Origin of the sequence: Lactonifactor sp. BIOML-A5 (assembly GCF_009677585.1) — a bacterium.
Taxonomy (GTDB): Bacteria; Bacillota; Clostridia; order Lachnospirales; family Lachnospiraceae; genus Lactonifactor.
In genome coordinates this window covers 120,343-235,685 of the sequence record NZ_WKYV01000001.1, presented here as the reverse complement: position 1 = coordinate 235,685, position 115,343 = coordinate 120,343, and the positions used below count along the sequence as shown (strand labels likewise).

The following is a 115,343-nucleotide window of genomic DNA, read 5'->3' as shown; positions in this document are numbered from 1 at the left end:
CGATATTGTTTTTTGTTCCTGCAAAATATTATCCCATCTGTGGAGTGATTGGCGGGTTCGGCTGGCTCATCTGTCTTACACTGAACCGGTATCTGGGCCTTGGGATTGAGGTTTCCAGCTTTGCCGCCACTGCGTTTGTAATTATGTGCTCCAGGATAGCCGCCACAAAGCAGAAGTGTCCGGCAACCTTGTTTCTGATTTCGGGTATTTTTCCTTTAGTTCCGGGAACGGGAATATATTGGACAGTATATTACATGATAATGGGAGAAATGGATAAATGCTCTCAGTATGGGCGTCAAACGCTTACGGTAGCAATTGCAATTGTTCTTGGGATAATCTTTGTGTTTGAGATTCCCAATAGTTTGATTCGTAAAATTTGCAGAAAATAACTAGGAAGAGACGAAAAAGAGGTTCTTCACTAATTCTATAATGAAATTAAAACGCATATTTTTACATATATGAAAATGTGCGTTTTAATTTTTCTAAAATGAATATCACAAATGTACAGAATCACCAATAAACGGCGTATTTACAAGGAAAAACGGAAAAAATCGTCAATAAAAAATGAAAAAATAATAAAAAATCGAAAAAAAGTATAAAATTTATTTGAAAAAATTCCGGAAAAATGTTATTATTTATAAAAAGAATCATGTGTGTGAAATTTGTAGGTAGAAAGTGAAAAAGGCAAAAGGAAAGGGGTGCGATTTATGGACGCATTAAAAGCCAGACAACAGAAGGCGTGTGAACTTCTCAGAGAGCAGGGATTTGACAAGGCAATCATCGGGGATCCTATGTCCATTAATTATCTTACAGGAATCAGCATTATTCCCTATGAGAGATACTATGGGCTGGTTATGGATGCCAATGCGGAGACGGTAACTATGGTAAATCCCAGTGTTGACACCGGCTGTATGAAGGGTACGGTGGAAGAGGTTACATATCTGGACAGTGATGGCCCGGCCGCTGCAATCAAGAAGGTAGTAGGAGACTGCAAAAAACTGGCAGTTGAGACTAAGTATTTTTCAATGGCAATTGGTGAGATTTTTCACAGCCTGGGCTGTGAAGTTGCGGATATCGGCACTTGCATTGCAAAACTTAGAATGTGCAAAGACGAGACAGAGATCGAAACAATGCAGTTTGCTGCTAAGATTGTAGATGAGGCAATTGCCTACGTATCTGACAAGATTAAACCTGGCATGACAGAAAAAGAATTAAATATGATGCTTTACTCTTATATGTCAACCTATCCAGGTTTTATTACAGATGAGTTTATCATTTTGGTACTGGGTGCTGATAATTCTGCGAACCCTCACGGGGTCAGCGGCGATTATGCGTTCAAGGATGGTGATATTATTCTCCTTGACTTCTGTGCTTATTATAAACACTATTGGTCAGATATTACCCGCTGCCTGTTCCTGGGGCATGTTGGAAATCCGAAACTGGCTGAAATCTATGATATTGTACTGAAAGCTAATCTGGCGGCAATCGCCAAAGTAAAACCGGGAGTAAAGGCCTGTGAGATCGACAAGGCGGCCAGAGATGTGATCACAGAAGCAGGTTACGGAGAACTTTTCCTTCACAGAACCGGACATGGACTGGGATTAAGTGTTCACGAAGAACCTAATATTTCCTCCGATAATCAGCTGGTGCTGGAAGAAGGAATGACATTCACTATTGAACCAGGCATCTATATTGAAGGTGTGGGCGGTGTGAGAATAGAAGATGATATTCTTGTTACAAAAGACGGATGCCACATATTTACATCCACTTCCAAAAAAATGGAAGATCACATTCTTAAATATTAAAAGTAAAAACAACTATTAGGAGGTAGTTATTTATGGCAGGTAAAAAAGAAGGAAAATTGATGAAGAATTTGCCAACCCTGATTATCTTAATCATATCCGGTGCGTTGGTATATGCGCTTCCCTACTTCAGAAGCTATTATTATGACACATTTATTAAATATTTTGACTTGACAAACACACAGATGGGAGCTTTGGGCAGTGCATACGGCGGATTTGCCATCATTGCTTATTTCCTTGGAGGCTTCTGTGCTGACCGCTGGCCGGCGAGAAAGCTGCTTACCTTATCTCTTATTGTAACCGGAGGTTTGGGATTTATTTTACTGTTATATCCACCTTATCCGGTTGTATTCCTGATTCACGCTGTATGGGGAATTACATCCATTCTTACATTCTGGAACGCACTGGTAAAGGCTCTTCGTTCTCTTGGAACATCAGATGAGCAGGGCCGTGTATTTGGTCTGTTTGAGGGTGGACGTGGTATCACGAATATGGTTCAGTCAGCACTGATCCTGGCACTGTTTGGTTATTTATCAGTTAAAATATCTGATAAAGCAGCGTTATCTTCTGTTATTGCTACATATTCTGTAATTAACGTATTGCTTGGTATCATGGTATTTACCATGTACAAAGAGCCTGAATTTAAGAGAGAGACAAAGGCTATTATCGACGTAAAGGCATTAAAGAAAGTATTATCACTGCCTACCACATGGCTTCAGTGTCTGATTATTTTCTGTTCCTATGCAATGTGCTGCAGCTATTTCTATATCACACCATATGCAACAGAAGTATTCGGTGCAACAGCGGTTATCGGTGCAGCAGTAGGTTACTTTTCACAGTACTGCCGTCCTATCGGATGCTTTGTATCCGGATTTGCAGCTGACAGAATCGGGTCCTCAAAGGTATGCGCCATTGCTTACATCATTATGATTGTGGGTATTGCAGGAGTTATCTTTACTCCAGGCCAGCCGTCACTGATTTGGATGCTTCTGATATTCATCGCTGCAATCTATGCTTCCATGTATGCCTGCCAGTCTATGCACTTTGCTATCATGGAAGAGGGAGAATATCCTCATGAAATCACAGGTACTGCAACCGCCATTATTACACCAATCGGATACAGCGTTGAGCTGTTTGCTCCAATGGTAGCTGGTCTCTGTCTGGATCACTGGGCTGGTGCACAGGGATATAAGGTATTCTTCGGAATTCTGCTTGCAGTTTCTGTAGTTGGTTTAATAGCTACATTTGCATGGATGAAGCTTACGAAAGTAAAACGTATGGAGATTCTTGCCTCGAAGAAGGCTGCATAGTGAGAGATTGATAGTTGGGAGCCGCTGCTTGTGCAGCGGCTCCTTTTTGGGAGTGCGCCCGGCGGCGCACGTTTCTAACCGGTGCAAGTCCGGAATCCGCCCGGTAGTGGGAAGGATATAGCCGAAGGCAAGGGTGTCCATCGTGAGGTGGAATCTGAAGGAAGCTGGATATGGAAGGAAAGGGACAGTGCACAGCCGGAAGTTTTGGAGAAGATACTGGAGAAGGGCAACCTCAAAAGAGCTTTTAAGAGAGTAAGGGCAAACAAGGGAGCGCCAGGAATCGACGGGATTACCGTGGAGGAAATAGGCGCATACCTGAGGGAGAACCAGAAAGAGCTTATCGAGAGAATCAGAAGGGGAAAGTACACCCCGGACCCGGTAAGACGAGTGGAGATACCCAAGCCAGACGTTGGAATACGGAAGCTTGGCATTCCAACCGTAAAAGACCGCATTTTTCAGCAGGCTATAACACAGTGCCTGACACCGATATACGAGCCGTTGTTCTCGGAGAACAGTTACGGATATCTCGCCCGGAAAGACGTGCGAAAGACGCCATTGAGAAGGTAAAAGAGTACGCAGGGCAGGGATATACCCATGCGGTAGCATTAGACTTGTGGAAATACTTCGACACTCTGAACCATGAGATACTTGTGAATATCCTGCGCAGAAATGTGAAGGACGAAAGGGTAATCCAGTGGAAGAAACCAAAAACCAAGGTGAAGAACCTGCGGAAAATGGGAGTACCGGAAGATTTGGCAAGGCAGGCAGGAAACAGCCGGAGAGGTCATTGGTTTACGACCCATACGGTAGCGGTGAATCTGGCGATGACAAAAGAAAGATTGATAAGCAGCGGCTTTTATGATTTAGCCGCCGCCTATCAGTCGGTGCACGTCAACTGTTGAAACCGCCGTGTACCGAACGGTACGCACGGTGAGAGAAAGCTCGTGCCGGGGGCTGGCTGGTCTGGACGGGCGGAAGGTCAGGTTCCCGCGGACACCTCCGTCGTGAAGAGAGTCTATGGCCAAACCGGAATCCCCTTCGGAGCACCGTTCGTATGGTCAAAGAATGCTTTATGTGCATTCTCTGCCCATGCTCACTTATTTTCGGCAGTCCGGGCCGAAAATAACGTGAAAAAGACGATACTAAAAGTACCGTCTTTTTCGTGATTTTCAAGGAATTAAACTTTGGCAAGTTAAGCTACTAATTCTTTTGCTTTCTGAGCTGCAGAAGCTGCGTCTGCTGTGTAAGCGTCAGCGCCGATTTCATCTGCGAATTCCTGTGTAATAGGAGCTCCGCCAACCATAATCTTGATATTGCTTCTGAAATCCTGCTCATTTAAAGCTTTTACTGTATCTCTAAGAGCTGGCATGGTTGTTGTTAAGAGTGCGGAAAGTCCTACTAAATTAACATCAGGATTTTCTTTTACTGCTTCGATGAATTTTTCGATTGGTACGTCAACGCCTAAATCGATAACTTCAAAGCCGGCACTTTCAATCATCATACCAACTAAGTTTTTGCCGATATCATGTAAGTCGCCTGCAACTGTTCCGAGGATCATTTTGCCTGCTGTTCCTGTATCGCCTGCGCTTAAGTGTGGTTTTAACACCTCAACACCTTTTTTCATAGCACGTGCTGCAACTAACATTTCAGGAACGAAGATTTCGTTGTTTTTGAATTTCTCACCAACGATACCCATTGCATCGATCATACCGGAGTTTAAGATCTCTAATGGTTCACATCCTGCGTCTAATGCTTCCTGAACTAAACCACCAACTAATTTTGCTTTTCCTGCACATACTGCATCCGCAACTGCTTGAATCTGTGACATATTAATATCCTCCTTATTAATAAATTATATAAATTTAATAGTGTCCTGTATTATTTTTTGGGAGCAGGTCCGATTAATCCTTCACGGAAAGCTCCGATGTATTCCAGACAGTACTCATCATTCTGTAACAGAGCATCTGTAGCATAGATCATACCTAACATATCACGGTTGGTCGGGTCTACGATGGCACTGTCCATACCTGCGTTCATAGCTAATACCATGAATGCCTGATTGATGTTCTTACGGGCCGGAAGTCCGAAAGAAATGTTGGAAAGACCACTTGTAATGTGGATATCCGGATATTCTGCCTTGATCTGACGACAGCACTCTGCAAAGGTTGTGAGGGCTTCTTCGTCAGTGGAAAGGGTTACTACCAATGGGTCAATATGTAAACGAGATGGTGCTATTCCATATTCTTTTGCCTTCTCCATGACATTGTGGAATACTTCCATTCTGCGCTCTACAGAATTAGGAATTCCTTTGTCATCACAGAGGAGAGCGACGCATTCCCATTTTGTGTCCGCAATCACTGGGAAGATTACGTCAATCTTGTCCCCTTCCATGGAAACAGAGTTTATTAAACCTGGTTTCTTACAGAAAGGAATCGCCGCTACACATGAATGAGGGCTTGGACTATCAATACAGATAGGCACATCGGTTACTTCCTGAATTAAATCGATCATCCAGTGGAGAGTTTCAACTTCGATGCTTTCCTCAACGGATGCGCAGCAGTCAATATAAGTCGCATTGGCGTCTGCTTGAATTTGGGCTCTGTGCTTGATGAATTCAGCATCTTTTTCCGCAATTGCTTTTGCTACTGGCGGAATAGAACCATTGATTTTCTCGCCGATTATAATCATTATATGGCACCTCCTAATGCACGTATGTTTTTCTACATGTCCATTCTACCAAAAATTGCTTGATAGGAAAATACCACAATGTATTGGCAAATTTTGAATCTTTTCATACAATGTGTAGGAAGAGAAGAAAGTGCCGATTTTATAAGAAAAATTACGCTTGGGACAAAGAAAATTGTAAAAAAAGAGAATGCCTTCCCCGGCATTCTCTGCATTTTTGTACATATAGAAGTAAGCGTACTTACTGGATAACAGTTCCTGTTTTGCCCAGAAAACCGTCTTTCGCCTTTGTGATGGACGTGATAACAGCCCTTCGGCCCTGTCCCTTTTCCAGGAAGGAGACGGCAGCCTCAAACTTAGGCAGCATGGTACTGGGTTCAAAATGACCCTCTTCCATATATTTTTTTGCCTGCTCCAAAGAAATACTGCCAATCAGTTCTTCGGAATCGGACTGATAATTCAGAGCAACCTTCTCCACACTTGTCAGAATAAGGAGTTGATCCGCCTCCAGGAGCTCAGCAAGCTTTCCGCTGGACAGATCCTTTTCAATAACAGCACTGGCACCGTGTAGCTCCACCCCTTGTTCCAGAACGGGAATTCCGCCCCCGCCGCAGGCGATTACAATCTGTCCCTTATCCAGGAGGGCCTTAATAGAATCAAGCTCAATAATTTCCTGAGGCTTTGGTGCGGCTACGATTCTCCGGTATCCTTCTTTTTCTTTTATAACATAATTGCCTTTTGCCTCTTCAGCCTCAGCCTCCTCCTCTGTGAGATAACGGCCAATGATCTTCGTGGGTTCATGGAAAGCGTCATCGTAGGGATCTACCTTTACCTGTGTTAAAACCGTACATACCGGTTTATAGATTCCCCGTTTAAGCAGCTCGGCACGGATGGAGTTCTGGATATCATATCCGATATAGCCCTGGCTCATGGCAGAGCATACGGACATAGGCGCAAAGGTATAATCGGGATGTACTTTTCCGAATTCATTCATGGCAGTATGGATCATACCTACCTGAGGCGCATTGCTGTGGGAGATAACCACCTGAGCGCCGCACTCGACGAGATCGGCGATTGCTTTCGCAGTCTCCTTTGTTGCCTGCTTCTGCTCAGGAAGAGTAGTGCCCAGTGCCCTGTGTCCCAGAGCAACTACAACTATTGTTTTTTTCATATAATATACCTCTCTTAATGGTGTAATATTCTATGTCCCATTATAGTGTGAAAAATAGGAAAAAGCAAGAAAAAACCCGATACGCGAGTACCGGGCTTTTCCAACTTGAGGGGGGAGATAGTGAGTGGTTTATCAACTATCCAAGATTCATTATATAGACAAAATGTGATAAAAGTATGTACAAATTATAAATAATATGGAAACTATCTTAAGAAAAGCGGAAAAGAATCCTAAGGAAAGGAAAAGCAAAGGTATGCCTGATTGAAAATTATGGGTTCATGTGGTATTCTGTTACTTAGAATTTCTTATATTATATAGAATACCCAGGGACAGTTCTTTGGGCATGTCCTGTGAGCGGGCAGGTGGTATCTCCTGCATAATAAAGAATAAGATAAAAGGTATGGAGGATTGCACATGAAATTATCTTCGTTATTAGAACAAATAGAATATACCTGTTGCCAGGGGACAACAGATATACAGGTAGAGGATGTGGTCTTTGATTCCAGAAAAGTGGTCGAAGGCTCTCTTTTTGTATGCATCAGGGGGGCTGTGTCAGACGGACACAGATTTGTACCTGATGTAGTAGAGAGGGGGGCATCGGTTCTTATCGTGGAAGAAGAGGTGTCTGTGCCGGACCACGTAACGGTTATTCGGGTGGAGGATACCAGATATGCTCTGGCATGCATTTCAGCAGCTTATTTCGATCATCCTGCCCAAAAGCTTAAGACCATTGGGATCACTGGTACAAAGGGCAAAACAACCACCACATATATGGTAAAGTCTATTTTGGAAAACGCCGGATATAAGGTGGGACTTATAGGCACCATAGAAGCTATTATTGGGGACAGAGTTATTCCAGCAGCCAACACTACCCCGGAGTCTTATGTGATACAGAAGTATTTTTCCATGATGGTGGAGGCGGGATGTGACTGCGTTGTGATGGAGGTTTCCTCTCAGGGGCTGATGCTTCACCGGACAGCGGGATTTACCTTTGATTACGGAATCTTTACCAATATTGAGCCGGATCATATAGGACCAAATGAGCATACAAGTTTTGAACATTATCTCCAGTGCAAAGCTATGCTGCTCAGACAGTGCCGGGTAGGCATTGTCAATGCAGATGATGAACATCTGGAACAAATTATTAAGGACGCTACCTGCAGGCTGGAGACCTTTGGCTTTGGCGGCAATGCAGATCTCAGAGCGGTTAATGCCCATATGGTTGCCCGTCCAGGGTATCTTGGGATCAGCTATGATGTGAAAGGACTGCTGGAGTTCCCTGTGGAGATTGATATACCGGGAAAGTTCAGTATCTATAATTCTCTTACGGCAATTGCAATCTGCCGGCATTTTCAGGTATCAGAGGAAAATATTAAAAAGGCGCTGAAGTCAGCGAAGGTAAAAGGCAGGGTGGAAATGGTCAAAGTGTCTGATGATTTTACACTGATGATAGACTATGCCCATAATGCTATGAGCCTGGAGAGTCTTTTAGATACCCTGCGGGAATATCATCCGCACCGTCTTGTCTGTGTGTTCGGATGCGGAGGAAATCGGTCCAGGATGCGCAGGTACGAGATGGGGGAGGTTTCCGGAAGACTGGCAGATCTTACGATTATTACTTCAGATAATCCCAGAAATGAGGACCCTCAGGCAATTATGGACGATATTGTGACCGGAATCCAAAAAACAGACGGAAAGCATATAGAGATCGCGGACAGAAAGGAAGCAATCGCCTTTGCGATTCATCACGGCGAGCCTGGAGATATTATAGTATTGGCCGGAAAAGGGCATGAAGATTACCAGGAGATTAACGGAAAAAAATATCCAATGGATGAGAGGGTTCTGATCGCTGATATTCTGGCAGGAAACTAATAAAATGAACGAATGGTATGCAGATATAATTGTAGATATTTCTCAGGAAAAGTTGGATCGTACTTTTCAGTATAAGATACCGGAGGCTCTCAGAGAAGACATCTGCATCGGCATGCAGGTTAGGGTTCCTTTTGGGAAAGGTAACCGGGAGATTACAGGGTATGTAACAGGCATCTCCGTGGACGCGCGGTATGACACCGAAAAAATGAAAGAAATTCTGGGCCCTGAATCCGGGGGAATTACGGTGGAGTCTAAACTGATAGCGCTGGCGGCATGGATTCGTGAGCAGTATGGTTCAACTATGAATCAGGCATTGAAAACAGTTCTTCCTGTGAAAAAAAAGATGAAGGCAAAGGAGAAAAAAAGGTTAAGGCTTGTTTTGCCCCCCAAAGAGGCAGAGGAGTTGCTTATAGAATTAGAAAGAAAAAAATATGCGGCCAGAGCCAGGCTGCTGTCAGCAATTCTGGAAAATGGAGATATGGATTATGAATTTGCGATAAAAGCACTTCATGTTTCTCCGGCCGCTGTCAGGAAAATGATAGAAAATGGCGCAGTAGCCGAGGAAGTGTCAACCGTGTACCGGAATCCTCTGGGGCCAGTGGAGGGAAATGAGGAACAGATTTCTTTAACCGAGGAGCAGAGGACAGCAGCGGTACGGATTGCTGAGGAATGGGCTTCAGAGGTTCCAAGGCCCTGTCTGCTTCACGGAATTACGGGAAGCGGAAAAACGCTGATCTATATGGAGATGATTCAGAGAATTCTGGAGGAGGGAAGGGAAATCATTGTTCTGATTCCAGAAATTGCCCTCACTTATCAGACGGTACGACGGTTTTACCTTCGGTTTGGAGAACGCGTTTCTGTGATTAACTCCAGAATGTCCCAGGGAGAGCGGTTTGACCAGTTTGAAAGGGCAAGAGAGGGGAAGATACAGATCATGGTGGGTCCCCGTTCCGCCTTGTTTACACCATTCCAGAAGCTGGGGCTGATTATTATAGACGAGGAACACGAATCCTCCTATATCAGCGAAAGCACTCCCAGATACCATGCCAGGGATGTGGCCATAGAGAGGGCCCGAATGGAAGGGGCATATGTCCTTATGGGGTCCGCTACTCCCTCCGTAGATTCCTATTATAAAGGGCAGCAGGGAATCTATCATATGGTTTCCCTGTCTTCCCGTTTTGCGGGAAGCAGCCTTCCGATGGTATATACTGTAGATTTGCGGGAAGAATTAAAAACAGGAAATCGATCTATTATAAGTAAATTGCTCCGGGATAAGATCCAGGAGCGCCTGGATAACCGGGAGCAGATTATGCTGTTTCTCAATCGGCGGGGCTACTCCGGGTTTGTGGCCTGCCGGTCCTGCGGCTTCGTAGTAAAATGTCCCCACTGTGATGTGTCGCTGTCTATTCACAGCCATGGGAGGCTGGTATGCCATTACTGCGGATATGAGACGCCAAGTCTCTCCGGATGTCCTGAATGCGGTTCTCCCTATATTGGAGGATTCCGTGCAGGGACCCAGCAGATAGAAGAGATTGTAAAGAAGATGTTCCCCAGGGCAAGGATTTTGAGAATGGATCTGGATACTACCAAGGGAAAGAATGGACATGAGACAATTCTTGCCGCTTTTGCCAATAAAGAAGCCGATATTCTGGTGGGAACCCAGATGATAGTAAAAGGCCATGATTTTCCGAAAGTGACTCTGGTAGGCGTTCTCGCCGCAGATATGTCTTTATTTGCAGAGAATTACAGAGCCAGTGAGAGGACCTTTCAGCTGCTGACGCAGGCAGTGGGGAGAGCCGGAAGGGGAAAAAATCCAGGGGAAGCTGTGATTCAGACGTATCACCCGGAACACTACAGCATTCAGGCGTCTGTACATCAGGACTATGAAGAATTTTACAGGGAAGAAATCTCATACAGACTGCTCATGGGATACCCTCCCGCAGCCTCAATGCTCGCCATACGGGGCGCCTGCAGGGATGAGTCGCTTTTACAGCAGGGAATGCATTATATAGGAAAGTATATTCAAAAGATTTATCCAAAGAGTGAGCTGCAGCTGATAGGGCCGGCACCGGAGAATATTTCCAAAGTAAATGATATGTATCGTATGGTACTTTATCTGAAGCACGGGGAGAATGAACGGCTGATATGGATAAAAAACCAGCTGGAGCGTTATATCAGAATAAATAAAGGATTTGACAAGATTACGGTTCAATTTGATTTTAATGTATAAACTATAAATATAGTAAGGAGAGGACAGGTATGGCGTTAAGAAAGATAAGAGTGCAGGGAGATCCTATTTTGAACAAAAAGTGCAGACCGGTGGAGGAGATGACACCAAAGATTCAAGAATTGATAGACGATATGTTTGATACCATGTATGAGGAAATGGGTGTGGGGCTTGCGGCACCTCAGGTAGGTGTCCTGAAAAGAATTGTTGTCATTGATACAGACGGCAGCCCCAGGGCTTATATCAATCCGGAGATTCTGGAGACGTCAGGGGAACAGACAGGGGATGAGGGGTGCTTAAGTGTGCCCGGCATGGCCGGACAGGTTACAAGACCAGACTGGGTGAAAGTGAAAGCCTTAGATGAAAATATGGAAGAATTTATTCTGGAAGGCACCGATCTGCTGGCAAGAGCTATCTGTCATGAGCTGGATCATCTGGACGGCAAACTTTATACAGACCTGGTGGAAGGTGATCTCCACAGTACTAATGCGGAATACGAGGAGGAAGTAGAATGAGAATCGTCTTTATGGGAACCCCGGATTTTGCGGTAGGCACACTGGAGGCTCTGATAGAAGCCGGCCATGACATTGCCGGTGTAGTGACCCAGCCGGACAAACCAAAAGGAAGAGGGAAGAACCTTATGGCCCCGCCGGTAAAGCAGGCTGCTATTGCCCGGGGACTGGCTGTGTATCAGCCTAAAAAAGTCAGAGACCCGGAATTTATCCAGATTTTAAGAAAACTGGAACCTCAGATAATTGTGGTAGTTGCCTTTGGCCAGATTATACCTCAGGAGATACTGGAGCTTGCCCCCTTTGGTTGCATCAATGTCCATGGCTCTCTCCTTCCCAAATACAGAGGTGCGGCTCCTATCCAATGGGCTGTCATCGACGGAGAGAAAGAGTCCGGGGTAACAATTATGAAAATGGATGCGGGTTTGGATACCGGCGATATGATTTCCAAGGAAATTGTGCCTCTGGAGGACAAGGAAACCGGCGGAAGTCTCTTTGACAAACTGGCCAAAGCTGGCGCCAGGCTGTGTGTGCAGACTCTGCCGTCTATTGAAAATGAGACAGCAGTCTACGAGAAGCAGCCGGAAGAAAGTCCGACGGCATATGCCAGTATGATAGATAAAAAAATGGGATGTATCCAATGGGAAGAAAAGGCAAAGACCATAGAACAGCTGATCCGGGGGCTGAATCCGTGGCCTAGTGCCTATACGTATCTTCAGGGGAAAACCCTGAAAATATGGGAGGCAGATGTGCTTTCTGAGGAATCCGGGAAAGAGCCGGGTGAAGTGGTACGTACAGATAAAACAGGGCTTTATATCCAGACAGGAGATAAGGTCTTGTGTGTGAAAGAACTGCAGCTGGAAGGAAAGAAAAGAATGGAAGCAGGGGCGTTTCTGAGGGGATATGAGATCCCTGAGGGAACGAGATTGAAAGACAGCAAGGAGTGATGGTATGCCATTTGGGACAGGATATTATTGGGGCTTTGATCCTACGTATTTACTGATTATTATTGGACTTCTTATCTGTGTATGGGCATCGGCGAGTATGAACAGCACATTTGGCCGGTACAGCAGGATAGAGAACCGCAGCAGAATCACAGGAGCGGAAGCAGCACAGAGAATACTGCAGTATGCGGGGATTCATGACGTGCATATTGAGCGGACCGGGGGAAACCTTACCGATCACTATGATCCCAGAACAAAAGTACTGCGGCTGTCGGGAAGCGTATACGGCAGCACATCTGTGGCTGCTGTCTGTGTAGCCGCCCATGAATGCGGACATGCGGTACAGCATAACAGACAGTATCTTCCTCTGACGGTCAGGGGCGCTATTGTTCCTGTGGCAAATCTGGGCTCAGCCCTGTCCTGGCCGTTATTCTTTGCCGGTCTGATCTTTTCCGTACCATCATTGCTGACATTGGGGATTGTATTATTTACAGCAGCAGTGGCATTTCAGCTGGTGACCCTTCCGGTGGAGAGCAATGCCTCCAGAAGGGCCCTTGCAATGCTGCAGGAAACAGGAATTTTAAGAGAAGAGGAGTTAAGAGGCGGCAGAAAAGTTCTGAAGGCTGCAGCGCTGACATATGTAGCAGCACTCGCATCCTCCATATTACAGCTGCTGCGTTTGCTGATACTCGCAGGAGGAACAAGAAGGGATGATTAATAGTATTAATACCAGGGAACTGATCCTGGGAATCTTACTGCAAGTGAACAAAGAGGGGGAATACAGCCATATTGCAATCCGCAATACTCTGGGGAAATACCAGTATCTGTCAAAGCAGGACCGGTCTTTTATTACCAGAGTGTGTGAGGGAACTTTGGAATATCGGCTTAAAATAGATTATATCATTAATCAGTTTTCCAATGTCAAGGTGAATAAAATGAAGCCTGTCATCAGGGAGATACTCAGAAGCGGGGTCTATCAGCTGCTCTATATGGACAGCATTCCCGATTCCGCAGTATGCAACGAAGCTGTAAAGCTTGCCCAGAAAAAAGGATTTTACAGTCTGAAGGGGTTTGTGAACGGGGTACTTCGTACTATAGCCAGGGAGCGGGGGAAGCTTGCTTTTCCTCCAAAGGAGCACCACGTAGAATATCTCTCAGTTACCTACTCCATGCCGGTATGGCTGGTAGTCCGATGGCTGGATCAGCTGGGCTTTGAGACCACAGAAACTATACTGAAGGCATTTTTACAAGAACGTCCCACGGCCGTGCGCTGCCAGGAATATCTTAATTCTACGGAAGACACCATAGCCAGCCTGAGAAGCCAGGGGGTTAAAGTGGAGAAGGCTCCTTATATAAAAACCGCTTACTATATCTCTGAATATGATTATCTGCCGGCCCTTCATGCGTTTACCATGGGCAGAATACAGGTACAGGATGTCAGCTCTATGCTGGTAGGGGAGATAGCAGCCCCCAGCCCAGGGGACAGAATTCTGGATCTGTGTGCAGCCCCCGGCGGAAAGAGTCTCCATGTGGCAGATAAGATGAAGGGACAGGGCCATGTGGAAGCCAGGGATGTGAGCGAGTACAAAGTACAGTTGATGGAAGAAAATTTTCGCCGTGCAGATGCTGTAAATATAGAAGCTGTCTGCAGGGACGCATGCGTTTATGAGGAGGAGACTGCCGGCAGTGCAGACATAGTCTTGGCGGATGTCCCCTGCTCCGGACTGGGAGTCATCGGGAGAAAGACAGATATAAAATATAAGATGACACCTGAGAAGCAGGAACAGATCATCAAGCTTCAGAGGAAGATACTGGAAAATGCTGCTGCCTATGTCCGGCCGGGGGGAATCCTGATTTATAGTACCTGTACGATCGCAAGGGAGGAAAACCAGGACAACATACATTGGTTTGTCAATCATTATCCCTTTCAGCCGGAATCTCTGGATCCCTACTTATGTGAAGAGCTACATAGTGAGACTACCGGACAGGGATATCTTCAGCTGCTGCCCGGGGTTCATGAGAGTGATGGGTTCTTTATAGCCAGATTGAGAAGGGTGTAGGAGATGGAAGGATTAGATATTAAATCATTGACAGCTGAGGAACTGCAGAATGTAATGGCAGAACTTGGGGAAAAGCCTTTTCGGGGAAAGCAGCTGTACCAGTGGCTGCATGTAAAACTGGCGGACAGTTATGAAAGCATGACAAACCTGCCTCAGCATCTGAGACAGAGACTGGAGGAAGAATATCCATATACTTGTCTGAAACCCGTGGAAGTTCAAACATCAAAACAGGACGGAACACAGAAATACTTGTTTGCCCTTGGGGATGGAAATGTGATTGAGAGTGTGCTGATGAAGTATAAGCACGGAAATTCTGTCTGCATATCCTCTCAGGCGGGCTGCCGGATGGGCTGCCGGTTTTGTGCCTCAGGCATAGGAGGGCTGACCAGAAATCTGCTGCCGTCAGAGATGCTGGATCAGATTTACCAGATTCAGAAGTTATCCAAAGAACGTGTGTCTAATGTGGTTGTGATGGGAACAGGAGAGCCCCTGGATAATTATGACAACCTGGTGCGGTTTATCCGCATGCTCAGCGATGAAAAAGGGCTGAATATCAGCCAGAGAAATATTACAGTATCTACCTGCGGAATCGTACCCAGGATCCGGCAGCTGGCTGAAGAAAAACTTCAGATTACATTGGCTATTTCCCTTCATGCCTCCAATCAGGAAAAGCGGAGGGAGCTGATGCCTGTAGCCAATAAGTATGAACTTGGAGAATTGATGGATGCATGCAGAAGTTACTTTGAGAAATCAGGCCGCCGCCTGACCTTTGAGTACAGTTTGGTAGGAGGAAAAAACGACACGCCGGAAGACGCGGCAGAGCTTGCTGCACTCCTGAAAGGGCTGAATTGCCATGTGAATCTGATACCGGTAAATCCTGTCAAGGAGCGGGATTTCGTGCAGTCCGATAAAAAAGTTATAGTTAATTTTCAAAATAAACTTGAAAAATGCGGAATTAATGTTACTATTAGAAGAGAAATGGGCCGGGATATTGATGGAGCCTGTGGACAATTACGAAAGAAATATATCTTGATAGATAAGAAAGAAAGAGAGACGCAAGGATGAAAGTTTATTCTGTGACAGATGTAGGACAGAAGAGAAAAGTGAATCAGGACTATGTCTTTGCATCAGAGCAAGCTGTCGGTAACCTGCCCAATCTTTTTGTTGTTGCGGACGGGATGGGCGGACATAATGCGGGTGATTTTGCATCAAGTTTTGCCGTTCAGGTTTTGCTTGATACCGTCAAGGCAGATGCGGAGTATAATCCCATAAAGATTATTCGTAAGGCAATCGAAAATGCGAATCTTAAATTGCTGGAGCAGGCAGCTAAAAACGAGGGAATGTCCGGCATGGGTACAACTATGGTTGCGGTAACAGTAGTCGACCATTATGCTTATGTGGCAAATGTGGGTGACAGCCGTCTGTATGTCATGGATGACGGAATCCGTCAGATTACAAAGGACCACTCCCTGGTAGAGGAAATGGTGCGCATGGGTGAGATCAGCAGAGAGGATGCCAGAAATCATCCGGATAAGAATATAATAACAAGGGCGTTAGGGGCAAAAGAGGAAGTGGATATTGATTTTTTTGATATCAAGCTGCATCCGGACAGCATTATTTTGCTGTGTTCCGACGGCCTTACTAATATGGTAACAGATGATGTAATTGCGCAGATTGTAAAAGAAGCTCCCTCGCTGGAGATAGCAGGACAAAGTCTGATTCGTTTGGCGAATGAAAATGGTGGAAAGGACAATATTGCGGTGGTACTAGTAAAACCAGGTACAAAAGAGGTGGAAGTATGTTAAATGTGGGAATGATTATTGGAGAAAGATATGAGATTGCCGGCAGAATCGGATCCGGCGGTATGGCAGATGTATACAAGGCGAAAGATCATAAACTGAACCGCTTTGTAGCTGTAAAAGTATTAAAGGCTGAATTCCGGGAGGATATGACATTTATCCGGAAATTTCAGACAGAAGCCCAGGCGGCGGCAGGGCTGGCACATCCGAATATAGTAAATGTGTTTGATGTAGGGGAGGATAACGGCGTTTACTATATTGTTATGGAGCTTGTTGAAGGTATAACGCTGAAAGAGTACATCTCCAAGAAGGGTAAATTAAGTGTAAAAGAGGCAACCAGTATCGCTATTCAGGTATCTATGGGACTTGAAGCGGCGCACAACCATAACATTGTTCACAGAGATGTGAAGCCTCAGAATATTATTATTTCAACAGACGGAAAAGTAAAGGTAACGGACTTCGGGATCGCAAGGGCTGCATCCTCTAACACGATCAGTTCAAATGTTATGGGGTCTGTGCATTACAGCTCCCCGGAGCAGGTGCGGGGGGGATACAGTGACTCAAAAAGTGATATCTATTCCCTGGGCGTTACTATCTATGAGATGGTAACCGGAAAAGTACCGTTTGACGGAGATACTACAGTGGCGATTGCCATTAAGCATCTGCAGGAAGAAATCGTTCCTCCTTCAGAGTATAACTCTCAGCTGCCCCACAGCCTGGAGCAGATAATTCTCAAGTGTACGCAGAAAAGTGTTGACCGGCGCTACAACAGTATGGCTGAGGTAATTGCAGATCTGAAGCATTCACTGATAGACCCGGACGGGGACTTTGTGAATCTGGTTCCCCTCAGCAATCACGCGCAGACCGTGGTGATTTCCGGGGATGAGCTGAATGAGATTAAGAAGAACCGCTATGGTGACACCCAGCCCTCCTATCCCCCACAGGATGAGGAGTACGATGAGTATGAGGAGGATGAAGACGGTGATGATTACGACGATGACTACGACGACGGCAGAAAGGGCGGCATTAATACCCGCCTGGAGAAAGCTCTTACCATAGGCGGACTGATTGTCGGTGCCATCATTATCTGTATTTTAATCTATCTTATCGGTCAGGCAGCAGGGATTTTTACCTTCGGTTCGAAAAATAAAGAAAATAACAAACCAAAGGTTGAGGATACCTCAGACAAGAATGATGAGGATGCACAGGTTGAGGTTCCAAAACTGGTGGGAAAGACAGTGGAGGAAGCCCAGAAACTGGCTTCAGACAACTCTCTGGGAATTAAGAAGGCCGGCGAAGAGGCTTCTACGGAATATGAAGCAGGTGTGATTATAAAGCAGGAGATTGAGGCCGGTACAAAAGTTGATAAGAACACTATGATAAAATATACGGTAAGTACGGGCAGCGATGAGATTCGTGTGGCTGATGTTGTGGGAGAAACGCAGACAGATGCGGAAGCTACGCTCCAGGACCAGGGCTTTGAGACCAAGGTGGAGAAGGAGAAAAGTGATTCCGTGGATATCGGCAAGGTGATTTCCACAGACCCGGGAGCCGGAGAAAGTGCCAAAAAGGGCGACACCATTACCGTAAAAGTTAGCATCGGAAAGGGCGATAAATCAGTGAAGGTGCCCAATGTAGTGGGGCAGAAAGAGGCAGATGCCAAGGAAGCGCTGAATGAACTGGGGCTTGACGTGGTAGTGGAGAACGGTACCAGCAGCAGTGTGGACATCGGGGATGTCATGAAGCAGGATATCTCTGCGGGCCGTTCTGTGGAAGCCGGGACTACAATTACCATTACAGTAAACACCGGAAACAGTTCCGATAATGACTCTGATACCGATAAAAAGGATGACAACACCAGCACGAACACATCCGCCAGCGGAACATGGAAATGCGTTGGGCAGCAGATAGCTTCACCTCCGGGATACAAAGGCGGTGAGATTAAGATGGACCTGGCTCAGGAAGTGGATGGCGAGATTCAGGCAAAAACGATCCTTACGGATGAAAAGTTAAAGTTCCCGTATTCCTTAAAGAATGTTGAGGGTGAGCCGGGAGTTACAACTGGTACTATATATGTCTATGAGAAAGTAGATGGTGAGTACACGATGCTGGGGGCATATAAAAATCTGAAGTTTGAACAGGTAGATTAATACATGCAGGGAAAGATAGTGAAAGGAATTGCCGGATTCTACTACATTCATGTAGCAGAATCCGGGATTTACGAATGCAAGGCAAAGGGAATATTCCGAAAAGAAAAGAAAAAGCCGCTGGTAGGCGACGATGTAATCATAGAGGTCCTTGATGAGGAGAACAGAGTAGGTAATCTGGTGGAGATACTTCCCAGAAGAAATGAACTGATACGGCCAGCCGTTGCCAATGTTGATCAGGCAATGGTGATATTTGCCGCCCAGGAGCCGAAACCGAACTTCTCATTGCTGGACCGCTTTTTGATTTCCATGGAAAAGCAGGGCATCCCCACAAAAATCTGCATCAACAAGAAGGACCTGGTTACAGGGGAGGAACTGGAGCTGCTTATCAGTGAATATAAGAAGTGCGGATATGAGGTTTTCACCACCAGTGCGGAGCAGGAAGAGGGGGTGGAGCAGATGAGTGCGCTTCTGAAAGGAAAGACTACGGTGGTGGCCGGACCTTCGGGGGTGGGGAAATCTTCTCTGACCAATCTTGTTCAGCATGGGGTTGAGATGGAGACAGGAGCTATCAGCCAGAAGCTGGGACGGGGAAAGCATACCACCCGGCACTCGCAGCTGATACAGATAGACGAGGGCACTTACATCATGGATACCCCCGGATTCAGTTCACTCTATGTTGCGGACATGGAAAAGGAAGAACTGAAGGACTATTTTATAGAGTTTGCTCCCTATGAGGGGGCCTGCCGGTTCCAGGGGTGTTCTCATACCCATGAACCGGGATGTGCAGTAAAAGAAGCCCTGGATAAGGGGGAACTCAGCAGAATCCGCTATGCGAATTATGTAGAATTTTATGAGGAACTAAAAGACAAGAGGAGGTATTGAGGTATGAAATATGAGTTATCACCATCTATATTAGCTGCAGACTTTAACCGTCTGGGAGAGCAGATTAAGAAAGTAGAGGAGGCAGGAACCAGATGGCTTCATTTTGATGTTATGGACGGGATCTTTGTGCCCAGCATTTCCTTCGGCATGCCTGTCTTGGCCTCACTGAAAAAAGAAACCTCTTTATTTATGGACGTGCATCTGATGATTACAGATCCGGGAAGATATGTAGATACGTTTATGAATAATGGGGCTGATATGCTTACCGTCCATGCGGAGGCGTGCACCCACCTGGACCGCACCATAGCGCAGATCAAGGAGGCCGGATGCAGGGCCGGGGTGGCTTTGAACCCGGCAACTCCTGTCTCGGTGCTGGAGCATGTGCTGGATACAGTAGATATGGTGCTGATTATGACTGTGAATCCCGGATTCGGGGGACAGAAGTACATACCATACTGCACCCGTAAGGTTGCTGTGTTGAGAAATGAGTTTGACAGAAGAGGACTGGATACGGATATTCAGGTTGACGGGGGAATTACCACCGATACATTGCCTGAAGTTCTCAAAGCGGGTGCAAATATTTTTGTAGCAGGCTCTGCTGTTTTTAAAGGAGATATTACAAAGAATGCAAAAGAGCTGCTGGAACTTATGGAGCATGAGGCCTGAATATGAAGACGTTGATGATTAGCGGCGGCTCTCTGGATGAGAAGTTTGCCCTGAACTTTATTGCAGAGATGAGGCCGGATTATATACTGGGCATTGACAGGGGGCTGAATTTCTGCTATCAGCATGAGATACTTCCTTCCTATATAATGGGAGATTTTGACAGCATTGATTCCCGAGTGATGGAGTATTACATGAATAACCCCGGGATTCCAGTGGAGCGGTTTCAGCCGGAAAAGGATGCCACAGACACACAGATAGGAATTGAAAAGGCAATTGAATTAAAAAGTACAGGCATATGGATCCTGGGGGCAACAGGCGGGCGTATGGATCATTTCTGGGGAAATGTACAGTGCCTGGCGTTGGCCCACCAGGCCGGTATACCGGCAGTCATTGTGGATCCCCAGAATTATATTACGCTTCTGGGGAAAGAGACCATGCTGGAGAAATCCAGACAATTTGGAACCTATGTTTCCTTTTTTCCTCTGGGGGATGCGGTAGAGGGACTGACATTGGAGGGATTCAAATATCCCCTGACTGACCATTATCTGAAAAACAGCGATGGTCTGGGGGTAAGCAACGAGATTGCAGAGGATACAGCGATCGTAAAATACCGACAGGGAATGCTGCTTATGATGATGTCGAAGGATAGAGAAGCATAAAGGGCCGATGCGAAAATTGTCGATAAAAAAATGAGAAATGTCGAGTGATAGGGTGGGTCAAGGTCTTGATTCGCCTTATTATGTGTGTTAGAATTTACCATAAGCAATAAAAAGCGGCTGCTTATAACATAGAAGAAAAGAGGATTTAACATATGAAATTAGGAATTGTAGGACTTCCCAATGTGGGGAAGAGTACCTTATTTAATTCCCTGACCAAAGCAGGGGCGGAGTCTGCTAATTATCCGTTCTGCACCATTGATCCCAATGTGGGAGTAGTACCGGTGCCGGATGAGCGTCTGCAGCTTTTGGGTGATTTTTATCATTCTAAAAAAGTGACTCCGGCAGTCATAGAGTTTGTTGATATTGCAGGACTTGTAAAGGGAGCTTCCAAAGGGGAGGGATTGGGAAACCAGTTTCTGGCAAATATCCGGGAGGTTGATGCCATTGTTCATGTAGTACGCTGCTTTGAAGACAGCAATGTGGTCCATGTTGACGGGAGTATAGATCCTCTCAGAGATATAGAAACGATCAATCTGGAACTGATCTTTTCAGATATTGAAATATTGGAGAGGCGGATTGCCAAAACATCAAAATCTGCCAGAAACGATAAAGAGGCAGCCAAAGAGCTGGAACTTCTTCAAAAACTGAAAGCCCATCTGGAAGATGGGAAGCCTGCCTCTGTCTTTGCGTGCGGGACGGAAGACGAAGAAGAGTATATAGCTAATTATAACCTTCTGACAGGTAAGCCAGTGATCTATGCGGCTAATGTAGCGGAAGAGGATCTGGCAGACGACGGGTCTTCCAACAGTCTGGTTGAAAAAGTCAGGGAGTACGCAGGGGAACAGGGCAGCGAGGTCTTTGTGATCTGTGCGCAGATCGAACAGGAGATTGCGGAGCTTGACGAAGAAGAGAAAAAAATGTTTTTGGAGGATTTGGGTATTAAGCAATCCGGCCTGGAAAAGTTAATACAGGCAAGCTATCGGCTGTTGGGACTTATCAGTTATCTGACATCGGGAGAAGATGAGACCAGAGCATGGACAATCAAAGTAGGTACAAAGGCGCCACAGGCGGCCGGAAAAATCCACACGGATTTTGAGAGAGGATTTATTAAGGCAGAGGTGGTGAACTTTCAGGATCTTCTGGACTGTGGTTCTTATGCAGGGGCCAGGGAAAAAGGGCTGGTGCGTATGGAAGGAAAGGACTACGTGGTAAAGGACGGAGATGTGATTTTATTCCGATTTAATGTATAAGAACTGAAAAAAAAGAGACTACTACTATGTAGATAATCAAACTTGGGAGATAGGCAAATATGGCATGTGGGGACTCTGGTTATCCTGAACGGGAAAATGATGGATAAATACAAAGGAGATTGATGCATATGACAAGATTGGAACGATTGAGACACGAGATAGAAGCTGCGAGACAGGCCATGGATGAAAAGATAGGGAATAATTTCAAGCTGGAAGAAGTTTACAGAGACAGTGTTAAACTGGATGTACTAATTGAGGAGTATATGGCAGAGGCAGAGGCGTCGGCATAATATAGTAGGCGCTTTCAGTGCTCTCTACCAGATATAGTAAAAAAGAAAAAAGCAGGACATATCATCTGATTTGCAGGTGATTTGTCCTGCTTTTTTTCTGTGAAAGATTTATGAAAAAACATATGTTCCCCTTGTTTTTTAGGGGTGATTAGTATAAAATGGGTACATAAGTGGTAGAAAGTGGTGAAAAGTGGTGGCAAGTGGATGATAAGTGGCAGAGCATTCACAGGTTGCCGCGGGAAGTGCAAAGGGGAGACTTGCAGTTCCACGAAAGAAGGTGACATTCATGTTCATGGGAGAGTATAGTCATACAATCGACGCGAAGGGGCGATTGATCATTCCGTCAAAATTCAGAGAACAATTAGGGGAAGAGTTCATTTTGACGAAAGGTTTAGATGGTTGTCTGTCTATATTTCCACAGGATGAATGGAAAGTTTTCGAGGAAAAATTAAAAGCCTTACCACTTACGAATAAAAATGCAAGAACCTTCTCACGTTTCTTTGTCTCCAGTGCTACTTCATGCGAATTGGACAAGCAGGGGAGAATTCTCGTTCCATCTACACTGCGGGAATTCGCTGGTCTGGAAAAGGATGTTGTGCTGACTGGAAATATTACCAGAATAGAAATATGGAGCAAAGAGAAGTGGATAGAAAACAGCAGTTTTGATGACATGGATGCCATTGCAGAAGGGATGCAGGACATGGGAATTGTCATCTGACGGCTGTAAAACGGACACAGGAGATTAGAATGGAATTTAAACATCAATCTGTATTACTGGAGGAGACCATTACAGGCTTACGGGTAAAGCCGGATGGTATTTATGTGGACGGTACACTGGGAGGAGGCGGTCATGCCTTAGAGGTATGTAAGTTGTTATCTGCCAAGGGGAGACTGATAGGCATAGATCAAGACGATGCTGCAATCATGGCTGCGGGTGAACGTTTAGGGGATTACCAAGATCAGGTGACGCTCATTCGCAGCAATTATTGCAATATGAAAGCAGAGCTTGGCAAGTTGGGAATCTCATCTGTGGATGGGATTATATTAGATTTAGGGGTTTCATCCTATCAATTAGACACTGCAGAAAGGGGATTTACCTACAGGGAAGATGCCCCTTTGGATATGCGTATGGACCAAAGAGGGGACCGTACGGCAAGGGATATTGTTAATACTTACAGAGAAAACGAACTGTATCGGATTATACGCGATTACGGTGAAGATAAATTTGCAAAAAACATTGCAAAACATATTGTCCTGGCAAGGGAGGAGCATCCCATCGAGACGACTGGGGAGTTGATCGAGGTGATTAAAAGAGCGATTCCTATGAAAATAAGGGCAGTAGGCGGACACCCGGCTAAGAAGACGTTTCAGGCAATTCGGATTGAGCTGAACCATGAACTGGATGTATTGAGAGATTCGCTGGATGATATGATTGATATGCTGAACGACGAGGGGCGTATCTGCATCATCACCTTTCATTCACTGGAAGACAGGATTGTTAAAACCATCTTCAGGAAAAATGAGAATCCCTGTACGTGTCCCAGTAATTTCCCGGTATGTGTATGCGGGAAAAAGCCCAAGGGAAGAATTATCACGAAAAAGCCAATAGTACCAGGGGAGGAGGAGCTGGCACGGAACAGCCGTGCAAAAAGCTCCAAGCTAAGGGTTTTTGAACGGCGTCTTACGTAAGCCAAAGTAAGGAGTAAAGTATGGCTAGTGGAGGCAATCGAAGGGTAAATCAAAGATCGGTGAGTACGAGAAATTCAGGGAATACCAGGTATTCTTATATAGAAGGAAATACAGTAAGAAGTGTGCAGACAGCGCCTAAAAGGCAGGAACGTCCGGTAAGGGGAAACCGGGAGGTCAGCCACAGGGCGCGGAGAAACCGTGCGAAAGCACTGCAGGTAAATAAAGGTTATATTGTGTTTTTGGCACTGGTATGTACTGCTACTTTATTTGCGTGCGTGCAATTCCTTCAACTGAAGGCAGTGATTACTGCACAGACAAAGGAAGTGGCATCATTAGAGACACAGCTGAGTCAGCTGAAAGCGGATAATGATGCTTTTTACAGCGAGACACTTGCATCTGTAGATTTGGACCATATTCGGGAGGTGGCGATTAATAAACTGGGGATGGGTTACGCCCAGGAAGACCAGATTATTCGTTACAGCACCAAGGGAAGCAGTTATGTAAGACAGTATAGAGATGTACCGGATGCAAAGTAGGTGAGTAAATTGGAACGCAGGAAGAAACAGAAAAGAAAATTGAGTGGAACCATGAGAAAAAAGCTGGCAGGACTGTTTATTTTGGTTCTGCTGGCTTTAGTAGGTTTAACATTAAGAATAACCTATATTAACGCCAAAAGCGGAGATAAGTATAAAAAGCAAGTTTTAATACAGTCCCAGCAGCAATATGACAGCAGGACCATTCCCTTTAAAAGAGGGGATATTACGGACAGAAACGGGACAGTGCTTGCAACCAGCAGTAAGGTTTATAATGTAATTTTGGACTGTAAAGTAGTCAATTCAAATAAGGATTACGTAGAGCCAACGGTTAAGGCCCTTACGGAACAGCTGGGGCTGGACGAGGATACCATACGCGGGCTTCTTACCAATGAACAGACAAAGAACAGCCAGTATCAGATTCTGAAAAAAGAAATCTCCATGGATGAAAAAAAAGCTTTTGAAGCGTATACGGCTGTGCCTGAAGACAGCAAACTCTCGGAAGAAGAGAGGCTGGAGAAGAAAAATGTACAGGGCGTGTGGTTTGAGGAGGATTATCTGAGAAAGTATCCCATGAATGCCCTGGCATGTGATACACTGGGATTTACATTTGCTGGTAATGTGGCAGATTGGGGAATAGAAGGGTATTATAACTCGACCCTCAATGGAGTGGATGGGAGAAAATATGGATATTTTAATCAGGACTCTGATTTGGAACAGACTATTATTGATCCGGTAAATGGAAACAGTGTGGTTTCCACTTTGGACGTCAATATACAGCAGGTAATTGAGAAGTATATCAGTGCATTTGACACAGCGATGTCAAAAGAAAACTTCAAAAAAGAAGATAAAAAAGAAGATGAGGAGGAAGACTCCTCCAAGGCAAAAAAGATAACAAAAGGGGCTGCCAATATAGGAGTAATTGTTGCAAATCCCAATACAGGGGAGATCCTGGGTATGGCAAGCTCAGATCCTTATGACCTGAATAATCCCAGGGATCTCACGGGAATTTATACAGAGGAAGAGATCAAGAGAATGAATGATGAGACTCAGCTGGACGCTCTGAATGCCATGTGGCAGAATTACTGTGTGACAGAGGCCTATGAACCGGGCTCTACTGTCAAACCAGTCATCGTGGCATCTGCTCTGGAGGCAGGTGCTATCACAGAGAACGACACTTTTGTGTGCGACGGCGGGCAGCAGGTAGCGGATCGGTTTATTAAGTGCTCGATTTATCCGGACGCACATGGTACACAGTCTCTGGGAGAGGTAATACAAAATTCCTGCAATGACGGTCTGATGGCCATCGGAAAAAAGATGGGAGCGGAAACCTTTCTGCGATATCAGAAGACATTTAACTTCGGAAGCAGAACCGGGATAGATCTGCCGGGAGAAGGTACAGGTATCCTCCATACCAAAGATACCTTGAACGCCGTTGAACTGGCTACTAGTTCTTTTGGTCAGGGATTTACCTGTACCATGGTTCAGGAACTGGCAGCATTATCTTCTGTAATCAATGGAGGAACCTATTATCAGCCTCATGTAGTAAACCGGATAGTAGATGATAAGGGAAAAACGGTAAAAACCATAGAGCCTACCGTCTTGAAGCAGACCATTTCACCTGATATTTCTGCAGAAATCCGGGATTATATGGGGATGAGTGTAAAGTCTGGTACCAGTAAAACATCAAAGGTACAGGGCTATTCCATGGGCGGTAAGACAGGAACAGCACAGAAGATTCCCAGGGGCAGCGGAAAGTACCTGGTATCCTTTATCGGATTTGCTCCGCTGGATGATCCCCAGGTAGTTATCTACGTAGTAGTTGACGAGCCAAATGCAGAGCGTCAGGACAACAGCAAGTACCCACAGTACATTGCTCAGGCAGTGCTTTCGGAAATTCTGCCGTATATGGATATCTTCCCCGATGAAGATACCAGCCAGGCTACCGTGCTCTGGGAGGGCTTTACAGGAGTGAAAAAGCAAAATGATGTGGGAGCTGAGGATCAGGAGGAGGATGATGGAGACGCACAGGAGAGCGATATCTCCGGAGACGGAATCGAGGATGAAAATGTACCGGATCCCCCGGAGAACCAGGAGAGTGAGGATGAGGTAGAACCGAATAATCAGGAATCAGATGGGATTACCAATGAAGAGGCCGGATTATCCGAATAATAAAAAGGGGACGTGTTCTTTTTAAAAGGAACACGTCCCAAATTCATTTAGGGGTGTCCCCAACGGAATAACTGGAACTTTTTCTCCATAGATTGTAGGGATAAGGTTTGGACGGTAGGGCGAGTTGAAGAAGAATAGAACCTATCATAAGAAGAAAACAGTGATTGTGTTTGCTGCCTGTATCTGTATGCTTTTGGGTCTGGTGGGCAGGATGGTGTATTTGATGGTATTTCAGTCAGATTATTATGCGAAAAAGGCAGAAGAGCTGCATGAGAGGGAGAGGGATATTAAAGCGGCCAGAGGCAAGATCATAGATGCCAATGGCACAGTACTTGCTGCAAACAAGACGGTTTGTACAATATCTGTCATCCATAGCCAAATTACAGACAAGGATGCTGTAATTGCCATGCTTCAAAAAGAACTGGGACTGGATGAAGAGACAGCACGAAAAAGAGTTGAAAAGGTTTCCTCTATTGAACGGGTAAAAACAAATGTGGAAAAGGAAGTGGGAGACAGAATTCGAAATTATGGGTTGGATGGTGTGAAGGTTGATGAGGATTTTAAACGCTATTATCCCTATGATACTCTGGCTTCAAAGGTACTGGGCTTTACAGGGGGAGATAATCAGGGGATTATAGGCCTGGAGGTTATGTATGAGGACGTTCTTAAGGGAATAGACGGAAAGATTCTGACGACGACAGATGCCAGAGGGGTAGAACTGGATGAAATCGGGGAGAGCCGGGTGGACCCTGTGTCTGGATACAATCTCCATATCAGCCTGGACAGAAATGTTCAGATGTACGCAGAGCAGGCAGCGAAAAAGGTTATGGAGCAGAAGCAGGCGGACGCTGTATCAATCCTGCTTATGAATCCCCAGAACGGTGAGATACTGGCAATGGTCAATACACCGGAATTTGATTTGAACGAGCCCTTCAAATTGAATACGTCGGAAGACACCTCAGGGATGACGGATAAAGAAAAACAAGATGCCTGGAATGGTATGTGGCGGAACCTGTGCATAAACGATACCTATGAACCGGGCTCTACGTTTAAGATAATTACTGCGGCAGCAGGCCTGGAAGAAGGAGTAGTAACCCTCAATGACACCTTTTCCTGCCCAGGATATAAGGTGGTGGAGGATCGGCGGATCCACTGCCATAAACGGACCGGCCACGGCGGTGAGACATTTCTTCAGGGGGCTATGAATTCCTGCAACCCTGTATTTATTGAAGTGGGACTCCGTCTGGGTGTGGATAATTATTATAAGTATTTTAAACAGTTTGGGCTGATGGAGAAGACCGGTATCGATCTTCCCGGTGAGGCTGCCACTATTATGCACCAGAAGAAGAATGTAGGGCAGGTAGAGCTTGCCACCATATCCTTCGGACAGTCTTTCCAGATAACACCCATACAGCTGGCAACCACAGTAAGCTCCATCATCAATGGAGGGACCAGGGTGACACCTCATTTTGGAGTTGAGGTAAGGGACGATGACGGCAAGCTGATCGAGACACTTGCCTATGAAAAAAAGAAACATATCGTATCCCAGGAAACCTCTGAGACCATGCAGTATATTCTGGAAAATGTAGTATCCGGAGGTTCCGGGAAGAATGCTTACATCGAGGGCAGAACCATCGGAGGGAAGACTGCCACCTCCCAGACGCTTCCCAGAAGCGCAAACCGTTATATCTCATCATTTTTGGGATTTACTCCAACAGATAATCCCCAGGTGCTGGGCTTAATCGTTATTCATGATCCCCAGGGAGTATATTATGGAGGGACAATAGCGGCGCCTGTAATGAAAGAAATCTTCGAGAATATTCTCCCGTATCTTGGGGTTGAAGGTTGATAAATAAGAAGAAAAGCTATATACTAGACGAGAATAAAACAAAAGAATGTGAATGAGGTGTATTAGGATGGATGCTAAAATGGTATTTCCTGTGCTGATTGCCTTTGCGATCAGTGCATTGCTGGGACCGATTATCATTCCTTATCTCAGAAAACTGAAGATGGGGCAAACGGAACGGATCGACGGCGTACAGTCCCATTTAAAAAAAGCGGGTACCCCCACGATGGGAGGACTTATCTTCCTGCTTTCAACAGTGGTGACCTCACTGCTGTATGTAAAGGACTACCCAAAGATTATTCCTATCCTATTTTTGACGCTGGGATTTGGAATCATTGGGTTTTTGGATGATTATCTGAAAGTGGTGCTGCGGCGGTCTGACGGACTGATGCCGTCCCAAAAGTTTGCTCTTCAGCTGGTAGTAACCGCTGTTTTTACGTTTTATGTGCTCAACTTTACGGATGTTTCTCTGACTATGAGAATCCCTTTCTGGAGAGGGCATTACTGGAATATTGAATGGCTGGCGATTCCTCTTTTGTTCCTTGCGGTAATCGGTACCGTAAACGGAGTGAACTTTACCGACGGTCTGGACGGATTGGCATCCAGCGTAACCATTATGGTGGCTACCTTTTTCTCGGTGGTAGCCATCGGAGATAAAAGCGGAATTGAGCCCATTACCTGCGCGGTGGTGGGAAGCTTGATGGGATTTTTGCTTTTTAATGTATTCCCAGCCAGGGTTTTTATGGGGGATACGGGTTCCCTTGCCCTGGGAGGATTTGTGGCCGGAACCGCCTATATGCTTCAGATGCCGCTGTTTATCCCTATTGTGGGACTGATTTATCTGGTGGAGGTACTGTCGGTGATGCTTCAGGTATCCTATTATAAGGCAACGGGCGGAAAACGTATTTTTAAGATGGCACCCATTCACCATCATTTTGAATTGTGCGGATGGTCGGAGACTAGGGTGGTGGCTGTATTCTCAATTGTAACTGCCCTCCTCTGCCTGATTGGGTTTCTTGCACTTTAGATAAGAACGGTATGGAATGACAATTTCCTGACAGGGAAAAGGATAAGAAGAAAGGAAATAAGGAGTATGAATTGGAATGGCAAAAAGGTAATGGTATTTGGTACGGGAATCAGCGGCATGGGTGCGGCCCGTCTGCTGGAGGATGTGGGTGCCGGTGTTGTGCTGTATGACGGGAATGAGAAACTGGATAAAGCACAGATAGAAGCAAAACTTCCAAAGGGCAGCAAAGCACAGGTGCAGATTGGAGACATGCCGGAGGAATTACTGCAAACCTTTGACGCGGTTATCATGAGCCCTGGCGTCCCATTGGATATTCCTGTGGCAGAGCGGGCAAAAGACAGGGGAATTCCCGTTTGGGGAGAGGTGGAATTGGCGTACCAGGTAGGCAGAGGCTCGGTACTGGCTATTACAGGAACGAATGGAAAGACTACAACAACGGCGTTAACAGGGGCCATAATGAGGGACTATGCATCCAGTGTATTTGTTGTGGGGAATATAGGAACGCCTTACACATCAGTGGCTTTGGAAACCAAGGAGGAAAGCTTTGTTGTAGCCGAGATAAGCAGCTTTCAGCTGGAGACTACAGAAACCTTTGCACCAAAAGTAAGTGCGATTCTGAATATTACAGAGGATCATCTGAACCGTCATCACACAATGGAGGAATACATACGTGTGAAGGAGCTGATCACAGCAAACCAGAGACCGGAGGATGTGTGCGTACTGAATTATGAGGATGAGGTTCTCCGGGAATTTGCGGGATGTATGAAGCCCTCTCCCTGCTTTTTTTCCAGTGTGCGCAAACTTGACAGAGGGATTTACCTGGATGGGGACAGGATTGTGCTGAAGACGGACAAGGAGGAGATATCTGTTGTTAAAACTCAGGAACTTCAGCTTCTTGGACAGCATAACTATGAAAATGTAATGGCTGCTGTGGCTATAGCTTATCATGCAGGTGTTCCTGTAGAGAGCATTCGGAAAAGTATCTGCGCTTTTACGGCAGTGGAGCATAGAATTGAGTTTGTGACCGAAAAAAATGGTGTCCGGTACTATAACGACTCCAAAGGGACCAACCCGGATGCTGCCATTAAAGGGGTTCAGGCGATGAACCGGCCGACTCTTCTGATTGGTGGGGGTTACGACAAGAACTCTTCCTACGAAGACTGGATCCGGTCCTTTGAGGGAAAGGTGCGCTATCTGGTACTCATCGGACAGACAAGGGAAAAGATTGAGAGGGCTGCCCATGCATGTGGTTTTACAGACACTATCCTGGCCAAAGACCTGGAGGAGGCAGTAAAAATCTGTGCACAAAAGGCTAATCCCGGGGATGCGGTTCTCCTCTCACCTGCCTGCGCCAGCTGGGGGCAGTTTGACAATTATGAACAAAGAGGGAATATGTTTAAGGAATACGTACATACACTGTAAGTAAGGATATGGAACTGCGGCGGGGCTTTCCCGGTCCGCGGCAGACAGGAAGTGATTGCTTGCAGAAAGACACAGAACCCAAGCGCCAGGCAGATGAGCTTCTGCTGATTTTGGTTTTGTTTCTGGTAGTGTTTGGATTAATTATTTTATATAGCACAAGTGCATATAATGGGCGGGTGAAATTCGATGACCCCGCCTATTATTTTAAGAAACAGCTTTTTGCGACCGCTCTGGGGCTTTTGGGGATGTACATAAGTTCCTGCGTGGACTATCATTGGCTGGCAAAATACGCCCCCTGGGGATATCTGGCTTCTCTGCTGCTTTCTCTGGCGGTATTATTCTTTGGGGATGAGTACAATGGTTCGAAGCGGTGGCTGTCTATAGGTCCTCTGTCCTTCCAGCCAGCGGAATTTGCAAAAGTAGCAGTGATCCTGCTTCTTGCATATGTTATCAGTAATTCAAAAAGTAAAAAGAACGGCCTGCTTTCCATGGGAAAGATCATGCTCCTGATCCTTCCTATTGTAGGGCTGGTAGGCACAAACAATTTAAGTACGGCTATTATTATACTGGGAATAGCCGTAATTTTAATTTTTGTGTCCAATCCCAAGTATCTGCCTTTTATATGGATCGGAGGGCTGGGGATTGCATTTGTGGGAATTTTTCTCAGCATGGAGAGCTACCGCCTGGAGCGGCTGGCTATCTGGAGAGATCCTGAAAAATACGACAAAGGCTTTCAGACCATCCAGGGACTATACGCCATAGGAAGCGGAGGTATCTTTGGGAAAGGTCTGGGGAGCAGTCTCCAGAAGCTGGGGTTCGTGCCGGAGGCCCAGAATGACATGATTTTCTCCATTATCTGCGAGGAGACGGGGCTGGTAGGCGCCTGTATTCTGATTCTCGTGTTTGGGCTTTTAATCTGGCGTCTGATGGTGATTGCCACTCATGCCACAGATCTGCTGGGGGCATTGATAGCCATTGGTATTATGGGGCATATGGCGATCCAGGTAATTCTGAATATAGCAGTAGTTACCAATACAATACCCAACACAGGCATTACTCTCCCTTTCATAAGTTATGGAGGTACCTCGGTGCTGTTTCTCCTAAGTGAGATGGGGCTGGCGCTGTCGGTCAGCCGTTATCAGAAGTAACCCTTTGAGGAACCCTGCATACTATAGTATATAAGAGCAAATAGGAGTGTATTGGTTGGACAGTATCAGAATCGTGGGAGGAAAACCACTTCAGGGTTCCATTGCTATACAGGGTTCCAAAAATGCAGCGTTGCCTATGATGGCAGCCACTCTGTTGCAGGAAGGTATCTGCGCACTGAAGGGCTGCCCCAGAATAGCAGATGTAAAATATATGGAAGAAATACTCCGATCTCTGGGTGCACTTGTGTGGTGGGAGGGCGATACGCTGTATATCGACAGCACCTCTGTCACAGGAACAGAAATACCCAGGGAATATGGGGAAAAAATGCGCTCCTCTGTGGTTGTCATGGGGAGCCTTCTGGGAAGGATGGGAAAAGCTAATATTCCCTATCCGGGAGGCTGTGTGATAGGTTCCAGGCCTATAAACCTGCATCTTCTGGCACTAGCCAGGCTGGGAGCCGCTATAGAGGAAATAGACGGAATACTGCATGTAACTGCGAAAGAATTAAAGGGAGCGGATATCTTCTTCAAAAAGGCAAGTGTAGGAGCCACACAGAATGCGCTTTTGGCTGCCGTGAAAGCGAAAGGAGATACCAGGCTCTCTGGATGTGCGGCAGAACCGGAAGTAGTATGGCTGTGCCGTTTTCTAAATCAAATGGGGGCAAGAATAGAGGGTACCGGTACGGACACGCTGCGGATCCGGGGCGTCAGTTCCCTGCACGCAGTGGAGTTTGACATCCCGGCTGATCGGATTGTGGCAGGCACCTATGTATGTGCCTGTGCTGCAACCAGGGGAGATATTATTCTGGAAAATCCCCCGATAGAAGAAATGAATGCCTTGCTGGAGGCTTACGAGAAAATGGGTGGACAATATGAAGCAAAAGGTGGTAAACTGTTTCTGTGCGGCAGAAAGGTGGATACGCCTGTTTCTTATTTGGAAACCCAGGTTTATCCAGGATTCCCCACGGATATGCAGTCACCGCTGATGGCTGTTCTGGCATCGGTGCCCGGAAAGAGCCATATCAGAGAGACTGTATTCGAGGACAGATTCAAAGTGGCTTCCCAGCTGACAAAGATGGGGGCCAGAATTGTAATTGACGGCAGAGATGCCATTATTGAAGGAGTACCCCGTCTTCAGGGCGCGCAAGTGTTTGCCCAGGAGCTCAGAGGGGGTGCTGCCCTGGTAATTGCCGGATTAGGGGCCTGTGGAACTACTTATATTAACAACAGACATTTCATTGAGCGGGGATATGAGCATATATGCGATGACCTGGCATCTTTGGGAGGCAATATCCGGAGAGACTAAAGGGGATTGGTATGAAGGAATCACAATACAGAAAAAAGATTGATAAAAAGATATTTCGCATCATTGTGGCCGGTATTCTGGGAATTATACTGTTAAGCGTGATTGCTTTTTTTGTCTGCTTTCGGATTACGGAGATAGAAGTGGACGGCAATCACCATTATACAGAGAAGGAAATCCAAAAGATGGTCATGAAGGGACCTTTTAAATCCAACTCTATATTATTTCCAATGACAGATATAGAGGAAAATACAAAAGATACTCCCTTTATTCAAGCCATTACAGTGGAACGGCTGTCACCCAATAAAATAGCCATCCATGTAGTGGAAAAGGAGCTCATTGGCTATGTGCCCTTTCTGGACGGGTACATGTACTTTGATAAAAAGGGAATTATTGCAGAAAGTACCGTGGAACCTTTGGAGGGGGTCCCCTACATTGAAGGGCTGGAATTCGATCATGTGGCTCTAAAGGACAAGCTTCCCATAGACAACGAAGATATTTTTAATACAATCCTGAGCCTGAGCCGTATGATTGCGAAAAACGAGATAGAACCAGACAGGATTGTACTGGATAAGAAATATAATATTACCTTATATTATGGGGATATACAGGTGACTATGGGAGAAGACAGCTATCTGGAAGAAAAGGTTACCCACCTTGCGGCAATTCTTCCGTATCTGGAAGAGAAAAAGGGGCTGTTGCACCTGGAAAATATAACCAATGATGCAAAAAACGTTACCTTTGAAAAAGATGTGGCATCGGATTCTGACGAGGACAGCCAGGATTCCGGGGAAAAAGACAAAACCATAGAGGCAGAATCCACAGATTAAGAACGAAATATGTCATAAAAAAGAATAATTTATAAAAAAAAGGAAAAATCGAAATTTGTGGTTGATAAATTGAAGAAAAAAATATATTATATATCTATATGCAAGCATCACAGGAACTAATACGACAATCCATTTTTGAAGGGTTAAAATTATACGAGGGTAGTTTAAAGGAGGAAGCACTTTGTTAGAAATCATGACGAACGAGGCGGAATCATCTGCAAAAATCATAGTAATTGGTGTAGGTGGCGCTGGAAATAATGCAGTCAACAGAATGGTGGAAGAAACCATCGGCGGAGTAGAATTCGTAGGAGTCAATACAGATAAACAAGCCCTTACTTTATGTAAGGCACCAACCGTTCTTCAGATCGGTGAAAAGCTGACAAAGGGTCTGGGAGCAGGCGCGAAGCCGGAAATCGGCGAAAAGGCAGCGGAAGAAAGCGTCGAAGAGCTGAGACAGGTTATGCAGGGTGCGGACATGGTATTTGTAACTTGCGGTATGGGAGGCGGCACAGGAACCGGTGCGGCACCAATCGTAGCCGGATTGGCGAAAGAGATGGGGATCCTTACGGTAGGTGTTGTAACAAAACCTTTCCGTTTTGAAGCTAAGACACGTATGAGCAATGCCCTGTCAGGAATTGAGAAGTTAAAAGACCATGTGGATACTTTAATTGTAATCCCCAATGATAAATTGCTGGAGATCGTAGATCGCCGCACTACAATGCCGGAGGCACTGAGAAAAGCGGATGAAGTGCTGCAGCAGGCAGTGCAGGGCATTACGGACCTGATTAATCTTCCCGCTCTGATTAACCTTGACTTTGCCGACGTGCAGACGGTTATGACAGACAAGGGTGTGGCTCACATTGGTATCGGTGAGTCAAAAGGCGATGAGAAAGCTCTGGAGGCAGTGCAGCAGGCAGTTGCCAGTCCACTTCTGGAGACCACCATCGAAGGTGCTTCCCACGTGATTATCAATATCTCCGGAGATATCTCTCTTATGGATGCCAATGATGCCGCAAGCTATGTGCAGGAACTGGCAGGGGAGGATGCGAACATTATCTTCGGTGCTATGTACGATGATAAAGAAGCAGATTACGCAAGGATTACGGTTATTGCTACCGGATTGGATGACGCTACCACAAGAACGGCCAGTGTATCCAGAAATGCAAAGAGAAGCGCAGAACAGAAGAATGCACAGCAACAGCAGCAGAAAGCGCCGGCGTTCAAACAGCCGACCTTTAATCAGCCTGCATTTAACCAGCAGCCGGTTCAACAGCCAGTACAGCAGCCGGTATTTACACAGCCTACATTCACGCAGCCGACCTTTACATCACCGCTGCAGCAGAATCAGGCACCTACTACAAGTAATGTACCTAAGAAGGACATTCAGATTCCGGATTTCCTGAAGAACAGAAATAAATAATTGGGAAAGACTGCCGTGTGATATGCGGCAGTCTTTTTTTGCTTTAGTGGGATGATAACGTAGGATTTCTCTCACCTGGTTATGGAAAAGTTCCAGGAGGTAGATTTATCCCAAACATCGAGCTAATAATAGTGCTAAGCAGGATGAAAAGTGTACAACTCCCGACCTTCCCCACCCGTTTTCCGTGAATGTGATGTGAGTATCTGTCAGGTAAAGGGAGGCGGTCATGGCCCCATGACCGCCTCCCTTTACCGTCCGTCCGTGACACTTGCCAACGATTTTATTCGAGCTTTACATACACAAAACAATTACACAAAACTATCACTCAGAAAAATATTTCTCTTTTATCACATCCACCGGCATTTCTCTGCCAGTCCACAATTTAAAGGCCTCCGCACCCTGGTACAGCAGCATATACATGCCGTTAAAGGTTGGGCACCCCCGCTCTCTTGCCATGGATAGCAGTTTGGTTTCCCTGGGGTTATAAATGATATCGCCCACTGCCAGATGGGGCGTCAGAAGTGAGGCGTCTTCGATAATGGAATTTCCGGTATGCGGAGCCATGCCTACGGAGGTAGCATTTACCAGAAGAGCGCTTTCTTCCAGCGCTTTTTTTAGTGCAGGGAGATCCCCGTTTTCATGAAGAATGACGGTACAGGCAGTTTTTTGATGGATTTTCTTAATCATTTCCTCTGTGCGGTTCCAGAAGCGGCTGGTAGGGCGTGCGAATATGTGTATTTTTTTTACTCCGTCCAGAGCCGCCTGGGCACAGATTGCGGCGGCGGCGCCGCCGATTCCCATGAGCGTCATGGTTTTGCCTGTGATTTCATGGCCGGCATCCTTTACGGACTGCATAAAGCCATAGCCGTCCGTATTGTATGCAGTGAGAATCCCATTATCGTTTACAATGGTGTTGGCGGCTCCTATGAGCTGCACGGACAGAGAGAGCCTGTCAGCCAGTTGAACAATTTTATTTTTGTTAGGCATTGTGAGGTTAAAACCCCGGATGCCGGTCTGGCGGAGTCCGCGGACAGCTTCCTCAAGGGTGTCTTCTTTGACGTCAAAACATAGGTATACGTAGTCTAATCCCAGAAGGCGGAAGCTTTCATTGTGCATTAAGGGTGAGATACTGTGGGTTACAGGGCTTCCCAAAAGGGCGGTCAGACGGGTATGGCCTGTAATGGGTATATAATCCGGTGTTGTATTCATATGTAAATGATCCTCCGTTTGTATTATGTGAATATCTTAGTTTAGGATTGGGCGGCTGTCAAGTGATTCAAATGTTGGACGCCTGTCTGGATGCGTGCTATAATGGCATCAGAATTGATTCAGGAGGTCGTATGTGGAAATGACGGATATAGTATGTGTGAAAAAACTTAGAATCGGGGAAGGGATCCCTAAAATATGCGTCCCTATAGTAGGGGACACCTGGAAAAAGATTTTTGATGAAGCGGATAAGATAGCAGAGACCTCCCCTGACCTTGCAGAGTGGCGCTGTGATTTTTTTCAGGAGATAGATTGTCCGGAGCGCGTGAGAGAAGTTCTAAATGGGGTGGAGATGCGCCTGAAAGGGATTCCCCTTCTCTTTACGTTCCGAAGCAGGGAGGAAGGAGGAGAGAGAACCATGGAACCGGACAGCTACAGAAGATTAAATCTTATGGCGGCGGAGACCAAAAAAGTGGATCTTGTGGATGTTGAATGCTGCAAAGATCCGGAAATGTCGAAAAGACTGATAAGGGAGCTCCATGGTTTGGGAGTAAAAGTGGTAGGATCCTCCCATAATTTCCAGGAAACCCCTGAAAAGGATGAGATCATCCGGCGGCTTATGCAGATGGATGCGGTTGGGGCGGATATTGTAAAATTGGCCGCCATGCCAAAAGATGAAGGGGATTTGCTGAAAATTTTGTGTGCAACTAATGAAGTAAAAGGGAAGACAAAAAAGCCGGTGGTTACCATGTCTATGGGCCAAAAGGGAGCTTTGAGCCGTATCTGCGGCGCTGTCTTCGGTTCCGCTATCACCTTCGGCAGTATGGGACAGGCGTCTGCACCCGGGCAGATACCTGTGGAAGAACTGCGCGGACTGCTGGCGAATATCCATCAATACTGTCGATAAGATTTTTAAGTTCAGGCTGTGGTTTTGACAAAATTAACACCCTCTATCACCTATAATGAACAGTGCTTATTCCAATAAGTACGCATTCATAGGTTATAGGGGGTGTTTTGTGTACTATGAAATATACATAGACGTTCTGTTTGTGGTGAATATGGTAATGGACTACTTTTTGCTGCGTCTGGTAAACAGGCTTTTGGGAGGCTCTGCCACATGCCTCAGAAGCCTTGCGGGAAGCGCGATCGGTGCGGCGGGTATGTGCCTGGCGGTCTTACTGCCCTTTAGAAGTATATGGATAATTTTGCTGTTTATGCATGGGTTTATCGGTATCTTGATGGTTCGGGTGGGATGTGGCTGCAAAGGGATAAAACGTATGGTTCGGGGAGTACTTACATTATATCTTGCTGCCTTTCTGGCGGGGGGCCTGATACAGGCGCTTCTGGAGACTACCAGACTGGGAAACTGGGCAAGAGAAATACTGTTGGGAGAAAGTCCTGGTGCAGTAGGAATTCGGACGTTTTTATTTCTTAGTATAGTAAGCTACTGGGCAATTATCATAGGAATAAGACTCTACGGATACCTGAAAGCTAAGGTATCGGAAATCTACGACATATCTCTTTATGTCAATGGGAAATGTGAGAGGGTAAAAGGACTTTACGACACAGGAAATCATCTGCAGGATACGGCGACTCATAAACCTGTATCTGTAGTAGAGTACCAGGCGGTGAAAAAACTTCTGAGTGAGGAACAGGATATGCAGCTGCAGAATATGATGCAGTTTGGGGAGAGTGGAGATGCGGTAGAAAAGATGCATCCCCATTATGTCCTGTACCATTCTGTTGGGAAAGAACAGGGCTTGCTCCTGGCAGTGACTCTGGATATCCTGTGTGTTTCTTTGGATAGCGACAGTAAGCTGATTCAACGGCCGGTGGTGGCCTTGACAGGTGATAAACTGTCACAGGGCAATAAATTTCAAATGATTATTAATCCAAAAATCATAGACAATTGAGGAGGTTTCTTATGTATATGGACACAGCTGTGCAAAAACAAGTTCGGTTTCCTATGCTGGGATTTTCGAACATTATATTTTCAAGAGGAAAAGAAATTCACTATATCGGAGGTGCTGAGGTGCTGCCGGCGCCTCTGGATGCCCAGTCAGAGGCGGAAATGATAGCGGCGCTTCAGTCTTCGGGAGGGGAAGAGGCAAGATCCAGACTGATAGAGCACAATCTCAGACTGGTAGTGTATATAGCAAAAAAATTTGATAATACAGGGGTCGGGGTGGAGGATTTGATCTCTATCGGCACCATTGGGCTGATCAAAGCAATTAATACCTTTAACCCTACCAAGAAGATTAAGCTGGCTACTTATGCATCCAGGTGTATTGAAAATGAAATTCTGATGTATCTGAGAAGAAATAACAAAACGAAGATGGAGGTCTCTATCGATGAACCTCTGAATGTGGACTGGGATGGGAATGAGCTGCTTCTCTCTGACATTCTGGGCACTGATGAAGATGTGATATACCGGGATATAGAAAATGAAGTGGAGCGAAAGCTGTTAGGCAAAGCCATCGGAAAATTGTCTGCAAGGGAGCAGACCATTATCAAGCTTCGCTTTGGAATAAATATGCCTGACGGAAGGGAAAAAACGCAGAAAGAGGTAGCGGATCTTCTGGGTATTTCCCAGTCTTACATATCCAGACTGGAAAAAAGAATTATGAAAAGGCTGAAAAAAGAGATCGTCAGATATGAATAGAGGTTTGCCCTTGACAAGAAATGTCAAGGGCTTTTATTTTTTATATTTTTTTGGAAATCGTATATTTCCATCTCTTTGTGAGAATCATTTTAATTAGTAAAACTGATTAGGAGGATTCTTACTATGGCACTGAACAAAGTTGAAATATGCGGCGTGAATACGGCAAAGCTTCCTACTCTGACAAATGAAGAAAAGGATGCTTTGTTTGAGAGAATAAAGGCGGGTGATACAGAAGCCAGAGAACTGTACATTAAGGGAAACCTCAGGTTAGTGTTAAGTGTAATCAAAAGGTTTTCGGGAAGCAATGAAAATGTAGATGATTTGTTTCAGATTGGCTGCATAGGACTGATAAAGGCAATCGATAATTTTGATACTACCTTAAACGTGAAGTTCTCTACTTATGCGGTGCCTATGATAATAGGTGAGATCCGTCGTTACCTGAGGGACAACAACAGCATACGGGTAAGCCGATCCCTCAGGGATATTGCATATAAAGCTATTTATGCCAGAGAGAATTATGTGAAAAAGAATCTGAAAGAACCAACCATCAATGAGATTGCCAGTGAGATTGGGATCGAAAAAGAGGATATCGTATACGCTCTGGATGCCATACAGAGTCCCGTGAGTCTGTACGAACCTGTCTATACAGAAGGGGGAGATACCTTGTATGTGATGGATCAGATCAGTGATAAAAAGAACAAGGAAGAGAACTGGATAGAGGACTTGTCTCTCAGAGAGGCGATGAAGAGACTGGGAGAGAGGGAGAGATATATTGTACAGCTGCGCTTCTATGAGGGGAAGACACAGATGGAGGTAGCGGAAGAGATCGGTATCTCCCAGGCGCAGGTGAGCAGGCTGGAAAAAAATGCGCTGAAGAACATGAAAAATTATCTCCGGTAGATTTGTTTTCTGGGGACTTTACTATACAGATCAATTTTAGGCTGGGTTTGCGGCAGATGCGCATTCCCCAGCCATTTAGAGAGGAGCCGGCGCAGAATACTTTGACAGTTATCTTTGGGATACAGTATAATACCATAATAACGATTGTTGAGAACCAAAGGGACGGAGGTTAGACATGGTATCCATGGAAAGGGCCCAGGAATTGCTGGAAGAGCTGGTACAGGAGATTCCCGGGGAGTATTACATAGAATTAAACGGTGGTGTAAACTTAAGCCCTGCTGTCAGGCTGAGTCCGGCAGCACAGAATCACGATCTGTATATTATGGGCCAATATCATAAGAGTTCACATCTGGGAAGAATTATCACAATCTATTACGGTTCTTTTGCAGCGCTATACCCTGAGTCTTCCGAGAGCCTTTGGAAGAAAAAACTGAGGGAGACTCTGCGTCATGAACTGACTCATCATCTGGAATCTCTGGCAGGGGAAAAGGATTTGGAGATAGAGGATGCCAGAAAGATTGCAGGATATCTAAACAGGAATAAGCGCTGAGGGAATGCCAGGGAAAAATCCGGAGATACTAACCAAAAAGGTGTAAGGTTATACCGAGAAAGGGAAGATATCGATGGAAAAATTGTTTTATCACGGTTCTGTCATAACAATGGAAGAGGATGGACTTTATGCGGAGGCGGTCCTGATAAAGGACGGGAAAATCCTTTTTGCGGGCAGCCTGAAGGAGGCAGAGGCAAAAGCGGAAGCCCCGGAGAAAATTGACTTGAAGGGACACACTCTCCTGCCGGGATTTATTGATGCCCACAGCCATTTCACAGGTGTCGCCAACGGATTGCTGCAGATATCCCTGGAGGCGTGCGGCAATTTTAAGGAGATAGAGAAAACGCTGAAACAAGAGCTTGAGGCAAGAAAACCGGCAGAGGGCAGCTGGATTCTTGTGAGAGGTTATGACCATAACCGGCTGGAGGAGAAGAGGCATCCCAGTCTGGAGCTTCTTGATCGTGTAGCACCGGAACATCCTATGGTAGTGCAGCACCAGTCCGGCCATGTAGGGATTTTCAACACCGCAGCCATGAAACAGTTGGAGATTGGGGCGGATACAGTAGTCCCTGAAGGCGGCGTAATAGAGAAGAAGGATGGGAAGCTCACCGGCTATATGGAGGAGAATGCGTTCCTGGAGTATCTAAAAAAGATACCTCTCCCCTCTGCAAAGGAGCTTTTAGACGCCTATATACGTGCCCAGGAAGTGTATGCTTCCCATGGCATAACCACAGTACAGGAGGGGATGCTAACAGAGGAGATGCTCCCTCTGTACCAAGAACTTCTGAAGTCTGGCTGTCTGAAGCTGGATCTGGTGGGATATGCCGATGCAGGCAAGGGGGAGGAGATAGCCCGGAAGCTTGCGGGCTATCTGCACACCTACAAGGGCCACTTTAAGCTCTGCGGGTATAAAATATTTTTAGACGGATCCCCCCAGGGAAGGACTGCCTGGCTGAGAGAACCGTATGAAGGGGAAAAAGAGTACCGTGGATATCCAGCTGTGAAGCAGGCTGATGTAGAAGAAACTGCAGGGATGGCGGAAAAGAACCATATGCAGCTTCTGGCTCACTGCAATGGTGACGCCGCCTGTGCTCAGTATCTGAAAGCGGTGAGGGCTGTGGAAAGCCGGCCGGGGGAAATGTTTTCCGCCTTGCGGCCGGTGATGATCCATGCCCAGATGCTGGCAAGAGATCAGATGGAAGAGGTGAAAAGATTGCAGGTGATTCCCTCCTTTTTCATTGCCCACATCTATCACTGGGGAGATACACACATTAAGAATCTGGGAAGCAGGCGGGCGGCATACATTAGTCCTGCAGGTTCTGCTTCCCGGATGGGGATTCCATTTACATTTCATCAGGATTCGCCTGTCATTTCCCCGGATATGATGGAGACCCTGTGGTGTGCAGTTAACAGGAGAACAAAGGACGGCTGTGTGCTGGGAAAGGAAGAGCGGCTTGATGTCCTAACTGCTCTGAAGGCAGTGACGGTGTATGGTGCGTATCAGTATTTTGAGGAGACAGAAAAGGGGACGCTGTCTCCGGGTAAGAAGGCGGATCTGGTGATCCTGGATCAGGATCCTCTGAAAGTCCCGCTGGAAAATTTGAAAGATATAAAAGTACTGGAGACAATAAAAGAAGGAGAAACCATTTATCGGCTATCCCTTATGTAAAAACTTCTCTTCCTGTATTTCCACTAAGATAATGTCTTCTCCAATCTGGGTAATACATTTCCATGGAATTACGAATTCGCTCACCGGTCCGAACAAATTACAGATTTTACCGGGCACAGGTATTATGATTGCGGTGATGCAGCCCGAATCCGGGTCAAATTCCAAATCCACAGGGCATCCCAGACTTTTGCAGGTGCAGACATTTATGACTTCTTTCTGCTTTAATTCACACACGCGCATAGGCAGGCCTCATAAACAGGGGATTTTATACTATTATATGGGAAGTATCTCCATTTATACCCTCCTTTCATTGACGAACAAAAGGGGATGTATTATACTTTACTTAGTATAAACAGAAGGGTTGGACACAAGATATAGTCCATTATATGTATTACGTACAGGGAAAAACAGGAGGTACTGTCCATGAGATGTCCATTTTGCAATCAGGAGAACACCAGGGTCGTGGATTCCAGGCCCGTGGAGGAGACCAATTCTATCCGCAGAAGGAGAATGTGTGATGAATGCGGGAAACGGTTTACTACGTATGAAAAGGTAGAGACGATTCCTTTGATAGTGATAAAAAAGGATCAGAGCAGAGAACAGTACAACCGCTCCAAGATAGAGGATGGAATCATGAGAGCCTGTTATAAGCGCCCCATACCGGTGCAGTCGATTACAGATGCCATTGATGATATAGAGACTGAAATCTTCAATCGGGAGGAGCGGGAAATCCCCAGTACAGAGGTTGGAGAGATTGTTATGGATCGTCTGAAAGAGCTGGATCCTGTTGCCTATGTGCGCTTTGCTTCCGTGTACAGGGAATTCAAGGATGTCAATACCTTTATGGATGAATTGAAAAAAATGCTTGGGGAGCAGTAAAAAATTACTGTGTTCGAAAAAAGATACTTGCATATAGAACAAGGATTGGATACAATGAAGAAGACAATTATATAATGAATGAGAGAACTTAAAGGAAAAGGAGATACTATGAAAAGAGTACAGAAATCTAAGATGTTTGTACTGCTTGGCTTACTTACCCTTACTATTGTACTTGGCGGATGCCAGGACAAAAAGGACAGCGGTAAAGACTCTTCTACAGACAAAAGTTCTCAGACAACCAAAACGGAACCAACCATGGGAGGTTCCATTGTAGTAGGAATTCCTCAGGATATAGAGGATAGTCTTGACCCTCACAAGGCAGTAGCGGCAGGAACAAAAGAAATCCTATTTAACATTTTTGAAGGCTTAGTAAAGCCGGATGAAACAGGAAACTTTATCGATGCGGTAGCAGAAAGCCACGCTATATCTGATGATGGAAAGACGTATACCTTCACCTTAAGGGAAGGAATCAAATTCCACAATGGAGCGGACGTTACCGTAGACGATGTAAAATATTCCATCGAACGATGCGCTGATACCTCTAACGGGGAACCGTTGGTATCAGCGTTTTCTAATATCGCCGGTGTGGAGACGCCCGACGGGAAAACAGTGGTTATCCATCTGACAGAAGCAGATACGGAATTCCTGGCCTACCTTACCACTGCCATTATTCCCAAAGACAATGAGAATCCGGATACCGATCCTATTGGTACCGGCCCCTTTCAATATGTCTCAAGGTCTCCCCAGGAGAATATTATTGTAAAAAAGTTTGCAGACTATTGGGGAACTCCCGCATATCTGGACGAGGTTACATTTAAGGTGCTATCAGACAGCAATGCCATAGTAACCGGCCTGAAAGGCGGATCGATTGATATGTTTGCCAGAATCGATTCCACCCAGTCGGCTGAGTTAAAGGACGATTTTACCATTTATGAGGGCAGTATGAATCTGATTCAGGCTTTATACCTGAATAACGCAGTGGAGCCTTTTAACAACATTAAAGTAAGACAGGCTATGTGTTATGCGGTGAACCGGCAGGAAGTCATGGATATGATTGCAGACGGCAAAGGTACGGCTATTGGCAGCAGTATGTTTCCGGCATTCGGGAAGTATTATGTGCCAGAGCTGGCGGATATGTATCCCCAGGATGTGACCAAGGCAAAAGAACTTCTGGCGGAGGCCGGATATCCGGATGGATTTGATATGACGATTACGGTGCCTTCGAATTACCAGCAGCATGTAGATACGGCTCAGGTTCTGAAGGAGCAGCTTAAGCAGATTGGAATTAACGCGGAGATACAGCTCATCGAATGGGACAGCTGGCTCAGCGATGTCTATGCGAACAGAGACTATCAGTCTACAGTAGTGGGAGTGGATGCCTCTGCTTTAACAGGTGGCGCCCTTCTGGAGAGATTTACTTCTGACTCTCCGGTAAACTTTATTAATTTTAAAAATGAAAAATACGATAGTCTTTATCAGGAGATTAAAAAGACCACAGACGATGCCCGGCAGGTAGAGCTGTACAAAGAGATGGAGACAATTCTGGCAGAGGATGCGGCGAATGTATATATTGAGGATATGGCCTGTGAGGTGGCTTTGAATCCGGAATATGACGGATATGTATTCTATCCTTTATATGTGCAGGATATGGCAAAGATCTATAAAATAAAAGAATAGCAGGGGACAGGCGGTCCTCCGGGGTACCGGAAAGGAGGAAGATGGTGTGAATATAAAATATATTGCAAAGAAAACAGGAACTCTCATTATAACATTGTTAATTGTCTCTTTTTTATCCTTCCTCGCGTTCCAGATTATTCCGGGGGATGCGGCGCTGTCTAAGCTGGGTACGGCAGCTACTGCTGAAAAGGCAGAGGCGCTGCGGCAGGAGATGGGGCTGAATCAGCCTGTGCTGGTGCGTTACGGCAGATGGCTGGCAGATTTTGTACGGGGAGATATGGGTACCTCCTACAGCTACAGTATGCCGGTGAGAGAGATGATAGGAAGCAAGCTGCCGATTACGCTGGCCATTACTATGATTTCTTTTCTGATGATTTTGATTTTGTCGGTGCCGTTGGGACTGTTGGCAGGAAAACATGAGGGTAAAAGTCTGGACCGGGCATTGACGGTTGTCAACCAGATTGTAATGTCTGTCCCGGGATTCTTCCTGGGTATTCTCATCACCTATCTGTTCGGACTTGTGCTGAAGTGGTTTGTGCCGGGAGGATATATCTCATATACAGAGAGCTTTTCCGGGTTTCTCATCTACCTTATCCCTCCGTGCATTGCCATAGCACTTCCAAAATGCGCTATGGGTGTGAAGATGCTCCGGGGATCAGTGATTCAGGAACTGCAGTCTGATTATGTACGGACTGCCATCAGCAGAGGGTGCCGGGAAAACACGGTTTTGTACCGCCATGTGCTGAGAAACGCGTTGATTCCGGTACTTACTTTTTGGGCTATGACCATTGCCGATATCGTGGCCGGCAGCATTATTATCGAACAGGTTTTTACCATCCCAGGTTTGGGAACTATGCTGATTACTTCTATATCAAACAGAGATTATCCGGTGGTCCAGTGTATTATTGTGCTGATTGCAGGCCTTGTAGTCATTGTAAACTTTATTGTCGATCTGTTGTATAGAAGGATCGATCCCAGAATTACCGGGCAATAGACGGAAAGGAAAAGGCAATGAAGAGAAAAGAGAGAAATTATAATCTTATTCTGGGGGGCTGTTTGGCGGCTCTGATGATAGCCTTTATGGTGGTCGGCCTTTTTTACACGCCCTATGACCCGGATGCCATGAGCGGACCTTCAAAGTTTGCAGGTCCATCTCTGCAGCATCTGTTTGGCTGTGACCATTTCGGCCGGGACATTTTCAGCAGAGTCTTAACAGGCAGCGGAACCACCTTTTTTGTAGCGGTATCTACTATCGTGATCGGCGGGGGGATCGGTACGCTGGCAGGAGCCTTTACAGGTTACTTCGGAGGCTGGCTGGATGAAATCCTTATGAGAATTAATGATGCTGTGGCATCGTTTCCCAGTATATTGCTTGCATTGGTTTTCATAAGTATTTTAGGCCCTGGCAAATATAATGTGATTCTGGCTCTGGGCGTTATATTTATCCCAAGCTTCGCCAGAATAGTGAGAAGCGAGTTTATCTCCAATAAAGAGAAGGACTATGTAAAAAGTGCCAGGCTTATGGGTGCCTCTCATGTGCGGATTATGTTCGTGCATATACTTCCAAACGTGGTTCCCACCCTGCTGTCAGCGATTGCCATCGGGTTTAACAATGCCGTGCTTGCGGAAGCAGGCATGAGCTATCTGGGGATCGGTGTGCAGCCCCCGGATGCCAGCCTTGGAAGAATGCTGGCGGAGTCGCAGACGTATCTCTCAAGAGCTCCCTGGTGCGCTGTGTTTCCCGGGCTTACAGTTATCCTTTTGGTGCTTGGATTCGGACTTTTGAGTGACGGTTTGCAGAAAGGAAGGGGAAGCGTATCATGCTGGAGATAAAGCATCTGACCATCAGCTTTTATGATTCACCGGTTCCCGACGTGGTACTGTCGGACTTTTCTATGACCATGGAACCCGGGGAGATCCTTGGGATTGTGGGGGAATCGGGCTCCGGAAAGACTATGATGGCCCTGGCACTTATGGGGCTTCTGAAAAAAACAGCCAGAATAGAATCCGGAGAGATTCTCTGGATGGGCAAAGATCTCTTGCGCGCATCCGAGGAGGAACTGAGAAGCCTGCGGGGAAATGAGATTAGTATGATTTTTCAGGAGCCAATGACTTCTCTGAACCCCGTTCTCCCGGTGGGCATGCAGGTAGAAGAGAGCCTGAAGATTCACACGGATATGGGGAAGGAAGAGAGAAAGAAGAAGGCCCTGGAGATGATGAAGGCTGCAGAGCTCCCAAATCCAGGGGAGCTTTATCATAAATACCCTCATCAGCTGTCCGGGGGAATGCGCCAGAGAGTCATGATTGCATCTGCTCTGGTTCTGAATCCCAGGGTGATGATAGCAGATGAACCGACCACTGCGCTGGATGTTACCATTCAGGCTGAGATTCTGAAGCTTTTGCAAAAGATTAATAGGGAGAAGAAGACAGCTATTCTTTTTATCTCCCACGATCTTGGTGTGGTCAGAAAATTATGTGACCGGGCTCTGGTAATGCACCAGGGGGTGACTGTGGAACAGGGGAATATCGAGTCCCTTTTTGAGAGTCCGAAAGAAGATTACACCAGGAAACTTTTGTCGTCCATTCCCACGAGAGAGACCAGACTGCGGAGGAGGAAGCTGCATGAGTGATACCGTTGTGTTAGAAGTCAGACATATGAACTCTTTCTATAAGGATCCGGGGCAGAAACGTCAGCAGGTGCTGAAGGATGTTTCCTTTGTAGTTCATCAAGGAGAGATTCTCGGACTTGTGGGGGAGAGCGGGTGCGGTAAATCAACCCTCTCCAAGGCAATCCTGGGTTTTGTGAAAGATTATGAGGGAGAGATTATTCATCATACAAAGAATCCTCAGATGGTTTTTCAAGACCCCTTCAGCTCACTGAATCCAGGCAAAAAAATAGGATGGATTCTGGAGGAACCTCTCCGCCACAATTCAAGGGCAGGAAAAGCAGAGCGGCGTCAACAGGTAGAGAATATGATAGAAAGGGTTGGGCTTACCAGAGACTATCTGGAACGCTATCCCAGGGAGCTCAGCGGAGGGCAGCGCCAGAGGGTGAGCATTGCCATCTCCCTGATACAGGGATCCCGGTTTATCATTGCCGATGAACCAGTGTCTGCTCTGGATGTAACCATACAGAAGCAAATCATGGAACTAATGATTTCGCTTCAAGAGGAAATGGGGCTTTCGTATCTTTTTATCTCCCACGACCTGAATGTAATTTATCAGATGTGTGACAGGGTAATTGTAATGAAAGATGGTCAAATCGTAGAAGAGGGAGAGATTGAGGAGGTATACAGCCATCCGAAACATCCTTATACAAAACAGCTTTTGGAATCTTCTATGGAATGGTAAACCAAATGGTAAACAAAAAAATACGGAAAAGCGCAGTGAAATCCGAAGATTTTGTTGCGTTTTTTTTTGAATAATGGTAAACTGCTTCTAATACCGTAATATAATATGAAAAAAGGAGGGTGAAGTATGAGAACATTTGAAAAATCAGGGAAACTGGAGAATGTATGCTACGACGTGCGGGGACCGGTGGTGGAAGAAGCGAGCCGTATGAGTGAGAATGGCATTGATATCCTGAAGCTGAATATTGGAAATCCGGCACCTTTTGGGTTTTCCGCACCGGAAGAAGTGATTGCAGATATGATTGCCACCCTCAGAGATTCTCAGGGATATTCCGACTCCCGGGGGATTTTTTCAGCCAGAAAGGCAATTATGCAGTATTGTCAGCTGAAGAACATTCCGGGTGTGGAAATGAACGATATTTATACGGGCAATGGTGTCAGCGAACTGATAAATATGGCTATGCAGGGATTGGTGGACGATGGAGACGAGATTCTGGTTCCCTCCCCGGACTATCCCCTGTGGACAGGGTGCGTGAATCTGTCGGGGGGGAAGGCTGTGCACTATGTATGCGACGAAGATGCGGACTGGTATCCGGATATGGACGATATCAGAAAAAAGGTTACAGATAGAACAAAAGCTATAGTCATTATCAATCCCAACAATCCTACGGGAGCTCTTTACCCCAGAGAGGTTCTGGAAGAGATTGTAGCCATTGCCAGAGAACATGAATTAATTATTTTCTCCGACGAAATCTACGATCGTCTTGTATTTGACGGGCAGGAGCATATATCCATTGCCTCGCTGGCTCCGGATTTGTTCTGTGTTACCCTAAATGGTCTGTCTAAATCTCATATGGTTGCAGGCTTCAGAATTGGTTGGATGGTGTTAAGCGGCAGAAAAACACATGTGCAGGGATACATTGAAGGCTTGAATATGCTGTCTAATATGCGGCTTTGCTCCAATGTCCCGGCGCAGGCTATTGTACAGACAGCTTTGGGCGGATACCAGAGTGTGAATGAATATATTCAGCCAGGGGGAAGGATTTATGAGCAGAGGGAATACATATACGAGGCGTTGAATGATATTCCCGGAATAACGGCGAAAAAGCCAAAGGCAGCATTCTATATCTTTCCCAAGGTGGACGTCAAGAAATTTAATATAACGGACGATGAGCAGTTTTGCCTGGACTTTCTGAAGGAAAAGCGGGTATTGCTGGTCCATGGGGGCGGTTTTAACTGGGAAGAACCGGATCATTTCAGGATCGTATATCTGCCGGCCCAGCCCCAGCTGGAAGATGCAGTGGGAAAATTAGGGGACTTTTTAGAGCATTACAGACAGTAGATCGTAAACGGCGGAGGGTTTCCGCCGTTTTACTATGTAGAGAAACTGTCTATATTGCTGTGAGAATAGCATTTCTGTGAGGAGGAGAGAGATTGGATGATCATAAAGAAAAAATATAAGGGAATACTCTGTATTCTGTCGGCGGCGTTCTGGTTCGCACTTATGAGTCTTTGTGTGCGGCTTTCCGGAGATCTGCCCTCGGTACAAAAAAGCTTTTTCAGAAATCTGGTGGCATTCTTTTTTGCGGCCTTTATTCTTTTCAGAGAAAAAGAATGGTTTTCCGGGGAGAAAGGCAATATAAAATACCTGATCCTGCGTTCTTTGTTCGGAACCATAGGAATCTTAGGCAATTTTTATGCGGTGGATCACCTGATGCTGGCAGATGCCACCATGCTGAATAAAATGTCCCCATTTTTTGCCATTGTCTTCAGCTATTTTCTTCTGAAAGAAAAGGTTAGGCCTTTTCAAATCTTTGCTGTAGCAATTGCTTTTGGGGGAAGTATGCTGATTGTAAAACCTGCCGTTCTGGGAATGGACATAATTCCCGCATTTATAGGCCTTTTGGGAGGGATAGGTGCGGGTGCCGCTTACACTATGGTTCGGATACTGGGAGAGCGGAAAGAAAAGGGGGCGTTTATTGTCTTTTTCTTTTCCGGATTCTCCTGTCTTGTTACCCTGCCGTTTCTTGTATGGCAGTTTCATCCCATGAGCTTTGGGCAGACAGCCATTCTTCTCCTGGCCGGACTCTGTGCCGCAGGAGGGCAGTTTTCCATCACAGCTGCATACTATTATGCACCGGCCAGAGAAGTATCGGTTTATGATTATACGCAGGTGGTATTTTCTGCTGTCCTGGGATATTTTATCTTTGGACAGGTTCCGGATGTATATAGCTGGCTGGGGTATTTGGTAATCTGCGGGATGGGCGTGTTGATGTTTTTGTATCAGAACAGGTGGATGGCGCGGGGACGTTGAGAGTAATCCCGCGGCAGCTGACTGCATTGGACAGGAGAAAGGCCTGCATCCCCACATTACCGGGAGCATGATGCTCTCAGACTATCCGCTGTAAGGGTTTTTGCGTTCTTTACCATTTCCATTGGTGTTCCCATGAATATCACCTCGCCGCCATTTTTGCCTCCGTCCGGACCTATATCTATGATCCAGTCGGCTTGCTTCACCACATCCAGGTTGTGCTCAATTACTACCAGGGTGTTTCCCAGGGACACAAGTGTGTCGAACAGCTTTAACAGGTTTTGGATATCGGACATGTGCAGCCCTGTGGTCGGCTCATCCATGATGATAATGCTTCCCTTTTTTCCGAGATTCTTTGCCAGCTTGATTCTTTGCCGTTCTCCCCCTGACAGGGTGCTGAGCGGCTGTCCTAAAGTCAGATAGCCTAATCCCACCATCTGCATCTGCTCCAGATGTTTTTTAATCTTAGTATTCTCGAATATATCCATTGCCTGTGCTGCAGTAAGGTTCAGCAGTTGGACGATATTTTTTCCTTTGTAGGTACAGGTCAGGGCTTCCTTGTTATACCGTACTCCGCCGCAGGTCTCACACTCTGTGATTATTGGGTCCATAAAAGCGAGTTCAGTAACAATGACGCCTTTTCCTCTGCACACCGGGCAGGCGCCTATGGAATTGAAACTGAACCATCCATCTTCTTTGCTATTTTCTCTAGCCAGCAGTTTCCGTATTTCATCAAAAAAGCCAAGGTATGAGGCGGGAGTGGAACGGTTTGTTGCCTTGATTGGGCTCTGGTCAATTATCACAACTTCATTTTCATACTGTTTGGCAAATACCCGGGAGATCAGGGTGCTTTTTCCTGAACCGGCTACGCCGGTCACAGCAGTCATTATACCCAGCGGGATATCCACATCTACATGCTTTAAATTATGCAGACAGGCGTCCCGCACCGGAAGACTGCCCACTGGCGGGCGGGGTGTCTGTCTGACCGGCAAAATCTGGAGCAAGGCTTTTCCGGTCAGTGTGTTTGACCGGAGCAAGTCCGGATAACTGCCTGCAAAAACGATTTCCCCTCCGTTTTGTCCGGCCTGCGGTCCCACATCAATCACATAATCGGCAATGGAGATCACATCTTTATCATGTTCTACCACAAGAACTGTATTGCCCTTATCGCGGAGCTGTTTCAAAAGGCTGTTCATACGGTAGACGTCACGGGGATGCATCCCGGAGCTGGGTTCATCAAATATATAGGTCATCCCCGTCAGGCTGCTGCCCATGTACCGAACCAGCTTCAGTCTCTGTGCTTCCCCGCCGGACAGAGACGGTGTTTCCCGGTTCAGATGAAGATAGGGCAGTCCGATCTCTATCATTCTGTCCAGCCCTTCTATGAGTGTCTGTATGAGCACATCTACAGTTGGGACTGACAGCTGAGACAGCACTTCTCTCAGCTGTGTCAGTTCCATGTCGCACATGTCTGCGATGGAATATCCCTCTATTTTGCAGCGCAGCGCAGCCTCACTTAAACGCTGTCCCCGGCAGCTGGTACATTCTATCTCAGAAATCAGGGTTTGGGACTTTTCCTGAGTGTGTTTACTTTTGATACTAATATCACGATTTAAGAGAGTTTTTGTATACTTATGGATTAATCCGGTTACTTTAGGATTTTCAGGCTCGCCTTTGCCGTTCTGAGAACCATACATAAGAAGATTGTATTCTTCTCTGGAATACTCTTTAATTGGCTTATCAAGGTCAAACAGGCCAGAGTCTGCATACTGTCTCCAGTACCAGGAGCCTGGACGATATAAAGAATCCTTTAGGCAGCCCTGATTCCATGATTTGTTCATATCTAAAATGGAAGCTATATTAACTTCTGAAATTCTGCCAAGCCCGGAACAGGTTTTGCACATTCCGTTGGGATCGTTAAAAGAAAAGTAAGATGCCGTGCCTGCATAAGGCTTTCCTAATCTAGAAAACAACAGCCGCAGACTGGAGTACAGACCGCTGACGGTCCCTACCGTTGAGCGGGCATTTCCTCCCAGAGGAGACTGATCTACAACCACTGACGCTGTCAGATTATCTATTCGTTCCACCGACGGCTTGGGGTACTTAGGCAGCCTTGAACGCACAAATGCCGGATAGGTGGCATTCATCTGACGCTGGGACTCTGCGGCGATGGTATCAAAGACAATGCTGGATTTACCGGAGCCGGACACACCGGTAAAAACTGTGATTTTTTCTTTTGGTATAGTAAATGTAATATGTTTTAAATTATTTTGGGTAAGTCCCTGCACAATGATATCTGTCATCTGAGTACACCTCTTTTTCTGTTTTATCATACCCTGCGGCAAGGTATACAGCACTCACCGCATTCTAAGGATAGTTTCTGGGTACATCGTATCAGAAGAGGCCGCCCTGTTCATGATATTTTTTGCGGAGTTTGCCCCATTAAATTCATTTAATGCTCTTTATGTAATTCTCTCTAAAACGATTCGCCCATTTTTTATCCTGAAACACCTCCTCAGAGAATAATTCCTCCAGAATCTGCTTGTATTCCTCTACAGTGCATACGCACAGAGGGAGAGGATATTTTTTGTATATATCGTCTGCCATATCCAGCTTGTAGTGGCCTTTTAGGGACCGCAGACCCGATATCATTTCGCTGTCGGGGCAAGGGGGCACGAAAAGGGCTTTCAGGTCTTTTTTTGAATAAATGCCCTGAAGTCCGTAGCAATAGGCGGTGTAATTATCAATGCACCCGCTGAACTCATAGTAGGCGGCCAGAAGAAGCTGAGACAGGGCGTTTTCTGGCTGATTCTTTTGACAGTAAGCGCTATAACTGCTCAGGCAGTCACTTTTTAACTGTGAAAAATCGGTATAGGCGGAATAAGTACTCATAGAAAACCTCCTTCTTATGGGCAAGAATATCATACAAAAAATGAAAAATCAATCAAAGAATTACCGCTAAAATACGGGGAATGGGGACGAATTAAGATAAAATTAAGAATATCTTTGGAAAGGTGCCACCGAATTATTAAAAACTTAGGACTATACTCATACTGTTGTAAAAAGTCAGAATATGACGAATGAAGGTGAGGAAGACTGTGTGGAACTATTAGAAAAAATAAAGCAGCAGAGCGGTCTGCGGGGGAGTCAGACTGCTTTTATTGGGGAGGGGGAGAGTCTTACTTACAGGCAGATAGAAGAATACTCCGGCCGGCTGGGGGGATGGCTTTTAGATTCTTTTCCTGAGGAGAAAGGACCTGTGGTGGTTTACGGACATAAAAATCCATATATGCTGGTATGTTTTTTGGCCTGTGTAAAAGCAGGGCGGGCCTATTGTCCGGTGGATCTGTCCGTGCCTTATGCAAGAGTCAGAGATATTATTCAGGCGGTACAGCCTCCGGTTATTTTTGCGGTGGGCCCCACACCTCAGGACACAGAAGCATCTCTGACCCTGAACAGAATAAGAGCGCTGGGGAAAGAATACCCCAGAGCGGCCGGCAGGGAGCACTGGGTGAAGGCCGAAGACATTTTTTATATTATTTTCACCTCCGGCAGCACAGGCACACCAAAAGGCGTGGAAATTACATATGAGTGTCTGAACCGGTTTCTGGACTGGTCAAAGGATTTGGGGACACCAGAAGAGGAGAAGTCCGGAAAGGTATTTTTAAACCAGGCCCCCTTTTCCTTTGACCTTTCCGTTATGGACCTGTATACTTGCCTCTTCTGTGGGGGAACGCTGCGGGCGCTGGACAAGAAAACACAGGGCGACTACGGCGTGCTGCTGCAGGAACTGAAAGAGTCCCGGGCGGCTGTTTGGGTTTCCACTCCATCTTTTGCGGATATCTGTCTGGCAGACAGCAAATTTAATGGTGAACTTATGGAAAGGCTGGAAGTGTTCCTGTTCTGCGGCGAGATTCTGACCAACCAGACAGCCTTAAGGCTGAAGGAACGGTTTCCTCATGCAAAGGTAATGAACACCTATGGCCCCACGGAGTCTACGGTAGCGGTAACAGAGGTTGAGATTACTGAGTGGATGGGGGAACATGAAGTACCCCTGCCGGTAGGCAGGCCAAAGCCGGGAACCAGGATAGAGATCCGGAATCAGGAGGGCGCTGAGGTTCCTGACGGTGAAACGGGAGAGATTGTGATTATAGGAGATACTGTAAGCACCGGATACTACGGACAGTCATCCCTGACAGAACAGGCGTTTTTTCAGGAAAGGGACGGGGTCCGGGGATATTATACACAGGATCAGGGATATAAAAAAGACGGAATGCTGTACTTTGGAGGGCGTATGGACTTTCAGGTTAAGCTTCACGGATACCGTATCGAACTGGGGGATATTGAAAATAATCTGCGGATTCTGCCAGGGATCCGTCAGGCAGTGGTGATGCCCAGATGGGAAGAGGAAAAAGTAAAGAGCCTGGTTGCTTTTCTGACTTGGGAACCTGACGCTGTGCCGGCAGGGGCAAAGCCTTTTCAAATCTCGCAGGAGATTAAACGGCAGCTGAAGGAATATCTGCCTGATTACATGATACCCAAAAAGATTATTTTCCTGGATAAGATTCCGGTCAATACAAACGGAAAGGCAGATCGGGCGTATCTGAAAGGACTTCTGGAATGAGTTTTTATACAGATTTTATCTTCTTTCTTTGGCTGCTGATTCTGCTGATTCCGGCCTTTGTGCTGGGCATCCGGGAAAGAAGCCTAAGGATCTATACGGCGGTGTCTTCCCTGTTTATCATCTGGCTGGTGCTGAGAGGGGATTTGAGACAGCTGGCTTTCCTGGCTCTGTTTTATGTTCTGCAGCTGCATATTGTAAAGATATATCTGAGACTGCGAAGAATATACGGACGGAATGCTGTAATTTATGGCCATTTCATACTTTTGTCTCTGCTGCCGCTGATTTTATGCAAGCTTTCGGGAATCCTGCCCTTTCATCTGTTCAATTTTCTGGGAATCTCTTATCTTACTTTTAAGGGGCTTCAGATAATTATAGAGACTTATGACGGGGTAATCCAGGAGATTGATGTTTTGTCGTTTACCTCCTTTCTTCTGTTCTTTCCCGCCATCAGCAGCGGTCCCATCGACAGGAGCCGAAGATTCGGGGAAGATTACAACCGTACGCTTTCCAGGACAGAATATCTGGAAATGGCGGGCAGAGGGTTGGAAAAAATACTCCTGGGCATGGTGTATAAATTTGTTTTGGCCGCCCTGCTTCATGAGGGCGTAGACTATTTTGTGTCCGGAAGTGGTTGGTATGAGGTTGCGGCCTATGCTTACTTCTATGGATTCTACATGTTTTTTGACTTCGCGGGATACAGTCTTATGGCAATCGGAACCAGTTATTTTTTCGGAATCAAAACGCCGGAGAATTTCAATAAACCATTTATTAGCAGAGATATGAAGGAGTTCTGGGATCGATGGCATATCACCTTGTCCCACTGGTTCAGGGATTTTATCTTCTCCCGCTTTATGATGAAGTCCATCAGAAAGAAATGGTTTTCCACCCGCCTGCAGGGCGCAGCGGCAGGATTCATTGTAAACATGCTCATTATGGGAATGTGGCATGGGATTTCCTTGTCCTATCTCTGCTACGGCTTATACCACGGCTGCCTTTTGGCAGCAACTGAGGTATATCAGAAAAAATCTAAATTTTATAAAAAGTATAAAAAATCAGTCTGGTATCAGGGAGTATCCTGGATCATTACTCTTCAGCTGGTAATGTTCGGGTTCCTTATATTTTCAGGGCGTTTCCTGGAACTGGTACAGGGACTGCAATAAAAAGGGAGGAACACAGAATGCAGGAAAAATTAATAGATATATTAGAAAGAATTTGTGAGGATGAGGTTGTGAGGGAGGATCTGGATCTGGATCTTTTTGAGGCAGGTTTGCTGGATTCTCTGGGGTTTACAGAGCTTCTGGTGGATATTGAAGATACCTTCGGCATTGTTATTTCCCCCTCAGAAGTAGAAAGAGAAGAGATGGCAACCGCCAATAAAATTCTGGCGCTGCTTGCCGAGCGGGGCTGATATGAGGCGGGTGATCGCATTTTTTACGGCCCTTGTGTTTTTTGGAGCGGCTGTTTTGGGGATGCATAGGTACGGGAAGTCACAGCTTGAGGCAGAACCCTCGGCAGTGGGAACCTGGACCAGTGAAGCAAAATTCAAATCGTGGGAGGCGATCCGAGAGAATGTAGATGAGAACACTATGGTAGTATTCGGATCGTCGGAGCTGGAGCACGGCAAGGGCACTCCCTTTCATCCGGAAGCGGTATTCTCTGGTCAGGAGTTTCATACCATGCTGATAGGAGCCGGATATTATCAAAGTCTGTCTCACGCAATTACCCTGTCAGCCATTGCCCCGGCGATTCAGAACCAAAAGGCAGTGCTGATTCTCTCCCCCCAATGGTTCCGAAAAAAGGGAGTGCCTTCCAAAGCATATGCGTCCCGGTTTTCGGAGTCCAGCTATGTGGCTATGCTGAAAAACAAAAATCTTTCTCAAAAAACAAAAGATTATATTGCTCAGAGGACCATTACACTTCTGGAAGAGGATCCGAAAACTCAGGAGAGGGTAAAATCCTACAATAAGATATACTTAAAAAAGAAGGGCAGCCTGCCGGAGCACCTTTACTGTGCCCTGTATTCCGGTTTTATGGATGAAAAGGCAATGCAGACAGCTGTGGCCGGAATGAAAGCAGACGGGATTTCCAGCGGAAAGGGTAAGCCGTCCGGGAATTCAGCCATTAATTTTGAGAGGCTGAGGGCTGAAGCGGAGGCAGAAGGGGCAGAGGAGACAAAGGGTAATGAGTTTAATATTAAGGACAAATATTTCAGCAAACTCCAAAAAAAGGGGGTAAAGAAAAGGGAAAATTCAGGCACCAAAAGCAGCTACAGCAAATCTCCGGAATATGATGATCTGAGGTGCTTCCTGGATGTTTGCAGGGAGAATGGAATTACGCCTCTCCTGGTAAATGTTCCTGTAAATGGCTGGTGGTACGATTATACAGGGTTTTCTAAGGAGAAAAGGAACGAGTACTATCAGAACATCAGGGATATTGCAAAAGAGTATCAGGTAGTACTGGCAGATTATTCGGATAGAGAATATGAAAAATATTTTCTTGAAGATACCATGCATTTGGGATGGAAAGGATGGGTTGATGTGAGTGAAAGCATTTATAACTTTGCAAAACAAACTGAAAAATAGCAGAACGTTAAGGTTTGCGGCAGAGGTTCTGTTTTTTTTGATGTGTATGCTGATACTTTACGCTTACCTCCTCTATGCAGACTTGTCTACAGCGCCGGAATTTATATACAGCCAATTTTAATGGGATGAAAAAAATATTATTTTATCATACAAATATGAGAGAGATATTGAAAAATATTTTCAAGCATGATATGCTGTCCTTATAAAGCGTGAAAACGTGTAAGATTAAGGAGGCTGGGCTATGGTAGAAATTAGTTGTATTGAAAAGATTCGGGGAAAAGAAAAGCTGTTGACTAACACTGAAAAAAAAATAGCAGAATATGTTCTGAACCATTACGATAAAGTTTTAACTTATAATATTACTGAGCTGGCAGAAAGCGCAGGCGTCAGCGATGCTTCTGTCGTTCGCTTTTGCAAAAGCATCGGCTACAAGGGATATCAGGATTTTAAGATAAATGCTGCGAAGGATGTGCTCCCCAGGGAAAAACATTTTAATCCCAGTATTGAACAGTTTGATGATGTGGAAACAATCTGCAAAAAAATCTTCAGTTCAGAGATTACAGTACTGAACCGTACACTTGCCGGTTTGGAGAGAGGAACTCTGGAAAAGGTTGCAGATATGATTCGCCAGGCAGATAAGATTGTCTTTTTCGGCAGCGGCGGAAGTCTGCTTGTTGGCAAGGACGCACAGCATAAATTTATGAAAATAGGAATCCGTACTTATGTCTATGAAGACATTGATATGCAGCTGATGGCTTCTTCTTTGTTAGAAAAGGGGGATGTTGCCTTCTGCATATCCCACTCGGGCAGTAATTATAATGTCCTGAACTGCATGAAAAATGCCGAAAGCAAGGGGGCAGGTACTATTGCTTTAGTCAGTCAGGGGAAGACACCCCTATCCAAGACCGCAGATGTGGTTTTGTATACTGCTGCAGAAGAGACCATGTTTAAGTCTGAATCTGTGAGCACAAGGATAGCGCAGCTGGCTATGATTGATGTGATAGTGGCAATTATTGCATTTTCTGACTATGACAAGTCTTATGCAGCTATACAGGAGACCAGGGAGGCGACTTCTCAGAATAAATTTTAGGTCAGTAGGTCGTTCATTGCATGGTACAAATTCCGGACATACAGGAAACAGAAGTAAGAACAGCAGGTATCTGCAGCCATTGGAGTGCTGCTGCCTGCTGTTCTTACTTTTATTTCCTGCGTATCTGAAAGCTGTGTTTCGAGGCTTCTGGGAAGGAGTCCCGGAAATTCTTAAAGGTAAGAAATGTGAAAAAAAACTACAAAAATAATAATAGATAAGAAAAAATAAATTCAAATATATTGTAAAAAAGTTTCAAGCATATACATAAAAACCTAAAAAACCCCCATAATTATTCCTAAACTGTGAAATTACACAAAAAATCAAATGGTATTTGAAAAAATATTACAAAAATAAAAAATACTATTGAAAAAAGTTTTCAGAAGTGCTATGATTCATTCATAGGAACCTAGGAAAATAAGAACAGAATAAGGAAGATAAAGGAGTGGTTAAAATGAGAGCAGTTGTCCTAAACGGCCCGAATGATTTTAAAGCTGCGGAAGTGGAAAGGCCGGAGATTGGTGACAATGATATCCTTCTGCAGATGAAAAAAGCAGCTATCTGCGGAACGGATATGCGCATACTGGCAGGTACTAAGACAAAAGGGGTGCGTTATCCTTCCATCATCGGTCATGAAATGTGCGGTCTGATTTGTGAGGTTGGCAAGAATGTGAAAGGCTTTGAAGTAGGAGAAAAGGTATCTATTGCAAATGTAATCCCCTGTCATTCCTGTCACAGCTGTCTGACCGGAAGAGAAAATGCCTGTATGAACAGAAAAGCAATCGGATATGAGTTCGACGGAGGCTTTGCGGAATATGTACTAATTCCTGGCATTGCAATTGAGAGCGGTAATGTGGTGAAGCTTCCTGAAGATGTTTCCTTTGAAGAGGGCGCATTGATAGAACCCCTTTCCTGCTGTATCAGAGGCTTGAAAAATGCAGGAACAGGATTTAACGATTCCGTATTAATTGTGGGGGCAGGTCCCATCGGACTGATGCATCTGCAGCTGTCCAAAATTGTAGGAGCTAAGAAAGTAATTGTAAGTGAACCGATAGCTTCCAGAAGAGAAAAGGCGGAGAAGCTGGGAGCTGATCTGGTGATTGACCCCACAAAAGAAAACCTGGCTGACATAGTAATGAGAGAAACGGACAGTCTGGGAATGGATGTAATCGTGATGGCCATCGGTGTCCCGGCAATCATCAATTCCACCTTAAAGCTCTGCCGCAAGGGCGGAACCGTAAACTTATTTGCCGGATTTGCCGGAACCGGGGAATCTACCATTGAGGTAAATACCATCCATTACAATGAAATTAATGTAAACGGCAGTACGGCATACAAGAGAGAAGATTATTTTGAAGCAGCTGATATGGTGAAAAACAAGAAAGTTAATTTGAAAGAAATTGTGACACATACTTTCAAAATAGATGATTTCCAGGATGCATACGAAGTATGCAAAAGCGGTTCTGGATTAAAGGTACTCATAGAACCGTAGACAGAATTACAGCGGTATGTATAAAATTTAGTTTACATAAAAAGGAGAATAATTATTATGGCAATGTTAGGAAAAGCAGTAAGAATGAGCAGACTTGTGAACCCAAAGAGCAATAAGATGATGGCTATCACCGTAGACCATGCAATTTCCAGAGGTATTGCTCCCATGAAAGGCCTGCAGCCCATTCAGGATACCATCAATAAAATTGTTGCCGGCAGACCGAATGCTATGACCATGACAAAGGGGATCGCGGAACACTGCATGTGGGAACATGCGGGGGAGACTTCTATCTTATTAAAATGCTCCAGCTATTCACCTGTGCATCCAACAAAAGATATTGCGTTCGGCACTGTAGATGAGGCTATCCGCATGGGTGCGGATGCTGTCTCCATCGGGGCTATGACACTGGGGGACTTCCAGGATGTTCAGTTTGAAGAGATTGGAAGATTTTCTGAAGAATGTATGAGAAAAGGAATGCCTTTAATCGGACATGTTTATCCTAAAGGGGAATCTGTTCCCAAAGATCAGCAGACTGCCTGGGAAAATATTGCATACTGCTGCAGAAGCGCTGCGGAATTAGGAATTGATATTATTAAAACAACTTACACGGGAGATCCCGATACTATGGCAAAAGTAGTTGACTGCTGTCCGGCAAGAGTCGTGATTCAAGGCGGAGATGCTTGTAAGACCTTAGATGACTACCTGAATATGACAAGAGAAGCGATGGACTGCGGGGTAGGTGGAGTTACCATGGGAAGATTCGTATGGGATTATCCGGATATCACAGCCCTTGTGATTGCGCTGAGATACATTATTCATGAAGGATACAGTGTAAAAGAAGCAAAAGAACTGCTGGCTCAGTTGGAAAATGACAAAAACTACGATCAGTTCTAAGAAAATCTAACAATACCACGGCTGCGGTAAGTTAGAATAAACCATAAAGTAAGATAGAAAGCATAGGCAGGTGTATATATGGAAGGCAGATTGTTGCTCGGGGTTGATGTGGGTACAACTAGCATAAAAGTAGCTGTTATAGATGAAAATGCAAAGGTGCTGGGGATCAGCAGCAGCCCCTACCGGATGATTACACCAAATCAGGAGTATGCACAGATAGACACGGAAGATATGTGGCAGTCTTATTTGAAATGTCTGCGGCTTCTGTTTGAAGAAAAGGAAATTGAGCCCTCCAGGATTGCAGGTATCAGTATTTCCAGTCTGTGCCCTGGTCTGGCAGCCATTGGTGAAAATGGGAAGATTCTTGTGGATCCCATTATTTATTCCGACAGAAGAAGCACAGAGGAAGCAGAGATTATAAAGGCAGCCGTTGGCGAGGACAGACTGTTTGAGATTACAGGCAATACAGCTATGGCCGGAGCAATTTCCGGAACTTCCATGTTATGGATCAAAAGGAATCTTGCGGACATCTATGAGAAAACAAAGTATTTTGGCCATGTGAATACTTTGATGGCCTTTAAGATGACCGGAAAATTCGCCATTGATTATTCGAACGCTTCCTACACGGCTCTCTTCGAGACGACCGGGGGCCTGAAATGGTCCGGGTTCCTCTGCGACAGGATTGGAATTTCAATGGATAAGCTTCCGCCCCTCATGGGTTCCACCGATGTTGTGGGAGGGCTGAATGAGGCCGCGTTAATAGAACTGGGGATTCCCGCGGGAACGCCTGTAGTGATTGGAGGTGCAGACACCCCCTGTGCGACTCTGGCGGCGGGGGTGACCAAAGGCGGGGATGTGTGTGAATCCGTCGGCACCACCAACGTGCTCACTATCTGTGTGGACGAGCCTAAATTCGACAGAAGCTTTATCAACCGATGCCACGTTGTGGAGGGAACCTGGATCTATCAGGGTGCTATGTCCCATACTGGTGCTTCCTATCAGTGGTTCCGGGATGAGTTTTGCCAGGATCTGCTTGAAAAAGCAGCAGGAAGCTCTAAAAAGGCTTTTGATATGATGAATGAAGAGGCATCCCGGGCGAATCCCGGATGTGACGGGGTTGTTTTCCTGCCCTACATGATGGGTGAGAGAAGCCCTATCTGGGATCCCTTTGCAAGAGGGGTGTTTTTCGGAATCTCTCTTCATACAACCAGAAAAGAAATGAACAGGGCTATTATGGAAGGCTGTGGATACGGCCTGCGTCAGATGGCAGAAATTGCAGAGAAGGTGACCGGCAGAAAGATTACAGAATTCTCTTCCATAGGCGGAGGTGCAAAAAGTGAAGTGTGGGCTCAGATTAAAGCAGACATAACCGGCAGGAACATAAAGATTTTGGATATAAATGATATGGCTCCCATCGGCGCAGCACTCCTGGCGGGTGTGGGTGCGGGCGTGTTTCAGAATATCTATGAAGCCTCTGAAAAGGTAGAGAAAAAGGTTTACAAGGAAGTAATCAGCAGCCGGAAACATGATGAGGTGTATGAGAAGCAGTATACGGTTTATACGAGACTATATCCCCAAATAAAGGACTTATATAGAGTGGGAATTACTATATAGCAGAAGCCGTGGGAGCGCTGCCAGGAGATATTTGATTCTAAGGAAAAGACTGGATAACTTAACGCGGGGAAGCACCGGCAAAAAGTTTTGACTGTTTCTCCGGGAAATGAGGGAAAGATATGAAAATTGTTATATTAGATGGTTACACAGAGAATCCAGGGGATTTGAGCTGGGAAGGGTTTGAAGCACTGGGGGAGGTTACGGTATATGACCGCACTGCTCCGGAAGAGATTGTAAGCCGCATCGGGGATGCAGAGATTGTAATTCTGAATAAGGTTCCCATTACAGAAGAAACCTTAAATCAGTGCGGACATATCCGCTATATCGGAGTGCTGGCTACAGGATATAACGTAGTGGATGTGGATGCCTGCAGAAAAAGAGGGATCCCTGTGTGCAATATTCCTACTTACGGGACCGCTGCCGTAGGTCAGTTTGCAATTGCTATGCTTCTGGAGATCTGCCATCATGTGGCACATCACAGTGATGCAGTCCATGAAGGCCGTTGGGAAAGCAATCCGGACTGGTGTTTCTGGGATTACCCTCTGATTGAACTGGCAGACAAGACCATGGGGATCATTGGATTCGGGCGTATCGGACAGGCTACCGGACGTATTGCCAAAGCCTTGGGGATGCGGGTCATTGCCAACGATGAATATCCCAATGCCAGCGGAAAAGAGCTTGCGGAATATGTGCCCAGAGAGCAGCTTTTTGAGGAATCAGATGTGATTGCACTCCACTGTCCGCTGTTCCCGTCAACTGAGGGAATGATCAATAAAGAAAATATTGCTAAGATGAAGGACGGCGTGATTATTCTTAATAATTCCAGGGGGCCTCTGATTGTGGAAGAGGATCTTGCAGATGCGCTGAATTCAGGCAAAGTATATGCGGCAGGGCTTGACGTGGTGTCTGCGGAACCGATCCAAGGGGATAACCCCCTGCTGAAGGCGAAAAATTGTATTATCACCCCTCATATATCCTGGGCTCCCAAAGAGAGCAGACAGCGGCTGATGGATATAGCTGTGGAAAATCTGAAAGCATTTTTAGCTGGAGAAAGTGTAAACGTTGTCAATCCATAAATAAAATAAATGAAAAGAGCGGCGTCCGGAAACAGAAATCCTGTTTCAGGGACGTCTTTTTATGGGTCTGCATAAGAGCAAATTGTAAATTTTCCATAAAAGAGTATAATAGTATATAGAATACTTGCTGGAAGGTTGAACTATGAAAGGATTATTTAAAACAGAGGAGCATGATTTTACCCGGGGAAGTGTGGCGGGCAATATACTCAGGCTGGCCATTCCTATGACGCTGGCGCAGTTTATTAACATGCTCTACAATGTAATTGACCGAATGTACATAGGCAGGATTCCTCAGGCGGGCCCCCTGGCTCTTACAGGAGTGGGGGTGGCATTTCCTATCATCACAGGAGTCACAGCTTTTGCAAATCTCTATGGAAGCGGGGGAGCGCCGCTTTGCTCCATTGCCAGGGGACATAAAGAGGAGGGGAAGGCAGAGGAGATCATCGGAAATACGTTCTCGCTTCTGGTAATCACCGGAATTCTCCTTACAGTAATATGCCTTCTCGTGAAAAAACCGGTGTTGTATGCGTTTGGGGCCAGTGACATCACATTCCCATATGCGGATGCGTATACCAAAATCTATCTGCTGGGCAGTGTATTTGTTATGATAAGCCTGGGGATGAATGGATTCATTAATTCCCAGGGATTTGCGGAGATTGGAATGGGGACAGTTCTGGTAGGGGCGGTGCTGAATATCATTTTGGATCCTTTGTTTATCTTCGTCTTTCACCTTGGGGTGGAGGGTGCTGCCATTGCCACAGTGCTGTCACAGTTTGTATCGGCAGCCTGGGTGCTGAGATTTCTCACTGGAAAGAAGACACTTTTAAAGCTCCGGATTCCAAATCTCCGGCTGCGCCTCACCATGGTAAAGGAGATTGTGGGGCTCGGTCTGTCCGGCTTCTGTATGTCCTTTACAAACTGTGCGGTTCAGGTGGTGTGCAATATCACCCTCCAGGCTCACGGCGGAGATGTCTATGTAGGAGTTATGACAATTATCAATTCTGTGCGGGAGATACTGACAGTGCCTGTGATGGGCTTTACCCAGGGGGCGCAGCCCGTACTGGGTTATAATTTCGGAGCGGGAAAGTATCAGAGAGTGAAATCAGGAATCAAGTTTATGTCTGTCACCTGTATTGTTTATACTACCGTAATGTGGGGGATTACGCTTCTGCTTCCGGGGGGATTCATCCGCCTTTTTAACGGGAGCGAGGCTATGTTTTCACTGGGAATCCCGGCTATGCAGGTATACTTTTTTGGCTTTTGTTTTATGTCTCTCCAATTTTCCGGGCAGTCAGTCTTTACTGGGCTGGGAAAAGCAAAGCAGGCAATTTTCTTTTCACTTTTGCGAAAGGCAGTAATCGTAATCCCTCTGACGATTCTCCTCCCATATGTGGGAAATCTGGGGGCCATGGGTGTTTTTCTGGCAGAGCCTGTCTCAAATTTTTTGGGAGGAACTGCCTGTTTTGTAACTATGTTGTGCACGGTCTGGCCGTCGCTCTCAAAGGCATGTGCGGAACCATAAATAATATGGTTCCGGGCATGCTTTTATTTAGTTGTCTAATTAATAAAACATGCTTTTTTATAAAAAAAGTGTAAATAAAAGATTTTTCTGTTGCATATCGGTAAAAATAGGTCTATTATATGTTAGTCGGCTAACAAATATAAAGGATGTGCATATGATAAGGAGGTGGAAAAATGGAGGAACAGGATACTCTGGATAATAACCTGCAGAGGATGCTTTTAAGGATCTCACATCTCTATTTTACAAAAATCTATCAGCAGATGGATGGGATCGGAATACATCCCGGACAAATCCCTATTATTAAGTTATTGGGATATAAGGGAGAGCTAAGCCAGAAGGAGATCTCACAATCTCTTCATATAAAGCCTCCGACTGTGGCAGTTTCCATTAAGCGTCTGGAGAAGTCAGGTCTGATTGAGCGAAAGCCTGACGCCAGGGATCAGAGAGTTACAAGAGTAAGCCTGACAGAAAAAGGATACCATATCTACAGGACAGCAATGAAACAGATACAAAACAATGAAAAAATTCTTTTTCAGGGGTTTACAGAGAGTGAGAAGTGTCTGTTCGCCCGTTTTTTTAAGCAGATAGAAGAGAATCTGGAAAGACTACCTGTAGATGACACCATAAAAACAGATTTTATGTGCGGAAAGGAATAAAGATATGTTGAAGATGTTTCGATACCTGAAGGATAAGTGGCATTATATTGTCTTGATTGTTGCCCTGCTTTTCCTTCAGGCGGTATGCGATTTATCCCTGCCGGATTATACTTCTAAGATTGTAAATATTGGGATTCAGCAAAAAGGTGTGGAAGATGCAGTTCCGGAAGAAATCAGGGAAGAAACCATGGATAAATTATATTTATTTATGGATGATACAGATCAGAAGACAGTTGCTGAGTCTTATGAGCTAAAAGACGGTATTTTCCGTTTGAAAAATATCAGCGAAGAGAAGAGAGAGAAGCTAAATAACATATTCGGTGTTCCCATGCTTGCTGTCACAGGACTCTCCGGAGACACGGATGAGGTAAAGGCTGTAAAGTCTCAGATGGGGCTGGGGGAGGAGGCAGATATCTTTCAGGCTTTGTCCCAGATGCCAAAAGAGCAGCTGAAACAGATGATGGGAGCTATGGCGGATAAGTTTGAAAAAATGCCGGAATCGATTGTTACCCAGACTGCTGTTGTATTTGTGCAGGATGAGTATGATGCCATGGGCAAAGATGTGGGTCAGATGCAGATCCGGTATGTACTTATGTCAGGCCTGAAGATGCTGGGTCTGGCGCTTCTGGGGATGGCTGCTGCTATCTGCGTCACCTTTTTATCCTGCCGGGTAGCCGCAGGGCTGGGCAGGAATCTGAGAAATCATGTTTACAGAAAGGTTATCTCTTTCTCGGGAAGGGAGATGAACCAGTTCTCTACGGCATCTTTGATTACCCGCAGCACCAATGACATACAGCAGATTCAGATGGTTATGACTATGCTGTTCCGAATTGTGCTCTATGCTCCTATTTTGGGAATGGGAGGCGTGCTGAAGGTCCTGCAGTCCGATGCAGATATGACTTGGATTCTGGGGATTGCTGTGGTTTTAATTGTGATCGTTGTGGGACTGCTGTTTAAGATTGCAATGCCCAGATTTACCAAACTGCAGACTTTAATTGACAGGCTGAATCTGGTAACCAGAGAGATTTTGACGGGGATTCCTGTCATTCGTGCATTCAGTACAGAAAAGCACGAGGAAGAACGTTTTGAAAAGGCAAATCTGGAGCTGACCAGAACGAATCTTTTTGTCAACCGGTGTATGACATTTATGATGCCCATTATGATGCTGATTATGAATGGTGTTACGGTCCTAATCGTATATAACGGGGCTCATGCAGTGGATGCAGGCACTATGCAGGTGGGAAATATTATGGCATTTATGCAGTATGCCATGCAGATTATTATGGCATTTTTAATGATTACCATGATGTCTATTATGATACCCCGTGCCAATGTTGCGGCAAAGCGTATCAATGAAGTTCTGGGAACAGAGGTGTCAATCAAGGATCCCATGCAGCCGGAACATACTTTGGAGGACAGAAAGGGTGAAGTGGTATTTGACCATGTATCCTTTGAATATCCGGGGGCAGAAGAAAAAGTTCTGAACGATATTTCCTTTACCGCTAAAAAGGGGCAGACGGTTGCCTTTATCGGCAGCACCGGCAGCGGCAAAAGTACTCTGGTGAATCTTATCCCCCGCTTTTTCGATGTGACAGAGGGAAGTATAACCGTGGACGGCGTGGATGTCCGCAGACTGTCCCTTAAGGAGCTGAGAGGGAAGCTGGGATACGTTCCACAGAAGGGAGTGCTTTTCTCAGGAACCATAGATTCTAATATCAGATACGGAAGAGAAGAGGCTACGGAGGCGGAAGTACAGAGGGCTGCAGAGATTGCACAGGCCTGGGACTTTATCAGTGAGAAGGAGGAAAAGTTGGATTCTCCTATTGCTCAGGGGGGAACCAATGTATCAGGCGGGCAGAAGCAGCGTCTTTCCATAGCCAGAGCTATTGCAAAAGAGCCGGAGATTTATATCTTCGACGACAGTTTTTCAGCGCTGGACTACAAGACGGATGTTGTTCTTCGAAAAGCACTGAAAAAAGAAACAAAGGACGCTACAACACTGATTGTAGCACAGAGAATCAGTACCATTCTGCATGCAGACAATATTATCGTACTGGACGATGGATGTATTGCAGGTCAGGGTACCCATAAAGAGTTATTAAAAACCTGTGACGTATATAAGCAAATCGCCATGTCTCAGCTGTCAGAGGAGGAATTAGCCAATGAGTAATCCAAGAAGAGGCCCCATGGGGGGACACGGCAAAATGGTGCCGGGAGAAAAGGCAAAGGACTTTAAAGGCACCATGAAGAAACTGATGAATTATATGAAGCGCTATAAAATCCGTATCTTTATTATGCTGGTATTTGCGGTGGGCGGAACTATTTTTAATATAGTGGGACCTAAGATTCTGGGTAAAGCCACAACGGAACTGATGAACGGCCTGATGGGAAAAATCAACGGGACCGGCGCCATTGATTTCAGCAAAATAGGAACCATACTGGCCACAGTACTCTGTCTGTATGCGGTGAGTTCTGTCTTCTCTTTTGTACAGGGCTATGTCATGTCAGGGATATCCAACGATGTCACGTACTGCCTTAGAAAAGAGATCTCTCAGAAGGTTAACCGGATCCCTATGAAATACTTTGAAAGCCGTACCCACGGAGAGATTCTATCCAGGGTAACTAATGATGTAGATACGCTGCAGATGAGCCTCAACCAGAGTATTACCCAGCTTATTACTTCAGTGACTACTCTGCTGGGCGCGCTGATTATGATGCTTAGCATTAATATCTGGATGACTTGTGCAGCCCTGCTGATTCTGCCGGTGTCTATGATGATTATAGGAAAAGTGATGAAGCATTCACAAAAATATTTCCAGGCGCAGCAGAGATATCTGGGAGAAGTAAACGGTCAGGTAGAGGAGATCTACAGCGGCCAAAATGTGGTGAAGGTATTTAACAAAGAAGATGCTGTGGTAGATGAATTTGAAAAGACAAATGATAAACTGTATGACTCAGCGTGGAAATCCCAGTTTTTCTCCGGAATGATGATGCCTATTATGCAGTTTGTTGGTAATCTGGGGTATGTTATGGTCGCCCTTTTGGGAGGTTTTCTTACCATAAAGGGAAGTATTGAAGTAGGAGATGTGCAGGCATTCTTCCAGTATATCAGAAACTTTACGCAGCCTGTACAGCAGATTGCACAGGTAACCAATATGCTTCAGTCATCTGCAGCAGCGTCGGAACGTGTCTTCGAATTTCTGGAGGAAGAGGAGGAAGACCAGACAGTAGATCAGCCTGCAGATATTGCAGATGTTGAGGGAAATGTTGAATTTGATCACGTATCCTTCGGCTATCATCCGGAGCAAATCATTATACACGACTTCTCTGCAGATATAAAATCAGGCCAGAAGGTGGCAATTGTGGGTCCTACCGGGGCCGGAAAAACCACTATGGTAAAACTTCTTATGCGTTTTTATGACGTGAATACGGGTGAGATTAAGGTTGACGGCCACAACATCAAGGACTTCAACAGAAGTGAGCTGAGAGAGCTTTTTGGCATGGTTCTTCAGGATACTTGGCTTTTCAACGGAACCATACTGGAGAACATCCGATACGGACGCCTGGATGCTACCGATGAAGAAGTAATAGAAGCTGCAAAAGCGGCACATGCACACAGATTTATCATGGCCCAGCCAGATGGCTATCAGACCATTCTGGATGAGGAAACCAGTAATATTTCTCAGGGGCAGAAGCAGCTGTTGACCATCGCGAGAACAATCCTTGCGGACAATAAGATATTGATCCTAGACGAGGCCACATCATCTGTAGATACCCGCACAGAGGTGAGAATTCAAAAGGCCATGGATAATCTCATGCGGGGAAGAACCAGCTTTATAATCGCCCACAGGCTCTCGACCATCCGTGACGCAGATTTGATTCTGGTCATGAGGGACGGAGATATCATCGAACAGGGAACACATGAGGAATTGCTGGCGAAGGGCGGATTTTATGAAAATCTCTACAACAGCCAGTTTGAAAAGGCGGAGGCGGTATAGAATTGGGGACGTGTTCTTTCTAGGAAGAACACGTCCCAATTTAAGATCGGCCTGTCCCATTTTAAAATGGACCTGTCCCTTTTTCCCGCACAGCTATGAGATACTAACGTTAGCGCACTGCTTTCATTATAAGATTGAGAGAGGATTAGTTATGGATAATAATATGATTTCCAGAAGGGAAGCATATGAAGAGTTACTGGAAAGTGTAAAAGCTTGTAAGGCCTGCCGGGATCGTCTGGATCCCAGCCCTGTTATCTGGGGAAACATTGACGCAAGGATTATGCAAATCAGCCAGGCCCCTTCCCTGAAGGTTCATCAGACCCAAAGACCCTTTAACGATGCCAGCGGAGTGAAGCTCCGCCGGGAGTGGTATCAGATTTCTGATGAGATGTTTTATGATCCCTATAATTTTTATATCGCGTCAATCGGCCGCTGCTATCCGGGAAAGACACCTGGGGGAAGTGACAGAAAACCGCCCAGGAAATGTGCGGATCTCTGGCTTGGAAAAGAGATGGAACTGGTCAATAATGAACTGTACATTTTGATTGGCGGATGTGCGGCAGCTTATTTTTTTCCGAAAGAAAATTTTTCTGAACTGGTTTTCCGGGATCTGGAGATAAACGGCAGACAGACCTTTGTACTGCCCCATCCATCTCCAGCCAACAGGAGATGGTTTCTAAAACATCCTGAATTTATGGAGAAGAGGGTTTGTGAGGTTGGAGAGGCTGTGAGGCGTATCTGCAGGAAAAAACCGGCATCCCCGGAGGCGTAAAGCCCCTCAGGGAATCCCGGTTGTGACCGTCGGGTTGCTCTGACTGTTAAGGAACTCGGAGCACCTGGCCCGGATAAATGAGATTAGGATTACTAATTCCATTCAGGTCTGCCAGGTATGAAACTGTGGTTCCGTATCTCTGCGCAATACCCCATAGAGTATCTCCTCTTTGCACCGTATAGACGGCAGCCGAATAATTCCGCTCAGGGATTTCCAGCTGCTGGCCCGGATAGATGAGATTGGGATTGGCAATGTGGTTCAGCGCTGCAATCTGTGAGACGGTAGTGCGGTATCTCTGTGCGATTCCCCAGAGAGTATCACCCCTTCGCACCGTGTATCTGATGCTCGCAGATTCTGTGGAAGAACGATCCTCCACCGGTATTCGAAGAACCTCTCCGGGGAAGATGAGGTTAGGATTGCTGATTTGGTTTTCTTCCACAATGGATGAGATTGTGGTATGATAAAGTCTTGCAATCCCCCATAGAGTATTGCCTGGCTTTACCGTATAGATGGCATTGGTGGTTCTGGAGGGAGGCATTGCTGGGTGGGGAGTTACCTGTCCGGAGCTGCTTAAGTACATCTCTTCCGTATACAAGTCTCTGTCTACATATCCCTGTATACCAGAAATCTGTCCACGGGAGGTATACTGCCATCCGGCCCAGGAATCCCAGTTTACGGAATCTCTTGGGGTGCTGACCCCGTATTCTGCCACCCAGAGGGGATAGGAAGTGATTTCCCCCTGAAATATATCTGTGGCGTCGTAGGCATTGCTGTATACAACAGCCTCCCTGCCGCCGATCTCCTCCAGAGTCTGAATAAAGGTTAAGGCGATATCATTGATTTCAGAGACAGAAAGCCCCTGCAGATCTTCAAAATCCATGGCCAGCCGATAGTCAAAGTCCTTGCCCTGTATAGTATTTACAAAAAAATGAGCCTGGTAGGCAGCCTGAGAGACTGTGCGGGCAGTGACATAGTGATAAAAACCAACGGACAAGCCTGCAGCTTTTGCGTTGGAATAATTTTGCTCGAAGTATGGATCTATATAGGAACTGCCCAGGCTGGAGCGAATATATACGCCTTCAATGCCGGAGTCAGCCACTTGTTCAAAATCAATATCGCCCTGATACATACTTACATCAATGCCCTCATGGGTATCCGATGAGGGAGGGAGCGCAGCGACGGATACAAGAGAACAGCAGGGCAGCAGCAGTAAAAAGCAGAAAAAAACAGTAATAAATTTTTTTAACATAGCATAGAATACTCCTTTTTTACTAGCATATGGCATAAAAAAGGAGGTGTGCGCGGAAAGGAGAGAAAAGATGAGGCTTAATCCACCCTGTTTACCTGAAATGCTGGAGTCTCTGGGAACAGATTTTAAAAACCAGATGATGCGGGCAAAGGAGGAAGAGACAGATATTCTTGAAAAAAGTATCGCAGATGTCTGGGAGGAAGAAGAAGATTTCAGCAGAATTTCATTTGCAAAAGTTGTGTTTAAAAACTGTCATTTCATGAATTGTTTGTTTGAAAGAACCAGTTTTTTAGACGTTATTTTTCTGAATTGTGATTTCTCAAACAGCAATTTTACCGATGCATATTTTCATCGATGCAGGATAATAGGAGGGAAATGGATGGGGGTAAATTTACATCATTCTGTGCTGAAACATACAGAAATTACGGATGGAAATTTTAAACTTTCTAACCTGGATTCCTGCAGATTTGATCATGTTTCTATCTGTGAAACGAGTATGGAACATGGGAATATTACCGCCTGTAAAATGAAGGATATTCAGGTTCTTCGTACAGATTTTACCCTGGCATCCTTCTTCAAAACTCCATTGAAGGGCATTGATTTTACTGAATGTACTATAGACAGAATCACTGTATCGGAGGAGCTTTCTGAACTAAAAGGAGTCATTATAAACCCATATCAGGCAGTAGAATTAGCTAAGTTATTAGGGGTGATTATCAAATGAATCACCCCTCCCGATCTAATATTTTCTTGAATTCTTCGAAAGAAATATCACCTTTTTTTGCTTTTTCCAATGCTTTTTTTGCCTTTTTTGTCCACTGAATAAACTCCTTTTCAGAGGATGGTTTGTTCACAATATTTCTCTGTTTTCTCGCATTTTCCCTTTTGTATGCAGTACGATAATAGCGAATCAATTCATCGGTATGTATCTGTTTGTCGTAGTAATCCTCCCGGCAGGTTTTAGAATTCGCCTGTATCCTGGAACAATAGAGTTCATCCTTTCGGTTATACGGGGAGAAGAGCCTCCCGCAGTTTTTGCAGGGCCTTACGTGAACATTATTGGAAACCAAAAGAGAAAAAGTATAGAGACAGATGGTGCTGATGTCCTCCAGGGTTGTAATATCCAGATTCGTAGTGGTTTCAATGGATGTTTTTTCTACGGAAGCAGCTAATGCTGAGAAATCCAGTGCTGTCTTCGATTTTTTGATCAGCTCGTAATAATTTGCGTTGGATATGATACTGCTTACCATAACTTCGTTGTTGTCAGAGAAGGAGATCAGACGGTCCGGATCCATGGCGCTGGCCCGGTCGCTCAGGTTAAAGATGCTCTGGATTGTCTGATTCCGCATAAAATTTGAATCAAAATGTGACTGGTACAGGTATGCTCTCTGTTGTGTGTGCAGTTTAGAAAATTCCGGAAAGCTGGAGTAATCCAGGCAGAAGGTAACGGCATTTCGCATAGAGGAGATGAAGTTCAGAAACTCTTCCAGTTCCTTCAGCTCATGCATAATGCTTCTTCGTACCTGATCCCAGTAATGCTGCATTTTGCTGTCCCTGTCCGCCTCTGTCATATCTGAAGCGTCGTAATTCATATACTCCCTGAAGTAATAGAACTCATACCATTTGTAGTTTGATAGTACCGGATTTAGATAAAAAGTGGATTTCCAAAAGGGATGAACCGCGGATAAACTATTATAAATATCGTGAATAAATCCCATTGTAGTATGTATTTTTTTCTGGTCCAGGTAATCTTTATCCAGATATTTGAAGACTTTATTGTAGTGGGATACAATGGGGGGCAGTGCCTCATCGCTGTATTCTAAAAAATCCAGAAAATGTTGTCCCAGGGCAGTATGAGTGCGTTCAATACACTTGTACTGATTGCTGTCGGGAGAAATTTTTTTGTAAATCTCAAAGTATTCCCGGCCTTGGGTTGAGTTCACCAGAAAACGGCCAAAAATCACGGGTTCATTAAACATTTTTAACTTCCTCCTCATAGACAGTGCGTTTTTATTTTAGATACTATCCACAAAAGTAAGAGCGAAAATGTTGAAAAATGAGTAAAAATTGATATAATGTCTCACATGGGGATAGATGTTAGAAAAAAGTTTTTCCATTTATGCTATTTTCTAATATTATAGCCTGAAATTGCTTCTTTTGCAATAGAATTGGCCAATACATGCAATAGAACAGGAGAAAAAACAATAGGAGGATTGGGTATGAGACCTTATATTTTAATTGAGTGGAACGATACAAAAACAGACGCTAAGGGTTGGTTATGTGTGTTTAATCTGGCAAAAGGGTATTCCGGAGGCGGAATCAGAATGCATCCCACAGTGACGAGAGAAGAGGTAATTCGTCTGGCAGAGGCAATGGCCTACAAAAGGAAAGCCTGCGAGAATACCTGGCAGGGCGGTGCAAAGGCCGGAATCGTATATGACTACAAAGCACCGGATGCTGTTGATGTGTTAAAAAGATTTATCATTGCCATGAGGCCATACATCGATGCAGGACTGGCAATGGGTTCTGACCTGGGGACGAAGTATGAGGACGTATACCGGATCTTCGATGAGCTGGGAATGGGACGTCCCATGACAAAGTCTATGAGAAATAATCCTATCATAGCTAAAGGCCAGGAAAATGTAAGAAAACTCCTGCAGAGCCACTACGACGGATTCCTGCTCAATGACCTGACCACCGGATACGGTGTTGCTGTTTCAGGAGATGAGGCATGGAAACAGATGGGCGGAGAACCCGGAGCTTCCGTTGTAATCCAGGGATTTGGATGTGTAGGTCTCAGCTGTACCCACAGGCTTCATAAGCTGGGTTATAAGATCGTGGGTATTGCAGATGCAAACTGCTTTGTATACTGCAAGGATGGTTTGGACGTAGAAAGTCTTATAGCAAACGTTCTGCCGAGAGGCGAGATGGACCAGTCTAAATTCGATCCTTCCTGGGAGGTAATGCCGAACTCCGCATGGATGGATGTGCCCTGTGATATCTTGGTTCCAGTAGCTCTGGAAGATGTCATCAACGGCAGCAATGTAGATAAAGTAAAGGCAAAGCTTATCTGTGAAGGCGCAAATATTCCGGTAGCCGCTTCCGCAGATCCGGGCCTTCATGAAAGAGGAATTCAGATTGTACCTGACTTCATTGCAAATCTGGGTGCTGTACGTTTCTTCTACACCATCACCTTTGGAGTGATCGAACCTACCGCAGAAAATGTAATTCATGATATTGATGCACTCTGCAGAAGAAATGTTGCTAAAATCTTCGAGATTTCAAAAGCCACAGGCAGATATCAAAGAGATATTGCTCTGGAAATATTCGAACCAGACACCCAGGACGAGCCGGAGTGCTAGTTAACCGGCAGGCAAACAGCAGCCGGTCTGTCCCCGCAAGGCGGACAGGCGGGCTGCAGGAAAGGAGAAGGTAATTATGGTTGTCATAAAAAAGGAAAACTGCAAATCCTGCGGTTATTGTATCCGGGCGTGCAAACAGGGGGCGCTGTCCGTGTCTTCGGAAATCAACGGCAAGGGGTACGCAGTGGTGGAAGTAGACCAGGATAAATGTATCGGATGCGGAATCTGCTATACGGTATGTCCTGATTATGTAATAACAATCAAAAATGAGGAGGTGCAACCGGCATGAGAACATTAATGAAGGGGAATAATGCTTTGGCTGAGGCTGCTATTTTAGCAGGCTGCCGGTTCTTTGCCGGCTATCCCATCACACCTCAGACAGAGATTCTGGAATATCTCTCAACCAGGCTGCCGGAAGTGGGAGGGCAGTTTGTGCAGACGGAATCAGAGCTGGCAGGCATTAATATGGTGCTGGGGGCAGCGGCAACGGGATTCCGGGCTATGACAAGTTCTTCGGGACCGGGATTCAGCCTGAAGCAGGAGGGAATCTCCTACATATCTTCTATGGAGCTGCCTGCAGTCATTGTAGATGTTATGCGCTACGGCATCGGTCTGGGAAATATTACTCTGGGACAGGGGGATTATTTCCAGGCAGTTAAAGGCGGAGGACACGGCGGTTATAAGACCTTAGTTTATGCACCTTCTTCCGTACAGGAAAACGTGGATTACACCATTCTTGCTTTTGACAAGGCAGAGGAATACAGAACACCTGTTATCATACTCAGCGACGGCGCCATCGGACAGATGGCAGAATCCGTAAAGCTCCCTGAGGGAAAAGAGCACGATCCCAATAAATTTGAGTGGACGCTGAAGGGAAAAGATGATACGTATCCCAACGGAAGAAAGATGACTGACCGGATTTACTATGACTTTAAATATACAGAGTATGATCCCCATATCCGCGACCGTTATTCTGTCATGGAGGAGAATGAACAAATGTGGGAGGAAGTGGAGACCGAGGATGCGGAGATTATTCTTGTAGCCTATGGTATCACATCCAGAGTATGCCGGGGCGCTGTAAAGGCAGCCAGGGCAAATGGGGTGAAGCTGGGAATGATCCGTCCCATCACTCTTTGGCCGTTCCCGAAGAAAGCGCTTCACAAGACAAACAAAACCGTAAAAGCTTATCTGGCCGTTGAGATGAATGCATGCGGACAGATGGTGGAAGATGTAGCTCTTTATGCACAGGGGACACCGGTATACGCTTATCCCTCCGGCAGGGTCATCGCTGATCAGGAAGAGATTCTCCGGATTGTAGACGAAATTCGTGCCGGAACAAGAAAGGAGGCATTCTAAATGGCAGCAGTAAAAGAGAGAGAAATACCAAGAAGTATTTATGCGGCAAACAGCTTCTGCCCGGGATGCGGCCACGGACTTGTATTGCGGCTCATTGCGGAAGTGATTGATGAAATGGATATAGACAGGGATACCATTGGCGTATTGGCAGTTGGGTGCAGCTGTCTGACAAACCGGACACTTGCCATTGATCTGCTGCAGTCTCCTCACGGAAGAGCCTCCGCAGCAGCAGCCGCCATTAAGCGCTGCAGACCTGAAAAGCTGGTTCTTACCTACCAGGGGGACGGGGATGCTGCCTCTATCGGTATCGCAGAGACGATCTATACCGCGCAGAGAAAAGAGAAAATCACCCAGATTATTGTAAATAACGGCGTTTACGGAATGACAGGAGGGCAGATGTCCCCTACCACTCTTGTGGGACAGAAAACAACTACCTCTGTGAAAGGAAGAGACCCTGAAGTATCCGGCATGCCTCTGAATCTTATGGAAGTGCTGAAAAGCTTTGAACCTGCTTATATGGCTAGAGGATCTATTCATGATGCCCCGCATATTATGAAGGCAAAATCTTATATCAAAAAGGCGTTTGCCGCTCAGATGGCAGGCGAAGGCTACTCCTGTGTTGAGATACTTTCCCCATGTCCCACAAACTGGCATATGACACCGGAGGAATCTATGAGAAGAATCGGGGAAGAAGTTATCCAGTATTATCCTCTGGGTGAATTTGCAAAGGGAGGTGACCAGTAATGGAGAAACAATTTGTATTTGCAGGTTTCGGAGGTCAGGGTATTCTGACAACAGGTCTGATTATCGCTCATATCGGGGCGATGCAGGATAAAGAGGTCACCTGGATTCCTTCTTACGGTGCGGAGATGCGCGGGGGAACAGCCAATTGTACCGTTAAAATCAGTGATGAGCTGATCGGCAGTCCTTTTGTCAAGAAGATAGATATTTTAGTTGCCATGAATCAGCCTTCTATAGACAAGTTTCTGCCTCAGATGAAAGACGACGGGATTATCCTGGTTAATTCTTCTATTGTAAAGGATGTACCTAGAAAAGGAGACATCAGGGTAGTGGAAATTCCGGCTACGGAGGTATGTGAAAAGATTTCTTATTCCAGAGGAACGAATATCTGCATTATCGGGGCTCTGGCGGCATGTACAGATCTTTTTGGCAAAGAATGCTATGAAGAAGGAATCAAACATTACTTTGCGAAGAAGCCACAGTTCCATGAGAGTAATCTTGCGGCATTTCAGGCAGGTTATGACTATGTAGCAAAGGAGTGAGCCTATGGAACTGACAAAATTACTGCGCCCTAGAAGTATTGCTGTGATTGGAGCAACGGACAAGCCCGGATTCGGGCTGTCCACCTGCAGCAATCTGCTGAAAACAAAGATAAAAGAGCATGTTTATTTCGTTCATCCCAAAAGAGAGGAAGTTCTGGGAAAAGAATGTTATAAAAGTATAGGGGAAATCCCTGAAAAAATAGACATGTGCGTGCTCATTGTGAATAAAAAAGTAGTGCCGTCAGCCCTTGAGGAGGCAGCTGAATACGGATGTAAGGCGGCGGTTGTCTACGCCAGCGGGTATGGAGAAACCGGTGACAAGGAAAGCGAAGGCCAGCTTCGGGAGCTCTGCAGAAAACTCGATATGGCGGTTATGGGGGTAAACTGTGCCGGATTCATCAACAATCTGGACGAAATCTTTGCCTTTGGAATGCTGGTGCCTGGTGAGGCGAGAAAGGGAAATGTGGCCATTATATCCCAGTCGGGAAAAATCTGCCTGAATATGATGCAGATTACCTATATGAATTTTTCCTATCTTATCTCCAGCGGGAACAGCACCTGTATCCGCATTGAGGATTATCTGGAGTTCCTCATAAAAGATGAAGATACCAAAGTGATCGGCCTTTATATGGAAGGAATTAAAGATCCTGTAAAATTCAAAGAGGTTCTGAAGCAGGCAGCTCTGGCCAGAAAGCCGGTGGTTATCCTGAAGGTAGGAAAAACCTCAAAGGGGAGTGCTCTGGCGGCTTCTCATACAGGCAGTCTCGCAGGGTCAGACAAAGCGTTTGATGCAATTGTTAAAAAATTCGGTGTAATTCGTGTGGATGATATTGAGGAATTGGTACAGATGTGCCATATGCTCAGTGTACTGCCTATGATTCCGGAGAATACAGGACTTTCGGCCATGTGTCTTTCAGGGGGAGAGACTGGAGTGTGCGCAGATACAGGAACTCTGCTGGGGCTGGAATATCCTGAATTTGCTCCTGAGACAATGGACAAGCTAAGAGAGCTTCTGCCGGATTATGCCACACCGGCCAACCCTCTGGACATGTCTGCCACCCTGGCCCATGACGGAGAAAAGTATGCGGCAGTCATTCAGGCCATTATGGAAGATCCCTCGATAGGGATGGTATTGTGCGGCCAGACGATTCTCCCGGAGCACGGTCCGAAAGACGTGATTCAGCCCATGTCAGACGGCATGGTGATTGCAGCCGGAAAAAAGAAGAAACCTGTTGCGGTTATGAGTTTCTTTAACTCATCCAGGGATAAGATGGTACGTGAAAAGCTGGAAGCAGCAGGAGTTCCTATCCTGCCAGCCACAGGCTGCGGCTTCAAGCTTCTGAAATATCTCATGGATTTTGTGAAATATAAACCGGAAGAACATATTTTAGATTTGGCAATACTGGAGAATCAGAAGAAAGAAAAAGTCAGGACAGCGTTAAGCGAACATGACAGCAAATGCGAACTGGCAGCGGCAGGGGTACCTGTCCCCCCGGAAGCTATTGTAAGCTCAAAGGAGGAACTAAGAGACTTTGCCCCAGGCATTTCTTATCCGGCTGTGGCTAAAATTGCATCTCCGGATATTCTGCATAAGAGTGATGTGGGGGGAGTGAAGCTGAATCTCCAAGATGCCGGGGAGCTGGAGGCTGCCTACCAGGAGATTATGGAAAGTGTAAAGGAGAAATGTCCGGACGCCAGAATCGACGGTGTATTGGTTCAGTCCATGCTTCCCCAGGGAGTGGAGATGATCATCGGGGTAAATGCGGATCCCCAGTTCGGACCAATGATTCTGTGCGGGCTCGGGGGCGTCTTTGTGGAGGTTTTTAAAGATGTAAGTCTTTATCCTGCGCCTCTGAATGAACAGGAAGCCAGAAGCATGATAGAATCTCTGAAAGGCTATAAGCTGTTGAACGGATACCGGGGCAGTAAAAAATGTGATGTGGATGCTCTGGCAAAATTTATTGTTAAGATTTCCGAATATGCGGTTGCCCAGAAGGAATCCTTAAAGGAACTGGATATCAACCCACTGTTTGTGTACCCCGAAGGAGAAGGGGTTGCACTTGCGGATGCTTTGGTTATTAAAGAGCAATAGTACAAGAACCCAAGGAGGTATGTAGATGGGAAATACGAATAAGCAACACAAATGGATTGCATTTTTTGTGGTTACTATATCAGCGGGTCTGATTTACCGTGTCCCATATTTGAAAACCGTGTTTTACGATGCGTTGGTGGAAGAATTTAAGCTGACCAACACACAAGTAGGAACTATCATGAGTGTTTACTCAATTACGAAAATGATTATCTATATCCCCGGAGGTATTCTTGCAGATCGTTTTGACAACCGCAAGATGCTGGTTGGATCCAACCTGATGCTGGCGGCGCTGACCTTCTGGTATGCGACGATTCCATCTCTGACAGGACTTATGGCAATCCAGTTTTTACTTGCATTTTCGAATGTAATATTTTGGGTATCAGCAGTAAAGGCCATCCGTATTCTTGCGGATGACAATGAGCAGGGTTCTATCTTTGGCTATAGTGAGGGAATCCGCGCCGCGGCAGGCGTTCTGATTAATTTTGCAGCTCTGGCAGTGTTTAATCACTTTGTCACAACGGCTCAGCCTCTTCGTTACGTTTTGCTGTTCTACGGTATTGTTTACACTTTACTGACCATCGCTATGTGGCTCCTTCTTCCAAAAAAGAGCAAAGAAGAAGCACGCACATCTGCAACCTTTGCCGACTATGTCAAAGTGTTAAAGATCCCGGGGATCTGGATTGTGGCTCTCCTTGTAATGTGTGCTTACAGCGCCCAGGTTGCATCAGAATATACAACTACATACCTGACAACTATATTCGGAATGACCACCGTTACAGCCGGGATCGTGGCTACCATCCGAAGCTACGGAATTGGTATATTCAGCGCGCCTATTATGGGTAAAATCGCAGACAAAACCAGCTCTTATTCTAAAATGGTTATGGGATTATTTGTAGTAGAGATTGTTTTTGCAGCACTCCTCCTGGTTATTCCGGGAAAATCAAGTATGCTGATACCTGCCATTGTGACAGTGATCGCATTTGCGACGGTTATGTATGCAATCCGTGGAATTTACTTTGCAACTATGGGGGAGGCCGGGGTTCCAAAAGAATTTACCGGAACTGCAACCGGTATTATCTGTGCCATCGGTTTCCTGCCGGACGCATATATGAATCTGATACTCGGCAAACTGATTGACAGCAATCCGGGAGCTGCAGGATTTAAGTTCGTATTCGGAGCGATTATCCTCTTCGCTGTGTTGGGTATTGTATTTGCACTTATTATAAACCGGATGGGAAAGAAGAACATAAAAGCATAAATCCGTACTGAAATACGCAAACGAAATATTCTTACAAAAGGTCAGGTGATACAATTTATGGTTCTTGTACTTACGGTATTAATAATCTATTTTGCAGCCACTGCTGCCATCAGTATTGTACTGCAGAAAAAATCAAAAAATCTGGAGGGTTACTATCTTGGACAGAGGAATCTTCCATGGCCTGTGATTATGCTGACCTTTGCGGCTACCTGGATTGGTGCGTCTTCTACCCTGGGAAAATCAGGTCTGGCATATGAGATTGGAATCTCTGCGATTCTGCCTACATTTGCGACGGTAATTGCTTTTGCGGTATTCTGTCTGTTTGCCGGGCGCATTCAGAAAATAGGGCAGAAGTATCATATTCTGTCCATACCGGATCTGATTACCAAAAGATTTGGCCGCCTGCCAGCCCTGATAGCCTCAGCCATTATTGGCTGGACGGTTATCGGGACCGCAGGAACCCAGATGGTTGCCTCTTCAAAAATCCTTCAGATGGTTATGGCAGATGACTGGGAGATATCCTATCAGACAGCTCTTATCGTCACCACTGTAATTGTTATCGCCTACACTACCCTGTCCGGATTTTACGGGGTTGCCTATACAGATACCCTTCAGGGAATACTGCTCATCGTAGTCATCGGGGTAATTCTGCCGGCAGCAGCATTGAGTAAAGTAGGAGGGCTGACCAATCTGGCGGCCAGCCTTCCGGAACATTATTTCGAATTGAAATTTGACAAATCCATTGCATCCTATACGGTTGTATATTTGCTATATTTTTTGGCTGGACCTCCCTATTGGCAGCGTTCCTTTGCTTCCTCATCTTCTAAGGTGGCCAGCAAGGGAGCGATTGGAGGTAATGTAATCATCCTGTTCTACAGCTTTGCTGTGACCATTATAGGTGTGTGTGCATTGATTCTCTATCCGTCCTTTCCAAAAGGAATCTCCCATGAAATGCTGATTCCCCTGATGGTAAAAGAATCTTTTCCGCCTATTCTGTACGCTTTGGTGATTACATCCCTGATTGCCATTGTAATGTCTACCATTGACAGCTATCTGCTTCTGGCTTCCCAGACGCTGTGCACCGACTTGCTTCTGGCAATCCATCCGGGAGTAAAACAGGAGACCCAGCTGAAGCTGTCCAGATATTCGGTGGTTGTAATAGGAATTCTTGCCCTGGTATTTGCTTTGAGAATGGAGAATATTCTGGAGTCACTGGTTTTATCAATGTCTTACTTCGCCTCAGCCATAGCAATCCCTGCCATGGCAGCACTCTTGTCCAAACGGGCAAAGAAGCTTGGAATTACCATGGGGATGATCGGCGGATTTTTATCGTCGGTACTGTGGAAATCTGTATTGGGTAATCCCTTTGGGGTTCCGGAAGTAATTGTGGGGAGCCTTATGTCGCTGGCATTGCTGATTGTGGGATCCGCAGTGGATCGGCGGGAGACAATATTCCTGGAATAGCTAAAGACATGCGACCTTTAAAAACTCCTCCATTGCCCTGGTTACATACCGGCTCTGCTTATGATAAAAGTAAACATTCCTCACAGTCTCAGGATCCTGTAGCTTATAAAATATAATATTCTCGTCGGGCCTGCTGTGCCGGATCAGGGTATCGCTTACGAAGGCTATCCCCATTCCATAACAGGCAACATTGTATGCCGACAGCTGCTGGTCCAGCTTTAGTATTACTCTTGGACGGAAGCCGTGGCTGCTGCAGATTTTATCGGCCCGTTCCCGGGTATCGTTGCCTGAGCGCAGAAGGATGAAGGGGTCCTCCCGGAATGCTTCCAGGGGGACGCAGGGGGTTGACTCCAGATGGTGCTTTTCGGACACAATGTCTTCTTTGGAGAGTCTGCAGTTTATGAAAGATTTGTTGGATGCAAAATGTCTGGGGACCGCCAGGAGAAGCTGTTCTCTGCACAGGAAGTGACGGGTGTAGATGGATTCATGAAAAGCATAATTGTCAATGACAAGATCCAGTGCCCCAGATATCAGCTGCTGATCTAACTGGGAGGTGTTGGCCTCAATGAGACTGATTTGAATGAAAGGATACTTCTGCATGTATCTGGAGACTATGGGAGGGAGCACAAAAGAGGTGAAAAAATTACTGCCTCCGATGGAAAGTCTGCCGGTTTTCAATTCATTCATATGATTCAGGTAGTTTTCAAAACCGTTTTCTATATCCAAGATCTTCTCCATGCATTTTACATATTCTTTCCCGCAGTCTGTAAGCTGAATAGGATTGGTGCTTCGGTCAAATAGGGGGGTGCCCACGCGCTCCTCTATTTTTTTAATTGTTGCACTCAGAGATGGCTGGGAGATGTACAGATTGGCAGCTGCCTTGGAAAAGCTTTTTTCCTTATAAACTTCGTATACGTATTCCATTCCTTTGAACATAGCAACCCTCATATAACTTTTAATTTATAATAGTACAGCAGATATAATATTCTGTCTCCAGTATAAAAGAGAAGTTAAAAAGGTGCAACAAAAATTGTATTGAAAAAGATGATTGTCAATGAATCCTATGTAATGGTATAATATAGGTTACTTGGGAGAAGTCAGTTTGGGGAACAAAGGAAGCAATTACTATCCATAGGAACGATTGGAGAGGAGAAGGAACATGACAGAATTTCAATATAAAATCAGTGATGAATTGGGATTCCATGCAAGGCCGGTAGGTCTTTTGGTTGAATTAGTAAAAGGAATGGATACGGCTGTCACCATTACAAAGGATGGAAATACAGTAAGCGCCGACCAATTGGTGGCTCTGATGACATTAAATGTGAAAAAGGGTGATGTGATAACCATAACACTGGAAGACGACTGTGATGAGGCTGAACTGGAGAAGGTGAAGAAATTTGTAGAGCAGACCTTCTAATTCAGCGCTGCAAAGCATGCGGGCCATTTTCCCGGGAGAAGATGGCCTCTTTTTAATGCTCATTTTGGTGTTTTTCCAAAAAAAGCTTCATATTCCATATGGTTTGACTGTCAATAAAGTGTTCTACCTTTTCAACCTGCTCCAATTCGCAGGAGGAATGGTTAAGATAGCAGAAGAAGCGGTGAAGAATCTCATGGCGGAAGAGAAGATACCCGCCAAGACTGGCGCCTTTTTCTGTCAGGGATATGATGCCGTACTTCTCAAAGCTCACAAGCTCCTGGCGTGCCAGATTCGTTACCATTCTGGAGGCAGAGGAAGGCTTGACATTCAGGGCCTCAGCCAGGGCTGTGATCCTTAAGTCCCTTTTTTCCTGATGCATACGGTAAATCATTTCCAGATAATCCTCCATTGCCGAAGTAATCTGGCTTTTTTCCATGCGTGCATACCCTTTCAGCGTAAAGAAATCATTTGACTTGTCCATGATGTGCCTCCCTGTAACAAAAATGTAGGTAGAAACATATATTAGGATATGGAAACATTGTTGCATAATACTAAATGTATGTGAAAGGGGACGAATGTATGACAGGGTTAAAGCCATTAGATAGGATGGAACGTGGAGAGACAGGTATTGTCTGTGAGATGCACTCAGAGGACAGATTACGCAGGAGGCTTCAGGATATGGGGCTGATTCAGGGAACCTGTGTGGAGTGTGTGGGAATCAGTCCTCTGGGGGATCCGGCCGCTTATCTGGTGAGAGGTGCAGTGATTGCCCTTAGAAAAGAAGATTCCAACTGTGTACTGGTAAGAAGCTATGAGTGCTGAGAACAGATGGAAGATTGGGCTTGCGGGAAATCCGAATGTAGGGAAAAGTACCGTGTTTAACCAGCTTACCGGATTAAAACAGCACACAGGAAACTGGCCTGGAAAAACAGTGGTGAATGCAAGAGGAACATTTTCGTTGAACGGGGGAGAAGGGCTGCTTGTGGATATTCCAGGTTGTTATTCTCTTATGGCCCATTCCCAGGAAGAGGAGGTTGCCAGGGACTTTATCTGTTTTGAGGAGCCGGATGGAGTTGTGGTAGTGTGCGATGCTACCTGCCTGGAGCGAAACCTGAACCTGGTTCTGCAGATTACCGAGATATGTCCCAGAGTGATGGTCTGTGTCAATCTAATGGATGAGGCCGGGAAAAAGGGGATCACCATTAACTTTTCCCTTTTGGAGGAGCTTTTGGAGGTTCCGGTCGTACCGGTAACAGCCAGATCCAACAAAGGCCTTTCGCATATGGTTGAACTGCTTGGCAAAATGCTGACAGAAGAGGAACAGGAGCGGACAGTCCTGAGATACCCGGAGTATGTGGAAAAGTGCGTGGAAAAGCTGGAAACGGCGGCATGTGGGTTGATAACAGGTTCGGACAAAGAAAACGGTGTGGATATCTGCTCCCTGAAGCGAAAGAGACGGTGGCTTTGTGCCAGACTGCTGGATGGGGACGAAAGTTTAATGGATTCTGTGAAGAAGTATTTCTGCCTCTCCGGGGAGGAGGAAGAAGTATTCTCCCGAGCCCGGGAAGAATGCCTGGGAGAACTGGAAGAACAGGGGATTACTGTAAAACAGCTGCAGGATGATATGGCGGCAGTGTTTGTACGGAAGGCAGAAGAGATTGCAGGAAAAACGGTCCGGTACAGCGGTTCCTCGTATGCAGGGAGAGACCGGAAGCTGGATTGGCTATTTACCAGCAAGGCAACCGGATTTCCAATTATGTTTTTGGTACTTTTGGGGATTTTCTGGCTTACCATTTCCGGCGCTAATTATCCCTCCCGTCTTCTCAGCACAGGGTTTACGGAAGCAGGAGAGAAGCTTTTGCATCTGCTTGAGCATGCCGGTGCGCCTTCGCTTCTGTCGGGTATACTTGTGCAGGGAGTGTACCAGGTAGTTACCTGGGTCATATCAGTGATGCTGCCCCCCATGGCAATTTTCTTTCCGCTTTTTACACTGATGGAGGATTTTGGATATCTTCCCCGGGTCGCCTTTAATCTGGATCGGTGCTTTAAGAAATGCTGTGCGTGCGGAAAGCAGGCCCTGACAATGTGTATGGGTTTTGGGTGCAATGCCGCAGGAGTCGTGGGGTGCAGAATTATCGATTCGCCCAGGGAACGTCTGATCGCGATTTTGACAAATAATTTCGTACCGTGTAACGGAAGACTGCCTGTGATGATTGCTATTATCTCCATGTTTTTTGTGGGGGGAAGCTACGGGATTGGAAGCTCTTTTCTGTCCGCATGTCTGCTTGCCGGGATGATTCTGCTGGGAATCTTTATGACGCTGCTGGTTTCCAGACTCTTATCAAAAACCATATTAAAAGGAATTCCGTCTTCTTTTGCGCTGGAGCTGCCTCCTTACCGGAGACCACAGATTGGAAAGGTTATCGTCCGTTCTATATTTGATAAAACGCTGTTTGTGCTGGGGAGGGCAGTCCTTTTTGCTGCACCCGCAGGAGTTCTGATTTGGGTATTGGCGAATGCAGAGGTGTCCGGACAGTCTCTGTTGTACTACTGTACGGATTTTCTGGATCCCTTTGGGAAGATGCTGGGGATGGACGGGGTAATCCTGATGGCATTTATTCTGGGGCTTCCGGCTAATGAAATTGTAATGCCTATTATTATAATGACCTATCTGGCACAGGGGACCCTCGTTGATATGGAAGATCTGACCGTTCTGAAAAGTCTGCTGACAGAGCATGGATGGACCTGGATAACCGCTGTCAGTACCATGCTTTTTTCTCTGCTCCACTGGCCCTGTTCTACTACCTGCATGACAATATATAAAGAAACAAAAAGTCTGCGGTGGACCGGGGCTGCTATCCTGATACCTGCGGCGGCAGGGATCCTGGTGTGCTTTTTGTTTACGCAGTTTGCGGGTCTGACAGGAGTGTAATCCGACGCTTTTCTATCTCTAGTATGCCTTCCTCTTTCATTTTTTTGATTTCTCTTACCATGGCACTTCGGTTTACAGACAAAAAATCTGCAAAGTCTATCATGGAAAAGGGGAGGGTAAAAGCAGTGCTCTGGTATTTGGCGGACTGCTGGCGGAAAAAGCACAGAAGCTTTCCCCGGATAGAACGCTGGCTCAGAACTTCGATCCGTTCACTGAGGAGACGTGATTTTTCCGATAACAGGCGGAGCATATTCCGTATCAGTTGTGTATGGCAGGGGCATACTTTTGCACAGTTTTGAATCAGGTGGTCATAATCAAGAAAGAGAATCCGGCAGTCTTTCTGACAGAGAGCAGTAATGCAGGCATATTCCGGGAGATAAAAAGCAAGAGCTTCCCCGAAGATATCTCCGGGAGCCAATTCTTCCAGAATTGTCCGGCTTCCGCTGTATTCATAGCGGACCACAGAGACTTTTCCCTGAAGAATGATTCCCACAGACTGCCGGCTCCCTCCATAGGTGTAAATTATGTCCCCTGAGTGAAAGGCGGCCGTATAGGACTTCATACAGGCGAACATTTTTTTGCAGTCCGGATCGGATATGTTTTGAAAAAGTGCTGTTGCTGTGGTATTCATGAAAGAACCTCCTAGTTTATAAAGTTTTTATTATTATAGAGGATGTATGTTGCAAATGCAACAGAAATTCAAGAAAATATTTGCTATAGTATAAAAGCAGTAAAAAATACGAAAAATATTACAAGATTCTTAGGAGGTTAAGACATATGAAAAAATATATTTGTGAACCCTGCGGCTATGAATATGATCCGGAGGTAGGAGATCCGGACGGCGGAATTGAGCCGGGAACCCCTTTTGAAGATCTGCCGGAGGATTGGATTTGTCCGGTGTGCGGATTGGGAAAAGATGTATTTATAGAAGCATAGCAGACAACCGTGTGTCCGGGGCGTATGTCTCCGGGCACATTTTTTATTCCGGACTTTATGAAACGGCAGAAATAGTGTATAATATGGGGTAGAATTGTTTAAAAGTACGAATCAGAGGAGGCCATACATTATGAATGTAGTAGAAGTAAAAAAGGATATATATTCAGTGGGAGCGGTGGACTGGAATGTGAGAAGCTTCCACGGATACTCCACCAACAGCGGAGCCACATATAATGCCTATTTAATAATGGATGAAAAGATTACGCTGATTGATACCGTAAAAGCGCCGTTTGCAAAAGAGCTGTTGGACAGGATCCGTGAGATTGTGGAACCAGAGAAAATTGATTACATAATATCCAATCATGTTGAGATGGATCACTCGGGTGCGCTTCCACAGGTAGTAAAGGCAGCGCCCAATGCTACTGTGATTACCTCAGACCCTAACGGAATGAAGGGATTATCAGCCCACTACGGGAAAGAAATCAAATATCAGACAGTAAAAGCGGGGGATACCCTGAAGATTGGCAAAAGAACTCTGACTTTTGTTGCCACACCCATGCTTCACTGGCCGGATAATATGGTAACCTATTGCCCGGAGGATAAGATTTTGTTTTCGAATGATGCCTTCGGACAGCACTATGCATCCAATATGCGGTTCGACACACAGGTGAACCTGGATGATGTATACAGAGAGGCTAAAAAATATTACGCGAATATCCTTATGCCCTACGGTGCCCAGGCAAGGAAAGCGCTGGAGATTGTAAAAGGACTGGATATGGAAGTAATTGCACCCAGCCATGGCGTTATCTGGACAGAGCATATCGGAGACATTCTGGAAAAATATGAAGAATTTGCCGGAGGCGGAACAAAGAAGAAGGCCTGTATTGTCTATGATTCTATGTGGCACTCCACAGAAAAGATGGCCTTTGCTGTCGTGGAAGGATTCTCAAAGGCTGGAGTGGGGGCTCATCTGTATGATCTCAAAGATAATCATATCTCCGATATTATGACGGAGCTTCTGGACGCAGAATACATAGCCGTTGGTTCCCCTACGCTGAATAGTCAGATGATGCCCACAGTAGCAGGTTTCCTGTGCTATATGAAAGGCCTGGCCCCGAAAAAAAGGAAAGCAATTGCTTTTGGATCTTATGGCTGGGGCGGACAGAGCATTAAGCAGGTATACGAAGCGCTGGAGGGAATGGGCTGCCAGATGCTCCTGGACCCTATCCGGCAGATGTATATTCCTACAGATGAAGATCTGAAACAGGTGGAAGAGACCATTACTTCTATTATAGAGTAACAGAATCAACAGCAAAGGATAAAGCTTCTCTCCGGGAGCGATGCTAAGTTCCCGGAGAAGAGTTTGGAAAGGATAGAATTTGCAGCTGCAGGAAGAAAAATATCATATATTGAAGCAGTATTTTGGCTATGATGAATTCCGGGAAGGTCAGGAACTGCTGATTGACAGCGTGCTGGGAGGCCAGGACACGCTGGGTATCATGCCTACGGGAGCGGGAAAGTCTGTCTGTTATCAGATTCCGGCTCTTTTATTTCCAGGAATTACTCTTGTAATATCACCTCTTATCTCCCTGATGAAAGATCAGGTGGGAGCCTTAAACCAATTGGGTGTCCACGCAGCTTATCTGAATAGTTCTCTGACTGCTAATCAATATTATAAGGCGCTGAATTACGCCAGGAATAACAGATATAAGATCATCTATGTCGCGCCTGAGCGACTGCTTACGGAAGAATTTCTTACTTTTGCCATGGAGGCAGAGATTTCTATGGTGGCGGTGGATGAGGCACACTGTGTATCTCAATGGGGACAAGATTTCCGTCCAAGTTATTTGAAAATCGTAGAATTTGTAGAAAAACTTCCGAAACGGCCGGTGATATCTGCCTTTACCGCCACTGCAACGAAAGAGGTGAGGGACGACATTATAGATATACTTATGCTGATAACGCCTACTGTGCTCACCACAGGGTTTGATAGAAAAAATCTTTATTTCGGAGTGCTGCAGCCTAAGGACAAGTTTCAGGTGGTACGTGACTATGTAAATAGTCGCAGAAGTGACAGCGGCATTATCTATTGCGCCACCAGGAAAGTGGTGGAGGAGGTATGTCAGCGGCTGAAATCAGACGGAATTCCGGTGACCCGGTATCATGCGGGCCTTGGAGACAAGGAGCGGCGGGAAAACCAGGATGATTTTATATATGACCGGTCTCCCGTTATGGTGGCCACCAATGCCTTTGGAATGGGGATTGATAAGTCTAATGTGCGTTATGTTATACATTACAATATGCCGAAAAACATTGAAAATTATTACCAGGAGGCCGGAAGAGCCGGAAGGGATGGGGAGCCGGCAGAATGTCTGCTTCTTTACAGCGGCAAAGACGTAGTGACGAACCAGTTCTTTATTGACAACAATACGGATAACCAGGAGCTGGATCCGGTTACTCTGGCTATTGTTCAAGAGAGGGACAGAGAACGGCTGCGGAAAATGACGTTCTATTGTTTTACCAATGACTGCCTGCGGGACTATATACTAAGGTATTTTGGAGAATATGGAGAAAATTACTGTGGAAACTGTTCTAACTGCCTCAGTCAGTTTGAAACCGTGGATGTCGCAGAGATAGCTCTTTGCTTGGTGGAATGTGTTAAAAGCTGTGGTCAAAGGTATGGGGTGAACGTGATTATCGACACGGTACATGGGGCAAATACAGCAAAAATCCGGAATTACCGGATGGATGGAAATCCTAATTACGGGAGATTGGCAAAGGAACCTGTCTATAAATTGAGACAGGTTATCAATCACCTGCTGCTAAATGAGTATCTTGCAGTTACCAATGACGAATATGCAGTTGTCAAGCTGACCGAAAAATCGGAGGATGTGCTGGCCTGCAACGTGCAGATTACCATGAAGATGGCTAAAGTACAGGAACGCCAGACGAAGGAAAAGAAGGGGAAGAGAACGGCAAAGGGAGCTTCTGCCGGATTGCCAGGGGCTGAATTTACTGAGGCAGACGAGCAGCTTTTCCAGAAATTGCGGGAGCTAAGACTAAAGATTGCCAGAGAGGAGAAGGTACCGCCATATATTGTTTTTTCTGATAGAACATTGACACTTATGTGTGTTTTAAAGCCAGAGACAAAGAGTGCAATGTTGTCAGTTACAGGAGTTGGAACGTTTAAATATGACAAATATGGGAAACGTTTCATCGACTGCATCAGAGAAAATACGCCGGCGGCTGTGGACAGTGAGGATTCCATGGGGGCTGATTGCCATGCCCGGATAGAATAGTTCCGGCATGGCAATCGGTGCTGAAGATGCTATCCTAATTTCAACGATAGAAGGGGGAAACAATCTTGACCAAGCGAAAAGAACTATTGTCTAAGGATTTGCAATGAGGAGACCACTTTAGGCCGCGATGAGGCTGGATCCTTTTATGTCAAAAAGCCAAATGTCCGTTTTACATCTGACATACTTTCCTTCAAACGACAGTTAGATTTGCTGGCATCTCAAAAGGCGGTCTATGATATCTCGAAAGCCAGCCTGGAACATCTTCAGCAAAGTTTGAATGACATGGTTCGTGCATAATGAAATATATATCCATTGGATTTGTCCCGCCTTCCACCCTTTAATAAAGTATGATATAATCTTCGGGGGTAATAATAGGAAAGATAGAGCTGATTGCAGTATTAAATGGAAGATAGAACAGGAGGAAAATCATGCGAGTAGGAATGGGCTATGATGTTCATAAATTAGTAGAAGGCCGCAGGCTGATCCTGGGCGGGGTGGAGATACCCTGGGAAAAAGGCCTGTTGGGGCATTCGGATGCAGATGTGGTGGTGCATGCTATTATGGATGCTCTTTTGGGAGCTGCGGCACTCAGAGATATCGGAAGACATTTCCCGGATACGGATCCCCAATACAAGGGAATTTCCAGCATAAAGCTGCTGAAGGAAGTAGGCGCTCTTCTGGAAAAAGAGATGTATGTGATTAATAATATAGATGCCACAATTATCGCACAGAAGCCCAAGCTGATGCCCTTCATAGATCAGATGGCAGCAAATGTGGCTGCCGCCCTTCATTTGGAGGAAAATCAGGTCAATATTAAGGCCACCACGGAGGAGGGACTGGGCTTTACCGGAAGCCAGGAAGGAATCTCTGCGCATGCTGTCTGTGCCCTGACTTCTGCCCTGGACTATATGAGGGATGACAGGATGGGCGATAAAGGATGCCAGGGGTGTCCGGGTTGTAAAAAAGAGGGGGTATAGCAGCCCCCGGAAGAACTAAGGAGAAGAGATGAGTATTTTAAATGTACAGCATCTGTCCCATGGGTTTGGTGACAGAGCCATCTTTCAGGACGTTTCGTTCCGTCTGCTGAAAGGCGAGCATATAGGGCTGGTAGGTGCCAATGGAGAGGGAAAATCTACCTTTATGAATATTATCACAGATAAACTTATACCGGATGAAGGGAAGATTGAATGGGCCAAGAACGTACGGGTAGGGTATCTGGATCAGCACACAGCACTTGAAAAAGGGATGACTGTCAGAGATGTTCTAAAGTCGGCGTTTTCTTATTTGTTTGAAATGGAAGAACAGATGAATCAAATCTGTGACTGCATGGGAGATGCCTCCCCGGAAGAACTGGAAGTTATGATGGAGGAGCTGGGAACCATTCAGGACACTCTTACAATGCACGACTTTTATGTAATTGATTCCAAAGTAGAAGAGATTGCCAGAGCTCTTGGACTGGAGGATATTGGCCTGGACCGGGATGTGATGGAGCTGAGCGGCGGACAGCGGACGAAGGTGCTGCTTGGGAAGCTGCTTCTGGAAAAACCGGATATCCTGCTTTTGGACGAGCCTACGAACTATCTGGATGAGGTTCATATCAACTGGCTGAAGAGGTATCTGCAGGACTATGAGAATGCATTTATCCTTATTTCCCATGACATTCCTTTCCTAAACAGTGTGGTGAACCTTATTTATCATATGGATAATCAGGAGCTGAACCGCTATGTGGGAGATTATGATAAGTTCCTGGAAGTTTATGAAGTGAAAAAAGCACAGAGGGAGGCTGCATACCACAGACAGCAGCAGGAGATCCATGAACTGAAAGACTTTGTGGCCAGGAATAAGGCGAGAGTTGCCACCAGAAATATGGCAATGTCCAGGCAGAAAAAACTGGACAAGATGGATCTGATTGAGCTTGCCAGGGAGAAGCCCAAGCCGGAGTTTTACTTCCGGACGGCCAGAACTCCCAGCCGTTTTGTCATCGAGACAAAGGAACTGGTGATTGGGTATGAGGAACCACTGTCCAAACCTCTGGATTTGGCTGTGGAGAGAGGGCAGAAGATAGCCATGACGGGGGCAAACGGAATTGGGAAAACAACCCTGCTGAAAAGTATCCTGGGTTTGATTCCCCCTCTTTCCGGAAAGGTTCATCTGGGGGATTATTTGGAAATTGGATATTTTGAACAAGAGATGCCCAGGGATAACCCCAATACCTGCATCCAGGAGATCTGGAATGAATTTCCTTCCTATACACAGTATGAGGTACGGGCAGCACTTGCAAAGTGCGGTCTGACTACAAAACATATTGAAAGTCTGGTGAGAGTGCTCAGTGGAGGGGAGCAGGCGAAAGTCCGTCTCTGCAAGCTTTTAAACAGGGAAACCAATATTCTGCTTTTGGATGAGCCAACCAATCATCTGGATAAAGACGCAAAAGAAGAATTAAAGCGTGCACTGAAGGAATATAAGGGAAGTATACTAATGGTCTGCCATGAACCTGAATTTTATGAGGGGCTGGTGACAGATGTGTGGGACTGCGCCAAATGGACAACCAAAATATTATAGTGGATTTTTAATAAGAAACCTTACGGTTTAGGAAAGATATGACGCACAAAATGTTTGCCGAAATGCATAAATTGATAATGAAAAATGTAAAATGGACAAAAGTCCGTGTGAGGAAAAATCTCTAAAAGGGCTGTGTGCGGAAAGGCAAATAGTGCTAAAATGCATAAAATTAGGATTGATGAGTCAAAACCCGAAGAAAATCAACTTTTTTTCTGCTGAATATTTGCAAGTTTCTAATTAAAAACTTGCAAATATTCCCAGTCCGATATATAATACAATATGGACGAAATTTAGTATTGAAATGTATTATAATCTAGGAGGAAAAGTCATGTCATACGTTGATGAGGTAATTGAAGCCGTTGTTCAGAAGAATCCCGCAGAACCTGAATTTCATCAGGCCGTAAAAGAAGTGCTGGAATCTTTAAGAGTTGTAGTAGAAGCAAACGAAGAAAAATTCCGTAAAGACGCATTGTTAGAGCGTCTTGTTGAGCCGGAAAGACAGTTTAAATTCCGTGTTCCCTGGGTTGACGATAAAGGACAGGTTCAGGTTAACACCGGATACAGAGTACAATTTAACAGTGCAATCGGACCTTATAAGGGAGGTCTTCGCCTGCACCCATCCGTAAATCTTGGTATTATCAAGTTTCTGGGATTTGAACAGATATTCAAGAACTCATTGACAGGACTTCCCATCGGGGGAGGCAAAGGAGGATCTGATTTTGATCCCAAAGGAAAATCAGACAGAGAAGTTATGGCTTTCTGCCAGAGCTTTATGACAGAGCTGTGCAAATATATCGGAGCGGATACTGACGTTCCTGCCGGTGATATCGGTACGGGAGCCAGGGAAATCGGTTATATGTTCGGACAGTATAAGAGAATCCGAGGCGTGTATGAAGGGGTACTTACAGGCAAGGGCTTATCCTACGGCGGTTCTCTGGCCAGAACAGAGGCTACCGGTTATGGGCTGCTGTATCTCACAAAGGAGATCCTGAAGCTTAACGGGAAAGACATTAAGGGTATGACTGCTGCTGTATCCGGTTCCGGAAATGTGGCAATCTATGCGATTCAGAAAGCTCATCAGCTGGGAGCAAAGGTAGTTACCTGCAGTGATTCCACAGGATGGATCTATGATCCGGAAGGAATTGATGTCGCTTTGCTGAAAGACATCAAGGAAGTAAGGCGTGCAAGGCTGACAGAATACAAAAAAGCAAAGCCGGGCGCAGAATACCATGAGGGAAAAGGGGTATGGAGCGTTAAGGTTGACCTGGCTCTTCCTTGTGCGACTCAGAATGAATTACAGCTGGAGGATGCGAAGCAGTTAGTAGAGAATGGCTGCATCATGGTGGCTGAAGGCGCTAATATGCCTACGACAATGGAAGCAACAGAATATTTACAGGAAAAAGGCGTAATCTTCGCCCCGGGCAAGGCTGCCAACGCAGGCGGTGTTGCCACTTCCGCACTGGAAATGTCTCAGAACAGCGAGCGGCTGAGCTGGAGCTTTGATGAGGTAGATGAGAAGCTGCAGGGCATTATGGCAAGTATTGCTAACAACATTTCTGATGCGGCCAAGAAGTATGGATTCGAGGGCAATTACGTAGTTGGCGCAAACATAGCGGGCTTTGAAAAAGTAGTGGACGCCATGAATGCACAGGGCATTGTATAAATAATTGGAAAAAAGGGTTCTGCGGACTGCAGGACCCTTTTTATTTTAAATAATATTAACATAAGTTAGCCTACTCTTTACACAATTTTAGTATCCGGATGTGTATAATTTCTACTAAATAAAAAAGGGAGGATACATATCTTGAAAAACACAATATTTAAAGGTGTGGGCACCGCACTGGTTACACCCATGAAAAAGGACGGTTCCGTCAACTTCCAGGTCTTTGGGGAGTTATTGGAAAGGCAGATAAAAGAGAACGCGGATGCCGTTATTATTGCGGGCACTACAGGAGAGGGATCAACGTTAACAGATGAGGAGCATATAGAATTAGTAAAATATGCGGTGAAAAAGGTGAAAGGGAGGCTGCCTGTAATCGCAGGGGCTGGCAGCAACAATACCAGGCATGCGGCAGAACTTTCAAAACAGTGTGAAAGGGCCGGAGCCGACGCTCTGCTTCATGTAACACCGTATTACAACAAAGCGTCCCAGGAAGGCTTGTACCTGCATTTTACAGAGTGTGCCAGGTGTACAAAGCTTCCGATTATTTTATATAATGTGCCCTCAAGGACAGGCGTTAATATATTCCCGGCAACATACAAACGTCTCAGCCAGGTGGACAATATTGTGGCAGTGAAGGAAGCAAGCGGCAACTTCTCCCAGATGGCCAAGATAGCTGCGCTCTGTCAGGGTGACCTGGATATCTATTCAGGTAATGATGACCAGATCACATCTGCGCTTGCTCTGGGAGCGAAGGGAGTGATTTCTGTGCTGTCTAATATCATCCCTGAGGATACCCACAAGATCTGTTATGAATACTTCCGGGGAAACAGCGGCGAGAGTGATAACCTGCAGCTAAGATACCTGGAGCTGATTGAGGCATTATTTTTGGATGTCAATCCCATTCCGGTCAAACAGGCAATGAGAGCCATGGGATTTGAAACAGGTCCCTGCAGGCTCCCGCTGTGTGATATGGATATTACTATGGCTGAAAAAATGTATGCGGTACTCTGCAAATATGGGCTGTTGGAGGAGGGGATGAAGATAGGTTCCGTCACTGTACACAGACCTTATAATTCAGGAGTGCCTTTGACTAGAAATATGTAAAACAGAGCGTATATATATTTGACATTCCCAGAGGCTTATTGTATTATATTTATAATACAATAAGACAGTCAAAAGAGAGGGGACAATATATGCTGGAAGTAATGCATTTGACGAAGAAATACAGAAAGACGCTGGCGGTAGATGATGTCAGCTTCTCAGTTCCGGACGGCAGTATCGGTATCCTGCTGGGGCCGAACGGAGCCGGGAAATCTACGATTATTAAAAGCATTGCAGGGCTTTTGAGATATGACGGAGAGATCCGGATTCAGAATTTTCCGGGAAGATCCCCTGAGGCAAAGAAAGTATTCGGATATGTTCCGGAGATTCCTGCTATGTTTGATGCCCTTACCGTTGCAGAACATCTGGAATATATCCGCAGGGCTTACCAGTCGGACATCACGGACGAGGAGACAGGGGCTTTATTAGCCCGGTTTGAGCTGGAGGATAAGAAGGATAAATTGGGAAATGAGCTGTCCAAGGGAATGATGCAGAAGGTGAGTATCTGCTGTGCCCTTGCGGTAAAGCCCAAGGTAATGCTTTTTGATGAGCCTATGGTAGGTCTGGATCCCAAGGCAATCAAAGAGCTAAAGGACGTGATTCAGGAACTGAGCAGGGATGGCGTAACTATCTTGATCAGCACCCATATGCTGGAGATGGTAAAGGATATATGGGAGGTTATGTTTGTTATGGATAAAGGGAAAATCCTGGCCTCCTATACTCGGGAAGAGGCGGCACACCGTGACATTGATGAACTGTTCTTTACGATTACTGAAGGGGAGAAGGGCATATGCAAGGATTGATCTATCTCTATAAGACAGCAGCGAAGAACCGTATCTTAAAAGCCCTCCGCAGGCCTGTGACCTATGTGTACCTGGTAGGCGGCATCGCTTACGTTACTATGATCGCCAGTTTTTTGGTTCAATGGGCCGGCCGTATAGGGGCAGACACTCCGGAAGGCCTTGTAACCGGGCTTTCCCTTCTGGTACTATTCTTAATGCCCTCAAGTTTTGCCACTTATGCAAAGCGAAAGGGGATCGTATTTAAACCAGGGGACATACATTTTGTATTCACCTCTCCGGCCAGCCCTAAACTAGTCTTATGGTTTACGCAGATAAAACAATATCTCCTGGGATTCATACTCTACCTGACGGTTTCGATTGTGGGTATCCTGTTTTTTCATATTGTTCCCTGGAAGATGTTTTTGTATTTTGTTTTTTCTTTTATAGTTGAAAATATACTGGAAGGAAGTCTGGTGATTCTCCTGTATGGAAATGAAAAGTTATCAGAGAATACACTTCGGTGGCTGGCCCGCTCCCTCTGGTGCATCCTGGGACTCTTGGTTTTGTTCGGTGCTTTTCTGATTTTTACTAAGGAGCTTTCTTTTCAGTTGATTACCGACTTTTTAGGCCACCCGTTTCTCTTATGCATTCCTGTGATCGGGTGGAATCTGGCAGCTATACGGCTTTTGCTGCTGGGCCCTACGGTGGTGAACGTTATTTGTTCTGCTGCCTATATAGCTGCAGCACTCCTCTTGCTGGTTTGCGCCAGGAGGATGAAGTGTACCGGAGAGTATTATGAGGATGCGGTAAAGTTCTCCGATGATTATATGGAAACCGTAAAACGAAAGAAGTCAGGGGATGTGGTAGGGCCGGGCCCAAAGGCAAGATACAGGAAGGCCAGCGTAACCTATAAAGGCGGATATGCCAGGGCCATTTTTTACCGGCAGCTTCTGGAATATAAAAAGAACAAGTATTTCATTTTTAACCTTTATACCTTATTTGCGTTTCTGGGGGGCCTGGGGATTGGCTATTATTGCTACAAGACAGGGACCCCGGGCAGTATCAAAGGCTATTATGTGATTCCCGGGGTGGGGGCGTACCTGACGCTTATTTTCAGCGGGTATGCCACAAAGTGGTCAAAGGAAATGAAGAATCCATATACGTACCTTATTCCGGATCAGCCTGTGAGAAAACTGTGGTACGCCACAGCGATTGAGCATGTGCGGTCCCTTATAGACGGGTGTCTGCTGGCAGTTCCCGGTGTTATTATTATGGGATTTTCCCCTCTCACAGCAGTACTTTATATTCTCATCTATGCATGTCTGCAGGCCAACAAGCTGTATATTAATATTTTGGGGGAGGTTCTTCTGGGAGATGTTCTGGGAGCTTTTGGCAAACAGATATTTCAGATGCTGTTCCAGGGGATCATTATGTGTATCGGTATTGCAGTCTGCGTAGTAGTTACAGCCCTCACAGGGGTCCAGGGCGGACTCCTCGGCCTTTTGATCTATGTGCTCATTGCAACAGGTGCCATTGCAACAGGAGGCTCTATTGCCTTCCAGAGAATGGAGGTCCTTTGAGCGAAGGCAGTTCAAGATTGTTAAATAATAAACTATAAAAAAGTTCTTGACGGATGAGGGAAAAAATGCTATTTTAAGGTTAGTTATACGACTGACGGAAGTGGAAGTAACCACATGAAGTATAATGATAATGAGCCGACCGTCTGGGCAAAGAGCCCGGATAGTAGGCTCTTTTCTATATCTATGAAACATAGTTAGAGAAAAAGGAGTGCAGATAAGATGAATGAATTAGAATTAAAGTATGGATGTAACCCCAACCAGAAGCCAGCCAAGATTTTTATGAAAGACGGCGGTGACCTGCCTATTAAAATCCTGAACGGCAAGCCGGGGTTTATTAACCTTTTAGATGCTTTCAACAGCTGGCAGCTGGTGAAAGAATTAAAAGAGGCTACAGGGATGGTAGCAGCAGCTTCTTTTAAACATGTCAGTCCTGCAGGCGCAGCCATTGCCGTGCCGCTGGATGATACCCTGAAAAAAATCTATTTCGTAGAGGGAATAGAGCTTACGGAGATGGCCACTGCCTATATTCGTGCCAGAGGTTCCGACAGAATGTCTTCTTACGGGGATTTTGTAGCTCTCTCTGACGAGTGCGACGAGCAGACCGCTTCTTTCCTAATGCGTGAGGTTTCAGACGGCGTGATTGCCCCCTCTTACTCTGCGAAGGCGCTGGAATTGCTAAAGAGCAAGAGAAAAGGAACTTATGTGGTAATTCAGATGGACCAGGATTATGTTCCTGCGCCTCAGGAGACCAAAGATGTATACGGAATTACCTTTGAACAGGGGAGAAATAATATTCTGGTAACAGAAGAGATGCTTCAGAATCTTCCTACAAAGGTAAAAGAAATGCCGAAGGAAGCAAAAAGAGATCTTTTGATTGCACTTATCACTTTAAAATATACCCAGTCCAATTCTGTATGCTATGTAAAGGACGGACAGGCCATTGGAATCGGTGCCGGACAGCAGTCCAGAATCCACTGTACGAGACTTGCAGGCAATAAGGCGGATATCTGGTTCTTACGGCAGAATCCGAAAGTGTTAAATCTTCCCTTTAAAGAAGGAATCAGAAGAGCTGACAGAGACAACGCAATAGATGTATATATATCCGATGACTATGAGGATGTTCTGGGAGACGGTGTCTGGAAAAATCTTTTCACAGAGAAACCCGAACCCCTTACCAGAGAAGAGAAAAAAGAATGGCTGAAGAAGATGGAAGGGGTCGCTCTTGGCTCAGACGCTTTCTTCCCATTTGGTGATAATATAGAAAGAGCCCACAGAAGCGGTGTAGCTTACATCGCCCAGGCAGGCGGGTCAGTAAGAGATGACAATGTTATCGAGACCTGCGATAAATATGGCATTGCAATGGCAATGACTGGAGTACGTTTATTCCATCATTAAATCCACTCTCACATAAATCCACCCCAATGGGCCGGAATGCGTTTCACTCATTCTTTAACGTGTTCCAGCCCCTGGGCCAGGATGGTGTAAACGTGTGCGTCGGCCAGGGAATAGAATACAGTCTTTCCCTCCCGACGGAACTTCACCAGATGGCTCTGCTTCAGTACCCGAAGCTGGTGGGAAATGGCACTTTGTGTCATGCCAAGCAGATCGGCAATATCACAGACACACATCTCCTGGGTAGACAGGGCGTACAGAATGCGGATTCGGGTAGGGTCCCCAAAGACCTTATACAGATCAGCCAGGCTGTAAAGAATCTCGTCACCTGGAATCTCATCCGGAGAAATATGGGGATGTATATGGTGGCCTTCGCATAATTCAATGTTGTCGTCAAGCTTGTTAGTTTCATTTACTCTCATAAGTATCTCCTTTGATACGTTTCAATAATTAGAACAGGATTTTCCTTACTACTTAGTGTAAAGGAAAATCCTGTTTTTTGCAATTGTGATATTATTTTTTATACAGGATACGAATAGCATTCAACACACAGAGCATAGCAACACCGGTATCCGCAAATACTGCCATCCACATGTTGGCGAAGCCTGCCAGCCCCAGAATCATGACAAGTATTTTAACTGCAAGGGCAAATACAACATTCTGCATGGCTATGGTTCCCGTAGCCTTGGCAATGGCGATGGACTGGGGAATTGCTTCCATGGAAGAGGTCATAAACACAACGTCGGCAGCCTCGATAGCCGCGTCGGCACCACTTCCCATGGCAGCGCCCACATCAGCGCCTGCCAGAACCGGAGCGTCATTGATACCATCTCCGACAAACATGACGCCTCCGTGCTTTTTACGGATTTCCTGTAGTTTTGTCAGTTTATCCTGGGGCAGGAGTCTGGCATGCACCTCGTCGATGCCGGTAGCTTTTCCTACAGCCTCCGCGCTTCCTGTGGAATCTCCTGTAAGCATTGCTGTTGTAATATGGTATTTTTTCAGAGACTGAATCGCATCCTTCGCCTCTTCTTTTATGGTATCTGCAATTATCAGATATCCTGCCAGTTTGCCGTTTAATGCAGTTAGCACTTCAGTACCGTAGTCTTCCTTAACGTAACCGGACAGATCTACATGGTATTCTTCCATAAGTTTTCGATTGCCGCAGAGGACTTCCCCCTGAGGCAGTGCGGCACAAATCCCCTTGCCGGATAATTCTTTTACCGCATCCGGGCGGACCACGGAAAGGTTTCTTTCAGATGCCGCATTGGTGATGCTTGTGCCTATGGGGTGAGTGGAAGAAAGTTCACAGCTTGCAGAAAGGGCAAGCAGTTCGTCTTCTGTTAAGTCACCAAGAGGAACAGCCTTTTGGAGCACAAAGTTCCCCTTAGTAATGGTACCTGTTTTATCCATAACTATGGCTTTGACATTTTTCATAGCCTCCAGGGAGACACCTCCCTTGAAGAGGATTCCTCTTTTAGAACCGGCCCCGATTCCAGAGAAAAAAGCGAGGGGAACACTGAGTACCAGAGCACAGGGACAGCTGATAACCAGGAAGGTAATTGCTGTATAAATCCAGTGGTTCCAGTTACCGGTAAACAGGGAAGGAATCACAGCCGTTCCCAGGGCCAGGCCTACTACCAACGGGGTATAGACCCTGGCGAATTTTGTGATAAATCTGTCAATCCTGGGTTTGCTTGCGGCCGCATTTTCCACAGAGTCCAGAATACGGGTTACCATGGACTCCTCCAGCGGTTTTTCCACCCGTATCTTCAACTGGCCTGAGGTATTCACACATCCGGATATGACTTCAGATCCGGGTCCGGCTTTTACCGGCACAGGTTCACCGGTAACCGGTGAAGTGTCGATCCTGCTTTCACCCTCCGCTACAGTGCCATCCAGAGGAATTCTGTCTCCAGGACGGACCAGGAGAATATCCCCCGGCTGTGCTTCCCGGGCGGGAATCACCTGGATGCTGCCGTCTCCCATCTCAAGATTTACTACTTCCGGCCGCATATCCACAGCGTCCATAATTTGATTTCTGCTTCTCTCTACCGCTATGTGCTCAAATAACTCCCCTATGCGGTAAAAGAGCATAACACCCACAGCTTCTTTATAATCAGCGATGGCAATAGCAGCCAGAGTGGCAAGACTCATTAGAAAATTTTCATCAAAAATCTGGCCTTTGCTCAGGTTTTTCAGTGCAGTCAGTACGATTCTGCCGCCCAATGCCACATAGGATAATAAGAGAGCAGCCACAGAGGCAGAGGCATAGGAATTCTGAAGAAGTAGTCCTGCCACAAAAAGAACAGCCCCAATGCCTATTTCAATCCCGTCTTTCAGATTCCCGTTTGCTTTTTTTGCAGTCATCTCCCGGCGGGGGTTGGCAGAATCCCGGGACGTTACGATAACGCCGGATTCAATGGAACTGCAGATATCCTGAATCTGGGACAGAAGACGGAGTGGCGTCTGTCCTGTGACCTTTAGCTGTTTTGTCGCAAAGGTCAGGGTCGCGGAAGATACTCCTGGCAGCGCACGGATACGCTGTTCCATCTTGGCAGCACAGTTTGCGCAGTCAACATTTTCTACCAAAAAGATAACAGTACTTTCTTCTTTCGTACCTTTGGCTCTTGGTACAACCGTTACTTCAGACTCAATAGATGAACAAATTTCCTGCAGCCTGGGGAGAAGGTCTTCTGACTGGTGAGCAGTTATCCTGAGCTGTTTGGTAGCATAGATAATTGTGGCGTCTTCAACCTCAGGAAGCTCCCGGATTCTGGCCTCCATCTTAGAGGCACAGTTTGCACAGCCTAGATTTTCTAAAATATAAATCTGTTTGTCAGGCGCGCTTTGAGACAGATAGCAGGTACATTCATCCATGGGCAGTCCGCATACGGTACAAAGCGCATATGGCTCCGGGGCAACATGTTCATGGTGTGAATGATCGCAGCCGCATTCCTCATGATTATGCGCATGATGCTCATGTCCACAGCTGCATTCCGTGTGATTATGCTCCTGGTGTTCATGTTCTGAGCCGTAGTTTTGGGAAAATCCGTTTCGTTTATGTTCATGACTCATAGTATTACCCTCCATTATAGATATCGCAAAATAGAATTATATATTATTAACATATGAATAAGTGTTCATATGTTAATATAAACACTTTTTATGTGTTTTGTCAAGAGTTTTGAAGATAAATTATCTCAATTTAAGAATCACGTTTTGATTGACAAATGGTTCTTAATGTCTTATGATAGGACTAAAGTTAGTCATAACTAACAATTGGTTGACATAGCAGCATCAGTGACGAAGCAATAGCAGCGTATATTTTTTTAATTATAAGTTAGTTTTAACTAACTAAAAGAAAGGAGTGTAGTATTGATTGGGTACCATGGATGAATTTGCACAGTTTTTGATTCGTCATTGTTCCCCCACACTTGCAGGGTTAAAAACAGGTAACTTATTTGCTTATCCTGTGGATGAGGCCAAAGATCCGGAAACATTCATCAGACTGTGGAATAAAGAACTGGAGGAGAAGGGAATTCAGCTTAGGATTCTCAGAAAATCAGAGAGAAAAGCCTTGATTTATGTCTACAGAGTTAGCAGACTGCAGAATGTTTTACAGGAAGAAAAGGCAGAGCAAATTCTTAAGAAATATGGTTATGCTGGGATGAACACAGAAGAATGTATGCAGCACTTAAGCCTCCGCTGTGAGAATTTTTCCTGTTTTCCCCATGAAATAGGTCTTTTTTTGGGATACCCCATTCATGACGTAGAAGGCTTCATTGAATATGGAGGAAAAAAATGCCGTATGTGCGGCTGCTGGAAAGTATATTGCGAAGAGGAGTCAGCCAAAAGAACGTTTGCTTTATATGAAAAATGCAGGCGGATCTACAGCCGGCTTTTTCTCCAGGGAAAATCAATCAGGCAGTTAACGGTATCCTTATAGTTAAGAAGATCCTTTACTGCTGAAAAAAGAAACGTTATTCTTAGAAAATAAATTGTTTCATAGAAAAAAGGAGAGGTGATTATGAGTAAAATTGCAATTGTATATTGGAGCGGAACAGGTAATACGGAGGCTATGGCTGATTTTGTAAAAGCCGGGGCAGTCCGGGCAGGCTCTGAGCCGGATGTGTTTACACCGGAAACCTTCGGATCTGGGCTTGCAGACCAGTACGAGGCTATTGCTTTCGGGTGCCCGGCTATGGGAGATGAAGAACTGGAGGAAACAGAATTTCTGCCCATGTTTGAGGCGGTGGAGGAAAAGCTCAGGGGAAAAAAGATCGCACTGTTTGGTTCCTATGACTGGGGAACTGGCGAGTGGATGGACAACTGGAAAAGTCAGTGTGAAAAAGTCGGAGCAGTCTTTGTCTGCGACTGCGTGATTGCAAACAACGAGCCCGATGATGAGGCAGAGGCTGCTTTAAAGGCTATGGGCGAGGCCTTGGCCAGGATATAAAGGGGGAGTGTATGAGTGTTGTAATTATAGGAGGCCATGACAGGATGGCAACCAGATATAAAAATATTTGCAAAAAATATAATTGTAAGGCAAAGGTATTTACCCAGATGGCAGGGGATCTGAAAAAACAGGTGGGAACCCCGGATCTATTTGTATTGTTTACAAATACAGTTTCTCACAAAATGGTGAAATGTGCGGTAGATGAGGCGAAAAGAAATGACACTGAAATTATAAGATGCCACAGCAGCAGCGGAAGTGCTTTAGAACAGATCCTGGAAGGGTACTGTGGTTAGTACAAGGGAGGGGATAAAAAGGCGCTGCAAAACCGACTGGAAGGCCGGTTTTGCAGCGCCTTTTTTTACTTACATAAAACGATTATTTTTCTCGGTGTGGTCTGAGGCGGTATGCTTCTGGTAGTGGCCCGGTAGTACACGATTAAAGTCTGGTTTGCCAGACTACAGGAAAAGCGCTGCCCGTTTGAAGTGATCACATCTGTGGATGGACCTGGGTTTAATTTCAGAGAACCGTCGCTGGCAGTTAGTGTGCTGTCAAAGAAATTGACCGCAATATTCTCCAGCGGATTGCGCTGTCCCATAATCAAGGCCCGGTACTGGGGCGGATAAATCAGAGGAACCGGTGCATTGCCGTCGTAAAAAGCTGCTACAGACATACCCGGACGCAGGCGGACGCTACCTATTACATAGGTATCGGGGGCCAGCATAAGACGGACAACACCCTCTTCTGTTCGCAGGGTAACCAGCTGCTGGCAGCACTGCCCGGATACATTTTCCATATTCTGAATGATTCCATAGACTGGAATATAAGAAATAGCCATACATAACTCTTTTCGTTTTTTATCAGTATATGCAGGGGGCAGGTATTTATTGCAGCCGCTGGACGCCCTTTCGCAAAGCCGGTCCAACTAGTGAGGCCAGGATGATTTTGGCAATGTCACCTGGCAGGTAGGGGATTACTCCCGCGGCAAGGCCTGCTGAAAAAGTCAGATTGGCCTGCATGCAAAGCCAAAGTGTACCAAACAGATAGCAGACAATGGTTCCGGCGGCCATACCGGGCACCGCCCAGGCCAGTTTTCCATAGCCTTTATCCACACAAAAGCCTGCAATGATGGCCAGAAAAATAAAGCCTGCCAGGTATCCTCCGGTGGGTCCTGCCAGTTTTCCAAGTCCTCCGGTAAATCCTGAGAATACCGGAAGACCAACCATTCCTAATAATAGATATACGATATAGCTTACCGTACCCTTTTTCATCCCCAGAACAAAGACAGACAGATAAATAGCCAGATTTGTGAAGGATATAGGGACTGGGCTGAAGGGTAAGGGAATAGACAGAGGACCCAGTATACAGGTAACTGCTGTCATAAGGCCTATGAGTGTTAAGCTTTTCACAGAGAGTGATTTTATTTTTTCCTGGGGCATATGTGATCTCCTTTTTCATTTTCTATGAGCATTATATAAAAGATAATATAGATTGTCAACTATTATATTATTTTGGTTAACAATTTGCGGAGGAAAGGGATACCCTATATTTTTAAAATAGGATATGGTAAAATGAAGAAGACTTTAACGTAAAGGAGGTAGAAGATTTGGCACAATCAATGCTTTATGCCCTTGGAGGAACAGGGTTTACATTTTTAATGACCAGCCTCGGAGCTGCGGTAGTATTCTTTTTCCGGAAGGAGATGAAAGAGGAGTACCAGAGAGTCTTTCTTGGATTTGCAGCAGGGGTAATGATCGCAGCGTCCGTGTGGTCCCTGCTGATTCCGGCCATTGACCAGGCTGAAGAGATGGGGTTGATTGGATGGATACCGGCAGCGGGGGGATTTGCCCTGGGAGGGATATTTCTCTGCCTGATGGATAAGCTTCTCCCACATATTCATGCGAATTCCAATACAAGAGAAGGACTCCCGGCAAAATTAAAACGTACGACTATGCTGGTTTTCGCGGTTACACTTCACAATGCTCCGGAAGGCATGGCAGTGGGTGTTGCTTTTGCCCTTGCAGTGACAGAAGGGGCGGATCCGGCAGCTCTTGCAGCTGCTGTGGCCCTTGCAGTCGGAATCGGCATCCAGAACTTCCCGGAAGGAGCGGCTATCTCACTGCCTCTCAGACAGGAGGGGCTGCCCAGGTGGAAAGCATTTTTGTATGGCAGCATGTCGGGAATTGTGGAACCAATAGCAGGTGTGCTGGCGGCTATGCTGGCAATGAGAGCCCAGGCAGTAATGCCATGGCTTCTGGCATTTGCGGCAGGGGCCATGATCTATGTAGTGACAGAGGAATTGATCCCGGAGGCAAATCTGGATGAACACTCTCATCTGGGAACTTTGGGGGTTATGACCGGATTTCTTTTAATGATGATACTGGATGTGGCACTGGGATAATGAATGCTGTTCATATTTATTTTAGAATTCCTTGTATTGTGCTCCCTTATATTTTAATGCTATAATATAGTAATGCGTTAAGTATACAAAATACTTTAAAAAGTAGAAAGGGGAGAAAGTACTATGGCAGCATTTAATATGAAGGTGACACCACAGCTAGAAGAATTGACACAGATTTGCCTGGATAACAGTAAAATGGACGTTTCTCTATATGGAAAGTACGATGTGAAGCGCGGACTCCGCGACTTGAACGGAAAAGGTGTACTGGCAGGTTTGACACAGATTTCCAATATACAGGCATATAAAGAAGTAGATGGTGAGTCTGTTCCCTGTGAGGGAGAGTTATATTACAGAGGCATTAACATCTACGACTTAACCCGGGGATTTCTTCAGGAGAAGCGGTTTGGTTTTGAGGAAGTAACGTATCTGCTTCTGTTCGGTGTTCTGCCCACAGAAACTCAACTGGAAGAATTTAAAAAGATGCTGGCAGCCCAGCGCTCTCTGCCCAGAAATTTTGTCAGAGATGTAATTATGAAAGCACCAAGCAGGGATATGATGAATACTCTGTCCAGAAGCGTTCTCACTTTATATTCCTACGATAAGAATCCGGAAGATATCTCTCTTCCAAACGTACTTCGTCAATGTATCAATCTCATCAGTGTATTTCCCATGCTTTCCGTATATGGATACCAGGCCCACCAGCATTATAATAAGGATAAAAGCCTTTTCATTCACCATCCCGCAAAGGAACTGTCAACTGCAGAGAACATCCTGTTAATGCTGAGGCCGGATAAAGAGTATACACCTCTGGAAGCAACTATTCTGGATCTTGCCCTGGTTCTCCATATGGAACATGGCGGCGGTAATAACTCTACCTTTACAACCCATGTGGTTTCTTCCTCCGGCACGGATACGTATTCTACCATAGCCGCAGCATTAGGTTCCTTAAAAGGTCCGAAACACGGCGGAGCAAATATTAAGGTAGTCAGCATGTTTGATGATATGAAAAAGCATGTGCATGACTGGAAGGACGAGGACGAAGTCAGAAATTATCTGGTAAAACTTCTCCACAGGGAGGCCTTTGACAAACGAGGGCTTATCTATGGTATGGGTCATGCGGTATATTCTATTTCTGATCCGAGAGCTCAGATATTTAAGGGCTTCGTAGAGAAGCTGGCAAAAGAAAAAGGCAGGAATAAGGATTACGGCCTGTATTCTATGGTAGAGCGCCTTGCCCCACAGGTAATTGCTGAGGAACGCCATATATATAAAGGTGTAAGCGCCAATGTAGACTTTTACAGCGGATTTGTCTACAGTATGCTGAATCTTCCGTTGGAGCTCTATACCCCTATGTTTGCCATCGCACGTATTGTAGGATGGAGTGCTCACAGGATGGAGGAGCTGATCAACACAGACAAAATTATACGGCCGGCTTATAAGAGCGTTATGCCGGAACAGGCGTATACCCCGCTGCATGACAGAAAATAATAGGAGACGTATAAATATGACAGCAAAAAAAGGTTCAGGTCTTGTATTGGAAGGAGGCGCCACAAGAGGCGTCTTTACTTCCGGGGCCCTGGATTATCTTATGGAACAGGATTACTATATTCCTTATATTGCAGGAGTCTCTGCCGGCGCCTGCAATGCCGTAGACTATGTGTCAAGGCAGGCGGGCAGGACGAAAGACTGTATGATACACAAAGAGAAAGAAAATCGTTATTTTGACTTGAAAAAGACAATTAAAAACAGAAGTCTCTTTGATATGGACATGATTTTCGATAAATATCCCAATGAAATCTATCCTTTTGATTACGATACGTACTTTCAGTCTTCTCTTCAGTGCGAACTGGTGGTTACCAATTGTATCACAGGTAAAGCTGAGTATCTGAATGAGACGGTAAAAAAGGAAAGACTTATGAAAATATGCAGAGCTTCCAGCAGCATTCCTCTGGCAAGCCCTATGGTCACCGTAGACGGCATTCCTTATCTGGACGGCGGATTGGCGGATTCTATTCCCATTATACATTCCCTGAAAACAGGACATAAAAAGAATGTCATTATTCTCACAAGGAATTACGGCTACAGAAAAAGAAATCTAAAAAAAAGCAAAAGCCTGTATGTGGCAGCCTACTCCGGGTATCCAAATCTGATTCGAACGATATTCTCCCGTGCGGATCGGTATAACAGGACATTGGAGTATATTGAAAAATGGGAGAGAGAGGGAAAAGTTTTCGTGGTACGCCCCTCTGTAAAACCAGTATCCAGAACGGAACAAAAGTATGAACATCTTATAGAGTTTTATCAGCATGGTTATGATACAATGAAAGAACAGTTTGAAGCCATGAAGGATTTTTTGGAGAAATAGAAGGAAATAAGGACAGGAAAAGTATTGTGAGTACAACAGATAAGAAAATACAAGTTTTAGCCAGCTTTGGGCTTTTGGGAACAGCAATTATCTGGGGATTTGCATTTGTGGTAGTGAAAAACTCCCTGGATCTGATACCAGCCTCTTATATGCTGGCATTTCGTTTTACCATCGCTGCCGTACTCCTGGCAGCTATTTTTTGGAAGCGTCTAAAGTTTCTAAATAGGAAAATAATAAAAGAAGGAGCTGTGTTAGGGTTCCTTCTATTTATGAGTTATCTTCTGCAGACAATAGGATGTGACTATACAACAGCGGGTAAGAATGCTTTTTTAACTACAGTTTATGTGGTAATTGTCCCTTTTTTACATTGGATGATGAATCATAAAAAGCCGGATGCATTCTGTATTGCTGCGGCATTCCTTGCCATTGTGGGGATTGGAATGCTGTCGCTGAAAGGCGATTTGACCATGAATATAGGTGATGTGCTTACCTTAATCTGTGGATTCGGGTATGCGCTTCATATGATTTATATTGATCGGTACACGGAAAAGCAGGATCCTGTAGTTCTTACCATTCTGCAGCTGGGGTTTGCAGCGATTTTTTCGTGGATAGTATCTCCGGTTATGGACGGGGGATTCCCTGCAGGGGCATTCCAAAAAGACATTATCATCGGGATGCTGTATCTCGGCGTACTGAGCACCATGCTGGCATTTCTCCTTCAGAATGTCTGCCAGAAATATACGACACCCAACACAGCATCCCTTCTTTTATCTATGGAATCCGTATTCGGAGTCCTGTTTTCGGTTCTGCTTTTGGGAGAGATAATGACAGGCAGAATGATCGTGGGATGTCTGCTGCTTTTTGCCGCAGTTATTACGGCTGAGACGAAGTTGGAATTTTTGAGAATGCCGGTCGTGAGGGAGAGAAAGACGGAGGAATAGATATGTTTGAAAAATTTTATCCGGATGAATATCTGGAATCTGCCTATAAGATAGATTTTGACCGCTTGTACCGGGAAGGATACCGGGGGCTGCTTTTTGATATTGACAATACACTGGTGCCTCATGGAGCGCCGGCGGACAAAAGAGCCATGGAGCTTTTTTCCCATCTAAAGGAATTGGGATTCGGCTGCTGTCTGATCTCAAACAATCGGCGGGAGAGAGTAGCATCTTTTAATGAACAGGTACAGGTCAAATTTATAGAGAATGCCCACAAACCCTCCCCAAAGAATTATCTCAGAGCCATGAAACTGCTGGGGACCAATCAGACAAATACGTTATTTATCGGTGATCAGCTCTTTACAGATATCTATGGCGCAAAAAGAGCCGGAATCCCCACCGTTTTAGTGCAGCCCATACATCCCAGGGAGGAGATACAGATTGTGCTGAAACGGTATCTGGAGAAAATAGTGCTATATTTTTACAAAAAGAAAAGAGGAATATAAAGTGAATCACATAGTGCTGATTGGTTTTATGGGGTGCGGGAAGACCTCCGTAGGAAAAAGGCTTGCAAAACGTCTGGACCTCACTTTTGTAGATACAGATGAAATGATTGAACAGAAAATGGGAATGTCTGTGAGTGATATTTTCGCAGGATTTGGAGAGACGTATTTCAGGCAGCTGGAGACAGAGGCCATAAAAGAGCTTTCAGAGACGAGCAGCCCCTGTGTCATATCCGTGGGCGGCGGACTCCCTGTGCAGTCCCAGAATAAGCCGTACCTTAGAAACATGGGGAAAGTGATTTTTTTGACTGCTACTGTGGATGTTCTGGCGGAAAGGCTGGAGACAGACACTTCAAGACCTATGCTTCAGGGCGGTGATCTCCGGAAGAAGATCATCTCATTAATGGAGGAAAGAGAGGAGGCTTACCGGGAAGCGGCGGACCTGGAAGTCGACACCAGCAGACAGTCCTTTGGAAAGATTATTGAGAAAATAGTTGAAAATTTAGATTAGGTATTATAGAATGTAAGATAGCGGGAAAATATTTGGATTTTCCTGAGGTACGATTAAGGAGGAATATCTATATGATTTCAGCAGGAGATTTTAGAAATGGTATTACATTAGAGATTGATGGTAATGTCGTTCAAATTATCGAATTTCAGCATGTAAAACCAGGAAAAGGTGCTGCGTTTGTTAGAACAAAGTTAAAAAATATTATCAATGGCGGAGTTGTGGAAAAAACTTTCAGACCTACTGAGAAGTTCCCTCAGGCGCACATTGATCGTGTTGATATGCAATATCTGTATTCTGATGGTGACTTATTCCACTTTATGAATGTGGAGACATATGATCAGATTGCATTAAACGCTGACGATATCGGAGATGCATTAAAATTTGTAAAAGAAAATGAGATGGTGAAGGTATGTTCTTATAATGGCAACGTATTCGCTGTTGAGCCTCCGCTGTTTGTTGAACTGGAGATTACAGAAACAGAACCGGGCTTTAAGGGAGATACTGCACAGGGAGCTACAAAGCCTGCTACAGTTGAGACTGGAGCTGTGGTATATGTGCCTCTGTTTGTGGATCAGGGAGACAAGATTAAGATTGATACCAGATCTGGCGAATATCTTTCACGCGTATAACAGCATGATTACCCGCCGTGTCATAAGCGGCGGGTCCTTTTTTCAGGCACATTCGTGCACCAGTTCCCATAATAAAAAGAAGTAAATACAGATCTATCGGCTATGGTTTTTCTATGGCTTTCTTTTCATGCATTCATTGCTTCGGACGTGTGCGCAATCAGGGTACACTGCAGAAAAAAGCCGTATAAAAATAAAAAATCTACAGAAAGGATGATTATTTGGATTACAAAACATTCAGACTCCGGCTCAGAGATGCCCTCTGCCAAGAGATGGGAGAGGAGGTGAGTATTACGCTTCAGCAGGTCCAGAAGAATAATGGCGTATGTTGCCAGGGGATTTCTATCAGAAAGAAGGAGGAAAGGATAGCGCCCGTGATTTACCTGGATCCCTACTACGAAGCCTTCGAGGGCGGGCTGGAATTCTACAAGGTTGTACGGGAGATAAGAAGGCAGTATCTTTTGGGGAATGTATCTGATATCTCCATGGAGGCTTTCGGTGATTATCAAAAAGTGAAAGATCAGATTTATTATAAACTAATAAATTATGAAAAAAACAAAGAACTGCTGGAGAGAATTCCTCATTACCCTTATATGGACTTGGCAGTAGCCTTTTACTACCGTCTGGAGGAAACCTCTCTCTCCGGCGCTACAGTACTGATTCACAACAACAATCTGGAACACTGGAAGATCACAAAAGAAGAGCTTTTTCAGTCAGCAAACCGCAATACCCCTGAAAAACTCCCGTATACCTTTCGGGGGATGGGGGAGATGATACAAGCTCTCCTGGAGGAGGATTCTGATTGGGAAGCACCCGCAGATGATTCTGACATGGCGGACGACGGCATGTTTATACTTACAAATGAGGATAAGTATTACGGAGCTTCCTGTCTCCTGTACCCAGAGCTTTTGAATCATATCGGCCGTATTCTAAAGGCCAGCTTTTATATACTGCCCAGCAGTATTCACGAATGTATTCTAATCCCCGATTCCGGGGAATATTCCCCTTCAGAACTGTCTGCAATGGTGCGGGAGGTGAATGCCTCCCATGTGGAACCTACAGAGATACTCTCAGATCATGTATACTATTTTGACCGGAGAGAACGTAAAATAGCGGCCTTAATTTAGACCGTATGCAGGGGGGAAGCGCCAATAAATTTCCCCTCTGCCTTTACAAGTTCAAAATTTTATGGTATGATAGCTGGGTGATTGATTAATAGTGACTGATATGCATCCGTAGCTCAGGGGATAGAGCAGTGGTTTCCGGTACCACGTGTCGGGGGTTCGAATCCCTCCGGATGCGTTTGTTTCACTATAGGGGGAGAGCATAGCAAGAATAAGGGAGATTGAATGCTATGGTTTAAAGGAGGACAATCATGTTAGACAATTTTAGAGAATGGCTGTCAGACAACCTAAGATATATCTTACTTGGTCTGGCGATTTTAGTCGTTCTTGTGGTTCTGTTTTTTGGAGCAAAAGCCTTATTCGGTTCTGGAGATAAGGATAAAGGCAGTGAGCCCAAACAGAAAACGGAACAGGAAAAAACATCTGGCGGATCCGAAAAATCAGATGACTCTTCCAAAGATGCACAAGATACGAATACAGAAGACAAGGATGCCTTACAGAAAAATGCCTACCCTGAAGTAAATGCAATCATCAATACTTTTTATACTGCCTGGGGCAACAAAGATATTGACAGTATGAAAAGAGTAACAGACAGCTTTGATTCTGCAGATGAGGCCAAAGTGCTGAATTCTACATACATTGAAAGCTACAGCAATATTGACACTTACACCAAAAAAGGTCTGACAGAGGGAAGTTATGTAGTATTTGTCTCCTATGACCTGAAATTTGTAGATATTGACACACCTGCCCCCGGTTTGACTCAGGTATATGTTGAGACAGATGATGAGGGAAAGGTATACATCCATAAAGATGATGATGACAAAGAAGTCCAGGACTATATTGCCAAAGTGGTTCAGGAAGAAGATGTAAAAGAACTGATTAGCAAGGTGCAGAAAGAATTCCAGGAAGCCCAGGAATCGGATGACAAGCTTCGGGAGTTTGAAGACCAGCTTGGAAGTGAAACTACCACTGCCAGCATGGCTGCCGACGGTTCTACAGTTTCGGCAATCAATGGATGCAACGTCAGAGCAGAAGCAGATACTGATTCAGAAAAAATCGGTGAATTAGAGGCTGGTGAACAGGTAAAGAAAATAGAGAATGCGGATAATGGCTGGATTAAGATCGAGTTTGACGGCAAGACAGGGTATGTCCGCGGGGATTTGTTACAGTGATAGTATGGGGCTGCAGGTGATGCAGCTCCTTTTTTGTTGAAAATTGGGATTTAGGGGTGTAGCGCTTGGACTTCGGCTCAAGGTGATTCAGGACGGCAGGTGTAGGTGGCAGGGGGACGGTGAGAGGACTCCCGCGGCAGCGGGCTGGCTGGTCCGGGCGGGAGGGAGGCTTAAGTTCCGGGGACACCTCCGTCGCGAAGAGAGTCTAAGACAAAACCGGAATCCCCGCCGGAGCACCGTTCGTATGTGCAAAGAATGCTTGATGTGCATTCTCTGCACATGCTCACTTTTTTTCGGCCCTGACTGCCGAAAAAATCTCCTGCGGAAATCCC

The 115,343-nt window shown here is 45.6% G+C and carries 108 protein-coding genes, 1 tRNA gene and 1 riboswitch (1 of these 110 running past the window's edge); of the genes, 93 read left to right on the top strand and 16 right to left on the bottom strand.

The genetic code is table 11. The features are described from left to right. The 5 genes from GKG41_RS01025 to GKG41_RS23830 form a co-directional block, all read left to right on the top strand. On the top strand, nucleotides 1-389 hold the 3' portion of the coding sequence (locus tag GKG41_RS01025; protein WP_154256400.1) for a threonine/serine exporter family protein. It extends 58 nt beyond the left edge of the window; 389 of the gene's 447 nt are visible here — the last part of the coding sequence; its start codon lies off the left edge, out of view; its stop codon occupies nucleotides 387-389. Nucleotides 390-707: 318 nt separating this feature from the next. Next, nucleotides 708-1,805 (top strand): aminopeptidase P family protein, encoded by a 1,098-nt coding sequence (locus tag GKG41_RS01020; protein WP_072848295.1) that lies wholly within the window; start codon nucleotides 708-710, stop codon nucleotides 1,803-1,805. 32 nt (nucleotides 1,806-1,837) lie between these two features. Then, a complete protein-coding gene (locus GKG41_RS01015) occupies nucleotides 1,838-3,112 on the top strand; it encodes an MFS transporter (protein ID WP_072848293.1) in 1,275 nt (424 codons plus the stop codon). 147 nt (nucleotides 3,113-3,259) lie between these two features. Then, nucleotides 3,260-3,679 carry a hypothetical protein gene (locus tag GKG41_RS23835; RefSeq protein ID WP_347563276.1) on the top strand — a complete coding sequence of 140 codons (420 nt, stop codon included), beginning with the start codon at nucleotides 3,260-3,262 and terminating at the stop codon, nucleotides 3,677-3,679. Then, a complete protein-coding gene (locus GKG41_RS23830) occupies nucleotides 3,586-4,014 on the top strand; it encodes a hypothetical protein (RefSeq protein ID WP_347563275.1) in 429 nt (142 codons plus the stop codon). Before GKG41_RS23835 ends, GKG41_RS23830 begins: the two co-directional genes overlap by 94 nt. Before the next feature lie 290 nt (nucleotides 4,015-4,304). On the opposite strand, the gene GKG41_RS01005 is transcribed toward GKG41_RS23830, so the two are convergent. The 3 genes from GKG41_RS01005 to arcC form a co-directional block, all read right to left on the bottom strand. Continuing rightward, nucleotides 4,305-4,940, bottom strand: coding sequence for a corrinoid protein (locus GKG41_RS01005; RefSeq protein WP_072848292.1), 636 nt, complete (start codon nucleotides 4,938-4,940; stop codon nucleotides 4,305-4,307). A 50-nt stretch (nucleotides 4,941-4,990) separates the two neighbouring features. Continuing rightward, entirely contained in the window at nucleotides 4,991-5,800 is an 810-nt protein-coding gene (locus GKG41_RS01000) for a methyltetrahydrofolate cobalamin methyltransferase (protein WP_072848291.1), read from the bottom strand. A 238-nt stretch (nucleotides 5,801-6,038) separates the two neighbouring features. Next, nucleotides 6,039-6,968 carry a carbamate kinase gene (gene arcC / locus GKG41_RS00995; protein WP_072848290.1) on the bottom strand — a complete coding sequence of 310 codons (930 nt, stop codon included), beginning with the start codon at nucleotides 6,966-6,968 and terminating at the stop codon, nucleotides 6,039-6,041. Between the two features lie 414 nt (nucleotides 6,969-7,382). On the opposite strand from arcC, the gene GKG41_RS00990 reads away from it, so the two are divergent. From GKG41_RS00990 to ftsZ, 25 genes are all read left to right on the top strand, one after another. Beyond that, nucleotides 7,383-8,840, top strand: a complete 1,458-nt coding sequence (locus tag GKG41_RS00990) for a UDP-N-acetylmuramoyl-L-alanyl-D-glutamate--2,6-diaminopimelate ligase (RefSeq protein WP_154256398.1) — start codon at nucleotides 7,383-7,385, stop codon at nucleotides 8,838-8,840. 4 nt (nucleotides 8,841-8,844) lie between these two features. Then, entirely contained in the window at nucleotides 8,845-11,070 is a 2,226-nt protein-coding gene (gene priA, locus GKG41_RS00985; RefSeq protein WP_072848288.1) for a primosomal protein N', read from the top strand. A gap of 29 nt (nucleotides 11,071-11,099) precedes the next feature. Further along, nucleotides 11,100-11,582 (top strand): peptide deformylase, encoded by a 483-nt coding sequence (gene def / locus GKG41_RS00980; protein WP_154256396.1) that lies wholly within the window; start codon nucleotides 11,100-11,102, stop codon nucleotides 11,580-11,582. Beyond that, nucleotides 11,579-12,523, top strand: coding sequence for a methionyl-tRNA formyltransferase (gene fmt, locus GKG41_RS00975; protein WP_072848286.1), 945 nt, complete (start codon nucleotides 11,579-11,581; stop codon nucleotides 12,521-12,523). Before def ends, fmt begins: the two co-directional genes overlap by 4 nt. A gap of 4 nt (nucleotides 12,524-12,527) precedes the next feature. Continuing rightward, on the top strand, nucleotides 12,528-13,238 hold the full coding sequence (locus GKG41_RS00970; RefSeq protein ID WP_154256394.1) for a zinc metallopeptidase: 711 nt from the start codon (nucleotides 12,528-12,530) through the stop codon (nucleotides 13,236-13,238). Next, the gene (rsmB, locus tag GKG41_RS00965; RefSeq protein WP_072848284.1) at nucleotides 13,231-14,580 is read left to right on the top strand and encodes a 16S rRNA (cytosine(967)-C(5))-methyltransferase RsmB; all 1,350 of its coding nucleotides are present in this window, start codon (nucleotides 13,231-13,233) and stop codon (nucleotides 14,578-14,580) included. Before GKG41_RS00970 ends, rsmB begins: the two co-directional genes overlap by 8 nt. A gap of 3 nt (nucleotides 14,581-14,583) precedes the next feature. Next, nucleotides 14,584-15,645 carry a 23S rRNA (adenine(2503)-C(2))-methyltransferase RlmN gene (gene rlmN, locus GKG41_RS00960; protein ID WP_072848283.1) on the top strand — a complete coding sequence of 354 codons (1,062 nt, stop codon included), beginning with the start codon at nucleotides 14,584-14,586 and terminating at the stop codon, nucleotides 15,643-15,645. Further along, complete coding sequence (locus tag GKG41_RS00955) at nucleotides 15,642-16,385, top strand: Stp1/IreP family PP2C-type Ser/Thr phosphatase (RefSeq protein WP_154256392.1); 744 nt, start codon at nucleotides 15,642-15,644, stop codon at nucleotides 16,383-16,385. The genes rlmN and GKG41_RS00955 overlap by 4 nt, the downstream gene beginning before the upstream one ends. Further along, a complete protein-coding gene (pknB, locus tag GKG41_RS00950; RefSeq protein ID WP_154256390.1) occupies nucleotides 16,379-18,529 on the top strand; it encodes a Stk1 family PASTA domain-containing Ser/Thr kinase in 2,151 nt (716 codons plus the stop codon). The genes GKG41_RS00955 and pknB overlap by 7 nt, the downstream gene beginning before the upstream one ends. Before the next feature lie 3 nt (nucleotides 18,530-18,532). After that, nucleotides 18,533-19,411: a ribosome small subunit-dependent GTPase A gene (gene rsgA, locus GKG41_RS00945; RefSeq protein WP_072848280.1), complete on the top strand. Its 879-nt coding sequence runs from the start codon at nucleotides 18,533-18,535 to the stop codon at nucleotides 19,409-19,411. Between the two features lie 3 nt (nucleotides 19,412-19,414). After that, the gene (rpe, locus tag GKG41_RS00940) at nucleotides 19,415-20,077 is read left to right on the top strand and encodes a ribulose-phosphate 3-epimerase (protein WP_072848279.1); all 663 of its coding nucleotides are present in this window, start codon (nucleotides 19,415-19,417) and stop codon (nucleotides 20,075-20,077) included. Between the two features lie 2 nt (nucleotides 20,078-20,079). Beyond that, nucleotides 20,080-20,736, top strand: a complete 657-nt coding sequence (locus GKG41_RS00935) for a thiamine diphosphokinase (RefSeq protein ID WP_084067532.1) — start codon at nucleotides 20,080-20,082, stop codon at nucleotides 20,734-20,736. A 152-nt stretch (nucleotides 20,737-20,888) separates the two neighbouring features. Continuing rightward, the gene (gene ychF / locus GKG41_RS00930) at nucleotides 20,889-21,986 is read left to right on the top strand and encodes a redox-regulated ATPase YchF (protein WP_072848277.1); all 1,098 of its coding nucleotides are present in this window, start codon (nucleotides 20,889-20,891) and stop codon (nucleotides 21,984-21,986) included. 128 nt (nucleotides 21,987-22,114) lie between these two features. Further along, nucleotides 22,115-22,276 (top strand): aspartyl-phosphate phosphatase Spo0E family protein, encoded by a 162-nt coding sequence (locus tag GKG41_RS00925; protein ID WP_158640960.1) that lies wholly within the window; start codon nucleotides 22,115-22,117, stop codon nucleotides 22,274-22,276. A gap of 286 nt (nucleotides 22,277-22,562) precedes the next feature. Beyond that, on the top strand, nucleotides 22,563-22,994 hold the full coding sequence (mraZ, locus tag GKG41_RS00920) for a division/cell wall cluster transcriptional repressor MraZ (RefSeq protein WP_072848275.1): 432 nt from the start codon (nucleotides 22,563-22,565) through the stop codon (nucleotides 22,992-22,994). A gap of 29 nt (nucleotides 22,995-23,023) precedes the next feature. Beyond that, the gene (rsmH, locus tag GKG41_RS00915; RefSeq protein ID WP_072848274.1) at nucleotides 23,024-23,965 is read left to right on the top strand and encodes a 16S rRNA (cytosine(1402)-N(4))-methyltransferase RsmH; all 942 of its coding nucleotides are present in this window, start codon (nucleotides 23,024-23,026) and stop codon (nucleotides 23,963-23,965) included. A gap of 20 nt (nucleotides 23,966-23,985) precedes the next feature. Then, the gene (locus GKG41_RS00910; protein WP_154256388.1) at nucleotides 23,986-24,501 is read left to right on the top strand and encodes a hypothetical protein; all 516 of its coding nucleotides are present in this window, start codon (nucleotides 23,986-23,988) and stop codon (nucleotides 24,499-24,501) included. After that, complete coding sequence (locus GKG41_RS00905; protein ID WP_347563274.1) at nucleotides 24,502-26,670, top strand: penicillin-binding transpeptidase domain-containing protein; 2,169 nt, start codon at nucleotides 24,502-24,504, stop codon at nucleotides 26,668-26,670. Nucleotides 26,671-26,857: 187 nt separating this feature from the next. Beyond that, a complete protein-coding gene (locus tag GKG41_RS00900; RefSeq protein ID WP_341443332.1) occupies nucleotides 26,858-28,519 on the top strand; it encodes a penicillin-binding transpeptidase domain-containing protein in 1,662 nt (553 codons plus the stop codon). Between the two features lie 67 nt (nucleotides 28,520-28,586). Then, nucleotides 28,587-29,543: a phospho-N-acetylmuramoyl-pentapeptide-transferase gene (gene mraY, locus GKG41_RS00895; protein WP_072848270.1), complete on the top strand. Its 957-nt coding sequence runs from the start codon at nucleotides 28,587-28,589 to the stop codon at nucleotides 29,541-29,543. A gap of 66 nt (nucleotides 29,544-29,609) precedes the next feature. Next, a complete protein-coding gene (murD, locus tag GKG41_RS00890; RefSeq protein ID WP_072848269.1) occupies nucleotides 29,610-30,965 on the top strand; it encodes a UDP-N-acetylmuramoyl-L-alanine--D-glutamate ligase in 1,356 nt (451 codons plus the stop codon). Between the two features lie 59 nt (nucleotides 30,966-31,024). Next, entirely contained in the window at nucleotides 31,025-32,113 is a 1,089-nt protein-coding gene (locus GKG41_RS00885) for a putative peptidoglycan glycosyltransferase FtsW (RefSeq protein ID WP_226902877.1), read from the top strand. Between the two features lie 55 nt (nucleotides 32,114-32,168). After that, entirely contained in the window at nucleotides 32,169-33,419 is a 1,251-nt protein-coding gene (gene murA / locus GKG41_RS00880) for a UDP-N-acetylglucosamine 1-carboxyvinyltransferase (protein WP_154256386.1), read from the top strand. Nucleotides 33,420-33,430: 11 nt separating this feature from the next. After that, nucleotides 33,431-34,246: an FtsQ-type POTRA domain-containing protein gene (locus GKG41_RS00875; protein WP_154256384.1), complete on the top strand. Its 816-nt coding sequence runs from the start codon at nucleotides 33,431-33,433 to the stop codon at nucleotides 34,244-34,246. 181 nt (nucleotides 34,247-34,427) lie between these two features. Then, nucleotides 34,428-35,666, top strand: a complete 1,239-nt coding sequence (ftsZ, locus tag GKG41_RS00870; protein ID WP_347563273.1) for a cell division protein FtsZ — start codon at nucleotides 34,428-34,430, stop codon at nucleotides 35,664-35,666. A gap of 321 nt (nucleotides 35,667-35,987) precedes the next feature. On the opposite strand, the gene aroE is transcribed toward ftsZ, so the two are convergent. Beyond that, nucleotides 35,988-36,875, bottom strand: coding sequence for a shikimate dehydrogenase (gene aroE / locus GKG41_RS00865; RefSeq protein ID WP_154256382.1), 888 nt, complete (start codon nucleotides 36,873-36,875; stop codon nucleotides 35,988-35,990). A 139-nt stretch (nucleotides 36,876-37,014) separates the two neighbouring features. On the opposite strand from aroE, the gene aroD reads away from it, so the two are divergent. From aroD to GKG41_RS00835, 6 genes are all read left to right on the top strand, one after another. Then, nucleotides 37,015-37,779 carry a type I 3-dehydroquinate dehydratase gene (gene aroD / locus GKG41_RS00860; protein WP_072848735.1) on the top strand — a complete coding sequence of 255 codons (765 nt, stop codon included), beginning with the start codon at nucleotides 37,015-37,017 and terminating at the stop codon, nucleotides 37,777-37,779. 109 nt (nucleotides 37,780-37,888) lie between these two features. Continuing rightward, nucleotides 37,889-38,785 carry a sigma-E processing peptidase SpoIIGA gene (locus GKG41_RS00855; protein WP_173015483.1) on the top strand — a complete coding sequence of 299 codons (897 nt, stop codon included), beginning with the start codon at nucleotides 37,889-37,891 and terminating at the stop codon, nucleotides 38,783-38,785. Between the two features lie 53 nt (nucleotides 38,786-38,838). Continuing rightward, nucleotides 38,839-39,534, top strand: a complete 696-nt coding sequence (gene sigE, locus GKG41_RS00850) for an RNA polymerase sporulation sigma factor SigE (RefSeq protein WP_341443331.1) — start codon at nucleotides 38,839-38,841, stop codon at nucleotides 39,532-39,534. 123 nt (nucleotides 39,535-39,657) lie between these two features. Then, on the top strand, nucleotides 39,658-40,434 hold the full coding sequence (gene sigG / locus GKG41_RS00845) for an RNA polymerase sporulation sigma factor SigG (protein ID WP_072848260.1): 777 nt from the start codon (nucleotides 39,658-39,660) through the stop codon (nucleotides 40,432-40,434). A gap of 175 nt (nucleotides 40,435-40,609) precedes the next feature. Next, entirely contained in the window at nucleotides 40,610-40,984 is a 375-nt protein-coding gene (locus GKG41_RS00840) for a metallopeptidase family protein (RefSeq protein ID WP_072848259.1), read from the top strand. Between the two features lie 73 nt (nucleotides 40,985-41,057). Then, nucleotides 41,058-42,653, top strand: a complete 1,596-nt coding sequence (locus GKG41_RS00835) for an amidohydrolase (protein WP_154256378.1) — start codon at nucleotides 41,058-41,060, stop codon at nucleotides 42,651-42,653. Here the strand turns inward: GKG41_RS00835 and GKG41_RS00830 are convergent. After that, nucleotides 42,639-42,893: a YlmC/YmxH family sporulation protein gene (locus tag GKG41_RS00830; RefSeq protein ID WP_072848256.1), complete on the bottom strand. Its 255-nt coding sequence runs from the start codon at nucleotides 42,891-42,893 to the stop codon at nucleotides 42,639-42,641. The genes GKG41_RS00835 and GKG41_RS00830 overlap by 15 nt on opposite strands. Before the next feature lie 183 nt (nucleotides 42,894-43,076). On the opposite strand from GKG41_RS00830, the gene nrdR reads away from it, so the two are divergent. The 8 genes from nrdR to GKG41_RS00790 all read left to right on the top strand — a co-directional run bounded on the left by nrdR (nucleotide 43,077) and on the right by GKG41_RS00790 (nucleotide 50,873). Further along, on the top strand, nucleotides 43,077-43,532 hold the full coding sequence (gene nrdR, locus GKG41_RS00825; RefSeq protein WP_072848255.1) for a transcriptional regulator NrdR: 456 nt from the start codon (nucleotides 43,077-43,079) through the stop codon (nucleotides 43,530-43,532). Nucleotides 43,533-43,640: 108 nt separating this feature from the next. Then, nucleotides 43,641-45,209: an ABC transporter substrate-binding protein gene (locus GKG41_RS00820; RefSeq protein ID WP_072848253.1), complete on the top strand. Its 1,569-nt coding sequence runs from the start codon at nucleotides 43,641-43,643 to the stop codon at nucleotides 45,207-45,209. A gap of 46 nt (nucleotides 45,210-45,255) precedes the next feature. After that, nucleotides 45,256-46,203 carry an ABC transporter permease gene (locus GKG41_RS00815; RefSeq protein WP_341443302.1) on the top strand — a complete coding sequence of 316 codons (948 nt, stop codon included), beginning with the start codon at nucleotides 45,256-45,258 and terminating at the stop codon, nucleotides 46,201-46,203. A gap of 17 nt (nucleotides 46,204-46,220) precedes the next feature. Continuing rightward, a complete protein-coding gene (locus tag GKG41_RS00810) occupies nucleotides 46,221-47,042 on the top strand; it encodes an ABC transporter permease (protein WP_072848252.1) in 822 nt (273 codons plus the stop codon). Continuing rightward, entirely contained in the window at nucleotides 47,030-47,839 is an 810-nt protein-coding gene (locus tag GKG41_RS00805; protein ID WP_072848251.1) for an ABC transporter ATP-binding protein, read from the top strand. The genes GKG41_RS00810 and GKG41_RS00805 overlap by 13 nt, the downstream gene beginning before the upstream one ends. After that, nucleotides 47,832-48,560 carry a dipeptide/oligopeptide/nickel ABC transporter ATP-binding protein gene (locus tag GKG41_RS00800; protein ID WP_072848249.1) on the top strand — a complete coding sequence of 243 codons (729 nt, stop codon included), beginning with the start codon at nucleotides 47,832-47,834 and terminating at the stop codon, nucleotides 48,558-48,560. The genes GKG41_RS00805 and GKG41_RS00800 overlap by 8 nt, the downstream gene beginning before the upstream one ends. A 126-nt stretch (nucleotides 48,561-48,686) precedes the next feature. Further along, nucleotides 48,687-49,901, top strand: a complete 1,215-nt coding sequence (locus GKG41_RS00795; protein WP_072848248.1) for an aminotransferase class I/II-fold pyridoxal phosphate-dependent enzyme — start codon at nucleotides 48,687-48,689, stop codon at nucleotides 49,899-49,901. Nucleotides 49,902-49,997: 96 nt separating this feature from the next. Beyond that, complete coding sequence (locus GKG41_RS00790) at nucleotides 49,998-50,873, top strand: DMT family transporter (protein WP_072848247.1); 876 nt, start codon at nucleotides 49,998-50,000, stop codon at nucleotides 50,871-50,873. A 56-nt stretch (nucleotides 50,874-50,929) separates the two neighbouring features. Here the strand turns inward: GKG41_RS00790 and GKG41_RS00785 are convergent, their stop codons facing one another. Beyond that, nucleotides 50,930-53,173: an excinuclease ABC subunit UvrA gene (locus GKG41_RS00785; protein WP_154256376.1), complete on the bottom strand. Its 2,244-nt coding sequence runs from the start codon at nucleotides 53,171-53,173 to the stop codon at nucleotides 50,930-50,932. Nucleotides 53,174-53,318: 145 nt separating this feature from the next. Continuing rightward, on the bottom strand, nucleotides 53,319-53,762 hold the full coding sequence (locus tag GKG41_RS00780; RefSeq protein WP_072848243.1) for a hypothetical protein: 444 nt from the start codon (nucleotides 53,760-53,762) through the stop codon (nucleotides 53,319-53,321). A gap of 208 nt (nucleotides 53,763-53,970) precedes the next feature. Between GKG41_RS00780 and dltA the strand changes: the two genes are divergently transcribed. The 14 genes from dltA to GKG41_RS00710 all read left to right on the top strand — a co-directional run bounded on the left by dltA (nucleotide 53,971) and on the right by GKG41_RS00710 (nucleotide 71,187). Then, complete coding sequence (gene dltA, locus GKG41_RS00775; protein ID WP_173015482.1) at nucleotides 53,971-55,494, top strand: D-alanine--poly(phosphoribitol) ligase subunit DltA; 1,524 nt, start codon at nucleotides 53,971-53,973, stop codon at nucleotides 55,492-55,494. Beyond that, a complete protein-coding gene (gene dltB / locus GKG41_RS00770; RefSeq protein ID WP_154256372.1) occupies nucleotides 55,491-56,654 on the top strand; it encodes a D-alanyl-lipoteichoic acid biosynthesis protein DltB in 1,164 nt (387 codons plus the stop codon). Before dltA ends, dltB begins: the two co-directional genes overlap by 4 nt. Nucleotides 56,655-56,671: 17 nt before the next feature. After that, complete coding sequence (gene dltC / locus GKG41_RS00765) at nucleotides 56,672-56,902, top strand: D-alanine--poly(phosphoribitol) ligase subunit DltC (protein WP_072848237.1); 231 nt, start codon at nucleotides 56,672-56,674, stop codon at nucleotides 56,900-56,902. Nucleotide 56,903: 1 nt separating this feature from the next. Next, entirely contained in the window at nucleotides 56,904-58,076 is a 1,173-nt protein-coding gene (dltD, locus tag GKG41_RS00760) for a D-alanyl-lipoteichoic acid biosynthesis protein DltD (protein WP_154256370.1), read from the top strand. A gap of 241 nt (nucleotides 58,077-58,317) precedes the next feature. Continuing rightward, nucleotides 58,318-59,166, top strand: coding sequence for a MurR/RpiR family transcriptional regulator (locus GKG41_RS00755; protein WP_072848233.1), 849 nt, complete (start codon nucleotides 58,318-58,320; stop codon nucleotides 59,164-59,166). Between the two features lie 451 nt (nucleotides 59,167-59,617). Continuing rightward, a complete protein-coding gene (locus tag GKG41_RS00750) occupies nucleotides 59,618-60,655 on the top strand; it encodes a zinc-dependent dehydrogenase (RefSeq protein ID WP_072848230.1) in 1,038 nt (345 codons plus the stop codon). 57 nt (nucleotides 60,656-60,712) lie between these two features. Beyond that, nucleotides 60,713-61,549, top strand: coding sequence for a fructose-bisphosphate aldolase (locus GKG41_RS00745; RefSeq protein ID WP_072848228.1), 837 nt, complete (start codon nucleotides 60,713-60,715; stop codon nucleotides 61,547-61,549). Nucleotides 61,550-61,627: 78 nt separating this feature from the next. Then, nucleotides 61,628-63,163, top strand: a complete 1,536-nt coding sequence (locus GKG41_RS00740; RefSeq protein WP_154256368.1) for an FGGY family carbohydrate kinase — start codon at nucleotides 61,628-61,630, stop codon at nucleotides 63,161-63,163. 119 nt (nucleotides 63,164-63,282) lie between these two features. Further along, the gene (locus GKG41_RS00735) at nucleotides 63,283-64,239 is read left to right on the top strand and encodes a D-2-hydroxyacid dehydrogenase (RefSeq protein ID WP_072848225.1); all 957 of its coding nucleotides are present in this window, start codon (nucleotides 63,283-63,285) and stop codon (nucleotides 64,237-64,239) included. A 142-nt stretch (nucleotides 64,240-64,381) separates the two neighbouring features. After that, nucleotides 64,382-65,761: an MATE family efflux transporter gene (locus tag GKG41_RS00730; protein ID WP_072848223.1), complete on the top strand. Its 1,380-nt coding sequence runs from the start codon at nucleotides 64,382-64,384 to the stop codon at nucleotides 65,759-65,761. A 173-nt stretch (nucleotides 65,762-65,934) separates the two neighbouring features. Continuing rightward, nucleotides 65,935-66,417 (top strand): MarR family transcriptional regulator, encoded by a 483-nt coding sequence (locus tag GKG41_RS00725; RefSeq protein ID WP_072848221.1) that lies wholly within the window; start codon nucleotides 65,935-65,937, stop codon nucleotides 66,415-66,417. 4 nt (nucleotides 66,418-66,421) lie between these two features. Further along, a complete protein-coding gene (locus GKG41_RS00720; protein WP_154256366.1) occupies nucleotides 66,422-68,587 on the top strand; it encodes an ABC transporter ATP-binding protein in 2,166 nt (721 codons plus the stop codon). Next, a complete protein-coding gene (locus GKG41_RS00715) occupies nucleotides 68,580-70,415 on the top strand; it encodes an ABC transporter ATP-binding protein (protein ID WP_154256364.1) in 1,836 nt (611 codons plus the stop codon). Before GKG41_RS00720 ends, GKG41_RS00715 begins: the two co-directional genes overlap by 8 nt. A 151-nt stretch (nucleotides 70,416-70,566) precedes the next feature. Continuing rightward, nucleotides 70,567-71,187, top strand: coding sequence for a uracil-DNA glycosylase family protein (locus tag GKG41_RS00710; protein ID WP_226902863.1), 621 nt, complete (start codon nucleotides 70,567-70,569; stop codon nucleotides 71,185-71,187). A gap of 46 nt (nucleotides 71,188-71,233) precedes the next feature. On the opposite strand, the gene GKG41_RS00705 is transcribed toward GKG41_RS00710, so the two are convergent. Further along, nucleotides 71,234-72,436 carry a LysM peptidoglycan-binding domain-containing protein gene (locus GKG41_RS00705; RefSeq protein ID WP_173015481.1) on the bottom strand — a complete coding sequence of 401 codons (1,203 nt, stop codon included), beginning with the start codon at nucleotides 72,434-72,436 and terminating at the stop codon, nucleotides 71,234-71,236. A 70-nt stretch (nucleotides 72,437-72,506) separates the two neighbouring features. Between GKG41_RS00705 and GKG41_RS00700 the strand changes: the two genes are divergently transcribed. Next, on the top strand, nucleotides 72,507-73,160 hold the full coding sequence (locus tag GKG41_RS00700) for a pentapeptide repeat-containing protein (protein WP_072848216.1): 654 nt from the start codon (nucleotides 72,507-72,509) through the stop codon (nucleotides 73,158-73,160). A gap of 1 nt (nucleotide 73,161) precedes the next feature. On the opposite strand, the gene GKG41_RS00695 is transcribed toward GKG41_RS00700, so the two are convergent. After that, a complete protein-coding gene (locus tag GKG41_RS00695) occupies nucleotides 73,162-74,415 on the bottom strand; it encodes a DUF6076 domain-containing protein (RefSeq protein ID WP_072848215.1) in 1,254 nt (417 codons plus the stop codon). A gap of 240 nt (nucleotides 74,416-74,655) precedes the next feature. On the opposite strand from GKG41_RS00695, the gene GKG41_RS00690 reads away from it, so the two are divergent. The 8 genes from GKG41_RS00690 to GKG41_RS00655 all read left to right on the top strand — a co-directional run bounded on the left by GKG41_RS00690 (nucleotide 74,656) and on the right by GKG41_RS00655 (nucleotide 83,251). Further along, a complete protein-coding gene (locus GKG41_RS00690; protein ID WP_072848214.1) occupies nucleotides 74,656-75,798 on the top strand; it encodes a Glu/Leu/Phe/Val dehydrogenase dimerization domain-containing protein in 1,143 nt (380 codons plus the stop codon). 76 nt (nucleotides 75,799-75,874) lie between these two features. Beyond that, a complete protein-coding gene (locus GKG41_RS00685; RefSeq protein WP_072848213.1) occupies nucleotides 75,875-76,087 on the top strand; it encodes a 4Fe-4S binding protein in 213 nt (70 codons plus the stop codon). Further along, nucleotides 76,084-77,154: a 3-methyl-2-oxobutanoate dehydrogenase subunit VorB gene (gene vorB / locus GKG41_RS00680; protein WP_199884580.1), complete on the top strand. Its 1,071-nt coding sequence runs from the start codon at nucleotides 76,084-76,086 to the stop codon at nucleotides 77,152-77,154. The genes GKG41_RS00685 and vorB overlap by 4 nt, the downstream gene beginning before the upstream one ends. Further along, nucleotides 77,155-77,898 carry a thiamine pyrophosphate-dependent enzyme gene (locus GKG41_RS00675; protein WP_072848211.1) on the top strand — a complete coding sequence of 248 codons (744 nt, stop codon included), beginning with the start codon at nucleotides 77,155-77,157 and terminating at the stop codon, nucleotides 77,896-77,898. Beyond that, nucleotides 77,898-78,437, top strand: coding sequence for a 2-oxoacid:acceptor oxidoreductase family protein (locus GKG41_RS00670; RefSeq protein ID WP_072848210.1), 540 nt, complete (start codon nucleotides 77,898-77,900; stop codon nucleotides 78,435-78,437). The genes GKG41_RS00675 and GKG41_RS00670 overlap by 1 nt, the downstream gene beginning before the upstream one ends. Before the next feature lie 4 nt (nucleotides 78,438-78,441). Further along, nucleotides 78,442-80,529 carry an acetate--CoA ligase family protein gene (locus tag GKG41_RS00665; protein ID WP_154256361.1) on the top strand — a complete coding sequence of 696 codons (2,088 nt, stop codon included), beginning with the start codon at nucleotides 78,442-78,444 and terminating at the stop codon, nucleotides 80,527-80,529. Nucleotides 80,530-80,554: 25 nt separating this feature from the next. Beyond that, the gene (locus tag GKG41_RS00660; protein WP_154256359.1) at nucleotides 80,555-81,787 is read left to right on the top strand and encodes an MFS transporter; all 1,233 of its coding nucleotides are present in this window, start codon (nucleotides 80,555-80,557) and stop codon (nucleotides 81,785-81,787) included. Between the two features lie 57 nt (nucleotides 81,788-81,844). After that, nucleotides 81,845-83,251, top strand: a complete 1,407-nt coding sequence (locus tag GKG41_RS00655; RefSeq protein ID WP_154256357.1) for a sodium:solute symporter family protein — start codon at nucleotides 81,845-81,847, stop codon at nucleotides 83,249-83,251. On the opposite strand, the gene GKG41_RS00650 is transcribed toward GKG41_RS00655, so the two are convergent. Next, entirely contained in the window at nucleotides 83,252-84,187 is a 936-nt protein-coding gene (locus tag GKG41_RS00650) for a LysR family transcriptional regulator (protein WP_154256355.1), read from the bottom strand. It abuts the gene before it with no gap. Between the two features lie 223 nt (nucleotides 84,188-84,410). Between GKG41_RS00650 and GKG41_RS00645 the strand changes: the two genes are divergently transcribed. Next, nucleotides 84,411-84,668 carry an HPr family phosphocarrier protein gene (locus tag GKG41_RS00645; protein ID WP_072848205.1) on the top strand — a complete coding sequence of 86 codons (258 nt, stop codon included), beginning with the start codon at nucleotides 84,411-84,413 and terminating at the stop codon, nucleotides 84,666-84,668. 52 nt (nucleotides 84,669-84,720) lie between these two features. On the opposite strand, the gene GKG41_RS00640 is transcribed toward GKG41_RS00645, so the two are convergent. Then, nucleotides 84,721-85,149: an iron dependent repressor, metal binding and dimerization domain protein gene (locus tag GKG41_RS00640; protein WP_072848204.1), complete on the bottom strand. Its 429-nt coding sequence runs from the start codon at nucleotides 85,147-85,149 to the stop codon at nucleotides 84,721-84,723. A 125-nt stretch (nucleotides 85,150-85,274) separates the two neighbouring features. On the opposite strand from GKG41_RS00640, the gene GKG41_RS00635 reads away from it, so the two are divergent. Together GKG41_RS00635 and feoB are read left to right on the top strand one after the other, a co-directional pair. Continuing rightward, complete coding sequence (locus GKG41_RS00635) at nucleotides 85,275-85,490, top strand: FeoA family protein (protein WP_226902959.1); 216 nt, start codon at nucleotides 85,275-85,277, stop codon at nucleotides 85,488-85,490. After that, nucleotides 85,480-87,600 (top strand): ferrous iron transport protein B, encoded by a 2,121-nt coding sequence (gene feoB, locus GKG41_RS00630; RefSeq protein ID WP_072848199.1) that lies wholly within the window; start codon nucleotides 85,480-85,482, stop codon nucleotides 87,598-87,600. Before GKG41_RS00635 ends, feoB begins: the two co-directional genes overlap by 11 nt. Here the strand turns inward: feoB and GKG41_RS00625 are convergent. Continuing rightward, the gene (locus GKG41_RS00625; RefSeq protein WP_154256353.1) at nucleotides 87,569-88,231 is read right to left on the bottom strand and encodes a Crp/Fnr family transcriptional regulator; all 663 of its coding nucleotides are present in this window, start codon (nucleotides 88,229-88,231) and stop codon (nucleotides 87,569-87,571) included. The genes feoB and GKG41_RS00625 overlap by 32 nt on opposite strands. Before the next feature lie 146 nt (nucleotides 88,232-88,377). Between GKG41_RS00625 and rd the strand changes: the two genes are divergently transcribed. From rd to GKG41_RS00575, 10 genes are all read left to right on the top strand, one after another. Next, nucleotides 88,378-88,536 carry a rubredoxin gene (gene rd, locus GKG41_RS00620; RefSeq protein WP_072848195.1) on the top strand — a complete coding sequence of 53 codons (159 nt, stop codon included), beginning with the start codon at nucleotides 88,378-88,380 and terminating at the stop codon, nucleotides 88,534-88,536. Between the two features lie 130 nt (nucleotides 88,537-88,666). Further along, nucleotides 88,667-89,836, top strand: coding sequence for an FprA family A-type flavoprotein (locus GKG41_RS00615; protein ID WP_154256351.1), 1,170 nt, complete (start codon nucleotides 88,667-88,669; stop codon nucleotides 89,834-89,836). Between the two features lie 106 nt (nucleotides 89,837-89,942). After that, nucleotides 89,943-91,835 (top strand): DNA helicase RecQ, encoded by a 1,893-nt coding sequence (gene recQ, locus GKG41_RS00610; protein WP_341443330.1) that lies wholly within the window; start codon nucleotides 89,943-89,945, stop codon nucleotides 91,833-91,835. A 428-nt stretch (nucleotides 91,836-92,263) separates the two neighbouring features. Beyond that, the gene (ispF, locus tag GKG41_RS00605) at nucleotides 92,264-92,812 is read left to right on the top strand and encodes a 2-C-methyl-D-erythritol 2,4-cyclodiphosphate synthase (protein WP_072848191.1); all 549 of its coding nucleotides are present in this window, start codon (nucleotides 92,264-92,266) and stop codon (nucleotides 92,810-92,812) included. A 28-nt stretch (nucleotides 92,813-92,840) separates the two neighbouring features. Beyond that, on the top strand, nucleotides 92,841-94,397 hold the full coding sequence (locus tag GKG41_RS00600) for an ABC-F family ATP-binding cassette domain-containing protein (protein ID WP_154256349.1): 1,557 nt from the start codon (nucleotides 92,841-92,843) through the stop codon (nucleotides 94,395-94,397). Between the two features lie 328 nt (nucleotides 94,398-94,725). Next, nucleotides 94,726-96,060, top strand: a complete 1,335-nt coding sequence (gdhA, locus tag GKG41_RS00595) for an NADP-specific glutamate dehydrogenase (protein ID WP_072848187.1) — start codon at nucleotides 94,726-94,728, stop codon at nucleotides 96,058-96,060. Between the two features lie 141 nt (nucleotides 96,061-96,201). Further along, nucleotides 96,202-97,164, top strand: coding sequence for a 4-hydroxy-tetrahydrodipicolinate synthase (gene dapA, locus GKG41_RS00590; protein WP_154256347.1), 963 nt, complete (start codon nucleotides 96,202-96,204; stop codon nucleotides 97,162-97,164). 89 nt (nucleotides 97,165-97,253) lie between these two features. Beyond that, nucleotides 97,254-97,964 (top strand): ABC transporter ATP-binding protein, encoded by a 711-nt coding sequence (locus tag GKG41_RS00585; RefSeq protein ID WP_072848183.1) that lies wholly within the window; start codon nucleotides 97,254-97,256, stop codon nucleotides 97,962-97,964. Further along, nucleotides 97,952-99,523, top strand: coding sequence for a putative ABC exporter domain-containing protein (locus tag GKG41_RS00580; protein WP_072848181.1), 1,572 nt, complete (start codon nucleotides 97,952-97,954; stop codon nucleotides 99,521-99,523). The genes GKG41_RS00585 and GKG41_RS00580 overlap by 13 nt, the downstream gene beginning before the upstream one ends. Nucleotides 99,524-99,600: 77 nt before the next feature. Then, a riboswitch (ZMP/ZTP riboswitch) is annotated at nucleotides 99,601-99,679 on the top strand. Between the two features lie 63 nt (nucleotides 99,680-99,742). Continuing rightward, complete coding sequence (locus tag GKG41_RS00575; RefSeq protein ID WP_154256345.1) at nucleotides 99,743-100,918, top strand: phosphoribosylaminoimidazolecarboxamide formyltransferase; 1,176 nt, start codon at nucleotides 99,743-99,745, stop codon at nucleotides 100,916-100,918. 47 nt (nucleotides 100,919-100,965) lie between these two features. Here the strand turns inward: GKG41_RS00575 and GKG41_RS00570 are convergent, their stop codons facing one another. Further along, nucleotides 100,966-101,337 carry a metalloregulator ArsR/SmtB family transcription factor gene (locus GKG41_RS00570; RefSeq protein WP_072848177.1) on the bottom strand — a complete coding sequence of 124 codons (372 nt, stop codon included), beginning with the start codon at nucleotides 101,335-101,337 and terminating at the stop codon, nucleotides 100,966-100,968. A 91-nt stretch (nucleotides 101,338-101,428) separates the two neighbouring features. Next, nucleotides 101,429-103,993, bottom strand: a complete 2,565-nt coding sequence (locus tag GKG41_RS00565) for a heavy metal translocating P-type ATPase (protein ID WP_154256343.1) — start codon at nucleotides 103,991-103,993, stop codon at nucleotides 101,429-101,431. 313 nt (nucleotides 103,994-104,306) lie between these two features. Between GKG41_RS00565 and GKG41_RS00560 the strand changes: the two genes are divergently transcribed. The 3 genes from GKG41_RS00560 (at nucleotide 104,307) to GKG41_RS00550 (ending at nucleotide 105,667) form a co-directional block, all read left to right on the top strand. Next, nucleotides 104,307-104,864 (top strand): DUF3793 family protein, encoded by a 558-nt coding sequence (locus GKG41_RS00560; protein WP_154256534.1) that lies wholly within the window; start codon nucleotides 104,307-104,309, stop codon nucleotides 104,862-104,864. An 81-nt stretch (nucleotides 104,865-104,945) separates the two neighbouring features. Next, nucleotides 104,946-105,374: a flavodoxin gene (locus GKG41_RS00555; protein WP_072848175.1), complete on the top strand. Its 429-nt coding sequence runs from the start codon at nucleotides 104,946-104,948 to the stop codon at nucleotides 105,372-105,374. Between the two features lie 11 nt (nucleotides 105,375-105,385). After that, nucleotides 105,386-105,667, top strand: a complete 282-nt coding sequence (locus GKG41_RS00550; RefSeq protein WP_072848173.1) for a DUF2325 domain-containing protein — start codon at nucleotides 105,386-105,388, stop codon at nucleotides 105,665-105,667. Nucleotides 105,668-105,732: 65 nt separating this feature from the next. On the opposite strand, the gene GKG41_RS00545 is transcribed toward GKG41_RS00550, so the two are convergent. Together GKG41_RS00545 and GKG41_RS00540 are read right to left on the bottom strand one after the other, a co-directional pair. Then, on the bottom strand, nucleotides 105,733-106,209 hold the full coding sequence (locus GKG41_RS00545) for a hypothetical protein (RefSeq protein ID WP_154256341.1): 477 nt from the start codon (nucleotides 106,207-106,209) through the stop codon (nucleotides 105,733-105,735). Nucleotides 106,210-106,255: 46 nt separating this feature from the next. Next, a complete protein-coding gene (locus GKG41_RS00540; RefSeq protein WP_154256339.1) occupies nucleotides 106,256-106,810 on the bottom strand; it encodes a biotin transporter BioY in 555 nt (184 codons plus the stop codon). A gap of 179 nt (nucleotides 106,811-106,989) precedes the next feature. Between GKG41_RS00540 and GKG41_RS00535 the strand changes: the two genes are divergently transcribed. The 10 genes from GKG41_RS00535 to GKG41_RS00490 all read left to right on the top strand — a co-directional run bounded on the left by GKG41_RS00535 (nucleotide 106,990) and on the right by GKG41_RS00490 (nucleotide 115,011). Next, the gene (locus GKG41_RS00535; protein ID WP_072848167.1) at nucleotides 106,990-107,772 is read left to right on the top strand and encodes a ZIP family metal transporter; all 783 of its coding nucleotides are present in this window, start codon (nucleotides 106,990-106,992) and stop codon (nucleotides 107,770-107,772) included. Nucleotides 107,773-107,895: 123 nt separating this feature from the next. Further along, entirely contained in the window at nucleotides 107,896-109,260 is a 1,365-nt protein-coding gene (locus GKG41_RS00530) for a citrate/2-methylcitrate synthase (protein ID WP_072848165.1), read from the top strand. Between the two features lie 16 nt (nucleotides 109,261-109,276). Next, a complete protein-coding gene (locus tag GKG41_RS00525; RefSeq protein WP_072848163.1) occupies nucleotides 109,277-110,137 on the top strand; it encodes a patatin family protein in 861 nt (286 codons plus the stop codon). A 26-nt stretch (nucleotides 110,138-110,163) separates the two neighbouring features. Continuing rightward, a complete protein-coding gene (locus tag GKG41_RS00520) occupies nucleotides 110,164-111,078 on the top strand; it encodes a DMT family transporter (RefSeq protein ID WP_084067520.1) in 915 nt (304 codons plus the stop codon). 2 nt (nucleotides 111,079-111,080) lie between these two features. Continuing rightward, nucleotides 111,081-111,581, top strand: a complete 501-nt coding sequence (locus GKG41_RS00515) for a YqeG family HAD IIIA-type phosphatase (RefSeq protein WP_072848160.1) — start codon at nucleotides 111,081-111,083, stop codon at nucleotides 111,579-111,581. A 1-nt stretch (nucleotide 111,582) separates the two neighbouring features. After that, a complete protein-coding gene (locus GKG41_RS00510; protein WP_072848159.1) occupies nucleotides 111,583-112,089 on the top strand; it encodes a shikimate kinase in 507 nt (168 codons plus the stop codon). Between the two features lie 71 nt (nucleotides 112,090-112,160). After that, entirely contained in the window at nucleotides 112,161-112,718 is a 558-nt protein-coding gene (gene efp, locus GKG41_RS00505) for an elongation factor P (protein WP_072848157.1), read from the top strand. Between the two features lie 218 nt (nucleotides 112,719-112,936). Next, on the top strand, nucleotides 112,937-113,842 hold the full coding sequence (locus GKG41_RS00500; RefSeq protein ID WP_072848729.1) for a DUF5688 family protein: 906 nt from the start codon (nucleotides 112,937-112,939) through the stop codon (nucleotides 113,840-113,842). A 102-nt stretch (nucleotides 113,843-113,944) separates the two neighbouring features. After that, nucleotides 113,945-114,017 (top strand) — tRNA-Arg (locus GKG41_RS00495). Between the two features lie 73 nt (nucleotides 114,018-114,090). Further along, entirely contained in the window at nucleotides 114,091-115,011 is a 921-nt protein-coding gene (locus GKG41_RS00490; RefSeq protein WP_072848155.1) for an SH3 domain-containing protein, read from the top strand. Nucleotides 115,012-115,343 lie beyond the last annotated feature (332 nt).

Coding starts and splice junctions, on each gene's coding strand:
- GKG41_RS01020 (WP_072848295.1), top strand. CDS start 708: ATGGACGCATTAAAAGCCAGACAACAGAAGGCGTGTGAACTTCTCAGA.
- GKG41_RS01015 (WP_072848293.1), top strand. CDS start 1,838: ATGGCAGGTAAAAAAGAAGGAAAATTGATGAAGAATTTGCCAACCCTG.
- GKG41_RS01005 (WP_072848292.1), bottom strand. CDS start 4,940: ATGTCACAGATTCAAGCAGTTGCGGATGCAGTATGTGCAGGAAAAGCA.
- GKG41_RS01000 (WP_072848291.1), bottom strand. CDS start 5,800: ATGATTATAATCGGCGAGAAAATCAATGGTTCTATTCCGCCAGTAGCA.
- arcC (WP_072848290.1), bottom strand. CDS start 6,968: ATGAAAAAAACAATAGTTGTAGTTGCTCTGGGACACAGGGCACTGGGC.
- GKG41_RS00990 (WP_154256398.1), top strand. CDS start 7,383: ATGAAATTATCTTCGTTATTAGAACAAATAGAATATACCTGTTGCCAG.
- priA (WP_072848288.1), top strand. CDS start 8,845: ATGAACGAATGGTATGCAGATATAATTGTAGATATTTCTCAGGAAAAG.
- def (WP_154256396.1), top strand. CDS start 11,100: ATGGCGTTAAGAAAGATAAGAGTGCAGGGAGATCCTATTTTGAACAAA.
- fmt (WP_072848286.1), top strand. CDS start 11,579: ATGAGAATCGTCTTTATGGGAACCCCGGATTTTGCGGTAGGCACACTG.
- GKG41_RS00970 (WP_154256394.1), top strand. CDS start 12,528: ATGCCATTTGGGACAGGATATTATTGGGGCTTTGATCCTACGTATTTA.
- rsmB (WP_072848284.1), top strand. CDS start 13,231: ATGATTAATAGTATTAATACCAGGGAACTGATCCTGGGAATCTTACTG.
- rlmN (WP_072848283.1), top strand. CDS start 14,584: ATGGAAGGATTAGATATTAAATCATTGACAGCTGAGGAACTGCAGAAT.
- GKG41_RS00955 (WP_154256392.1), top strand. CDS start 15,642: ATGAAAGTTTATTCTGTGACAGATGTAGGACAGAAGAGAAAAGTGAAT.
- pknB (WP_154256390.1), top strand. CDS start 16,379: ATGTTAAATGTGGGAATGATTATTGGAGAAAGATATGAGATTGCCGGC.
- rsgA (WP_072848280.1), top strand. CDS start 18,533: ATGCAGGGAAAGATAGTGAAAGGAATTGCCGGATTCTACTACATTCAT.
- rpe (WP_072848279.1), top strand. CDS start 19,415: ATGAAATATGAGTTATCACCATCTATATTAGCTGCAGACTTTAACCGT.
- GKG41_RS00935 (WP_084067532.1), top strand. CDS start 20,080: ATGAAGACGTTGATGATTAGCGGCGGCTCTCTGGATGAGAAGTTTGCC.
- ychF (WP_072848277.1), top strand. CDS start 20,889: ATGAAATTAGGAATTGTAGGACTTCCCAATGTGGGGAAGAGTACCTTA.
- GKG41_RS00925 (WP_158640960.1), top strand. CDS start 22,115: ATGACAAGATTGGAACGATTGAGACACGAGATAGAAGCTGCGAGACAG.
- mraZ (WP_072848275.1), top strand. CDS start 22,563: ATGTTCATGGGAGAGTATAGTCATACAATCGACGCGAAGGGGCGATTG.
- rsmH (WP_072848274.1), top strand. CDS start 23,024: ATGGAATTTAAACATCAATCTGTATTACTGGAGGAGACCATTACAGGC.
- GKG41_RS00910 (WP_154256388.1), top strand. CDS start 23,986: ATGGCTAGTGGAGGCAATCGAAGGGTAAATCAAAGATCGGTGAGTACG.
- GKG41_RS00900 (WP_341443332.1), top strand. CDS start 26,858: ATGCTTTTGGGTCTGGTGGGCAGGATGGTGTATTTGATGGTATTTCAG.
- mraY (WP_072848270.1), top strand. CDS start 28,587: ATGGATGCTAAAATGGTATTTCCTGTGCTGATTGCCTTTGCGATCAGT.
- murD (WP_072848269.1), top strand. CDS start 29,610: ATGAATTGGAATGGCAAAAAGGTAATGGTATTTGGTACGGGAATCAGC.
- GKG41_RS00875 (WP_154256384.1), top strand. CDS start 33,431: ATGAAGGAATCACAATACAGAAAAAAGATTGATAAAAAGATATTTCGC.
- aroE (WP_154256382.1), bottom strand. CDS start 36,875: ATGAATACAACACCGGATTATATACCCATTACAGGCCATACCCGTCTG.
- aroD (WP_072848735.1), top strand. CDS start 37,015: ATGACGGATATAGTATGTGTGAAAAAACTTAGAATCGGGGAAGGGATC.
- sigE (WP_341443331.1), top strand. CDS start 38,839: ATGCTGGGATTTTCGAACATTATATTTTCAAGAGGAAAAGAAATTCAC.
- sigG (WP_072848260.1), top strand. CDS start 39,658: ATGGCACTGAACAAAGTTGAAATATGCGGCGTGAATACGGCAAAGCTT.
- GKG41_RS00840 (WP_072848259.1), top strand. CDS start 40,610: ATGGTATCCATGGAAAGGGCCCAGGAATTGCTGGAAGAGCTGGTACAG.
- GKG41_RS00835 (WP_154256378.1), top strand. CDS start 41,058: ATGGAAAAATTGTTTTATCACGGTTCTGTCATAACAATGGAAGAGGAT.
- GKG41_RS00830 (WP_072848256.1), bottom strand. CDS start 42,893: ATGCGCGTGTGTGAATTAAAGCAGAAAGAAGTCATAAATGTCTGCACC.
- nrdR (WP_072848255.1), top strand. CDS start 43,077: ATGAGATGTCCATTTTGCAATCAGGAGAACACCAGGGTCGTGGATTCC.
- GKG41_RS00820 (WP_072848253.1), top strand. CDS start 43,641: ATGAAAAGAGTACAGAAATCTAAGATGTTTGTACTGCTTGGCTTACTT.
- GKG41_RS00810 (WP_072848252.1), top strand. CDS start 46,221: ATGAAGAGAAAAGAGAGAAATTATAATCTTATTCTGGGGGGCTGTTTG.
- GKG41_RS00805 (WP_072848251.1), top strand. CDS start 47,030: ATGCTGGAGATAAAGCATCTGACCATCAGCTTTTATGATTCACCGGTT.
- GKG41_RS00800 (WP_072848249.1), top strand. CDS start 47,832: ATGAGTGATACCGTTGTGTTAGAAGTCAGACATATGAACTCTTTCTAT.
- GKG41_RS00795 (WP_072848248.1), top strand. CDS start 48,687: ATGAGAACATTTGAAAAATCAGGGAAACTGGAGAATGTATGCTACGAC.
- GKG41_RS00790 (WP_072848247.1), top strand. CDS start 49,998: ATGATCATAAAGAAAAAATATAAGGGAATACTCTGTATTCTGTCGGCG.
- GKG41_RS00785 (WP_154256376.1), bottom strand. CDS start 53,173: ATGACAGATATCATTGTGCAGGGACTTACCCAAAATAATTTAAAACAT.
- GKG41_RS00780 (WP_072848243.1), bottom strand. CDS start 53,762: ATGAGTACTTATTCCGCCTATACCGATTTTTCACAGTTAAAAAGTGAC.
- dltB (WP_154256372.1), top strand. CDS start 55,491: ATGAGTTTTTATACAGATTTTATCTTCTTTCTTTGGCTGCTGATTCTG.
- dltC (WP_072848237.1), top strand. CDS start 56,672: ATGCAGGAAAAATTAATAGATATATTAGAAAGAATTTGTGAGGATGAG.
- dltD (WP_154256370.1), top strand. CDS start 56,904: ATGAGGCGGGTGATCGCATTTTTTACGGCCCTTGTGTTTTTTGGAGCG.
- GKG41_RS00755 (WP_072848233.1), top strand. CDS start 58,318: ATGGTAGAAATTAGTTGTATTGAAAAGATTCGGGGAAAAGAAAAGCTG.
- GKG41_RS00750 (WP_072848230.1), top strand. CDS start 59,618: ATGAGAGCAGTTGTCCTAAACGGCCCGAATGATTTTAAAGCTGCGGAA.
- GKG41_RS00745 (WP_072848228.1), top strand. CDS start 60,713: ATGGCAATGTTAGGAAAAGCAGTAAGAATGAGCAGACTTGTGAACCCA.
- GKG41_RS00740 (WP_154256368.1), top strand. CDS start 61,628: ATGGAAGGCAGATTGTTGCTCGGGGTTGATGTGGGTACAACTAGCATA.
- GKG41_RS00735 (WP_072848225.1), top strand. CDS start 63,283: ATGAAAATTGTTATATTAGATGGTTACACAGAGAATCCAGGGGATTTG.
- GKG41_RS00730 (WP_072848223.1), top strand. CDS start 64,382: ATGAAAGGATTATTTAAAACAGAGGAGCATGATTTTACCCGGGGAAGT.
- GKG41_RS00725 (WP_072848221.1), top strand. CDS start 65,935: ATGGAGGAACAGGATACTCTGGATAATAACCTGCAGAGGATGCTTTTA.
- GKG41_RS00720 (WP_154256366.1), top strand. CDS start 66,422: ATGTTGAAGATGTTTCGATACCTGAAGGATAAGTGGCATTATATTGTC.
- GKG41_RS00715 (WP_154256364.1), top strand. CDS start 68,580: ATGAGTAATCCAAGAAGAGGCCCCATGGGGGGACACGGCAAAATGGTG.
- GKG41_RS00710 (WP_226902863.1), top strand. CDS start 70,567: ATGGATAATAATATGATTTCCAGAAGGGAAGCATATGAAGAGTTACTG.
- GKG41_RS00705 (WP_173015481.1), bottom strand. CDS start 72,436: ATGTTAAAAAAATTTATTACTGTTTTTTTCTGCTTTTTACTGCTGCTG.
- GKG41_RS00700 (WP_072848216.1), top strand. CDS start 72,507: ATGAGGCTTAATCCACCCTGTTTACCTGAAATGCTGGAGTCTCTGGGA.
- GKG41_RS00695 (WP_072848215.1), bottom strand. CDS start 74,415: ATGTTTAATGAACCCGTGATTTTTGGCCGTTTTCTGGTGAACTCAACC.
- GKG41_RS00690 (WP_072848214.1), top strand. CDS start 74,656: ATGAGACCTTATATTTTAATTGAGTGGAACGATACAAAAACAGACGCT.
- GKG41_RS00685 (WP_072848213.1), top strand. CDS start 75,875: ATGGTTGTCATAAAAAAGGAAAACTGCAAATCCTGCGGTTATTGTATC.
- vorB (WP_199884580.1), top strand. CDS start 76,084: ATGAGAACATTAATGAAGGGGAATAATGCTTTGGCTGAGGCTGCTATT.
- GKG41_RS00675 (WP_072848211.1), top strand. CDS start 77,155: ATGGCAGCAGTAAAAGAGAGAGAAATACCAAGAAGTATTTATGCGGCA.
- GKG41_RS00670 (WP_072848210.1), top strand. CDS start 77,898: ATGGAGAAACAATTTGTATTTGCAGGTTTCGGAGGTCAGGGTATTCTG.
- GKG41_RS00665 (WP_154256361.1), top strand. CDS start 78,442: ATGGAACTGACAAAATTACTGCGCCCTAGAAGTATTGCTGTGATTGGA.
- GKG41_RS00660 (WP_154256359.1), top strand. CDS start 80,555: ATGGGAAATACGAATAAGCAACACAAATGGATTGCATTTTTTGTGGTT.
- GKG41_RS00655 (WP_154256357.1), top strand. CDS start 81,845: ATGGTTCTTGTACTTACGGTATTAATAATCTATTTTGCAGCCACTGCT.
- GKG41_RS00650 (WP_154256355.1), bottom strand. CDS start 84,187: ATGTTCAAAGGAATGGAATACGTATACGAAGTTTATAAGGAAAAAAGC.
- GKG41_RS00645 (WP_072848205.1), top strand. CDS start 84,411: ATGACAGAATTTCAATATAAAATCAGTGATGAATTGGGATTCCATGCA.
- GKG41_RS00640 (WP_072848204.1), bottom strand. CDS start 85,149: ATGGACAAGTCAAATGATTTCTTTACGCTGAAAGGGTATGCACGCATG.
- GKG41_RS00635 (WP_226902959.1), top strand. CDS start 85,275: ATGGAACGTGGAGAGACAGGTATTGTCTGTGAGATGCACTCAGAGGAC.
- feoB (WP_072848199.1), top strand. CDS start 85,480: ATGAGTGCTGAGAACAGATGGAAGATTGGGCTTGCGGGAAATCCGAAT.
- GKG41_RS00625 (WP_154256353.1), bottom strand. CDS start 88,231: ATGAATACCACAGCAACAGCACTTTTTCAAAACATATCCGATCCGGAC.
- rd (WP_072848195.1), top strand. CDS start 88,378: ATGAAAAAATATATTTGTGAACCCTGCGGCTATGAATATGATCCGGAG.
- GKG41_RS00615 (WP_154256351.1), top strand. CDS start 88,667: ATGAATGTAGTAGAAGTAAAAAAGGATATATATTCAGTGGGAGCGGTG.
- ispF (WP_072848191.1), top strand. CDS start 92,264: ATGCGAGTAGGAATGGGCTATGATGTTCATAAATTAGTAGAAGGCCGC.
- GKG41_RS00600 (WP_154256349.1), top strand. CDS start 92,841: ATGAGTATTTTAAATGTACAGCATCTGTCCCATGGGTTTGGTGACAGA.
- gdhA (WP_072848187.1), top strand. CDS start 94,726: ATGTCATACGTTGATGAGGTAATTGAAGCCGTTGTTCAGAAGAATCCC.
- GKG41_RS00585 (WP_072848183.1), top strand. CDS start 97,254: ATGCTGGAAGTAATGCATTTGACGAAGAAATACAGAAAGACGCTGGCG.
- GKG41_RS00580 (WP_072848181.1), top strand. CDS start 97,952: ATGCAAGGATTGATCTATCTCTATAAGACAGCAGCGAAGAACCGTATC.
- GKG41_RS00575 (WP_154256345.1), top strand. CDS start 99,743: ATGAATGAATTAGAATTAAAGTATGGATGTAACCCCAACCAGAAGCCA.
- GKG41_RS00570 (WP_072848177.1), bottom strand. CDS start 101,337: ATGAGAGTAAATGAAACTAACAAGCTTGACGACAACATTGAATTATGC.
- GKG41_RS00565 (WP_154256343.1), bottom strand. CDS start 103,993: ATGAGTCATGAACATAAACGAAACGGATTTTCCCAAAACTACGGCTCA.
- GKG41_RS00560 (WP_154256534.1), top strand. CDS start 104,307: ATGGATGAATTTGCACAGTTTTTGATTCGTCATTGTTCCCCCACACTT.
- GKG41_RS00555 (WP_072848175.1), top strand. CDS start 104,946: ATGAGTAAAATTGCAATTGTATATTGGAGCGGAACAGGTAATACGGAG.
- GKG41_RS00550 (WP_072848173.1), top strand. CDS start 105,386: ATGAGTGTTGTAATTATAGGAGGCCATGACAGGATGGCAACCAGATAT.
- GKG41_RS00545 (WP_154256341.1), bottom strand. CDS start 106,209: ATGGCTATTTCTTATATTCCAGTCTATGGAATCATTCAGAATATGGAA.
- GKG41_RS00540 (WP_154256339.1), bottom strand. CDS start 106,810: ATGCCCCAGGAAAAAATAAAATCACTCTCTGTGAAAAGCTTAACACTC.
- GKG41_RS00535 (WP_072848167.1), top strand. CDS start 106,990: ATGCTTTATGCCCTTGGAGGAACAGGGTTTACATTTTTAATGACCAGC.
- GKG41_RS00530 (WP_072848165.1), top strand. CDS start 107,896: ATGGCAGCATTTAATATGAAGGTGACACCACAGCTAGAAGAATTGACA.
- GKG41_RS00525 (WP_072848163.1), top strand. CDS start 109,277: ATGACAGCAAAAAAAGGTTCAGGTCTTGTATTGGAAGGAGGCGCCACA.
- GKG41_RS00515 (WP_072848160.1), top strand. CDS start 111,081: ATGTTTGAAAAATTTTATCCGGATGAATATCTGGAATCTGCCTATAAG.
- efp (WP_072848157.1), top strand. CDS start 112,161: ATGATTTCAGCAGGAGATTTTAGAAATGGTATTACATTAGAGATTGAT.
- GKG41_RS00490 (WP_072848155.1), top strand. CDS start 114,091: ATGTTAGACAATTTTAGAGAATGGCTGTCAGACAACCTAAGATATATC.